At 66.0% G+C, this 113,743-nt stretch carries 102 protein-coding genes and 2 tRNA genes (2 of these 104 running past the window's edge); 44 read left to right on the forward strand and 60 right to left on the reverse strand.

Features of this window, described 5'->3' with window-relative positions; genetic code table 11:
* The 3 genes in view from ACNFBT_RS12815 to ACNFBT_RS12825 are tightly spaced (at most 23 nt apart) and all read right to left on the reverse strand, a layout consistent with a single transcriptional unit that may run on beyond the window.
* Positions 1–4 carry the beginning of an arylamine N-acetyltransferase family protein gene (locus ACNFBT_RS12815; protein WP_416749823.1) on the reverse strand. The gene continues 842 nt to the left of window position 1, outside the view, so 4 of the gene's 846 nt are visible here — the first part of the coding sequence; its start codon is at positions 2–4; the stop codon falls past the left edge of the window.
* Positions 5–27: 23 nt separating this feature from the next.
* Entirely contained in the window at positions 28–510 is a 483-nt protein-coding gene (locus tag ACNFBT_RS12820; RefSeq protein WP_416749825.1) for a cupin domain-containing protein, read from the reverse strand.
* Positions 507–1,247 (reverse strand): NAD-dependent epimerase/dehydratase family protein, encoded by a 741-nt coding sequence (locus ACNFBT_RS12825; protein ID WP_416749827.1) that lies wholly within the window; start codon positions 1,245–1,247, stop codon positions 507–509. The genes ACNFBT_RS12820 and ACNFBT_RS12825 overlap by 4 nt, the downstream gene beginning before the upstream one ends.
* Before the next feature lie 184 nt (positions 1,248–1,431).
* Between ACNFBT_RS12825 and ACNFBT_RS12830 the strand changes: the two genes are divergently transcribed.
* Both ACNFBT_RS12830 and ACNFBT_RS12835 read left to right on the forward strand, forming a co-directional pair.
* Positions 1,432–1,992 (forward strand): NADPH-dependent FMN reductase, encoded by a 561-nt coding sequence (locus tag ACNFBT_RS12830; RefSeq protein WP_416749829.1) that lies wholly within the window; start codon positions 1,432–1,434, stop codon positions 1,990–1,992.
* A 165-nt stretch (positions 1,993–2,157) separates the two neighbouring features.
* Positions 2,158–2,913, forward strand: coding sequence for a hypothetical protein (locus ACNFBT_RS12835; protein WP_416749831.1), 756 nt, complete (start codon positions 2,158–2,160; stop codon positions 2,911–2,913).
* A gap of 8 nt (positions 2,914–2,921) precedes the next feature.
* On the opposite strand, the gene ACNFBT_RS12840 is transcribed toward ACNFBT_RS12835, so the two are convergent.
* Positions 2,922–3,224, reverse strand: coding sequence for a chaperone modulator CbpM (locus ACNFBT_RS12840; RefSeq protein WP_416749833.1), 303 nt, complete (start codon positions 3,222–3,224; stop codon positions 2,922–2,924).
* Positions 3,221–4,177, reverse strand: coding sequence for a curved DNA-binding protein (gene cbpA, locus ACNFBT_RS12845; protein WP_416749835.1), 957 nt, complete (start codon positions 4,175–4,177; stop codon positions 3,221–3,223). Before cbpA ends, ACNFBT_RS12840 begins: the two co-directional genes overlap by 4 nt.
* A gap of 261 nt (positions 4,178–4,438) precedes the next feature.
* Between cbpA and ACNFBT_RS12850 the strand changes: the two genes are divergently transcribed.
* Entirely contained in the window at positions 4,439–5,869 is a 1,431-nt protein-coding gene (locus ACNFBT_RS12850; RefSeq protein ID WP_416749837.1) for a PLP-dependent aminotransferase family protein, read from the forward strand.
* 233 nt (positions 5,870–6,102) lie between these two features.
* Here ACNFBT_RS12850 and speA read toward each other — a convergent pair whose 3' ends face one another.
* The 4 genes from speA to ACNFBT_RS12870 all read right to left on the reverse strand — a co-directional run bounded on the left by speA (position 6,103) and on the right by ACNFBT_RS12870 (position 10,840).
* On the reverse strand, positions 6,103–8,016 hold the full coding sequence (speA, locus tag ACNFBT_RS12855; protein ID WP_416749839.1) for an arginine decarboxylase: 1,914 nt from the start codon (positions 8,014–8,016) through the stop codon (positions 6,103–6,105).
* Positions 8,017–8,275: 259 nt separating this feature from the next.
* Positions 8,276–8,647 carry a translation initiation factor Sui1 gene (locus ACNFBT_RS12860; protein WP_416749841.1) on the reverse strand — a complete coding sequence of 124 codons (372 nt, stop codon included), beginning with the start codon at positions 8,645–8,647 and terminating at the stop codon, positions 8,276–8,278.
* A 586-nt stretch (positions 8,648–9,233) separates the two neighbouring features.
* A complete protein-coding gene (locus ACNFBT_RS12865; RefSeq protein WP_416749843.1) occupies positions 9,234–9,776 on the reverse strand; it encodes an NUDIX hydrolase in 543 nt (180 codons plus the stop codon).
* Positions 9,776–10,840, reverse strand: coding sequence for a DUF2333 family protein (locus ACNFBT_RS12870; protein WP_416749845.1), 1,065 nt, complete (start codon positions 10,838–10,840; stop codon positions 9,776–9,778). The genes ACNFBT_RS12865 and ACNFBT_RS12870 overlap by 1 nt, the downstream gene beginning before the upstream one ends.
* A gap of 286 nt (positions 10,841–11,126) precedes the next feature.
* On the opposite strand from ACNFBT_RS12870, the gene ACNFBT_RS12875 reads away from it, so the two are divergent.
* Together ACNFBT_RS12875 and ACNFBT_RS12880 are read left to right on the forward strand one after the other, a co-directional pair.
* A complete protein-coding gene (locus tag ACNFBT_RS12875; protein WP_416749847.1) occupies positions 11,127–12,740 on the forward strand; it encodes a diguanylate cyclase in 1,614 nt (537 codons plus the stop codon).
* Between the two features lie 1,499 nt (positions 12,741–14,239).
* Positions 14,240–14,827, forward strand: a complete 588-nt coding sequence (locus ACNFBT_RS12880) for a methyl-accepting chemotaxis protein (protein WP_416750110.1) — start codon at positions 14,240–14,242, stop codon at positions 14,825–14,827.
* 173 nt (positions 14,828–15,000) lie between these two features.
* Here the strand turns inward: ACNFBT_RS12880 and speB are convergent, their stop codons facing one another.
* The gene (gene speB, locus ACNFBT_RS12885) at positions 15,001–15,963 is read right to left on the reverse strand and encodes an agmatinase (protein WP_416749849.1); all 963 of its coding nucleotides are present in this window, start codon (positions 15,961–15,963) and stop codon (positions 15,001–15,003) included.
* 155 nt (positions 15,964–16,118) lie between these two features.
* Positions 16,119–17,204 (reverse strand): polyamine ABC transporter substrate-binding protein, encoded by a 1,086-nt coding sequence (locus tag ACNFBT_RS12890; protein WP_416749851.1) that lies wholly within the window; start codon positions 17,202–17,204, stop codon positions 16,119–16,121.
* A gap of 110 nt (positions 17,205–17,314) precedes the next feature.
* Here ACNFBT_RS12890 and ACNFBT_RS12895 point away from each other — a divergent pair, with 110 nt between their 5' ends.
* The 16 genes from ACNFBT_RS12895 (at position 17,315) to ACNFBT_RS12970 (ending at position 35,816) form a co-directional block, all read left to right on the forward strand.
* Positions 17,315–18,235 (forward strand): LysR family transcriptional regulator, encoded by a 921-nt coding sequence (locus tag ACNFBT_RS12895; protein ID WP_416749853.1) that lies wholly within the window; start codon positions 17,315–17,317, stop codon positions 18,233–18,235.
* Between the two features lie 133 nt (positions 18,236–18,368).
* A complete protein-coding gene (locus tag ACNFBT_RS12900) occupies positions 18,369–20,231 on the forward strand; it encodes a protein-disulfide reductase DsbD (protein ID WP_416749855.1) in 1,863 nt (620 codons plus the stop codon).
* Positions 20,232–20,387: 156 nt separating this feature from the next.
* Entirely contained in the window at positions 20,388–20,831 is a 444-nt protein-coding gene (aroQ, locus tag ACNFBT_RS12905) for a type II 3-dehydroquinate dehydratase (RefSeq protein WP_015479055.1), read from the forward strand.
* Positions 20,832–20,855: 24 nt separating this feature from the next.
* Entirely contained in the window at positions 20,856–21,326 is a 471-nt protein-coding gene (accB, locus tag ACNFBT_RS12910; RefSeq protein ID WP_416749858.1) for an acetyl-CoA carboxylase biotin carboxyl carrier protein, read from the forward strand.
* Between the two features lie 17 nt (positions 21,327–21,343).
* Positions 21,344–22,693: an acetyl-CoA carboxylase biotin carboxylase subunit gene (gene accC, locus ACNFBT_RS12915; protein WP_416749860.1), complete on the forward strand. Its 1,350-nt coding sequence runs from the start codon at positions 21,344–21,346 to the stop codon at positions 22,691–22,693.
* A gap of 190 nt (positions 22,694–22,883) precedes the next feature.
* Positions 22,884–23,762, forward strand: a complete 879-nt coding sequence (gene prmA, locus ACNFBT_RS12920) for a 50S ribosomal protein L11 methyltransferase (protein ID WP_416749862.1) — start codon at positions 22,884–22,886, stop codon at positions 23,760–23,762.
* Positions 23,763–23,821: 59 nt separating this feature from the next.
* Positions 23,822–25,405 (forward strand): DUF3426 domain-containing protein, encoded by a 1,584-nt coding sequence (locus ACNFBT_RS12925; protein WP_416749863.1) that lies wholly within the window; start codon positions 23,822–23,824, stop codon positions 25,403–25,405.
* A gap of 223 nt (positions 25,406–25,628) precedes the next feature.
* On the forward strand, positions 25,629–26,636 hold the full coding sequence (gene dusB, locus ACNFBT_RS12930; protein WP_416749865.1) for a tRNA dihydrouridine synthase DusB: 1,008 nt from the start codon (positions 25,629–25,631) through the stop codon (positions 26,634–26,636).
* Positions 26,633–26,953 carry a DNA-binding transcriptional regulator Fis gene (fis, locus tag ACNFBT_RS12935; RefSeq protein WP_275608834.1) on the forward strand — a complete coding sequence of 107 codons (321 nt, stop codon included), beginning with the start codon at positions 26,633–26,635 and terminating at the stop codon, positions 26,951–26,953. Before dusB ends, fis begins: the two co-directional genes overlap by 4 nt.
* Positions 26,954–27,040: 87 nt before the next feature.
* A complete protein-coding gene (purH, locus tag ACNFBT_RS12940) occupies positions 27,041–28,642 on the forward strand; it encodes a bifunctional phosphoribosylaminoimidazolecarboxamide formyltransferase/IMP cyclohydrolase (RefSeq protein ID WP_416749868.1) in 1,602 nt (533 codons plus the stop codon).
* Positions 28,643–28,891: 249 nt separating this feature from the next.
* Complete coding sequence (gene purD, locus ACNFBT_RS12945; protein WP_416749870.1) at positions 28,892–30,181, forward strand: phosphoribosylamine--glycine ligase; 1,290 nt, start codon at positions 28,892–28,894, stop codon at positions 30,179–30,181.
* 164 nt (positions 30,182–30,345) lie between these two features.
* Positions 30,346–33,114 carry a response regulator gene (locus tag ACNFBT_RS12950; protein ID WP_416749872.1) on the forward strand — a complete coding sequence of 923 codons (2,769 nt, stop codon included), beginning with the start codon at positions 30,346–30,348 and terminating at the stop codon, positions 33,112–33,114.
* A gap of 208 nt (positions 33,115–33,322) precedes the next feature.
* Entirely contained in the window at positions 33,323–33,916 is a 594-nt protein-coding gene (locus ACNFBT_RS12955; protein ID WP_416749874.1) for a MarC family protein, read from the forward strand.
* 98 nt (positions 33,917–34,014) lie between these two features.
* Positions 34,015–34,467, forward strand: coding sequence for a GNAT family N-acetyltransferase (locus tag ACNFBT_RS12960; RefSeq protein WP_416749876.1), 453 nt, complete (start codon positions 34,015–34,017; stop codon positions 34,465–34,467).
* Positions 34,468–34,655: 188 nt separating this feature from the next.
* On the forward strand, positions 34,656–35,162 hold the full coding sequence (locus tag ACNFBT_RS12965; RefSeq protein ID WP_416749878.1) for a GNAT family N-acetyltransferase: 507 nt from the start codon (positions 34,656–34,658) through the stop codon (positions 35,160–35,162).
* 174 nt (positions 35,163–35,336) lie between these two features.
* On the forward strand, positions 35,337–35,816 hold the full coding sequence (locus ACNFBT_RS12970) for a DUF2846 domain-containing protein (RefSeq protein ID WP_416749880.1): 480 nt from the start codon (positions 35,337–35,339) through the stop codon (positions 35,814–35,816).
* Between the two features lie 111 nt (positions 35,817–35,927).
* Here the strand turns inward: ACNFBT_RS12970 and ACNFBT_RS12975 are convergent, their stop codons facing one another.
* Entirely contained in the window at positions 35,928–36,194 is a 267-nt protein-coding gene (locus ACNFBT_RS12975) for a DksA/TraR family C4-type zinc finger protein (protein WP_416749882.1), read from the reverse strand.
* Between the two features lie 91 nt (positions 36,195–36,285).
* Positions 36,286–37,149 (reverse strand): isocitrate lyase/PEP mutase family protein, encoded by an 864-nt coding sequence (locus ACNFBT_RS12980; protein WP_152226506.1) that lies wholly within the window; start codon positions 37,147–37,149, stop codon positions 36,286–36,288.
* 206 nt (positions 37,150–37,355) lie between these two features.
* Here ACNFBT_RS12980 and ACNFBT_RS12985 point away from each other — a divergent pair, with 206 nt between their 5' ends.
* From ACNFBT_RS12985 to ACNFBT_RS13000, 4 genes are all read left to right on the forward strand, one after another.
* The gene (locus ACNFBT_RS12985; protein WP_416749885.1) at positions 37,356–38,621 is read left to right on the forward strand and encodes an Hsp70 family protein; all 1,266 of its coding nucleotides are present in this window, start codon (positions 37,356–37,358) and stop codon (positions 38,619–38,621) included.
* Positions 38,622–38,751: 130 nt separating this feature from the next.
* On the forward strand, positions 38,752–38,970 hold the full coding sequence (locus ACNFBT_RS12990; RefSeq protein WP_416749887.1) for a hypothetical protein: 219 nt from the start codon (positions 38,752–38,754) through the stop codon (positions 38,968–38,970).
* A gap of 91 nt (positions 38,971–39,061) precedes the next feature.
* Positions 39,062–39,400 (forward strand): osmotically-inducible lipoprotein OsmE, encoded by a 339-nt coding sequence (gene osmE / locus ACNFBT_RS12995; protein ID WP_416749889.1) that lies wholly within the window; start codon positions 39,062–39,064, stop codon positions 39,398–39,400.
* 207 nt (positions 39,401–39,607) lie between these two features.
* A complete protein-coding gene (locus ACNFBT_RS13000; RefSeq protein WP_416749891.1) occupies positions 39,608–40,063 on the forward strand; it encodes a GyrI-like domain-containing protein in 456 nt (151 codons plus the stop codon).
* Here the strand turns inward: ACNFBT_RS13000 and ACNFBT_RS13005 are convergent.
* A complete protein-coding gene (locus ACNFBT_RS13005) occupies positions 40,057–42,132 on the reverse strand; it encodes an AsmA family protein (protein ID WP_416749893.1) in 2,076 nt (691 codons plus the stop codon). The genes ACNFBT_RS13000 and ACNFBT_RS13005 overlap by 7 nt on opposite strands.
* Positions 42,133–42,662: 530 nt before the next feature.
* Here ACNFBT_RS13005 and ACNFBT_RS13010 point away from each other — a divergent pair.
* On the forward strand, positions 42,663–43,484 hold the full coding sequence (locus tag ACNFBT_RS13010; protein WP_416749895.1) for a hypothetical protein: 822 nt from the start codon (positions 42,663–42,665) through the stop codon (positions 43,482–43,484).
* A gap of 322 nt (positions 43,485–43,806) precedes the next feature.
* Positions 43,807–44,253, forward strand: coding sequence for a phage infection protein (locus ACNFBT_RS13015; RefSeq protein WP_416749897.1), 447 nt, complete (start codon positions 43,807–43,809; stop codon positions 44,251–44,253).
* A 110-nt stretch (positions 44,254–44,363) separates the two neighbouring features.
* Here ACNFBT_RS13015 and ACNFBT_RS13020 read toward each other — a convergent pair whose 3' ends face one another.
* On the reverse strand, positions 44,364–45,674 hold the full coding sequence (locus tag ACNFBT_RS13020; protein ID WP_416749899.1) for an MFS transporter: 1,311 nt from the start codon (positions 45,672–45,674) through the stop codon (positions 44,364–44,366).
* A 213-nt stretch (positions 45,675–45,887) separates the two neighbouring features.
* Between ACNFBT_RS13020 and ACNFBT_RS13025 the strand changes: the two genes are divergently transcribed.
* Both ACNFBT_RS13025 and ACNFBT_RS13030 read left to right on the forward strand, forming a co-directional pair.
* The gene (locus tag ACNFBT_RS13025) at positions 45,888–46,130 is read left to right on the forward strand and encodes a DUF6868 family protein (protein WP_416749900.1); all 243 of its coding nucleotides are present in this window, start codon (positions 45,888–45,890) and stop codon (positions 46,128–46,130) included.
* A gap of 104 nt (positions 46,131–46,234) precedes the next feature.
* Positions 46,235–46,450, forward strand: a complete 216-nt coding sequence (locus ACNFBT_RS13030; protein WP_416749902.1) for a hypothetical protein — start codon at positions 46,235–46,237, stop codon at positions 46,448–46,450.
* Positions 46,451–46,456: 6 nt separating this feature from the next.
* Here the strand turns inward: ACNFBT_RS13030 and ACNFBT_RS13035 are convergent, their stop codons facing one another.
* Both ACNFBT_RS13035 and ACNFBT_RS13040 read right to left on the reverse strand, forming a co-directional pair.
* Entirely contained in the window at positions 46,457–47,533 is a 1,077-nt protein-coding gene (locus ACNFBT_RS13035; RefSeq protein ID WP_416749904.1) for a fatty acid desaturase family protein, read from the reverse strand.
* Between the two features lie 22 nt (positions 47,534–47,555).
* On the reverse strand, positions 47,556–48,656 hold the full coding sequence (locus ACNFBT_RS13040) for a ferredoxin reductase (RefSeq protein ID WP_416749906.1): 1,101 nt from the start codon (positions 48,654–48,656) through the stop codon (positions 47,556–47,558).
* 164 nt (positions 48,657–48,820) lie between these two features.
* Here ACNFBT_RS13040 and ACNFBT_RS13045 point away from each other — a divergent pair, with 164 nt between their 5' ends.
* Complete coding sequence (locus tag ACNFBT_RS13045; protein ID WP_416749908.1) at positions 48,821–49,456, forward strand: TetR family transcriptional regulator; 636 nt, start codon at positions 48,821–48,823, stop codon at positions 49,454–49,456.
* A 297-nt stretch (positions 49,457–49,753) separates the two neighbouring features.
* Here ACNFBT_RS13045 and ACNFBT_RS13050 read toward each other — a convergent pair whose 3' ends face one another.
* The 9 genes from ACNFBT_RS13050 to ACNFBT_RS13090 all read right to left on the reverse strand — a co-directional run bounded on the left by ACNFBT_RS13050 (position 49,754) and on the right by ACNFBT_RS13090 (position 60,492).
* The gene (locus ACNFBT_RS13050) at positions 49,754–50,515 is read right to left on the reverse strand and encodes an SDR family oxidoreductase (RefSeq protein WP_416749910.1); all 762 of its coding nucleotides are present in this window, start codon (positions 50,513–50,515) and stop codon (positions 49,754–49,756) included.
* 514 nt (positions 50,516–51,029) lie between these two features.
* The gene (locus ACNFBT_RS13055; RefSeq protein WP_416749911.1) at positions 51,030–51,953 is read right to left on the reverse strand and encodes an ornithine cyclodeaminase family protein; all 924 of its coding nucleotides are present in this window, start codon (positions 51,951–51,953) and stop codon (positions 51,030–51,032) included.
* Between the two features lie 115 nt (positions 51,954–52,068).
* Entirely contained in the window at positions 52,069–52,785 is a 717-nt protein-coding gene (locus tag ACNFBT_RS13060) for an ABC transporter ATP-binding protein (RefSeq protein WP_416749912.1), read from the reverse strand.
* Positions 52,782–53,657 (reverse strand): ABC transporter ATP-binding protein, encoded by an 876-nt coding sequence (locus ACNFBT_RS13065; protein ID WP_416749914.1) that lies wholly within the window; start codon positions 53,655–53,657, stop codon positions 52,782–52,784. Before ACNFBT_RS13065 ends, ACNFBT_RS13060 begins: the two co-directional genes overlap by 4 nt.
* A complete protein-coding gene (gene livM, locus ACNFBT_RS13070) occupies positions 53,654–54,955 on the reverse strand; it encodes a high-affinity branched-chain amino acid ABC transporter permease LivM (RefSeq protein WP_416750112.1) in 1,302 nt (433 codons plus the stop codon). Before livM ends, ACNFBT_RS13065 begins: the two co-directional genes overlap by 4 nt.
* Positions 54,956–54,960: 5 nt before the next feature.
* On the reverse strand, positions 54,961–55,875 hold the full coding sequence (locus ACNFBT_RS13075) for an ABC transporter permease subunit (RefSeq protein ID WP_416749915.1): 915 nt from the start codon (positions 55,873–55,875) through the stop codon (positions 54,961–54,963).
* A 223-nt stretch (positions 55,876–56,098) separates the two neighbouring features.
* The gene (locus ACNFBT_RS13080) at positions 56,099–57,232 is read right to left on the reverse strand and encodes a branched-chain amino acid ABC transporter substrate-binding protein (protein WP_416749916.1); all 1,134 of its coding nucleotides are present in this window, start codon (positions 57,230–57,232) and stop codon (positions 56,099–56,101) included.
* Positions 57,233–57,633: 401 nt separating this feature from the next.
* The gene (locus ACNFBT_RS13085) at positions 57,634–58,917 is read right to left on the reverse strand and encodes an NAD(P)/FAD-dependent oxidoreductase (RefSeq protein ID WP_416749918.1); all 1,284 of its coding nucleotides are present in this window, start codon (positions 58,915–58,917) and stop codon (positions 57,634–57,636) included.
* An 84-nt stretch (positions 58,918–59,001) separates the two neighbouring features.
* Positions 59,002–60,492: an aldehyde dehydrogenase family protein gene (locus tag ACNFBT_RS13090; RefSeq protein WP_416749920.1), complete on the reverse strand. Its 1,491-nt coding sequence runs from the start codon at positions 60,490–60,492 to the stop codon at positions 59,002–59,004.
* Between the two features lie 120 nt (positions 60,493–60,612).
* On the opposite strand from ACNFBT_RS13090, the gene ACNFBT_RS13095 reads away from it, so the two are divergent.
* Together ACNFBT_RS13095 and nadE are read left to right on the forward strand one after the other, a co-directional pair.
* Entirely contained in the window at positions 60,613–61,509 is an 897-nt protein-coding gene (locus ACNFBT_RS13095; protein ID WP_416749922.1) for a LysR family transcriptional regulator, read from the forward strand.
* Positions 61,510–61,607: 98 nt separating this feature from the next.
* Positions 61,608–62,435, forward strand: coding sequence for an ammonia-dependent NAD(+) synthetase (gene nadE, locus ACNFBT_RS13100; RefSeq protein ID WP_416749924.1), 828 nt, complete (start codon positions 61,608–61,610; stop codon positions 62,433–62,435).
* A 40-nt stretch (positions 62,436–62,475) separates the two neighbouring features.
* Here the strand turns inward: nadE and trhA are convergent, their stop codons facing one another.
* Positions 62,476–63,102: a PAQR family membrane homeostasis protein TrhA gene (trhA, locus tag ACNFBT_RS13105; RefSeq protein WP_416749926.1), complete on the reverse strand. Its 627-nt coding sequence runs from the start codon at positions 63,100–63,102 to the stop codon at positions 62,476–62,478.
* A gap of 120 nt (positions 63,103–63,222) precedes the next feature.
* The gene (gene azu, locus ACNFBT_RS13110; RefSeq protein WP_243804453.1) at positions 63,223–63,669 is read right to left on the reverse strand and encodes an azurin; all 447 of its coding nucleotides are present in this window, start codon (positions 63,667–63,669) and stop codon (positions 63,223–63,225) included.
* Between the two features lie 370 nt (positions 63,670–64,039).
* Between azu and ACNFBT_RS13115 the strand changes: the two genes are divergently transcribed.
* On the forward strand, positions 64,040–64,627 hold the full coding sequence (locus ACNFBT_RS13115) for a TIGR00730 family Rossman fold protein (protein ID WP_416749928.1): 588 nt from the start codon (positions 64,040–64,042) through the stop codon (positions 64,625–64,627).
* Between the two features lie 8 nt (positions 64,628–64,635).
* Here the strand turns inward: ACNFBT_RS13115 and ACNFBT_RS13120 are convergent, their stop codons facing one another.
* From ACNFBT_RS13120 to ACNFBT_RS13160, 9 genes are all read right to left on the reverse strand, one after another.
* Positions 64,636–65,073, reverse strand: a complete 438-nt coding sequence (locus ACNFBT_RS13120; RefSeq protein ID WP_416749930.1) for a type IV pilin protein — start codon at positions 65,071–65,073, stop codon at positions 64,636–64,638.
* Positions 65,070–69,245, reverse strand: a complete 4,176-nt coding sequence (locus ACNFBT_RS13125; RefSeq protein ID WP_416749932.1) for a pilus assembly protein — start codon at positions 69,243–69,245, stop codon at positions 65,070–65,072. The genes ACNFBT_RS13120 and ACNFBT_RS13125 overlap by 4 nt, the downstream gene beginning before the upstream one ends.
* A 15-nt stretch (positions 69,246–69,260) precedes the next feature.
* Positions 69,261–69,815, reverse strand: a complete 555-nt coding sequence (locus tag ACNFBT_RS13130; protein WP_416749934.1) for a pilus assembly PilX family protein — start codon at positions 69,813–69,815, stop codon at positions 69,261–69,263.
* Entirely contained in the window at positions 69,812–70,612 is an 801-nt protein-coding gene (locus ACNFBT_RS13135; protein WP_416749936.1) for a PilW family protein, read from the reverse strand. The genes ACNFBT_RS13130 and ACNFBT_RS13135 overlap by 4 nt, the downstream gene beginning before the upstream one ends.
* Before the next feature lie 10 nt (positions 70,613–70,622).
* Positions 70,623–71,135 carry a type IV pilus modification protein PilV gene (gene pilV / locus ACNFBT_RS13140; RefSeq protein ID WP_416749938.1) on the reverse strand — a complete coding sequence of 171 codons (513 nt, stop codon included), beginning with the start codon at positions 71,133–71,135 and terminating at the stop codon, positions 70,623–70,625.
* 284 nt (positions 71,136–71,419) lie between these two features.
* A complete protein-coding gene (locus ACNFBT_RS13145) occupies positions 71,420–72,265 on the reverse strand; it encodes a mechanosensitive ion channel family protein (protein ID WP_416749940.1) in 846 nt (281 codons plus the stop codon).
* A gap of 110 nt (positions 72,266–72,375) precedes the next feature.
* The gene (locus tag ACNFBT_RS13150) at positions 72,376–73,500 is read right to left on the reverse strand and encodes an SO2930 family diheme c-type cytochrome (protein ID WP_416749942.1); all 1,125 of its coding nucleotides are present in this window, start codon (positions 73,498–73,500) and stop codon (positions 72,376–72,378) included.
* Entirely contained in the window at positions 73,497–74,741 is a 1,245-nt protein-coding gene (locus ACNFBT_RS13155) for a parallel beta-helix domain-containing protein (protein WP_416749944.1), read from the reverse strand. The genes ACNFBT_RS13150 and ACNFBT_RS13155 overlap by 4 nt, the downstream gene beginning before the upstream one ends.
* 188 nt (positions 74,742–74,929) lie before the next feature.
* A complete protein-coding gene (locus ACNFBT_RS13160) occupies positions 74,930–77,185 on the reverse strand; it encodes a YgiQ family radical SAM protein (RefSeq protein ID WP_416749946.1) in 2,256 nt (751 codons plus the stop codon).
* Between the two features lie 220 nt (positions 77,186–77,405).
* Here ACNFBT_RS13160 and ACNFBT_RS13165 point away from each other — a divergent pair, with 220 nt between their 5' ends.
* Positions 77,406–79,256, forward strand: coding sequence for a diguanylate cyclase domain-containing protein (locus ACNFBT_RS13165; protein ID WP_416750114.1), 1,851 nt, complete (start codon positions 77,406–77,408; stop codon positions 79,254–79,256).
* Here the strand turns inward: ACNFBT_RS13165 and alr are convergent, their stop codons facing one another.
* The 8 genes from alr to rnr all read right to left on the reverse strand — a co-directional run bounded on the left by alr (position 79,257) and on the right by rnr (position 87,746).
* Positions 79,257–80,333, reverse strand: a complete 1,077-nt coding sequence (gene alr, locus ACNFBT_RS13170) for an alanine racemase (protein ID WP_416749948.1) — start codon at positions 80,331–80,333, stop codon at positions 79,257–79,259.
* Positions 80,334–80,403: 70 nt separating this feature from the next.
* Complete coding sequence (gene dnaB / locus ACNFBT_RS13175; RefSeq protein WP_416749950.1) at positions 80,404–81,798, reverse strand: replicative DNA helicase; 1,395 nt, start codon at positions 81,796–81,798, stop codon at positions 80,404–80,406.
* Positions 81,799–81,925: 127 nt separating this feature from the next.
* Positions 81,926–82,372: a 50S ribosomal protein L9 gene (rplI, locus tag ACNFBT_RS13180; protein WP_017518273.1), complete on the reverse strand. Its 447-nt coding sequence runs from the start codon at positions 82,370–82,372 to the stop codon at positions 81,926–81,928.
* Positions 82,373–82,393: 21 nt separating this feature from the next.
* The gene (locus ACNFBT_RS13185; protein WP_416749953.1) at positions 82,394–83,263 is read right to left on the reverse strand and encodes a hypothetical protein; all 870 of its coding nucleotides are present in this window, start codon (positions 83,261–83,263) and stop codon (positions 82,394–82,396) included.
* Positions 83,264–83,297: 34 nt separating this feature from the next.
* Positions 83,298–83,528 (reverse strand): 30S ribosomal protein S18, encoded by a 231-nt coding sequence (rpsR, locus tag ACNFBT_RS13190; protein WP_003095634.1) that lies wholly within the window; start codon positions 83,526–83,528, stop codon positions 83,298–83,300.
* Between the two features lie 29 nt (positions 83,529–83,557).
* Positions 83,558–83,974, reverse strand: a complete 417-nt coding sequence (rpsF, locus tag ACNFBT_RS13195; protein WP_054906367.1) for a 30S ribosomal protein S6 — start codon at positions 83,972–83,974, stop codon at positions 83,558–83,560.
* Between the two features lie 281 nt (positions 83,975–84,255).
* Positions 84,256–85,008 carry a 23S rRNA (guanosine(2251)-2'-O)-methyltransferase RlmB gene (gene rlmB / locus ACNFBT_RS13200; protein ID WP_207882321.1) on the reverse strand — a complete coding sequence of 251 codons (753 nt, stop codon included), beginning with the start codon at positions 85,006–85,008 and terminating at the stop codon, positions 84,256–84,258.
* Complete coding sequence (gene rnr / locus ACNFBT_RS13205; protein WP_416749957.1) at positions 85,005–87,746, reverse strand: ribonuclease R; 2,742 nt, start codon at positions 87,744–87,746, stop codon at positions 85,005–85,007. Before rnr ends, rlmB begins: the two co-directional genes overlap by 4 nt.
* Before the next feature lie 205 nt (positions 87,747–87,951).
* On the opposite strand from rnr, the gene ACNFBT_RS13210 reads away from it, so the two are divergent.
* Together ACNFBT_RS13210 and ACNFBT_RS13215 are read left to right on the forward strand one after the other, a co-directional pair.
* A tRNA-Leu gene (locus ACNFBT_RS13210) sits at positions 87,952–88,038 on the forward strand.
* Between the two features lie 145 nt (positions 88,039–88,183).
* Positions 88,184–88,270 (forward strand) — tRNA-Leu (locus ACNFBT_RS13215).
* 200 nt (positions 88,271–88,470) lie between these two features.
* On the opposite strand, the gene ACNFBT_RS13220 is transcribed toward ACNFBT_RS13215, so the two are convergent.
* The 12 genes from ACNFBT_RS13220 to ACNFBT_RS13275 all read right to left on the reverse strand — a co-directional run bounded on the left by ACNFBT_RS13220 (position 88,471) and on the right by ACNFBT_RS13275 (position 101,496).
* The gene (locus ACNFBT_RS13220; protein WP_416749959.1) at positions 88,471–89,766 is read right to left on the reverse strand and encodes an adenylosuccinate synthase; all 1,296 of its coding nucleotides are present in this window, start codon (positions 89,764–89,766) and stop codon (positions 88,471–88,473) included.
* Positions 89,767–89,832: 66 nt separating this feature from the next.
* A complete protein-coding gene (locus tag ACNFBT_RS13225; RefSeq protein WP_416749961.1) occupies positions 89,833–91,011 on the reverse strand; it encodes an ATP phosphoribosyltransferase regulatory subunit in 1,179 nt (392 codons plus the stop codon).
* A gap of 31 nt (positions 91,012–91,042) precedes the next feature.
* Positions 91,043–91,228: a DUF2065 domain-containing protein gene (locus tag ACNFBT_RS13230; protein WP_037012084.1), complete on the reverse strand. Its 186-nt coding sequence runs from the start codon at positions 91,226–91,228 to the stop codon at positions 91,043–91,045.
* Positions 91,229–91,335: 107 nt separating this feature from the next.
* Complete coding sequence (hflC, locus tag ACNFBT_RS13235) at positions 91,336–92,205, reverse strand: protease modulator HflC (RefSeq protein WP_416749963.1); 870 nt, start codon at positions 92,203–92,205, stop codon at positions 91,336–91,338.
* Positions 92,205–93,374, reverse strand: a complete 1,170-nt coding sequence (gene hflK / locus ACNFBT_RS13240) for an FtsH protease activity modulator HflK (protein ID WP_416749965.1) — start codon at positions 93,372–93,374, stop codon at positions 92,205–92,207. The genes hflC and hflK overlap by 1 nt, the downstream gene beginning before the upstream one ends.
* 95 nt (positions 93,375–93,469) lie before the next feature.
* Complete coding sequence (hflX, locus tag ACNFBT_RS13245) at positions 93,470–94,771, reverse strand: ribosome rescue GTPase HflX (RefSeq protein WP_416749967.1); 1,302 nt, start codon at positions 94,769–94,771, stop codon at positions 93,470–93,472.
* Positions 94,772–94,783: 12 nt separating this feature from the next.
* Positions 94,784–95,032, reverse strand: a complete 249-nt coding sequence (gene hfq / locus ACNFBT_RS13250) for an RNA chaperone Hfq (protein WP_015479145.1) — start codon at positions 95,030–95,032, stop codon at positions 94,784–94,786.
* Between the two features lie 105 nt (positions 95,033–95,137).
* A complete protein-coding gene (gene miaA, locus ACNFBT_RS13255) occupies positions 95,138–96,100 on the reverse strand; it encodes a tRNA (adenosine(37)-N6)-dimethylallyltransferase MiaA (RefSeq protein ID WP_416749969.1) in 963 nt (320 codons plus the stop codon).
* A gap of 95 nt (positions 96,101–96,195) precedes the next feature.
* Complete coding sequence (mutL, locus tag ACNFBT_RS13260) at positions 96,196–98,103, reverse strand: DNA mismatch repair endonuclease MutL (protein WP_416749971.1); 1,908 nt, start codon at positions 98,101–98,103, stop codon at positions 96,196–96,198.
* Positions 98,100–99,530, reverse strand: coding sequence for an N-acetylmuramoyl-L-alanine amidase AmiB (gene amiB / locus ACNFBT_RS13265; protein WP_416749973.1), 1,431 nt, complete (start codon positions 99,528–99,530; stop codon positions 98,100–98,102). Before amiB ends, mutL begins: the two co-directional genes overlap by 4 nt.
* 8 nt (positions 99,531–99,538) lie before the next feature.
* The gene (gene tsaE, locus ACNFBT_RS13270; RefSeq protein ID WP_416749975.1) at positions 99,539–100,006 is read right to left on the reverse strand and encodes a tRNA (adenosine(37)-N6)-threonylcarbamoyltransferase complex ATPase subunit type 1 TsaE; all 468 of its coding nucleotides are present in this window, start codon (positions 100,004–100,006) and stop codon (positions 99,539–99,541) included.
* Positions 99,994–101,496 (reverse strand): NAD(P)H-hydrate dehydratase, encoded by a 1,503-nt coding sequence (locus ACNFBT_RS13275; protein ID WP_416749977.1) that lies wholly within the window; start codon positions 101,494–101,496, stop codon positions 99,994–99,996. Before ACNFBT_RS13275 ends, tsaE begins: the two co-directional genes overlap by 13 nt.
* A gap of 160 nt (positions 101,497–101,656) precedes the next feature.
* On the opposite strand from ACNFBT_RS13275, the gene queG reads away from it, so the two are divergent.
* Positions 101,657–102,718 carry a tRNA epoxyqueuosine(34) reductase QueG gene (queG, locus tag ACNFBT_RS13280; RefSeq protein WP_416749979.1) on the forward strand — a complete coding sequence of 354 codons (1,062 nt, stop codon included), beginning with the start codon at positions 101,657–101,659 and terminating at the stop codon, positions 102,716–102,718.
* A 145-nt stretch (positions 102,719–102,863) separates the two neighbouring features.
* Here queG and orn read toward each other — a convergent pair whose 3' ends face one another.
* Positions 102,864–103,406, reverse strand: a complete 543-nt coding sequence (orn, locus tag ACNFBT_RS13285) for an oligoribonuclease (protein WP_416749981.1) — start codon at positions 103,404–103,406, stop codon at positions 102,864–102,866.
* Positions 103,407–103,495: 89 nt separating this feature from the next.
* On the opposite strand from orn, the gene rsgA reads away from it, so the two are divergent.
* Positions 103,496–104,527 (forward strand): small ribosomal subunit biogenesis GTPase RsgA, encoded by a 1,032-nt coding sequence (gene rsgA, locus ACNFBT_RS13290; RefSeq protein WP_416749983.1) that lies wholly within the window; start codon positions 103,496–103,498, stop codon positions 104,525–104,527.
* A 163-nt stretch (positions 104,528–104,690) separates the two neighbouring features.
* Here rsgA and motB read toward each other — a convergent pair whose 3' ends face one another.
* Positions 104,691–105,743 (reverse strand): flagellar motor protein MotB, encoded by a 1,053-nt coding sequence (motB, locus tag ACNFBT_RS13295; RefSeq protein WP_416749985.1) that lies wholly within the window; start codon positions 105,741–105,743, stop codon positions 104,691–104,693.
* A gap of 3 nt (positions 105,744–105,746) precedes the next feature.
* The gene (gene motA / locus ACNFBT_RS13300; protein WP_416749987.1) at positions 105,747–106,598 is read right to left on the reverse strand and encodes a flagellar motor stator protein MotA; all 852 of its coding nucleotides are present in this window, start codon (positions 106,596–106,598) and stop codon (positions 105,747–105,749) included.
* Positions 106,599–106,719: 121 nt separating this feature from the next.
* Here motA and ACNFBT_RS13305 point away from each other — a divergent pair, with 121 nt between their 5' ends.
* The 6 genes from ACNFBT_RS13305 to ACNFBT_RS13330 all read left to right on the forward strand — a co-directional run.
* Entirely contained in the window at positions 106,720–108,246 is a 1,527-nt protein-coding gene (locus ACNFBT_RS13305; protein WP_416749989.1) for an HDOD domain-containing protein, read from the forward strand.
* Positions 108,247–108,387: 141 nt separating this feature from the next.
* Positions 108,388–109,203, forward strand: coding sequence for a thiosulfate sulfurtransferase (gene rhdA, locus ACNFBT_RS13310; RefSeq protein WP_416749991.1), 816 nt, complete (start codon positions 108,388–108,390; stop codon positions 109,201–109,203).
* Positions 109,204–109,206: 3 nt separating this feature from the next.
* Entirely contained in the window at positions 109,207–110,076 is an 870-nt protein-coding gene (gene asd / locus ACNFBT_RS13315) for an archaetidylserine decarboxylase (RefSeq protein ID WP_416749993.1), read from the forward strand.
* Positions 110,077–110,153: 77 nt separating this feature from the next.
* The gene (locus ACNFBT_RS13320) at positions 110,154–111,131 is read left to right on the forward strand and encodes an HPP family protein (RefSeq protein WP_416749995.1); all 978 of its coding nucleotides are present in this window, start codon (positions 110,154–110,156) and stop codon (positions 111,129–111,131) included.
* 129 nt (positions 111,132–111,260) lie between these two features.
* A complete protein-coding gene (locus ACNFBT_RS13325) occupies positions 111,261–113,057 on the forward strand; it encodes a molecular chaperone (protein ID WP_416749997.1) in 1,797 nt (598 codons plus the stop codon).
* 64 nt (positions 113,058–113,121) lie between these two features.
* Positions 113,122–113,743, forward strand: the beginning of a protein-coding gene (locus tag ACNFBT_RS13330) for an EAL domain-containing protein (RefSeq protein WP_416749999.1). 1,451 nt of this gene lie beyond the right edge of the window; the window shows 622 of its 2,073 coding nt (coding positions 1–622); its start codon is at positions 113,122–113,124; its stop codon lies off the right edge, out of view.

Below are 113,743 nucleotides of genomic sequence, written 5' to 3' on the forward strand. Positions count from 1 at the left end.
TCATGCGAATCTCCTTTCGCGAAACATTCAATGGGTGGGTTCGGGGATCACCAGCGGACCGCAGTGCTCGTCGCTGATGATCACCGCGAGCAGCCGGGCCGGCTCGCTGGCGCTGGGGTTCTCGGCGAACAGGTGCAGCTCGCCATTGGGTTCGAACCAGGTTTCCCCGGCGCCGTAGGTCCGTGCCGGCAAGCCCTGCATCTGTGAGCGCACCTGGCCGCTGACAACGATAGCGGTGACCGCGCCGGGGTGCCGGTGCGCGGGCGTAAAGCCATTGGGCGGGAAGTCCACCCGCAGCGTGGTGACGACCTTGCCGGGCAGCTCCGCCAGCGGTTCACAGGACAGGCGGCTGACCTGGGTAGCCGGCCGCGCGCCGGCCTGGGGTTGCGCCTGGCCGGCGGAGAGCTGGACCAGGGGACGCGACCAGGGCTGCCAGAGCAGCGCACCGGCCGCCACGGCGGCGACCAGCAACAGTCCGGCGCGAACCTCACGGCCCAACGCGGGGCTCACGGGCGAGCTCCCTGCAAGCGGAAGCCCGGCTGCCAACCCAGGCGGTGGCGGGCCTTGGCAGAGCTGACCTCGATGTCCTGCTCGGCCACGTTGTAGCAACCCCGCGCGCCCCACTCCAGCGCCAGCAACGCGGCATGGGCGGCGTCATCCACATGCACGGCCAGGCGCGGGTCCGGTGCTTCGCTGCCGGTTCCCGGCCCATACAGCCGGCCGTAGCGCAGCACGATGCCTGCCATGGGCGCAGCGTCAAGCACGGCGGTCTCCAGTGCCGCCACAGCGCCGACGCTGATGGCGCGACCACCGTCAGCCTCCAGGTCCAGCGGCTGCTCCTCGTGCAGCGGCAATTCGCCCGGGGCATAGGCCCAGGCGATGCTCTGCGCCACCATGCGCTCGGCGCCAGCGGCCAGGGCGGCGGCCACCAGGTTGGCGGTGCCTTCGCGGCGCAGGCGGGCATTGCGAAGCTGGGCGGCGGGCATCTGCACCGGGTCCAGGCCGGCCGGCAGGTCGGTGAGCTGATGGATGACCCAGCGCGGCTGGAACGCCACCACGGCCTCGCGCAGTGCCGTGGCGTCGTAGACGTCCAGGACACTCGCCCGGGCGCCCGCCGCCTCCAGCGCGGCGGCGCGCTGCGGCGAACGGCTCACGGCAAGCACCTGGTAACCGCGCTCCAGCAGCAGCGGCAGCAGGCGTTTGCCGATGGCGCCGCTGGCACCGGCGAAGAACACTTTCATGCACATGGTCGACCTCGAAACGGACGGCTGGGACAGGCGCCCAATCTAGCCGCGCCATGCCCCAGCCCACAGAGCCAAGATCATTCAAACTCACTGGGACATGAAGCCATGGCAGTTGATCCAGATCCGCGCAGAACCGCCGTCATCGTCTATAACAAACGGCTCAATACCCGTTCTTGAAGGAGTCGTCATGAGCCAAGTCTTCGATGTCGCCGTCGTGGTCGGCAGCCTGCGCAAGGAATCCCTGAACCGTAAGGTCGCCAAGGCCTTTGTCCGACTGGCACCGGCCAACCTGAAGCTGGAGATCGTGGAGATCGGTGATCTGCCGCTGTACAACGAGGAACACGACAGCGCCACGCCGCCGGCCAGCTATACGGCTTTCCGCGAACGCATCCGCCGCGCTGACGCAGTGCTGTTCGTCACCCCGGAGTACAACCGCTCGGTGCCCGGTGTGCTGAAGAACGCCATCGACGTGGGCTCGCGCCCCTACGGCAAGAGCGCCTGGAACGGCAAGCCCTGCGCGGTGGTCAGCGCCTCGCCCGGCGCCATTGGCGGCTTCGGCGCCAACCATCACCTGCGCCAGTCGCTGGTGTTCCTCAACATGCCGGTACTGCAGCAGCCGGAGGCCTATCTGGGCGGCGCCGGCAGCTTCTTCGACGAGGCCGGGCAACTGTCCGAGAAAACCCAGCCCTTCCTGCAAAGCATCGTCGACGCCTTCGCCCGCTGGATCGAGCAGAACCAGCCGCGCTGATCAGCGCAGCGCCGGCCCCGCCGGCGCTTTCCCCCCGCAATTCCCCGTCCGATCTGTGCAGCCTGTCGCAGGCCGCCCAACGACGTCCGATTCCCCGCCGCTGCGTCTGGTCGCCCGGCGCTTCCCGCGCCAAGGTTCAGGGCCGCTTTCCCGCCCGGCCCCGCAATGCTCCTGCGCTACCTCACCCTTTGCTTCCCTGCCTTTGCGCTGCTCGCGGCGTGCAGTTCGCCGCCAGTGAAGAAAGACGTCGACGGCCAGGACTTCCACTCCGGCCAGCTGCTGCAGAACGATGCCAACCGAGCCGCCAACCTGGCCATGCGCGACAACCTGGAAAGCCTGTCGCTGTTGCTCGACAAGCTCTACAAGCGCAATCCCCGGGAATGGAAAAAGACCGGCGCCGCGACGCTGGACGCGGCGCAGCAGAAGGTCATGACGGCCATCACCGAGCAACAACCACTGCCGGGCCTGGACAACCGGAAATCCATCGCCGCCATGGCGCTGGCCTTCGCCCCGGACTTCGAGGGGGACCGCGCCGGCACGCTGATCTACGGGATCGGCAGCATGCTCTTCGAGCTCTACGGCGGCACCGACACCCAGCACCTGCTCAGCGGGCTGAACGCGCAGAAGACCGCCAACGCCGCGTGGAACATCGAGGTCGCCGCCTGGTTGCTGGCCAGCCGCACCGATGCCCAGGGCCAGCCGTTGCTGCTGTCCAACGAGATCAGCGCCGCCGGGCGCAACCTGTCCTTCGAGCGGGAATTCGGCCGCATGATCGGCCGCCTGGAACTGCTGGCGCAGATGACCCATGAAAGCCTGCGCCGCAGCGGCATCAACTATGTGCAGGGCATACTCGCCGCGCCGATCCTCGGCCTGGTGCAGTTCATTCCGCTGGACCAGGCCACCGCCGCGGCCGCGCAGTAGCGCCCCGCTCAGTCCTCCAGCAGGCGCGCCAGCCGCTGGCGCAGGTAGCGGTTCTCCGCGCGCAGCTCGTCCACCTCATCCAGCAGGCGCAGGGCCAGGGCGATGCCCGGCCAGTCCAACTCGAATTCGCGGCGCAGGCGCACGGCGCGGCGCACCACGCCGACCGCCCGGTAATCGAAGACCCAATGGCCGCCGCGCTGCTCGCAGGGCTCCACAATGCCCACCTCGACGATCTCGACGAGCACATCCCGGGGCAGGTTCACCGACTGGCAGAGCTCGTCGAGGTCCACCACCATCACTGTCGTCGTCATGCGCGTTTACCCCAATCGGCACGGGGATCGAAGGTCGCCTTGGCGGCCAGTTCTTCCCAGAGTTTGCGAGTCGCCTCGTCGGCGTTCTTCGGCATCACCACCTTGAGCACGGCGTAGAGATCGCCGGGCGCGGCGTCGCCCTTGTTCGGCAGGCCCTTGCCCTTGATCCGCAGGCGCTGGCCGGCCTGGCTCGAGGCGGGAATGCCGAGGTTGATCCGGCCGCCCAGGGTCGGCACTTCCACCTTGGCGCCCAGCGCGGCTTCCCAGGGCGCCACCGGCACGGTGACGACCAGGTCGCGGCCATCGACGTCGAAGATCGGGTGCGGCACCAGGCGGATCACCAGGTACAGGTCGCCCGCCGGCCCGCCGTTGATCCCCGCCGCGCCCTGCCCTTTGAGGCGGATGCGCTCGCCGTCGGTGGTGCCTACCGGGATCTTCACGTTCAGCGTCTTGCTCTGCGGCGGCAGCTTGCGGCCGTACTCGTCATAGCTGGGCAGGCTGAAGCTGATCGGCCGGCTGTCGCCGGAGAGGGATTCCTCGAGGAACAGTGGCACTTCCATTTCCACGTCCTGGCCACGGTGGGCGCGTGGCTGGCGCGCCCCCCCGCCGGCTCCGGCGCGGGCGCCGAAGATTTGCTCGAAGAAGTCGGAAAAATCCTGCTCGTGCCCCGGTGGCGGGCCGTCGAAGCCGCCGCGCGGCTGCCATCCGGGCGGCGCCTCGAACTGCGGCCCCTGCTGGCCGTATTTGCGCAGCTCGTCGTACTCGGCGCGCTTCTCCGGGCTCTTGAGCACTTCATAGGCTTCGGAGACTTCCTTGAAGTGCGCCTCGGCATCCGGCTCCTTGCTGACGTCCGGGTGGTACTTGCGCGCAAGTTTGCGGTAGGCGGTCTTGATCGCCTTCTCGTCGGCGTCGGGGGCTACGCCCAGGGCCGCGTAGTAATCCTTGAATTCCATCGGTATCGGTCACTCCTCACATGCGTTGGACCTGTCGGCGCCTGAATACAAGGGGATCGCGCAGGCAGCCGGAGCCGCTGCGCGCACAGCGAGGCGAACAGGTGGAAAAAGCGGGTTGTGCCTTACAGATGGAGACGGTGCGCCCGCTTTTCAACACTGCCCAGAAGCCTAGACGCTGATCCTGCACCGCATTTGCCGGGCCGACCTGATGCGGGTCATGGCATAGTCACTCTTCCCACTCCATCGCGAACTGCACAGGCCATGACTGCGCCCATCGACTCGTTCCGCCAGCCGCTGGACCCCGGCCAGGCTCTGCCGATCTACCGCCAGCTCTACGAGCGCATCAAGGACGCCATCGCCCGTGGCGCGCTGCGCCCCGGCGAGCGCGTGCCGCCGGTGCGCGGGCTGGCCGGCGACCTGGGGGTGGCGCGGGGCACGGTGGAGCTGGCCTACCAGTTGCTGACCAGCGAGGGCTACCTGCAGGCGCGCGGCCCGGCGGGCACCGTGGTCTCGCCGCAGCTCGCCGGGCGGACCTCACCGGCCCCGCCCGTGGTGCTCGACCCGGCCACGGTGGAACGCAGCCTGCCCGGGGTGATCGCCCACGGCCCGGCCATCCGGCCGCTGCAGCTCGGCCTGCCGGCGCTGGACGCCTTCCCCCGCGCACTCTGGTCGCGCCTGTGCGCGCGCCGCCTGCGCCAGCAGGGCGCGGCGACCCTGGCCTATCCCGAGCCCTGCGGCTACGGCCCGCTGCGCGAGGCGGTAGCCGGGTACCTGGGCATTTCCCGGGGGATAGTCTGCGATCCGGCGCAGGTGTTCATCTGCGCCGGCTACCAGGGCGCGCTGGACCTGATCAGCCGCACCCTGCTCGAACCCGGCCAGGGCTTCTGGCACGAGGACCCGGGCTACCCCCGTGGCCGCGAACTGTTGCGCCGCGCCGGCGGCGTGCCGGTTGCGGTGGCGGTGGATGGCGACGGCCTGCGGGTGGAGGACGGTATCACCCGCGCGCCGGACGCCCGCTTCGCCCTGGTCACGCCGTCGCAGCAGAGCCCTACCGGCGTCGCCCTCAGCCTGCCCCGCCGCCTGGCCCTGCTGGACTGGGCGGCCGGCGCCAACGCCTGGGTCATCGAAGACGACTACGACAGCGAATACCGCTACGCCGGCTTCCCGCTGCCGGCGCTGAAAAGCCTCGACCGCAGCGGCCGCGTGCTCTACACCGGCACCTTCAGCAAGGTCCTCTACCCGGCGCTGCGCCTGGGCTACCTGGTGGTGCCGCCGGCGCTGGTGGAAAGCTTCGTGCGCAGCCAGCAGGTGTTCGCCTCCGGCTGCGCCGAACTGCTGCAGGCGACACTCTGCGACTTCATGCAGGAAGGCCACTTCGCCCGCCACCTCAAGCGCACCCGCGCGCTCTACGCGCAACGTCGGCAGTGGTTGCGCACGGCGCTGGAGGCCCGGCTGGGCGAGCAGCTGCGTTTCGCCGATACGCCCGGCGGATTGAATCTGGTCGGTGCGGTGGACGGCGATGACCTGGCCATCGCCGCCCGCGCCCATGCCGACGGGCTGGGTTTGCAGGCGCTCAATGCCTGGTGCACGGAGGCGCGGCGGGAGCCGGCATTGGTGATGAGCTTCACCAATGTGGTGGACGAGCCGATGGCGGCGCGATTGGCGGAACGGGTGGCGAAGGTGATGGCGTAGGGCGGATAACGTTCGACGTTATCCGCCGATTGGCCTTAGTTGCCGAACGCGCGGGATTCGACCTGGGCACGTTTAAATCGTACGCCTGGCCCAGCTACGCGAGTGGGCGTGGAATGGGTGTAACGGCGTATAACCGCGAACGGTTATACGCCCTACAGTCGATCATCGGCGCGGGGCGGTAGAAAGAAAAAAGCCCCGCCGAGGCGGGGCTTTCGTTTACGGGTGCTGCCCCGTCAGGACGACAGGTACGCCGAGCGGGTCAGACCCAGGCGCAGCGCATCGAGGAACTGCGTGCGCTCGCGCGCGGTGAGCTTGGCCCCGGCGACCTTGTCGCGGTAGTGGGTCATCAGCTCCTCGGGCGACAGGTGCACGTAGCGCAGCATGTCCTCGATGGTGTCGTGGGTCTCGATGCCGGCGTGGTAGTAGCTGCCGTCGGCGTTCTGGTAGATGTTCACCGAGTCGGTGTCGCCGAACAGGTTGTGCATGTCGCCGAGGATTTCCTGGTAGGCGCCGACCAGGAAGGTGCCGATCAGGTAGTCCTCGCCTTCCTTCACGTCATGCACCGGCATGCTGGTCTCGATGCTCTGCTCGTCGACGTACTGGGTGATCTTGCCGTCGGAGTCGCAGGTCAGGTCCTGCAGCACCGCGCGGCGGGTCGGTTCTTCGCCCAGACGGTGGATCGGCAGGATCGGCAGCACCTGGCCGATGGCCCAGGTGTCGGGCAGGCTCTGGAACACCGAGAAGTTGCAGATGTACTTGTCGGCGAGCTTGTCGTTGAGCTCGTCGAGCACCTGGCGGTGCGAGCGCTGGTGGGCCTTGAGCTGGTTGTGCAGGCGGCGGCAGATGGCGAAGTAGCACTGCTCGGCCAGGGCCTTCTGCGCCAGGCTGATCTTGCCCTCGGCGTACTGCGCGGCGGCGTCGCTCATGTAGTGGGTGGCGCGCCAGTAGGTCTCGGTGACCATCTCGGCGTCGGTCGGGCCGAGCAGGTCGGCCAGCCACTGGACGATCTCCGGCTGTTCGGCCAGATCGGTGATCTTCGGCTGCTCGTCATTGTGCCGCTCGACGTCGGTCACCTGGGTGATCAGCACTGCGTGGTGCGCGGTCAGCGCACGGCCGCTCTCGGAGAAGATGTGCGGATGCGGCAGGCCCTGGGCGTCGCAGAATTCCTTGAGCATGCCCACCACCACACCGGCGTAGTCGTCGATGTCGTAGTTGATGGAGCTGGCATTGCGCGAGTGGGTGCCATCGTAGTCCACCCCCAGGCCGCCGCCGACGTCCACGTGGTCCACCGGCAGGCCGAGGGCACGCAGTTCGCCGTAGTAGCGGATGGCTTCCTTGAAGCCGTGCTGGTAGTCGGCCAGGTTGGCGATCTGCGACCCCATGTGGAAGTGCAGCAGGCGCACGCCCTGGTCCAGGCCGGCATCGCGGAAGCGTTCGACCACCGACAGCAGCTGCGCGGCGGACAGGCCGAACTTGGCCTTCTCGCCACCGGTGTCGGCCCACTTGGAGGACGCCAGGGAGGACAGGCGCACGCGCAAGCCGACCTGGGGCAGCACGCCCACGTTGGCGGCCTCCTCGATCACCAGCTGCACCTCGGATTCCTTCTCGATCACGATGAACACGTTGTGACCGAGCTTCTGCCCCATCAGCGCCAGCTTGATGAACTCGCGGTCCTTGTAGCCGTTGCAGACGATGGTGCCGCCCTTGGGCGCCAGCGCCAGCACGGCCATCAGTTCCGGCTTGGAGCCGGCTTCCAGGCCGATGGAGACATTCTGGGTGGCGATGATGCTTTCCACCACCGCTTCCTGCTGGTTGACCTTGATCGGGTACAGCGCGGTGTAGCGGCTGGTGTACTCCAGGCGCGCGATGTTGGCGTCGAAGGCGCCGGTCAGCTTGCGCACGCGGTCCTGCAGGATGTCCGGGAAACGCACCAGCAGCGGCAGCGACAGGCCGGCTTCGCGCAGCTGGTCGACCAGCCCGTGCAGATCGATCGGCTGGGCATTGGCGCCCTGCGGGCGTACTTCGACATTGCCGGCGTCGTTGATGGCGAAATAGCCGGCGCCCCAGTGGCGAATGCCGTAGATGCTGCGGCTGTCTGCCACGGTCCAGTTGCTGCCGTCGTCTTTGCGGGTCCGTCTAGCGGCCATGCGGGGTGGTCTCCTCAAGTGTCTCGAATGTATGCAGGCGCCCCGCCCGGCGAGCGGGTGAGTCGTCAAAGCCTAGTCGGCTGGTGTGACGTTGCCGTGTTGACCGCCGACGTTGGCGGTAAGTTTAGGAAAATCCGACGATGCGCCCAGTGCGCACCGATAAATCTCCCCTCTAGGGAAAGGGCTTGCCGGCCATGGGCGAATTGCGCATGGCCTGGAACCCCTTCTCTACAGAAGAGCATCTGTCGCTGGTGTCGGCTCAGCCGCCGGATTTCTTCGCCTTGAGGCCGCGCTTGCCCAGCTCTTCGAGCAGCAGGTCGACGTGGTCGCCCTGGATCTCGATGATGCCGTCCTTCAGCGCGCCACCCGTGCCGCAGCGCTTCTTCAGCGCGGTGGCCAGGTCTTTCAGCGCATCGGCCGCCAGCGGCACGCCGGTCACCGTGGTCACGGTCTTGCCGCCGCGGCCCTTGGTTTCGCGACGCACGCGAGCGATGCCGTCGCCGGCCGGAATCCCGGCCTGCTTGCAGATGCATGCGGCAATGGGCTGATTGCAGTCCGGGCAGTGCCGGCCGGCATCAGTGGAGTAGACGAGCCCGCCAAGGGCGGACAGGGAGGATGCTTTCTTGACCACCGGGCGTTTCCCCAGGATTGGCCTCTAAGGGCCAGGTCAACGAATGGCCGGCTGGCGCCGACCGCGACGCCCCACTCAGGCAGGGGCTGCGCAATTCCCGGCGGAGGACCCTGCCGGAAAGGTCGCGCAATTTAGCAGCATTGAAGGCAAATGCTAAGAGCAGAATTGCGTCATTGATCGGTAGTTTGGCGACATAGGGTGGCGACAGGAGTTTTGTGGGGGTTATTCACAACGCCACAGATCCGACCTTCACCGAGAAATCGAAGTCCCAGGCGCGCGATCGCCCCTTACAGGAGGCCCCTCGGCGGCACCATTTTCGGGGTTTGGCGGCATGGATGCCGCCAGAGCCGCGATGGGCCAGGGATGGCCCTTCGCGGCGTGCCCCAGAAATGGTGTTGTCGAGGGGGAACCCGGCGAAGCCGGGCCGGATGTCGGGGCAAGCCTTTTTGGTTCCTTTTGGGGCGTTTGCCAAAAGGGACTCGCCCGAGGGGGCGAAACAAGAAACATCCGAACAGGCCGATGCGGCGCAGAAACACTTATCCCGAAACGGCGGATAACGCCTGCGGCGTTATTCGCCCTACGCTTTTCAGAAGCTGACCAGATACTTGCGCAACGCCACCAACGAATCCGGGCAATACGGCGTCCCCGCCTTCGCCTCGGCCAGCACCTGGTGCGGGTCGATGAAGCGTGCCTCCATCACCTCCTCCGGCTGCAACTTGAGCGGCGCGTCGGAGACGGCGGAGAACACCGCGCACCAGAGACGGTTGTCCGGCTGGTCGAAGAAGAACGAGCCGTGCTCGCGCAACTCGACGCCGGAAATGCCCAACTCTTCTTCCAGCTCACGGGCGGCGGATTCGGCGTAGCTCTCGTCGGCCAGCACCATGCCGCCGGCGGCCGGGTCCCAGTAGCCGGGATAGATCGCCTTGCTCAGGGTACGGCGGTGCACGCACAGCTCACCGGCCGTATTGAACAACAGGATGAAGGTGCCCCGGCCGATCAGCCCGCGCTCGCGAAGCTCCGCCCGCGGCAGGCTGCCCTTGAGTTCATCGTCCCGATTAACCCAGGCGACCGACTCGGCGTCCGAAGCCGCCCGGTGGGCGGCTTCCTTGTCGCTGATCCCGTCCATCATCAGCCCTGGGCCAGCAGTTGGCGCAGGTCGATGATCGCGGCGTTGGCGCGGGAGATGTAGTTGGCCATCACCAGCGAATGGTTGGCCAGCACGCCGAAGCCGCTGCCATTGAGCACCATCGGGCTCCACAGCGGGGCCTGAGCGGCCTCCAGCTCGCGGATGATCTGGCGCACGCTGACGGTGGCGTTCTTCTTCGCCAGCACGTCGGCGAAGTCCACTTCGATGGCGCGCAGGATGTGCGACAGCGCCCAGGCCTGGCCACGGGCCTCGTAGAACACGTTGTCGATCTGCAGCCAGGGGGTCTCCTGCAGCTCTTCCTCGACCTGCGGCGCCTCGCCCGGCGCCACCGGCGCGGTGGGCTTGATGTTGGTGTTGAGCTTCACCCGGCCGACGCTGGCCGAGAGGCGCTGGGACAGCGAGCCCAGGCGGGTGGAAACGTCACCCAGCCAGTTGTTCAGGCTGTCGGCGCGGCCATAGAACTGCGCACCGGCCGGGTTCGCGGACAGGCGCACCAGGTAGCGGTCCAGCGACTTGATGCCTTCGGCGTACTCCGATTCGGAGGACGGCAGCGCCCAGCTCTTGTTGTCGAAGTTGAAGCGCGGCTCGGCCCGGGCCAGGTCCGCGTCCTCGGTAGACTGCGACTGGGAACGGGCGAAGTCCTTGCGCAGCGCACGGGACAGGTCGCGCACCTGGACCAGGGCGCCGTATTCCCAGCTGGGCATGTTGTCCAGCCAGACGCCCGGCGGGAAGATGTCGTTGGAGAGATAGCCGCCCGGCTTGTTCAGCAGCGTGGCGACCACTTCCTTGAGGGTTTCCACCGTGGTGTAGCCGACCACCATCTGCCGGCCGGCACGCTCGGCCGCGGCCTGGGCGTTCTGCTGCACGGGGAAGAGGTCGGGTTCCTGGCTCCAGTACCAGCCGATCACACCGCAGATCACCAGGTAGACGCCCAGCAGACCGCCGAGCACGCGGCTCAGCCAGGGCCCGCCGAAGTAGGCGCGCACGTCGTCCACCGAGTCATCGACGCGATCGCGCACGGAGCCGCGTTTCTTCCAATTCCACATGGCAAAGTCCTTAGCATCACGAAAACGAAGAGAGGTTGGACCCGATTCCGCCCCGGAGGTGCCCTGGCGGAACGGTCCTGCCGCGCAAGCATGCCGCACCCGGCGGCTCAGTGCAGCCCACCCTGCGCATGGTGCGCGGTAACGTCGCGAATTACAAAGCGCATGTCGTTTGACCGAAGGCACTGTTATTGCCATCCAGGGCTGGTAGCATACGGCCATCATTGTGTATCACGGTAGAAACACTCCGCTCGCACGCCCTCATTACGGACTGATAAAGAAGCGCGCCATGACCGAGCTCGACGATCCGCATCTCGACCGCCTCAAGCATCATTTCGCCCAGCGGGTGATTCACCAGGCCCGCCATCTGCTGGAGGTCTGGCAGCGTCTGTCGCGCTCGGAGTGGAGCAGTGCCGGGATGGCCGAGCTGGCCGAAGCCTGCCTGCGCCTGCAACGCTACGCCGAGCGCTTCGGGCAGGCCGAGCACGCCGACCTGGCCAAGGCCGTCGACCAGTGCCTGCGGGCCGTGCAGGACAACCGCGGGCGCCTGTCCAGCGGGCTGATCAGCGAACTCAACGGCCTGATGCAACGCCTGTCGCGCACGGGATTGCGCCACGGCGACCAGTACGAGCAGACCAGCCTGCCGCCGCTGCGCAAGCCGGTCTACCTGGCCCTGCAGGACCAGGACCGCGCCGAACGCCTGGCCCAGCAGCTGGAGTTCTTCGGCATGGCCGCGCAGCTCTGCGAAAGCGCCAACGCCTTCCGCGCCGCCATGGCCGAGCGGCATCCGGCGGCCATCGTGATGGAGATCAACTTCGCCGGCACGGGCCAGGGCCTGACGCTGGCCGACGAGGCCCAGGCCGGACTGCGGCAGAAGCTGCCGGTACTGTTCTTCAGCCACGAGGAAACCGACACCCCGACCCGCATGGCCGCCGCCCGCGCCGGCGGCCAGGATTTCTTCACCGGCGCGCTGGACGCCTCCGCCGTGCTGGAGAAGATCGAGACCCTGAGCCGCGTGGCGCACTACGAGCCATTCCGCGTGCTGATCGTCGACGACTCGCGGGCCCAGGGCGCGCACACCGAGAGGGTCCTCAACAACGCCGGCATCGTCACCCGCGCGCTCACCGTGCCGCTGTCGGTGATGGCCGAGCTGGCCGAGTTCCAGCCAGACCTGATCATCCTCGACATGTACATGCCCGAATGCCTGGGCACGGAGCTGGCCAAGGTGATTCGCCAGCACGAGCGCTATGTCAGTGTGCCGATCATCTATCTGTCCGCCGAAGACGACCTGGACAAGCAGCTCGACGCCATGAGCGAAGGCGGCGACGACTTTCTCACCAAACCGATCAAGCCGCGCCACCTGATCGCCACCGTGCGTAACCGCGCCGCCCGTGCGCGCAGCCTGCAGGCACGGATGGTGCGCGACAGCCTCACCGGGCTGTACAACCACACCCATACCCTGCAATTGCTCGACGACGCCCGTTTCCGCGCGCGCCGCGAGGGGCGGCCGCTGACCTTCGCGATGCTCGACATCGACCATTTCAAGCGGGTCAACGACACCTTCGGCCATCCCATGGGCGACCGGGTGATCAAGAGCCTGGCACTGTTCCTCAAGCAGCGCCTGCGCAAGACCGACCACATCGGCCGCTACGGCGGCGAGGAATTCGCCGTGGTGCTGCCCGATACCAGCGCCGACACGGCGCGTCGGGTGCTGGAGGAAATCCGCCAGCGTTTCGCCGAGATCCACTACCCCGCGCAGCCCGGCGACCTCACCTGCACCTTCAGTTGCGGCATCGCCCAGCTGGGCGAGGACATGGACATCAAGACCCTGGCCAAGCAGGCCGACGAGGCGCTGTACCGCGCCAAGCACGGCGGACGCAATCGGGTGGAGGTGTTCGGCTGATCGATCTGCGGCGCTCTGCCGCGCCGTTTTCGAGCAGATAATGGCACCTTGTCATCAGCCAGTAACGAAACTGCAATAGGGTCAGGGCTCGCCGTTTCCGCTGTCGGTCGAGACCTGCCATGCGCCTCAAGCTGCTGACCAACCTCAACACCTTCCTGCTCCTGCTCGTGTGCCTCGCGCTGGGCGCCACCCTGTGGTGGTCGCAGCGCGCGTTGGAGCGCCCGTTCACCCTGATGGACCGCTACCTGGAACTCTCCCAGGGCTTCGAGCGCAAGGTGGCGCAGAACATCCAGGCCTACCTGGGCAGCGGTGACGCACTCAAGCAGAAAGCCGCCCAGCAGGCATTGGACGAGCTGGCCGCGGAGCTGCCGCAACTGCCGGAGAGCCTGGGGCAACTGCTGGGCGCGAGCCTCGACGAGCTGCGCCAGTTCAGCGGCAACCAGTTGCTCGCCGCCGGCAAGCTGGCCGGTGATCCGCAGGGCCTGCTGCTGCAGGCCGAGCGCGACCTGCTGGCCGCCCTGGACCAGCTCGGCGCCTACGCCGACGCCAGCCAGAACCCCGCCGCCGCCGAGTACCGCACGCCCCTGCTGCAAGCCGGCCTGCACCTGACCCGCCTGGCCCACGCCCGCGCCAAACTGGTGGAAAGCGGCAACCCGGCGCTGGCCGAGGACATCCAGCGCGAACTGGACAGCCTGCGCCAGCTGGCCGAGCGCATCGATGCGCTGCCCCTGCTCGGCGTGCTTCAGCAGCAGGCCTCCGCCTCCGACGATTTCGCCGCCATGATGGGCCTGGACACCCAGCCCGCCGCCGAGCAGCAGAGCGAAGACCGTGGCGTCGGCCTCAAGCGCGACCTGGCCGGCGTGCTGCGCCGTTACCCCGATGAACTGGACCGCACCCGCCAGTTGATCGCCCAGCGCCAGGAGCTGGCCAACGCCACCGCCCAGCGCCTGGGCGCCGTGCAGCAGGCCCTGGCGACCCTGGAGCCGCTGGTGCGCGAGGAACGCTCGAAGATCCAGGCGCAGGTGCGGCTGATCCAGGGCGCGCTGATCGCCTTGATCCTCGCCACCGCGCTGCTCATCGACACCCTGCAGCGTCGCCTGGCCCGGGTGCTCGGCCAACTGGTGCCGGCCCTGTCGACCTGGGCGCGCGGCGACTTCGCCCAGCCCATCGCCCTGGCCACCCGCACCCGCGACCTGATCGAACTGCAGGAATCGCTGAACCGCCTGCGCGATTTCCTCGGCACCCTGGTCGGCACCATCCACCAGCGCGCCGAGGAAGTGGCCGGCAGCAGCCGCGCCCTGGCCGAACTCAGCGGCGGCCTGCACGCCGGCGCCGAGCGCCAGGCCAGCGACACCGGGGAAATCCGCGACGCCCTGGGCCACATGGAAGCCGCCATCCAGCAGGTGGCCGGTGACGCCATCCAGGCGGCTTCGGCCAGCCAGGCCGCTGGCGTGGCGGTGGAACAGGGTCAGCGGGTGATCGGCAATAGCCTGAGCGGCATGCGCGCGCTGGTCGATGAAGTGCAGAGCAATGCTCAGGCCATCGAGAACCTGGCCGAGGAATCGGCCACCATCGGCAATGTGCTGGGAGTGATCCGCTCCATTGCCGAACAGACCAACCTGCTCGCCCTCAACGCCGCCATCGAAGCAGCGCGTGCCGGCGAACAAGGCCGAGGCTTTGCCGTGGTGGCCGAGGAAGTACGCTCGCTGGCCCTGCGCACCGCCGGCGCCACGGAAGAAATCCAGCAGCTCACCGCGCGCCTGCAACAGGCCGCGCGGCAGTCGGTGGACGCAATGCGCAGCCAGGTCGAGCACGCGGAAGTCACCGCCAACCAGGCCGGCGCCGCCGAGGGCGCGCTGGACGAGGTGGTGGAGGCCATCCGCACCATCGCCAGCATGGCCGAACGCATCGCCGAGGGCTCCGCGCAGCAAAGCGGCGCGGTCAGCGAGATTCGCTCCCACAGCGAACGCATCCACGAACTGGGTAGCGAGAACCTGCGCCTGATCGGCCAGGGGCGCAGCCAGGGCGAGCAACTGCAGGAACTGGGCGGTGCGTTGCACACCGCCGTGCGGGCGTTCCGAGTGTGACGTAGGGCGTATAACGTTCGACGTTATACGCCGTTTAACCATGGCCGCCGTCCGCACTGGATTCGGCCAGGACGCGGCTCGGACGGGCGCCCGGCCCAACCTCGCGGCTAGGCGTCGGGACCGTGAATCGGCGTATAACCGCGAACGGTTATACGCCCTACGCTCGGGCTCGATCAGCGCTCGCCGAGCTTGTGCCGCGCCGCGTACAGGCAAACCATCTCCATCGCCAGGGTCGCGCCGGCCAGGGCGGTGATCTCGGCGTTGTCGTAGGGCGGCGCCACTTCCACCACGTCCATCCCCACCAGGTTGATGCCCCGCAGCGCACGGAGGATTTCCAGCGCCTGGTGCGAGCTCAGCCCGCCGCAGACCGGCGTGCCGGTGCCGGGAGCGAAGGCCGGGTCAAGGCAGTCGATGTCGAAGGTCAGGTACACCGGGTTGTCACCCACCCGCGCGCGGATGCGCTCGGCGATGGCCTGCGGCGTATTGCGATGCACCTCGCGGGCGTCCAGCACCTGGAAGCCCATCACGTCGTCGTTGGTGGTGCGCAGACCGACCTGCACCGAGCGCGACGGGGCGACCAGCCCCTCGCGGGCCGCGTGGTAGAACATAGTGCCGTGGTCGATGCGCTGGCAGTCCTCGTCCGGCCAGGTGTCGCTGTGGGCGTCGAAGTGGATCAGCGACAGCGGGCCGTGTTTCTTCGCGTGGGCCTTGAGCAGCGGGTAACTGATGAAGTGATCGCCGCCCAGGGTCAGCAGCGCGCAGCCGGCGTCGAGGATGCGCGCGGCATGGGCCTCGATGAGTTCCGGCGTTTCCTGCGGCACGCCGTGGTCGAAGGAGCAGTCGCCATAGTCGATCACCGCCAGGTGGTCGAAGGGATCGAACTCCCAGGGGAAGTGCCGGGCCCAGGCCATCTGCACCGAGGCGGCGCGAATGGCGCGCGGTCCGAAGCGGCTGCCGGGACGGTTGGTGGTGGCGGTGTCGAAGGGTACCCCGCTCACCACCAGGTCGACGCCGCGCAGGTCGCGGCTGTAGCGGCGGCGCATGAAGCTGGTGATGCCGGCGTAGGTGGATTCGGCAGCGGTGCCATAAAGGCTGTCGCGGGTGATGGCCTGGTCGTTGTCGTGGGCTTGATCCATGGCTTCCTCATCGGTGTTATCGGTTGATCACGAATGTTCCGGACGGTCACTTCCGTAGGGCGCATAACCTGGAACAGGTTATCCGCCGGCCTCTGGGCGGCGGATAACGCTGGCGCGTTATGCGCCCTACGAAAGCGCACGTATCGCAATGCTCGTCAGGTACGCGTGCGGAACGCCGACCACAGCCGCGTCCGCTCGCGCTGCTGCTTCAAGGTCAGCAACTGCTCGCCGAACAATTTCTGGCGCATGGCCACCGGCGGGTAGATGTCCGGATCGCCCGCCACCTCGGCGGTGAGCAGCGGCGTGGCCTTGAGGTTGGCGTTGGCGAAGTACAGGGTGTTGGTCAGCTCGGCGATGGATTCGGGGCGCAGCATGAAGTCGATGAAGGCACGGGCTTCCTGCGGGTGCGGCGCATCCGCCGGGATGGCCATGGTGTCGAACCAGATCAGCGTGCCTTCCTTGGGAATCCGGTAGATCACCTCGAACGGCTTGTTCGCCTGCTTCGCTTGCGCGGCACCCATCAGGGCGTCGCCGGTATAGGTCAGGGCCACGCAGAGGGTGCCGTTGGCCAGGTCGTTGATGTGCTTACCGCTGGCGACGTAGCGCACGTTGGGCTGCAGCTTGGCCAGCAGCTCGCGGACCTGGGCGAGGTCGGCCGGGTCGGTGCTGTAGGGCGGCTTGCCCAGGTAGTTCAGCGCGACGCTGATGACTTCCTGCGGCGAGTCGATCAGCGAGATGCCGCAATCGGCCAGGCGGCTGGCGTACTCGGGCTTGAACAGCAGGTCGAGGCTGTCCAGCGGAGCGCCGGGAATGCGCTTGAGCACCGCGTCCTTGTTGATGGCCAGCCCGACGGTGCCCCAGGTGTAAGGCACGCCGAAACGGTTGCCCGGATCGATGGCCGCGAGCTTGGCCAGCAGCTCCGGGTCGAGGTTGGCGAAGTTCTTCAGCTGCGCGTCGTCCACCGGCTGCACGGCTTTCGCCTGGATCGCCCGGGCCAGGCCGCTGCTGGCGGGGAACACCACGTCGTAGCCGCTGGCGCCGGTCATCAGCTTGCTGTCGAGGACCTCGGCGCTGTCGAAGGTGTCGTACTTCACGCGGATGCCGGTCTCGGCCTGGAAGCGCTTGAGCGCATCGGCGCCGACATAGTCCGCCCAGTTGTACAGGTTGAGCACCCGCTCCTGCGCCTGCAGGGGCAAGGCCAGGGTCGCCAGAAGGGCCCAGAAGAACGCACGCATGATCATCGCCTCGGGATTGTTGTGGTTATGGGGCGAGCATGCCGTGGGCTTTACTTTGTAAAAATACAAAGTTAATTACTTTGGCATTATCCATCGACAATGATTTGGAATGTCCGATGCTCAGCCAACTGCGCGACCTCGACCTGCAACTGCTGCGCCTGTTCGTCACCGTGGTCGAATGCGGCGGCTTCAGCGCGGCGCAAGGCGAACTGGGGCTGAGCCAGCCGAGCATCAGCATCCAGATGGCCAAGCTGGAGACGCGCCTGGGCTACCGCCTGTGCGAACGCGGCAAGGGCGGTTTCCGCCTGACGCCCAAGGGCGAACACCTGCTGCAGGCGACCCGCCGGCTGTTCATCGCCATCGAAGGTTTTCGAAACGAGGCCCATGGGGTCGCCGACAAGCTGCTGGGCGAGGTGCGCATCGGCCTGTCCGAAGCCCTCGACGAGCGGGTGCTGGCGCAGCTGTCCGAGGCAGTGCGGCGCTTCCGCCGGCGCAACGAGGCGGTCACGCTGGAACTGGTGACCACCACGCCCGCCGAGCTGGAACGCCTGCTGCTGCAGGACCGCCTGCACCTGGCCATCGGCTACTTCGCCGGCACCCAGGCGGCGCTGGAGCACGTACCGCTGTTCAGCGAGCCCCAGGGCCTGTATTGCGGAGTCGGCCACCCGGCCTTCGATGATCCGGCGGTCAGCCGCGAGTCCCTGGCCGATGCCGACGAGGTGCACCACCCCTATCGTTTCATCGCCGCCGACGAACCGCTGCAGACCCGCCGCAGCAGCGCGCGCTGCGAGCAGGTGGACGGCAGCCTGGCCTTCATCCTCTCCGGCGCGCACCTCGGCTACCTGCCCCGACACATCGCCACGCCCTGGCTGGAGCGCGGCCGGCTGCGCGAGCTGTTGCCCGACGAGCTGGGCTTCGACGTGGCCTTCAGCCTGACCCGCCACCGTGGCCGCCACCCCGGCGATGCCGAGCAGGCCTTCGCCAGCGACCTGCTGGCGGCTTTCGGCCGGCCCGCGTCTGATGGACGCAGCCGATAAACGGGAACCCGGACCCTGCGGCAGGTTCCGAACCGTCCGCTCATCTCTTGTCACAGCTCCTCCGGCAGTGCCATGGGCCGCGCCGGGAGCTTTCCGCTATCATGCCCGCCATTCCGTAGTCCGCGAGATGTCCATGCGCCGCCTGCTCACCCTGCTCCTGTTCCTCGTCGCCCTGCCCGCTTCCGCCGGCCTGTTCGACAAACCCGCCGACAAGGGCGGCTTCGCCGTCGGGCAACCCGCCAAGGGCGATTTCTTGCCGGTGGCCGAGGCCTTCCGCCTGAGCGTCGAGGACAGCGACAGCCAGCAGGTGAAGCTGCGTTTCATCAATGCCGACGGCTATTACCTCTACCAGCACCGCTTCAGTTTCAAGGTCGAACCGGCCGACAGCGGCGTAACCGTGGGCGAGGTGAAGCTGCCGCCGGGCAAGCAGCACCATGACGACTACTTCGGCGACACCGTCGTCTACTACGCCATCACCGACCTCGACGTGCCGCTGAACAACCCGCAGCACAAACCCTTCACCCTGGTCGTGAGCTACCAGGGCTGCGCCGACAAGGGCCTGTGCTACGCGCCGGAAACCACCCGCCTGCGGATCGCCGACGGCCACGCCGCCAGCGTGATCACCGCCGCTGCCGCAACGTCCGCCAGCGGCAGCGCTGCCAAAGCCGCGAGCGGCGACAACCCGCTGGCCAGCCTGCTGGGCGACCACGAGCCGGGCAAGATCAAGAAACTGGGCCGCGCCCTGGTGATCTTCTTCCTACTGGGCCTGGCGCTGACCTTCACCCCCTGCGTGCTGCCGATGCTGCCGATCCTTTCCGGCGTGGTCCTGCGCGGCCGCCCCGGTGGTGCTCGCGGCCTGGCGCTGTCGCTGGCCTACGTGCTGCCGATGGCCGCCTGCTACGCGGTGCTCGGCACCCTGATGGGCCTGTTCGGCGCCAAGCTCAACCTGCAGGCGATGCTGCAATCGCCCTGGGTGCTGGTGCCTTTCGCGGCCTTCTTTGTGGTCTTCGCCATTGCCATGTTCGGCGTCTTCGAACTGCGCCTGCCGGGTTTCCTGCGCGAACGCCTGGACAACATGGCCAACAACACCCGCGGCGGCTCCATCGCCGGCGCGGCGACCCTGGGCGTGCTTTCCAGCCTGCTGGTGTCGCCCTGTGTCACCGCCCCGCTGGCCGGCCTGCTGCTCTATATCAGCAGCACCGGCGATGCGGTGGGAGGCGGCCTGCTGCTGTTCTCCCTGGGCTTGGGCATGGGCACGCCGCTGGTGATCTTCGCCGTCGGCGGCGGCGCATTGCTGCCCAAGAGCGGCGCCTGGATGAACGGCGTGCGCAACGTCTTCGGCGTGATGCTGCTGGCGGTGGCCGTCTGGATGCTTGAACGCCTGGTTTCCGGCCCGGTGGCGCTGACCCTCTGGGGCACCCTGGCCGGCGGCGTCGCCATCGCCATGGGCACCCTCGAACTGGGACCGAAGAAGCCGCTGCAACGCGCCGGCCAACTGCTCGGTCTGATGTTGCTGGTCTATGCGGTGGTCGCCTGGACTGGCGCCCTGCGCGGCGAGTCCGACCCGATGCACCCACTGGGCCGCAGCACACCGGGCCTGCACGCCGGCCCGCCGACCTCGACGCCCGGCGACTGGCAGAACATCACCACGCCGGCCCAGCTCAACGCCGCCCTGGCCGGCGCCCAGGCTGCCGGACGGCCGGTGCTGCTGGACTGGTACGCCGACTGGTGCATCAGCTGCAAGATCATCGAGCGCCAGGTACTGCCGACCCCGGAGGTCCAGTCGCAACTGGCCGGATTCGTCCTGCTGCGCTTCGACATGACCGCCAGCACCGAGGAACAGCGCGCCCTGCTCGACCGCTTCAACCTGTTCGGCCCGCCGGCCATGCTGTTCTTCTCGGCAAAAGGCGACGAATGGAGCGATCTGCGCATCATCGGCGAGACGGACGCGGCCACCCTCGCCGAACGCTTGCGCCAGGCCACTTCGCGCAGCTGAGTGATCCAGCCCCTCGCACTGCAATAGTTTTGCCGTAATCGGCTGGCAACATGCCGACATCTACGGCAAAACCTGCATGACTGGACAGTCACGCAGGCTTTCCGGCATAGTCCCGCCCTATCTTTTTCCGCCTAAGAGAAGGACAAGAGCATCCAGATGGCGACCTTACTGGTACTGCACGGGCCCAACCTCAACCTGCTGGGCACCCGCGAGCCCGACAAGTACGGCTCCGTCACCCTCGAGCAGATCAACCAGGACCTGGAGCGCCGCGCCCGCGAGGCCGGCCACCACCTGATGCACCTGCAGAGCAACGCCGAGTACGAATTGATCGACCGGATCCACGCCGCGCGCAACGAAGGCGTGGACTTCATCCTCATCAATCCGGCCGCGTTCACGCATACAAGTGTCGCCCTACGTGACGCATTGCTCGCAGTGAGCATCCCATTCATCGAAGTGCACCTTTCCAACGTGCACAAACGCGAACCTTTCCGGCATCACTCCTACTTCTCCGACGTGGCGGTAGGGGTGATCTGCGGCCTGGGAGCCACAGGCTATCGCCTGGCCCTGGAGTCCGCCCTTGAACAACTTGAACGCCCGTGACCTCACCTGGGAGTGCGAACACTGATGGACATCCGTAAAGTCAAGAAACTGATCGAACTGCTCGAAGAATCCGGTATCGACGAGCTGGAAATCAAAGAGGGCGAAGAGTCCGTACGCATCAGCCGCCACAGCAAGAGCGCTGCGCAGCCGATCTACGCCGCCGCCCCGGCCTACGCTCCGGCCCCTGCCGCAGCCGCTCCGGCCGCTGCCGTAGCTCCCGCTCCGGCTGCCGAAGCCGCTCCGGCTGCTCAGGCGCTCAACGGCAACGCCGTGCGCTCGCCGATGGTCGGCACCTTCTACCGCGCAGCCTCGCCGACTTCCGCCAACTTCGTCGAAGTCGGCCAGAGTGTGAAGAAAGGCGACATCCTGTGCATCGTCGAAGCCATGAAGATGATGAACCACATCGAGGCTGAGACCAGCGGCGTGATCAGTCAGATCCTCGTGGAGAACGGCCAGCCGGTCGAGTTCGACCAGCCCCTGTTCACCATCGTCTAAGCCGCGGGGAACCTGCGATGTTGGAAAAAGTACTGATCGCCAACCGCGGCGAAATCGCGCTGCGCATCCTGCGTGCGTGCAAGGAGCTGGGCATCAAGACAGTGGCCGTGCACTCGACCGCCGACCGCGAGCTGATGCACCTGTCGCTGGCCGACGAAGCGGTCTGCATCGGTCCGGCCCCGGCTGCGCAGTCCTACCTGCACATCCCGGCGATCATCGCCGCGGCCGAGGTCACCGGCGCCGTGGGTATCCACCCCGGCTACGGTTTCCTCGCCGAAAACGCTGACTTCGCCGAGCAGGTCGAGCGCTCGGGCTTCACCTTCATCGGCCCGAGCGCCGATGTCATCCGCCTGATGGGCGACAAGGTGTCCGCCAAGGACGCCATGAAGAAAGCCGGCGTTCCGACCGTACCGGGCTCCGACGGCCCGCTGCCGGAAGACGAAGAGACCGCGCTGGCGATCGCCCGCGAGGTTGGCTACCCGGTGATCATCAAGGCCGCCGGCGGCGGTGGTGGTCGCGGCATGCGCGTCGTGCACAACGAGGAAGACCTGATCAAGTCCGCCAAGCTGACCCGCACCGAAGCGGGCGCGGCCTTCGGCAACTCGATGGTCTACCTGGAGAAGTTCCTGACCAACCCGCGTCACGTGGAAGTCCAGGTTCTCTCCGACGGCCAGGGCAACGCCATCCACCTGGGCGACCGCGACTGCTCCCTGCAGCGCCGTCACCAGAAGGTGCTGGAAGAAGCCCCAGCCCCGGGCATCGACGAGAAGGCCCGCGCCGAAGTGCTGGCCCGCTGCGTCCAGGCCTGCGTGGAAATCGGCTACCGTGGCGCCGGCACCTTCGAGTTCCTCTACGAGAACGGCCGCTTCTACTTCATCGAGATGAACACCCGCGTGCAGGTGGAGCATCCGGTGTCGGAGATGGTCACCGGTATCGACATCGTCAAGGAGATGCTCAGCATCGCCTCGGGCAACAAGCTGTCGATCCGCCAGGAAGACGTGGTCATCCGTGGCCATGCGCTGGAATGCCGGATCAACGCCGAAGACCCGAAGACCTTCATGCCGAGCCCCGGCAAGGTGAAGCACTTCCATGCGCCGGGCGGCAACGGCGTGCGTGTGGATTCGCACCTGTACAGCGGCTACGCCGTACCGCCGAACTACGACTCGCTGGTGGGCAAGGTCATCGCCTACGGCAAGGACCGCGATGAAGCTCTGGCGCGCATGCGCAATGCCCTGGACGAGCTGATCGTCGATGGCATCAAGACCAATACCGAGCTGCACAAGGATCTGGTCCGCGACAAAGAGTTCTGCAAGGGTGGCGTGAACATCCACTACCTGGAGAAGAAGCTGGGCATGGACAAGCACTAAACGCTTGTCGAAAGTCTGCCTTTCTCGCTCCACCACAAGGGCTGCCTCCGGGCGGCCCTTGTGCTTTGCGGCCCCCGCACGCTGGCATGGCAAGGTGCCGTGCAGTAAGCTTGCCGCCTTTATCTGCGGGCCGTCCAAGCGGCCCGTTTTCTTTCGAGCAGCAACGTCCAGCACCATCGAGGTACCGCCCATGCCCTGGCTTCAAGTTCGACTCGCCATCACCCCGGAACAGGCGGAAACCTATGAGGACGCGCTGCTGGAAGTCGGCGCCGTCTCGGTGACCTTCATGGACGCCGAAGACCAGCCGATCTTCGAGCCGGACCTGGGCACCACCCCGCTCTGGAGCCACACCCACCTGCTCGCCCTGTTCGAGGCCGACACCGACGAGACCGCGCTCATCGCACACCTGTCCCTGCTGACCGGCGGCGAGCTGCCGCAGTACCAGATCGAGCGCATCGAGGACCAGGACTGGGAACGCAGCTGGATGGACAACTTCAAGCCGATGCGCTTCGGCCGCCGCCTGTGGATCGTCCCCAGCTGGCACGACGCACCGGAGCCGGACGCGGTGAACCTGCTGCTTGACCCGGGCCTGGCCTTCGGCACCGGCACCCACCCGACCACCTCGCTCTGCCTGCAGTGGCTGGATGGCCAGGAGCTGGCCGGCCAGTACGTGCTGGACTTCGGCTGCGGCTCGGGCATCCTCGCCATCGCCGCACTGCTGCTGGGCGCCGAACGCGCCGCCGGCACCGACATCGACCCGCAGGCGCTGGAAGCCTCGCGCGACAACGCCTCGCGCAACGGCATCGACCCGGCCAGGTTCCCCGTCTACCTGCCCGCTGATCTGCCAAAGGAGCCGGCGGACGTGCTGGTGGCGAACATTCTGGCCGGTCCGCTGGTCACATTGGCAGAGCAGCTCACCGGACTGGTCAGATCCGGTGGCCGGCTGGCCCTCTCGGGCATCCTCGCCGAACAGGCCGAGGAAGTGCGCGCGGCCTATGCCGGAGCCTTCGAACTCGACCCCACCGCCGAGCAGGAAGGCTGGATCCGCATCACGGGTCGCCGCCGCTGACTGCCCGCCGCAAGGGGCTTGGGTTAGACTAACCGTTTGTTTTTCCGCCGGACCGCCGCATGAGCGACAGCTTCATCACACAGTGCCCCCATTGCCAGACCCGCTTCCGCGTCAACTCGGCGCAACTGGGCGCGGCCAGCGGTGCTGTGCGCTGCGGAACCTGCCTGAAGGTGTTCAACGCCCCGCAGAACATGCTGGACGAGCCGGCATCGGCTCCGACCCTGACGACCGTGGTTCCGCCCCCCGTCGCTGCGCCGAAGCCCGAGCCAGAGCCCGTGCCGGCACCCAAGCCCATGGTAGAGCCGGCGCCCCCGGCCCCCGCGCCTGCCGCTGTCGTTCCGGGAAAGCCGCAACCATCGCCCGCCCCCGGCACGGCAACCCTCGGTTGGCCGCTGGCACCTCATGCCGCACGGCACTCCAGTGATGTCGCGGAAAAGCCCGCCATCCCCGAGCCCAAGGTGGAAGCCAAACCGGCCATCCTGCCGGAGCCCGAGCCGGCACCTGCAGCAGTCGCCACCCCGGTAGCGGCAACGCCGGCGCCAGCCCCCGATGAGCCAGCCAAGGCCGCCGCGAAGAAAGAAGAAACACTGTGGATTCATGACGACCTGGACCTGGACAGCCTCAACCTCGATGAAGAGCTGGCCAAGCTGGACGAGTTCGAGCTGTCCCAGGAATTCCTCAGCATCGATCGCGCTCCCGCCCCCAGCGAGGCCCTGCAGGTCCAGCAGGAAGAGCAGCGCGACCCGCACGACGAACGCTGGGCCGAGGTCCTGCTGCAGGCGGAACAACCCAACGGCAATCGCGCCGCCCGCCAGGAGCCCAGCCTCGGCCAGTTGCCGACCGAGGAACCGGAAGAACCCGCGCCCAGCGCTCGCCTCGTGGCCGACCAGGAGCCCGAGGAAGCGCCCGAAGAAGAACTCGACGAAGAACCCCGGATCACCCCGGCGCCACTCAGCGCCGTGGACGACGAGGAAAGTCTGCCCGCCTTCAGCGCCCGCCGCGACGACGACGAGCCCGAGGACGCCGAGGAAGACTGCGACGACGAACCCGCCACCGACCCGCGTGCCGACGGCGGCCGCGCCGAACCCGAACTGCGCGGCGACGGCCTGCAGGACCTGAGCGACGAGCCGCTGCAACTGGACTGGCAGAAACCCAAGCGCCGCTGGGGTCGCCGCCTGTTCTGGCTGCTGCTGATCCTGCTCGCCCTGATCGGCCTGGCCGGGCAGTACATCGCCTACCATTTCGAGGAACTGGCCCGCCAGGACCAGTACCGTCCCTGGTTCGCCCAGGCCTGCCCGGAACTGGGCTGCACCCTGCCCTCCAAGGTGGACGTGGAGCAAATCCGCAGCAGCAACCTGGTGGTGCGCAGCCATCCGGACTTCAGCGGCGCCCTGGTGGTCGACGCGATCATCTACAACCGCGCCAGCTTCTCGCAGCCTTTCCCGCTGCTGGAAATGCGCTTCGCCGACCTGAACGGCCAACTGATCGCCAGCCGCCGCTTCAAGCCCAGCGAATACCTCTCGGGCGAGCTGGCCGGGCAGAGCGAAATGCCGCCGCAGACGCCGATCCACATTTCCCTGGACATCCTCGACCCGGGTCCGAAGGCAGTGAACTACAGTCTGAGCTTCCACTCGCCGGAATAATCCGGCGAGTAGCCCAGAAGGCCGTCCGGCGCCAGTTCCGCTCGTCTTCCTACCCTGGGTGATAAGCCTCGAGCTGTTCAGAATTTATCCAAATTCGCCTTTATCCGGTCACCGAGAGCGGGTATCATGCCCTCCCTTTTTTGCTAGCACCGGTGGCAGGCCCCGAAACGCACCCGCGAGTTTTACAGCGCGCGGCGCCTGAGGTGTTCCCGCCCCATTAACCATGGAACTCAGGTCGGTGGTACGCATCGGCTCCTACACACTGCCCAACAGACTGATCCTGGCCCCGATGGCCGGCGTCACCGATCGTCCGTTCCGCCAACTGTGCCGCCGCCTCGGCGCCGGCATGGTGGTCTCGGAAATGGTCACCAGCGACGTCCGCCTGTGGAATAGCCGCAAGTCGCGCCTGCGCCTGCAGCACGACAATGAAGATCAGCCGCGTTCGGTGCAGATCGCCGGCGGCGACCCGCAGATGCTCGCGGAAGCCGCCCGGTGCAACGTGGAGCTCGGCGCCCAGATCATCGACATCAACATGGGCTGCCCGGCAAAGAAGGTGTGCAACAAGGCCGCGGGCTCCGCGCTGATGAAGGATGAACGGCTGGTGGCCGACATCCTCGAGGCGGTGGTCGCGGCAGTAGAGGTTCCCGTCACCCTGAAGATTCGCACCGGTTGGGACCGGTCGAACAAGAACGGCGTGACGGTGGCACGGATCGCCGAACAGTCGGGGATCCAGGCGCTGGCGGTGCACGGCAGGACCCGCGCCGACCTCTACACCGGCGAAGCGGAGTACGAAACCATCGCTGCAATCAAGCAGGCGGTTTCCATTCCGGTCTTCGCCAACGGTGATATCGATTCGCCGCAGAAGGCACGGCAGGTGCTCGAGCTGACCGGGGTGGACGCCCTGCTGATCGGCCGCGCCGCCCAGGGCAGGCCCTGGATCTTCCGCGAGATCGATCATTACCTGGGCACCGGCGAGACATTGCCGGCGCCGAGTCTGCACGAGGTGGAGAGCATCCTGCTCGAACACCTCGCTGCATTGCATGCGTTTTATGGGGAAGACATGGGTGTGCGAATTGCCCGCAAGCACGTGGGTTGGTACCTCGCCACCCTGCCGGGCGCGGCGGAGTTCCGCACCCAGTTCAATCGTTTGCAGGACACGGATGCACAAAGCGCCAGCGTCAGGCAGTTCTTCGCCGAGCGCCACAATAACGGAGAAGGGGTGGCCGCATGACAACGATGACCGAGACATTAGTGAGTGGAATGACACCCGTGAGCGACAACACCAACCTTAAGCAGCACCTGACCACTCCGACGCAGGAGGGCCAGACCCTCCGCGACAGCGTGGAGAAGGCACTGCACAACTATTTCGCCCATCTCGAAGGGCAGCCGGTCACGGACGTGTACAACATGGTGCTTTGCGAAGTCGAAGCGCCGCTGCTGGAAACCGTCATGAACTACGTGAAGGGTAACCAGACCAAAGCCTCCGAACTGCTGGGGCTGAACCGCGGGACCCTGCGCAAGAAACTCAAGCAGTACGATCTTCTCTGACAGGTGGCAGGCGCGAGCCCGCGACCGCAAGGTCTGCCGGGCCCTCGCCTGACACGCGAAAAGCCCGAAGCCTTTGTGGAAGCCGTTATGACCGACCAAACCACCCGCCTGCCCGTCCGCCGTGCGCTGATCAGCGTTTCCGACAAGACCGGCGTCGTCGATTTCGCCCGTGAGCTGGTAGCCCTTGGCGTGGAGATCCTTTCCACCGGCGGCACCTACAAGCTGCTCAAGGACAACGGCATCGCCGCCGTGGAAGTGGCCGACTACACCGGCTTCCCGGAAATGATGGACGGCCGCGTGAAGACCCTGCACCCGAAAGTCCACGGCGGCATCCTCGGCCGTCGCGACATCGACGGCGCAGTGATGGAAGAGCACGGCATCAAGCCGATCGACCTGGTTGCGGTCAACCTCTACCCCTTCGCCGCCACCGTGGCCAAGCCCGGCTGCACCCTGCCGGACGCCATCGAGAACATCGACATCGGCGGCCCGACCATGGTCCGCAGCGCGGCGAAGAACCACAAGGACGTCGCCATCGTGGTCAACTCCACCGACTACGAAGGCGTCATCGCGGCCCTGAAGGACGGCGGCCTGACCTACGCCCAGCGCTTCAACCTGGCCCTCAAGGCGTTCGAGCACACCTCCGCCTACGACGGCATGATCGCCAACTACCTGGGCACCATCGACCAGGACGCCGAGACGCTGTCCACCGAGAACCGCCTGCAGTTCCCGCGCACCTTCAACAGCCAGTTCATCAAGGCCCAGGACATGCGCTACGGCGAGAACCCGCACCAGAGCGCGGCGTTCTATGTCGAGGGCGGCGAGGCCAGCGTCTCCACCGCCATCCAGCTGCAGGGCAAGGAACTGTCGTTCAACAACGTGGCCGACACCGACGCCGCGCTGGAGTGCGTGAAGAGCTTCGTCAAGCCGGCCTGCGTCATCGTCAAGCACGCCAACCCGTGCGGCGTGGCCGTGGTTCCGGAAAACGAAGGCGGCATCCGCAAGGCCTATGACCTGGCCTACGCCACCGACACCGAATCGGCCTTCGGCGGCATCATCGCCTTCAACCGCGAGCTGGACGGCGAGACCGCCCAGGCCATCGTCGAGCGCCAGTTCGTCGAAGTCATCATCGCCCCGAAAGTCTCCGACGCCGCCCGTGCCGTGGTCGCCGCCAAGGCCAACGTACGCCTGCTGGAATGCGGCGAGTGGCCGGCCGAGCGTCCCGCTGGCTGGGACTTCAAGCGCGTCAACGGCGGCCTGCTGGTACAGAGCCGCGACATCGGCATGATCACCGCCGATGACCTGAAGATCGTCACCCAGCGCGCCCCGAGCGAGCAGGAAATCCACGACCTGATCTTCGCCTGGAAAGTCGCCAAGTTCGTCAAGTCCAACGCCATCGTCTACGCCAAGAACCGCCAGACCGTCGGTGTCGGCGCCGGCCAGATGAGCCGCGTGAACTCCGCCCGCATCGCCGCCATCAAGGCCGAGCACGCAGGCCTGGAAGTGAAGGGTGCAGTCATGGCTTCCGACGCCTTCTTCCCGTTCCGCGACGGCATCGACAACGCCGCCAAGGCCGGTATCACCGCGGTGATCCAGCCGGGTGGTTCGATGCGCGACAACGAAGTCATCGCGGCCGCCGACGAAGCTGGAATCGCGATGGTGTTCACCGGCATGCGTCACTTCCGCCACTAAGCGGTTAGGGCGCACTCGGCCCCGCATCTGCGGCGTTGCCCGGCCCTTCCCCCATGCTCATTGCCAGAAGGCAACTCCGCTGGGTGAAGGACCGGGCGCCTTGCATCTGCAGGCCCGATTGCGCCCCTTGAGATTGGTTCGTGAAGAGCGGACTGATCGTGAGAATTCGTAGCCTGGGTCGGGCGGCGCTCCGCGAGCGAAGCGATACCCGGGAATCCGGCAGGTCCGGAACTGTTCAGGAGATCTCCAATGAACGTACTCATCATCGGCAGCGGCGGTCGCGAGCACGCGCTGGCCTGGAAGGTCGCGCAGGATTCGCGCGTGCAGAAGGTCTTCGTCGCGCCGGGCAACGCCGGCACTGCCACCGAAGCCAAGTGCGAAAACGTCGCCATCGACGTGCTGGCCCTGGAAGAACTGGCCGATTTCGCCGCGAAGAACGTGCAGCTGACCATCGTCGGCCCCGAAGCCCCGCTGGTCAAAGGCGTAGTCGACCTGTTCCGCTCCCGCGGCCTGGACATCTTCGGCCCCACCGCCGGGGCCGCCCAGCTGGAAGGTTCCAAGGCCTTCACCAAGGACTTCCTCGCGCGCCACAAGATCCCCACCGCCGACTACCAGAACTTCACCGAAGTCGAGCCGGCGCTGGCCTACCTGAAAGAGAAAGGCGCGCCCATCGTGATCAAGGCCGACGGCCTGGCCGCGGGCAAGGGCGTGATCGTCGCCATGACCCTGGCCGAAGCCGAAGACGCCGTGCGCGACATGCTCGCCGGCAACGCCTTCGGTGACGCTGGTTCGCGCGTGGTGATCGAGGAGTTCCTCGACGGCGAGGAAGCCAGCTTCATCGTCATGGTCGACGGCCAGAACGTGCTGCCCATGGCCACCAGCCAGGACCACAAGCGCGTCGGCGACGCCGATACCGGCCCGAACACCGGCGGCATGGGCGCTTACTCCCCGGCTCCGGTCGTAACTGCCGACGTGCACAAGCGGGTGATGGACGAAGTGATCTACCCGACCGTGCGCGGCATGGCCGAGGAAGGCAACGTCTACACCGGCTTCCTCTATGCCGGCCTGATGATCGACAAGAGCGGCGCGCCGAAGGTCATCGAGTTCAACTGCCGCTTCGGCGACCCGGAAACCCAGCCGATCATGGTCCGCCTGGAATCGTCCCTGGTCCTGCTGGTCGAGGCCGCCCTGGCCAAGGCGCTGGACAAGGTCGAAGCCACCTGGGACCCGCGCCCCACCGTAGGCGTCGTACTGGCCGCAGGCGGCTACCCGGGCGACTACGCCAAGGGTGACGTCATCGAGGGTCTGGACGAAGCCGCCAAGCTCGACGGCAAGGTGTTCCACGCCGGTACCACGCTGAAGGACGGCCAGGTCGTCACCAGCGGCGGCCGCGTGCTGTGCGCCACCGCCATCGGCCCGAGCGTGTCTTCGGCCCAGGAGCAGGCCTACCGCCTGGCGGAAAAGATCCGCTGGAACGGCTGCTTCTACCGCAAGGACATCGGCTACCGCGCCATCGCCCGCGAGCGTGGCGAGGGCTGATGCCCCGTTGCCGGAGGCGTTCCATCGCGACGCCTCCGGCCACCCATCCCCGCGTGCCCGTGTGGATTACGGCCTTTTGCGCACTTGGCTATAATCGGGCCACTCACTACCGAAGGGACTTCGCCGTGCGCCGGCTCTGGACTGCCACAGGACTCCTCGTCAGCTTGCTGCTGGCCGCTCTGGTCTGTGTTCCAGCCATTGCGGCAAGCCAGGACCCCGGCTGGTCACAACTCCACGACAGCGACGCCCGCCTGCAGTTGCAGGACATCCTCTCCCCGCGCTACAGCACCCTCTTCAGCCCGCTCGACATCAACGACCTGCACGCCCCCGCCGGCCCCGGCGCCACCTGGCTGCACTACCGCCTGCCCGTCAGCGAATCGCCCCAGCAGCTGCGCCTTTTCGCCCCCAGCCTGGACAGCCTCGAACTCTTCATCGTCCACGGCCAGCAGGTGCTGGAGCAGAAGAGCGCCGGCAACCTTTCGCCACTGCAGCGCCCCCTGCTGAACAGCGACATCGTCCTGCCGCTACGCAATGCCGCCGAACCTATCGACCTATACCTGCGCCTGGCCTCCAGCCAGCCGCTGCGGCCAAACATCAGCATCGAAGACGCCAGCCAACCGAGTAACGAACAACGCCCGCTGCATTTCGGCATCCTCATCGGCTGTCTCGCCATGCTGCTGGTCTACAACCTCGTGCGCTTCGCCTACACCCGCGTCGCCAGCGGCCTGTGGCTCGCCGGCGTGCACGCCAGCCTGCTGCTGGCCTGCCTCACCCTGTTCGGCCTGCTCAGTCCCTGGTACGGCGCGCACCAATCCTGGCAGCCGTTGACCGCCCAGCTCAGCCTGGTGCTGACGCTGTTCTGCGCCCTGGGCTATACCGCCAGCTTCTTCCGCGACCTCACCCCGCGCCTGCCGCTCAAGCGGTTGCTGCTGGGCGGCACCGCCGGGCTGCTGGTGCTGGGCGCCGCGCTCCACCTCCTGCTCGCCTTCCCCATCAGCGACCTGGTCTACGGCCTGATCACCCTGGTCACCCTGGGCATGCTTTCGGTGGCGCTCTACTACTGGACCCATTCCTACCAGCCCGCCCGCCTGTTCGCCGTGGGCATGGGCCTCTTCGTCCTGATCTGGTGCCTGAGCCTGCCCTCGCTGCTGGGCTACCTGCCGACCCGCGCCGAATGGCTGGGCAGCGGCCTGCTCGGGCTCAGTGCACTGGTTGGCTTCCTGCTCAGCATCGCCCTTGCCGAGCGCCAGCGGAAACTGCAGAACGAGCAGTTCGCCGCCAGCCGCCAGCGCGCCGCCAGCGTTGCCGAACTCAAGGCCAAGGGCGACTTCCTGGCGAAGATCAGCCACGAGATCCGCACCCCCATGAACGGCGTGCTGGGCATGACCGAGCTGCTGCTCGGCACCCCGCTGTCGGCCAAGCAGCGTGACTACGTACAGACCATCCACAGCGCCGGCAACGAGCTGCTGGCGCTGATCAACGAGATCCTCGATATCTCCAAGCTGGAGTCCGGGCAGATCGAGCTGGACGAAGTGCAGTTCGACCTCGGCGCGCTGATCGAGGACTGCCTGGCGATCTTCCGCGCCAAGGCCGAACAGCAGCGGGTCGAGCTGATCAGCTTCACCCAGCCGAAGGTGCCGCGCATCGTCAGCGGCGACCCCACGCGCCTGCGCCAGGCCGTGCTCAGCCTGCTGGACAATGCCTTCAAGCAGACCGACGAAGGCGAGATCCTGCTGGTGGTCGCGCTCGACGGCCCGCCGGATCGCCCGCGCCTGCGCATCGCCGTGCAGGACAGCGGCCGCCCGCTGGACAGCGAGGATCGCCAGGCCCTGCTCACCGCAGAGCTGCACAGCCGCGACTTCCTCTCCGCCACCCGCCTGAGCAGCCGCCTCGGGCTGATCATCGCGCGCCAGCTGATCCGCCTGATGTCCGGCGACTTTGGAATTGAAAGCGGAATAGAGAGCGGCGACGGCAGCGAAGGCGCCGGAAACCTGCTCTGGCTTAGCCTGCCGCTGGACCCGCAGCAGCTGCAGCAGCCCAACGCCGACCTCGACAGCCCGCTGCAGGGCGCGCGCCTGCTGGTGGTGGACGACAACCAGACCTGCCGCAAGGTGGTGGTGCAACAGTGCAGCGCCTGGGGCATGAACGTCAGCGCCGTATCCTCCGGCAAGGAAGCGCTGGCGCAGCTGCGCACCAAGGCTCACCTGCGCGAGTACTTCGACGTGGTCCTGCTGGACCACGACATGCCCGGCATGACCGGCATGCAGCTGGCGACCAAGATCCAGGAAGACCCCAACCTCAACCACGACATCCTGCTGATCATGCTCACCGGCATCAGCAATGCGCCGAGCAAGATCATCGCCCGCAACGCCGGGATCAAGCGCATCCTCGCCAAGCCGGTGGCGGGCTACACCCTCAAGGCGACCCTCGCCGAGGAACTCGGGCAACGTGGTCCCAGCGGCGTGAGCAACTACCTGCAGGCCAGCACCGAGCCTGCGCCCGCGACGCCGCCGAGCGACTTCCGCATCCTGGTGGCCGAGGACAACAGCATCTCCACCAAGGTCATCCGCGGCATGCTGAGCAAGCTCAACCTGCAGCCGGACACCGCCAGCAACGGCGAGGAAGCCCTGGCCGCGATGAAAGCCAAGCAGTACGACCTGGTGCTGATGGACTGCGAGATGCCGGTGCTCGACGGCTTCTCCGCCACCGAACGCCTGCGCGCCTGGGAAGCCACCGAGCAGCGCCCGCACACCCCGGTGGTGGCGCTCACCGCGCACATCCTCAGCGAGCACAAGGAACGCGCGCGGCTGGTCGGCATGGACGGCCACATGGCCAAGCCGGTGGAGCTGTCGCAGCTGCGCGAGCTGGTGGCCTACTGGGTCGGCGAGCGTGATCGCCGGCTGCGCCAGCAGAGCGACGCGCTGCCGTCCTGAACCCCGCCTTTCGGCTTTTCGTAGGACCGCGGGGACGCCCAGTCCTTGCTCGCGAACAGACTCCGCTGCGGGGGCTGGTTCGCGAGCAAGCTCGCTCCTACGGGTACTCTCCGTAACCCGAGCATTTCTCCCGCACCGCCCCACCCGCTATGCTGTGCCCAGCCACGCCCTGGCGCGTGAGACCTCTCAACCCGGACGAGTTTCCCCCATGCATGTGTTGTCCAGCGTGTACCTGAAGATGCTGGTGCTCTACAGCCCCTTCTTCGTGCTGTCCTGCTTCATCAGCCTGAGCCGTGGTTTCGGTCCGCGCGACCGCAAGCAGATGGCCTGGCGCGTAGCCCTGGCGGCATTGATCGCCAGCGTGCTGCTGTACCTGTTCGGACGCTACATCTTCACCCTGTTCGGCATCACCGCCGACGCCTTCCGCATCGGCGCCGGCAGCGTGCTGTTCATCTCCGCGCTGGGCATGGCCCAGGGCCGCTCGACAGTGCAAAGCGACAACGTGCAGCAGGACGTCACCATCGTCCCGCTGACCATTCCGATCACCGTCGGCCCTGGCACCATCGGCGCCCTGCTGGTCATGGGGGTGAACCAGGAATGGGAGAACAAGCTGCTGGCGATCGCGGCGATCTTCCTCGCCTGCCTGACGCTGGGCATTACGCTCTACCTCTCCGACAAGATCGAAAAGATCCTCGGCGAGCAGGGCCTGCAGATCGTCAGCCGGCTGATGGGGCTGTTCGTCTGCGCCCTGGCGGCACAAATCATCATGACCGGCGTGCGCGGCTACTTCATTCCGCAATGACCTTCCCCCAGAGGGGCGCGGGCGAGACGACCTGTCACTGGTGAGCTGCGGCCGGGAGTGGCAAGCTGCCGGACTCGTTCGCCCCGCTGGAGTTCGCCATGCCCCTCACTCTGCGCCCCGCCGTCGCCGACGATGCCGGCTTCGCCGCAGTCTGCGTAGCCGCTGCCTATGCCCAGTGGATTCCGCTGATCGGCCGCAAGCCAGGGCCGATGCTGGACGACTACCACCAGATCATCGCCGAGGCCCGGGTGCTGATCGCCGAGCAGGACGGCAATCCCGTCGGGCTGCTGGTGACCCGCGAAACCACCGAAGGCTTTCTCCTCGATAATATCGCCGTGCTGCCCGAGTGCGCCGGCCAGGGTATCGGCCGCCGCCTGATGCTCCGCGCCGAGGAGGAGGCCGCGCAACTGGGCTACCGCTCGCTGTACCTCTACACCAATGAGCGAATGCTGCAGAACATCGAGCTCTACGCAAAGAACGGCTACCGCGAGTACGCGCGGCGTCTGGAGAACGGTTTCCACCGGGTGTACATGCGCAAGGATCTGGACTGACCACGCACCAGACAGGTGCAGCGCCCGCATGGACGCCCCCCGACCGGACACGCCCGGCATCGCGTAGCCGCCGCCAGCGCAGCCTCTACGGCCAACGCGCACTATCCCGGAGCGTCCGGCACGGCTATTGCTCCGTGACAGGCATCCATCCTGTGCCAGCCGACCCCCTACCCTGAAGGACCCGCCCCATGCTCATCCGCGACGCCAGCCAAGCCGACCTCGGCAGTCTGCGCGACATCTACAACGACGCCGTGCTCAACACCACCGCCATCTGGAACGAGGTCGCCATCGACCTGGAAAACCGCCGCGCCTGGCTGGAGCATCGCAACCAGCAAGGCTTCCCGGTGCTGGTCGCCGAAGACGGCGGCGAAGTAGTGGGCTACGCCAGCTACGGCCCCTGGCGGGCCTTCGATGGCTTCCGCGAAACGGTGGAGCACTCGGTCTACGTGCGCGCCGACCAGCGCGGCAAGGGACTGGGCGTGCAACTGCTGGAGGCACTGGTGGAGCGCGCCCGGGGCCAGGGGCTGCACGTGATGGTCGCGGCGATCGAGAGCGGCAACGCGGCATCGATCCGCCTGCACGAACGCATCGGCTTCGTCACCACCGGGCAGATGCCGCAGGTAGGCCAGAAGTTCGGGCGCTGGCTGGACCTGACGTTCATGCAGTTGGCCCTCGATGCGCGAAGCGCGCCGTGATTGCTGGCGCGCAGCGACCGGCCAAGGACTCAGGGACGAGCCAGCGGGCCTATGGGCAATGATCCAGCGAAATATCTCAACCCGAGATAAACGCGTTTGCAGCAGAAAATTCGCCTTTAACTAGTCGGGGGATACCATTAGGCTCCGCCCTCCCACTTGCAACGGATTGCTGAGATGCCCATCGCCCGAATAATCCTGCTACTTGCCATGTTCCTGCAGGCGGCCTGTACCACGCTACACAGCGGCGAATCGTTCAAGGAACAGGTAAGCCCCAGAAGCGACGCCGCATTGGTCTATGTCTATCGAAAGGGAATACCGCCGTTCTGGCGAAGCCCGACGCTCTATATCGATGATCAGGAAGTCAGCGAGATCAAGAACACCAGCTTCACCTATTTCTATCTCCCAGAAGGCAGTCACAAGATTGCCACGAAATGGGCGATCGATCTTTTCCCACTCAATGCGAACGGCACGCTTAACGTGAAGAATGGCGAGGTGTACTACCTGCGCCTTGGTGGCGGCATGATGTTCTTCCCTACCAAGTCCGCACTTGCCACCTCAGTCAGTTCGAATCTCTCGCAGGTAGGGGAGCAAGCGGGAATCGCAGAGATCAAGGAATGCATGTACATCGATAACCGTGTCCCGCGTCTTCCCTGAAGTAGGCTCGCCAGAACTATTCGAGCCTCCGCATTGGTCTGAGCGGACGAGACGCGTCACTGGCTGATAATTGAAATACGTGGCGCACCGGCGAAGAGTGGCCACGAAAGATCAGCGCAACTGACTGTCCTTGCTTCCCCGCCGGTTGTAACCAGCGAAGGCCGCCTGCTCCTTGTCGTGCTCGGTCTGACAGTTCACGCACAGGTGCACGCCGGGAATCGCCTTGCGCCGCGCCTCGGGAATGGGCGCGGCGCACTCTTCGCAATGGGTCAGGCTCTCGCCCTTGGGCATCTGGCTGCGCGCCCGTGCGATGGCGTCCTCGATGGTGCTGTCGATCTGTTCCTGAACCGCTCCGTCGTTTGCCCAGCCGCTGGCCATGGCGACCTCCGTTGTTCATGCGTCATACCGCTAGGTATGCCGGCCACGGCCACGGATTGCAAGGGCGCAGCGATGCCGCGCGCCCGGCGGCTTACTCTTTCACTTCCATGTATTCCCGCGCCCAGATCTGGTACTCCTCGGGCAGGGTGTACTTCTTCGCCAGTTCCGACGCGGTCAGGTCGGAGGCGTCGACGCCGCGCTGCTCGCGCAGGCAGTCGTAGGTGGCCTTGATCGCCGCGAAGTAGGCGGCGTGGCCGTCCACCACGATACGCACGCCCAGGCGCGCCAGGCGCTGGTCGTCGCGCAGCGCCGGGTTGCCGTAGGACACCAGCATCAGCGGCACGGAGAGGTGGCGGGCGATCGCCTCCAGGTGGTCGAAGTCGCGGATACCGACCATGCAGATGCCGTCGGCGCCGGCGGCCTGGTAGGCCAGGGTGCGGCGGATCACGTCGTCCACTTCCAGCACTTCGGCGTTAGTGCGGGCGATGATCGCCATGTCTTCGTCGATGCGCGCCTCGATGGCCGCGCGGATCTTGCCCACGCCCTCTTCCACCGTGATCAGGTCGGTGGACTTGCGGCCGAATTGAGCCGGCAGCAGGGTGTCCTCGATGGTCAGCGCGGCCACGCCGGCGCGCTCCAGCTCAACCACGGTGCGCATGGTGTTCAGCGCGTTGCCGTAGCCGTGGTCGGCATCGGCGATCACCGGCAGGCGGGCAACACGGCCAATGCGAGTGGCCTGCTCGACGAACTCGCTGAGGGTGATCAAGGCGAAGTCCGGCGCCGCCAGAACTTGTAGTGAAGCTACAGAACCGCCCAGGATGCCTACCTCGAACCCCAGATCCGCGGCGATGCGCGCCGACATCGGATCGAACACCGAAGCGGTGTGGTAGCAGGAGGAGGATGTCAGTAAGGCGCGGAATTCCTTGCGCAATTCGTGGAAGGAGGCTCTGTGCATGGTGGGGTCCAACGGCTTATACGGGGTGGGAAAGAAAAATCAGTGGGCAACAACTCTTGTAGGAAAACTACAGGAACACAATGTAGCAAAACTACAAGCTACTCCCCAAGCCCCTTGGTCACCATTGTTTCCCGACAGATACCCTGGCTTTCCCAGCCTGCTCGCGTAAACTGCGCGGCCGTTTTTTCTCCGGACACCCGCGCACCATGTTCCAGACCACTGCGGCCCGCGCCCTGGGCATCGACTTCGGCACTTCCAACTCCACCGTCGGCTGGTGGCGCGCGGACACCGAACCGCTGATCGCCCTGGAAGACGACAAGATCACCCTGCCCTCGGTGATCTTCTTCAACGTCGAGGAGCGCCGCCCGGTGTACGGCCGCCTGGCCCTGCACGAGTACCTGGAAGGCTACGAAGGCCGCCTGATGCGCTCGCTGAAAAGCCTGCTGGGCTCCTCGCTGCTCAAAAGCGAGACCACCGTGCTGGGCAGCGCAATGCCGTTCAAGGACCTGCTCGGGCTGTTTATCGGCGAGTTGAAGAAGCGCGCCGAAAGTGTGGCCGAGCGCGAGTTCGACTCCGTGGTACTGGGCCGCCCGGTGTTCTTCGTCGATGACGACCCCAAGGCCGACCAGGAAGCCCAGGACACCCTGGTGGCCGTGGCGCAGAAGCTCGGCTTCAAGGACGTCTCCTTCCAGTACGAACCGCTGGCCGCGGCCTTCGACTACGAGCGCAGCATCCAGCGCGAGGAGCTGGTGCTGATCGTCGACATCGGCGGCGGTACCTCCGACTTCTCCCTGGTACGCCTGGCGCCGGAGCGCCGCGAAGTGGCCGACCGCCACGGCGACATCCTCGCCACCGGCGGCGTGCACATCGGCGGCACCGATTTCGACAAGCAACTCAGCATCCAGGGCGTGATGCCGCTGTTCGGCTACGGCAGCCGGATGAAGAGCGACGCCTTCATGCCCACCAGCTACCACCTGAACCTCGCCACCTGGCACACCATCAACGCGGTGTACGCGCAGAAGTCCCAACTGGCCCTGCAGAACATGCGCTACGACATCGTCGACGCCACCGGCATCGACCGCCTGTTCAAACTGATCGAGCAACGCGCCGGCCACTGGCTGGCCATGCAGGTGGAAGCCAGCAAGATCGAGCTCTCCGACAGCCAGCAGCGCGACATTGACCTTGCGCGCATCGAGCCGGGCCTGGTCGCGGAGCTCAGCCGCGAGCTGTTCGAAGGCGCCATCGGTCCGCTGCTGGAGCGCGTGCGCGGCAGCATCACCGAGCTGCTGGGCTCCGCCGACGTCGATCCGGCGCGGGTCGACACCGTGTTCTTCACCGGCGGTTCGTCCGGCGTGCCGGCGCTGCGCCAGAGCGTGGCGGCCATGCTGCCCAACGCCCGCCACGTCGACGGCGACCGCTTCGGCGGCATCGGCAGCGGCCTGGCCATCGAGGCGATGAAGCGCTACGGCTGAGTGCGCCCCCACGGCCCCTCGCCCACCACGGGCAGGGGCCATCGACAAGCGCGGATTGCGCCAGAGCGCACTGACGCCAGCCCCACCTTGCGCTAGCGTTGAGGATTATCACCTCACGCTGGAAGCCGCCATGTCACGCCTTCGCCTCGCCACCCTCATCAGCCTGTCCTGCACGCTCACCGCCTGCGGCCTGGGCGAAACGGCCGCCACCGCCACCACCGTCGCCACCCTGCAGGCCCAGCAGGCGCAACAGGCCCAGCAGCAGATGCAGCAGATCAAGCAACAGGTCGACCAGGCCAACGTGCAGGAGCAGCAACGCCTGGACGAGGCCCTGAAAGACGCGCAGTAGGACAGTTTTCTCAAACTCCCGCCGACGCAGCCACTCCAGGCTGGGCAAGTGCGATGCTCTATCCACGCTGCTTAAAACCAAGGAGAGCTCCATGAACAAGCGATCACTGCTGGCCTTGCTCGTACTGGCGACGTTGGCGGGCTGCAGCGCCAACACCAAGGTGCAGAACCCGGTCAACTACGTCACCTTCCGCGACGCGCCTCTGGTACACGACGTCGAAAAAGGCATGAGCAAGGAACAGGTGCTGCGCATCGGTGGCGCGCCCTCGTCCACGCAGAAACGCGCGAAGGGCCTGGGCAGCTGCAACAGCTACATCCTCAACAAGGATGGGCAGCAGCAGGTCTACTACGTCAGCTTCGACAGCAGCGGCAAGGTCGACGGTTCAGGCTTCCTGACCTGTTCCGAACTGGAGCGCCGCGAAAGCAACTAGCTCCCCGCCAGGTGACTCCGCTCTGCGCAGGGCCTCGATCCACGCGGCCTTGCGTTCCCGGCTGGCGCCTTACAGACGCGCACCTCCAGGCGGCATGACATTCTCCTTGCTCGAAGGTCTACCGAAAGAGACCCGGCCCTGCGCGGAAATATTCACTCCGATGCGCCGCCGTCTATCATGCGAACACTCAGCAAGGAGCCGCACACCATGAAACACAGGATCATCGAGTTGCCCGCCTTCACCGTGGTGGGCATGGACTATCGGGGCAGCGCCCCCGGCGACAGCATCGGCGAGCTCTGGCAGCGCTTCCTGCCGCGCGAGCACGAGATCAGTGCCAACCCACAGGACAACAACGCCTATGGCGTCTGCGCCCAACTGCCAGGCGGCGAGTTCCACTACATCGCGGCGCTGCCGGTGAAAGCCGACGCCGATGTGCCCGAAGGCATGCTGAAGTTCGAGGTGCCGGCGCAGAAGTACGCCGTATTCACCCACATCGGTCCGGTGCAGGGGATCGCCGACAGCTTCCAGGCCATCTACTCCAGCCTGCTCGCCCGCCTGGGCCTCGAACCGCGCAAAGGCATCGACCTGGAACGCTACACCGAGCGCTTCCTCGGCCCGGAGAACCCGGCCTCGGAAACCGACCTGTACATTCCGATCTACTGACGCTTGCCGGGCGCCGGCGCCTTCGCCGGCTGCTGCATCTGCTGCAGCAGCGGCCCGCACTGGTTGTCGTCCTTCTGGCTGGGCGCCACCAGTGCCAGCAGCGCGGCCGCCGGCGCGAAGGCCACGCCCAGCGCGACCATGCCCGCGCCGCGCAGCACCAGCGGGCCGCTATGCACCCCGGCGCGGGGATTCTTGAAGGTGCCCTGGACATAGAGCGGCGAGCGCAACGAGAAGATGCGCAGGCCCTTGCTCTCGGGGATCACGTCCAGGTCCAGTTGCTCGGTGGCGAAGTTGGCGGTGCCCTGCACGTTGATGATGGCGTTCTCGGTGTCGAACACGAACACCCGCGGCTCCGCCAGGCCCTTGGTGATGCCGACGTCGGCAGCGGCGCAGTTGATCTTCACCTCGTCGTCGCCGAACAGCTTGGCCACCACGTAGTTGCCAACGTTGAGGCCGGCGATTTCCATCAGACCCTTGCTGATCCGCCCGTCATTCATCAGCAGCTTCATCTGCCCACTGGCGCCGCCGAGGATGCTCGCCACGGAATTGCCGGTACCGCTGAGCGCGGCGTCGCCATTGAGCTCGCCGAAACTGGTCTGCATCGGCGCGAAGCCGGGGAACAGCTGCTTGAGCTTGAAGCTCCGCGCCTTGAGCTCGACGCGGCTCTGCATGGGCGTCTTGCCGCCGTCCAGGCGGATCTGCGAATCCAGGGTGCCACCGGCCATGCCGAAGCGCAGCGGCTCCAGGGTGAGCAGGCCGTTGTCGAGCACCAGGTGGGTGTAGAGATCGCTGAGCGGCAGCTTGTCACTGTGCACGATGCGCTTGCCGGTGAACTCCACGTCGGCGTCCATCGCGCGCCAGCGATCGGTGCGGAACTCTTCCACCGGCAGCACCTTGTCCGCCGGCTGGCGTGTGGCCTGGCCGCGCGCCTGCTTGTCCTTGTTCGAGTCGGCACCGATCAGCGGGCCGAGGTCGACCATCCGCAGCTGCTCGGAGCGCAGCTTGCCGGAGAGCTTCGGGCGCGGCTGGCGATTGACGAACACCAGGCTGCCATGAAGATCGCTGCCGCCGACCTTGCCGTTGAAGTCGTCGTAGTGGAAGGTCGCGCCGCCGGGGGCCTTCAGCTGCGCCGTGAGGCGGCCGTCGGTCTCGTAGGCCGGGGTGTCGGGCAGCGTCACGCCGGTGAGCGGGAACAGGTTGGCCATGCTGCTGCCGGCCAGCTTCAGGCGCAGGTCGAGCGCCCCCAGGTTCAGCGGGTCGGTCAACCTGCCGACCACGCTGGCACGGGTGCTGCCGGCGGTGATGTCCGCCTGCACCGGGAAAGGCTTGGCGGCGTCCTGCAGGGCCAACATGCCGCCCACCTTGCCGGAACCGCTCAGCGGCAGCCCCTTGTACTCGCCCTTGAGCTTCCAGCCGAACACATAGTCCTGGGTCTGCGCCGCGTCCGCTCCGGCCAGCGCCTTACCGGCCAGCTGGCCGAAGGGCACCGGCTTGCCGAGCGGGTCCACCAGCAGTTCCAGGCGGGTCTTGAGGCTCTGGTCATCGAGGGTGATGCGCCCCCTGTCGAAGCCGATCTCGCCGATGTCCAGCGTCCAGGGCGACGGCTCGGGACTGGCCTGCTCATCCTTCTTCGGCAGCTCGAAGGTCCAGGTGGCGCGACCATCGGCCAGACGCAGCAGGTCCGCGCTGGGGCGGGTGAGGATGATCTGCGGGATGCTCACCGTCCGCCAGAGCAACGGCAAGGGCGCCAGGCGGAACTCCACCTTTTCCAGGCGGGCGAACTGGTTCTTGCCGGTGGCCCAGTCGGGATTGCCCAGGGTGATGTCGGCGGCGCTGAAATGCGGCCAGGGCACCAGGGCGCGCCAGCCGCCCTCCTCCGGTTCGGTACGCCAGAGCACCTGCAGGTCGCCGTTGATGGCGAAGGGACGCCCCAGTTCGGCGGTCACCTTCTCGTTGATCATCGGCCTCGCCCGGTTCCAGTCGAAGGTGGCGATGAACACCAGCGCTGCCGCGACGAGGGCAACGATGCCGGTGAAGGTCCAGAGGCAGATTCGCTGGCCGCGCGTCATACATGAACTCCCTGGTTGCCGCGTCGGTGAAAGGCCTGGCATCCCGGTGCCAGGCCCGCTGCGTGGATTGCGATGAAAGCACGGCCGCCGGAGCCCGCCGCGCCGGCATTCTCCCTTGGTCCGTGAATTTGGACCACCGTTGGCGGAGTAAATCTCCCGCAATCGATCACGCAAAGCCCGGAGCTGGGCGGACTGAACCTCCCCTCGAGGATAAGACCCGGCGGGCGCCGCGCTCGGGCTCGCCCTGCCACCCCTCGCTGAAGCCACGAAAGTGGCGCTCCAGAGCGCTTATCGGAAACCATTTTCACCAATATATCTATTAAACAGATATTAACAATTACACAGATAACCTCCATCAAGGTCATCGATACAAGCCATATATATTTATTAACTATCTGTTTTTTAACAACTAAATAAACAATCACCGGCATCGATACAGACTATCTCCCAACATCGTTTTCCAATCGATAATCCAGAACAGATACTGAGCCCGTGTCCAAACAACTCCCCACTCTTTCTGGAGCCGAATCATGAAACGCAATCTCGTACTTGGCCTTGCCCTTTCCGTACTTGCCGCCAATGCCGCTTTCGCCGGCACCCAGCAGGAATCCCCTGTCCTGAATGCCAGTCAGGTTCAAATGCTGGTCCAGGACGGCGCCGAGCGCTCGCTGGATCAACAGCAGAAGCAACTGGACGCGGCCAAGGCCCGCATCGCCGAAAACGGTTCCAGCCAATCGATCGAGCGCCTGCACAAGCAACTGGGCGTTGCCGAGAACGGTTCGAGCCAGTCGGTTGATCGTCTGCACGAGGAAATGAGCGTTGCCGAAAACGGCTCCAAGCAGACCGTCGACCGTCTGCACAAGGAGTTGGGCGTCGCCGAGAATGGTTCGAGCCAGTCGGTTGATCGCCTGCACCAGGAAATGAGCGTTGCCGAGAACGGCTCCAAGCAGACCGTCGACCGTCTGCACAAGGAACTGGGCGTCGCGGAGAACGGTTCGAGCCAGTCGGTTGATCGCCTGCACCAGGAAATGAGCGTTGCCGAGAACGGCTCCAAGCAGACCGTCGACCGTCTGCACAAGGAACTGGGCGTCGCCGAGAACGGTTCGAGCCAGTCGGTTGATCGCCTGCACGAGGAAATGAGCGTTGCCGAGAACGGCTCCAACCAGACCGTCGACCGTCTGCACAAGGAACTGGGCGTCGCCGAGAATGGTTCGAGCCAGTCGGTTGATCGCCTGCACGAGGAAATGAGCTTTGCCGAGAACGGCTCCAACCAGACCGTCGACCGTCTGCACGGCAACATGGTCGCCGAGGCCGGTGGCGATACCGTCTTCGACGCCCACCTGAAAGCCTGATCCACGCCGCAAGGCGCGAGAAAAGCCCGGCCCCGCCGGGCTTTCTTATGCCCTTCCGATATCAGCAGCAGCAGCGATATCAATGCAGGGCAATTCAGCGTTGTAACGACCTCCTGCCCAACCCACCACGTCAATCACCTGAAAGCGCCGTTCCAGAGCGCTTTTCGTCGTTATATCAGCGGCAGCGATAGTAGAAATTAGCCGGCTAAATAATCGATGGCGTTGATCCACTCTATTGAGAGGCATCGTTTTTAAATCGATTAATCCGAAGGGAAAATGAACCCGTAGCCAAGAACTTCCTCCCCCTTCGGAGCCACTTAAAATGAAACGTCAGATCACCCTTAGCCTTGCACTCGCTTCCCTGATGACCGCCAGCGCCACCTTCGCCGCCCCGGCCATCCTGAACAACGGCCCGCGCGCCACCCACCAGCACGAACACCAGCTGCAGCAGAAAAGCGGTGAAGCCCACGTTGCCGCCAACGGCTCCGAGCACAGCATCGATCGTCTGCACAAGCAGATGGGTGACGAAGCCCGCGTTGCCGAGAACGGCTCCGACCGCACCATCGACCGTCTGCACAAGCAGATGGGTGACGAAGCCCGTGTAGCCGCCAACGGCTCCGAGCGCACCATCGACCGTCTGCACAAGCAGATGGGTGACGAAGCGCGCGTTGCCGAGAATGGCTCGGAGCACAGCATCGATCGCCTGCACGGCAACATGGTTGCCGAGTCCGGTGGCGATACCGTCTTCGACGCTCACCTGAAAGTCTGATCTACGCCGCAAGGCGACAGAAAAGCCCGGCTTATGCCGGGCTTTCTTATTTGTGCCGCCCGCATCGGAGCGGCGCCACAGGAGGGAGGAGTAACGGAGCAGGCAGCTCGTCAGCGCCTGCTTTCAGGGCCGTCCGGTGCGCCGTCGGAGCGGCCGATGGTCGGCGGCGCTTCCACCACCAGTTCCTCCGGTACTTCCTCGACGCGCGGGTCGAGGGCCGCGGCCATCGGGCTGACGGTATCGGGCATCGCCACGTGGTGCAGAGGCGCCTCGTCGACGCGGTGCATGTCGGTGACACGACGCGGCTGGACCCAGAAGATCAGCAGTACCGCATAGGCCGACACCAGCATGTAGAACATGCCCGGCCCGAAGTGCCGCATCATCGCGCCGGCGAACAGCGGGCCGATGCAGGCGCCGACGCCGTAGGTGGTCAGCAGCATCGCCGAGAGCGCCACGCGGCGCGGCTGTTCGACGTGGTCATTGGCCAGCGCCACCGCCAGCGGATAGAGGGTGAACAGCAGCATGCCGGTGACGAAGCCGTTGGCCAGCAGCAGCTGATACGGCAACTGCACCAGCCCCCACATCGGCACGGCAGCGACGCACAGCAGCAGCGCATTGCCGCGGATCAGCCAGCTGCGGTTCATCCGGTCCGACAGCCAGCCCAGCGGCCACTGCGCGCAGAAGCCGGCGATGATGCAGACACCGACGAACAGGCTCGACTGCGAGGTATCCAGGCCGTTGCGCGCCGCATACACCGGCGCCAGGCCGTAGAAGGCGCCGATCATCAGGCCGGCGACGAAGATGGTGCCCAGGGACTGCGGCACGCGCTTCCAGAAGAAGCCGATCTCCAGCGGCGCCGCCACCAGCTTGGCCGGGTGCACCCGGCGGGTCAGCGCCAGCGGGATCAGGCAGGAGGAGAAGCAGATGGCGACCAGCAGCAGCGGCTTGTAGTCCAGCGCCGGGCTCAGCGCCAGCAGGCCCTGGCCGACCACCAGGCCGGCGTCCACCGCCACCATGTAGCCGGCGAACACCTTGCCGCGCTGACGCGACTCGGCCTGCTCGTTGAGCCAGCTTTCGATCACCATGTACTGGTTCATCATCACCGCGCCCATCACGAAGCGCAGCAGCACCCACACCTCCAACTGCGAGACCAGCGCGTGGATCAGCACGATCACCGTCGCCAGGCCTGCACAAGCGACGTAGGAACGGATGTGGCCGAAGCCGGCGATCAGCTTGTGGCCGAACTTGCCGCCGCAGACCAGGCCGAAGTAGTAGGCGGCCATCAGGCCACCGACCCACAGGTCGCTCACCCCTTCCTGGGTCAGGCGCAGGCCCATGTAGGTGGTGAACAGGCCGGAGCCGGCTAGCATCAGCAGCGTGGCGGTATAGAGCGCGGGAAAGGTGACGAGCGGGCTGAACATGGCGAGTCCGGCAGGCGATTCGAGGATGGGTGTAGGTTAGCAAGGCGCCGCTGGCGGAGCCGGCAAGCGCCCGATATCGGACAGCTCCGGCGCGGCAAAGATCACATCGCGGAGGCCCCGGGCATTATCACCATCGGCCGGCGCCGCCGCCATCGCGGTGAAACCATCGGTCGCCCGATCCTCTCCAAATGGGAAAGCGCCTGGAGATTCGCCATGACACCCGCCGACCTCAAGCCCTTGCTGCTCTACTGCACCCTGATCAACTACGGGGTCCTGCTGATCTGGTTCGCCGCCTTCAGCCTCGCCCACGACCGGCTGCATCGCCTGCACTCACGCTGGTTCGGGATTTCCGTCGAGCGTTTCGACGCCCTGCATTACGGCGGCATGACGGTCTACAAGATCGGCGTGCTGCTGTTGAACCTGGTGCCGCTGATCGCCCTGTGCCTGCTGTACTGACACCGCGCCATGCGACGAAGTGACCACCCATCCAATAGCTAAGTGCTGAAATTTATTGGAAATATTCCTGTCGTAGGGTGCACGCAGTTTGAAGGAGATCTCCCGTGCACCACGCTACTCGCAGCCTGCGAAAAACCCTCGACGCCGTTGCCAGCAACAACGAAGCCACGGCGCTGGAAATCATGCGGGCCGTCGATCAGGTCCAGGACGACCTGCTGCGGCAGAAGTTGCTCAAAGCCATCCACCACCTCAACCAGGACGCCACCGATCTGCGCGCCCTGCGTGAGGAGATCAACGCGCCGCTGAGCCGGCGCGCCTGATCCGCTTCAGGCATTCGCGACAGCGTTGGGCAGGCGATAGATCCAGATCCTCCTGACGACCGTGGCGAATTGCGCGGACAGCCTGCCGCTGTTGTAGGTCTGCCCGTAGCGCGCGGCGATCTCGCGCACCTGGCGCGACAGCCCGGCGTAACGGCGTGCCGGCAGGTCGGGGAACAGGTGGTGTTCGATCTGGTGGCTGAGGTTGCCGGTGAGGATATGGAACAGCCGCCCGCCCTCCAGGTTGCTCGACCCGCGCAACTGGCGCAGGTACCAGTGGCCGCGCGTCTCGTTCTCCAGCACCTGCGGCGGGAACACCGCGGCCTTCTCGGTGAAATGGCCGCAGAAGATCACGGTGAAGGTCCACAGGTTGCGCATCAGGTTGGCGATCACGTTGCCCAGCAGCACCGCACCGAAGGCACCGGTGAACAGGCCCAGCAGCGGGAACACCGCGTAATCCTTGATCCACTGGCGCAGCACCTTGGCGTTGAACTGGCGCAGCAGCGGCCGCAGCTCGTCCTTGCCCATGCGCCCCTTCAGGTACTTGTCCAGGCGCAGGTGCTGGATCGCCACGGCGTACTGGAACAGCAGCGCCTGGATCGTCACCCACAGCGGCTGCCAGCGGTAGAAGGGCTTCCACTTCTGCTCGGGGAACAGGCGCACCACGCCGTAGCCGACATCGTCGTCCTTGCCCAGCACGTTGGTGTAGGTGTGGTGGATGTGGTTGTGCGTATGCCGCCAGAAATCCGCAGGGCCGACGATGTCCCATTCGTAGCTGCGCCCGGCGAATTCCGGATCGTTCATCCAGTCGTACTGGCCATGCATGACGTTATGGCCCAGCTCCATGTTCTCCAGGATCTTGCCCAGCCCGAGCAACAGGGTGCCGAGCAGCCAGGTGGGCGGGAACCAGCCGGCCATCAGCAGCACGCGGCCGCTCCAGCAGGAGAAACGCACCGCCGCGCGAATACGACGGATGTAGCGGGCGTCGCTCTCGCCCAGGTCGTGCAGGGTGCGCTGGCGCAGGGCGTCCAGCTCGGCACCGAAGGCCGCCAGCTCGGCGGCGGAGAGGTCGCGGTCGTCGCGCATGGGTATTTTTCCCGGGCCTGGATCAAAGGTCGACGGTCAGGTCGCCCTGGGGCGCGCTGACGCAAATGCGGATGGGCTGGCCCGGCTCGCTGAACAGCTCGCCGCTGCGCAGGTCGCGTACGCAGCCGCTGACCAGGGTGCAGGTGCAGCTGGCGCAGACACCCTGCCGGCAGCCGTGGGCCGGGCGCAGACCGCTGGCCTCGGCCTGCTCCAGCAGGCTGCGGCGGCTGTCGCCGGCGACTTCCAGCGCGCTGCGAGCGAAGCGCAGGTTCACCGGCCTGGCCAACTCGCCCTCGTCCCAGCTCGGCGGACTGAAGCTTTCCACCTGAAGGCTGCGGCTGTTCGCACCGAGCGTCTGACGCACACTCTCGACGAAGCCGCCGGGACCGCAGGCCAGCACATGGCGATCACCCAGCCCTTGCACATGCTCAGGCTGGAAACGCCCGCGCAACTCGCCGGCCGCTGGCGCATCGCCGCTCAGGGCCCAGCGCAGTTCGAGGTTCGGATACTGCCGCGCCAATGCCCCCAGCCCGTCGACGAAAGCCTTCTGGCCGCGCTCGCGGACGTAATGCAGCAGCGTCACCGGCCCGTTGTAGCCTCGCGCCAGCGCTTCGCGCAGCAGGCCGAGCAGGGGCGTCAGGCCGCTGCCCGCCGCCAGAAGCAGCACGCCCTGCCCGTCTTGCGGCCAACTCAGCTCGCCGGCCGGCAGGCCCAGCTCCAGCACCTCGCCCACACCCAACCGGTGCAGCAGATAGGAGGACACGCGGCCGCCCGGCTGCAGCTTCACAGCGAACTCCAGGCAGCCGTCCTCGGCGATACGGGTCAGGCTGTAGCTGCGGCTGCAACGCACGCCATCGCGCTCGACGTACAACTGCAGGTGCTGGCCAGGACGGGCGCCACGCCAGTGGGCGTTGGGGCGCAGTCGCAGTTCGAGCATGTCGTCCGCCACCCATTGCCGCGCCTCGACCCGCGCATGGACCCGGTCGAGCGCCCAGCCGCGATTGAACGCGCGCAACACGGCATCGACATCCGACTCGCGCAGCCACTGGCCACGCACCAGGGCACGCAACGGCACGAGCAGCGGCCGGATCAGGCGCAGGCCGGAGAAGGGGAGGAACGACATGAACGGCACCAGACAGTAAACATGTGTTCACTAAAATCTCATGCACGCCGACTTTCAGTCAACATGTGTTCACTGTGTTGCGCAGGAACTTTCCCGGCGCCTACCGGCATTTGCTAGAGTGCCTGCGCCCTCGCACTTGCCTTCGCCCTGGATCGCATCGCCGTATGTCCATTCCCCGCGCCGAACAGAAACAACAGACCCGCCAGGCCCTGATGGATGCCGCCCGGAGCCTGATGGACAGCGGTCGCGGCTTTGGCAGCCTGAGCCTGCGGGAAGTGGCGAAGACGGCGGGAATCGTGCCGGCGGGCTTCTACCGGCACTTCGCGGACATGGACCAGCTTGGCCTTGCGCTGGTCGCCGATGTCGACGAAACCTTCCGCCAGACCCTGCGGGTGGTGCGGCGCAACGAGTTCGAGTTGGGCGGAGTGATCGAGGCCTCGGTGCGCATCTTCCTCGACGCGGTCAGCGCCAACCGCACCCAGTTCCTCTTCCTCGCCCGCGAGCAGTACGGCGGCTCGCTGCCGATCCGCCAGGCCGTGGGCGCCCTGCGCCAGCGCATCACCGACGACCTCGCCGCCGACCTCGCGCTGCTGAACAAGCTGCCGCACCTGCAGGTGCAGGACCTGGACGTGATCGCCGACCTGGTGGTGAAGACGGTGTTCGCCACCCTCCCCGAGCTGATCGACCCGCCGGCCGACTCGCTGCCGACGCACCTGTCGCCCGAGGCCAAGGTCACCCAGCAGTTGCGCTTCATCATGATCGGCGCCAAGCACTGGACCGGGATCGGTTCGCGGCCTTGATCTTCCTGCTCTTCGTAGGAGCGAGCCTGCTTGCGAACGGATTCCTGCATGGCAGCAGTGCCATGCGGTTCGCGAGCAAGCTCGCTCCTACAAAAACAAGCCCGCGCGTTATCGGTAGCGGTATCAGCGGCAGGTGAACCCCTCACCCTAACCCTCTCCCCAGGGGAGAGGGGACCGTCCGGCACAGGATGAAACCATGGCGTCAGCCCGCACAATCTGCCCCCTCTCCCTCAGGGAGAGGGCTGGGGTGAGGGCCACCCCAAAAGCGGAAACCTCCCGGACCGATGAGCTGGAGCCTCAGCCCTTGCGATGCACCGCGAACCCCGCCCACGCCTGGCTCACCGGCATGAGTTCCAGGGTGTTGATGTTGATGTGCGGCGGCTGGTTCATGATCCAGTGGATGGTCTCGGCGATGTCCTCGGACTGGATCGGTTCGGCGCCGGCGTAGGTCTTGTCGTACTTCGCCTGGTCGCCACCGAAGCGCACCAGGGAGAACTCGCTCTCGCACATGCCCGGCTCCAGGTTGGTGACGCGCACGCCGGTGCCCTGCAGGTCGCAGCGCAGGTTCAAGGAGAACTGTTCGACGAAGGCCTTGGTGGCGCCATATACATGGCCGCCCGGATAGGGCCAGCGGCCGGCCACCGAGCCGAGGTTGAGGATGCTCGCGCCCCGGCCATAGGCGATAAGACGCGGCAGCAGCAGGCGGGTGGCGTACATCAGGCCCTTGATGTTGGTATCCACCATGGTGTCCCAGTCATCCAGGGCGCAGTCCTGCGCGGGGTCAGTGCCCAGGGCGAGGCCGGCGTTGTTGATCAGGCCGCGCAGCCTGGCGAACTTCTCCGGCAGGCTGTCCACCGCCGCAGTCATCGCCGCTCGGTCACGCACGTCGAGTACCAGCGGCAGCACCTCGGTCTGCGCCGAGAGCTCCTGCGCCAGCGCGTTCAGGCGCTCCTCGCGACGGCCGGTGATCACCAGCGACCAGCCATCGCGGGCGAAGCGGCGCGCGCAGGCCTCGCCAAAGCCGGAGGTGGCGCCGGTAATGAACAGGGTGGAAGTCATCGCGTGTTCCTCATGGTTGGCCCTCGTCCCGCCGATCGATGCCGGCGTATCACGGTGGGCGCGTTCTTGTCGGTCTTTCGCAGGATAACAGTCCGGCCACACGCCGTTGCGCTACAGCGGCGCTGGATAAAACCCGCACAGCTGGCCGAAAGCCCCGCCACTACAGGGCCGCTCGCACTTGCACCCACCTTGTCCACAGGCTGCTCCACGGATTCTGTGGGCAAGCGCGGCGGCGCATTTTCGCTGGACGAATTTCGAACGCCTCGCCGGAAGCCGCGCCAGCCCTGCGCCGGAGAAGTTCTTCCCAAGGTTATCCACAGTTCTTTCAACGGCTGGCGTGGACAACCAGGCGCTTCCGGGAACTTTTCCGGAAAGCCGGAACTGTCCATCCATACAGGGTTTCAGGGCGATCGAGCAGAAATCAGCCGGCCTCCACGAAGCCCCTGTGCATGGGGCCTGCAAGGATTCGCCCAAACCTTATCCACAGGCCGGCCCACAGATTTTCTGGACAACCTCACTGCACGAGAAGACGCGCCGCAATCAGGTCTTCCAGTGCATAACCCACGGATTTGAACAGAGTGATCTCGCTGTCGTCGCAGCGTGCTCCACGCCCTTGCAGCAGATCGGCAAGCTGGCTGTCGATGGCGCTTGCGTCGATTACGCCTTCGCCCATGGGAATCAGCAGGTCACCCGCCTCCTCCAGGGCGCCTTCGCGGGTATCGACCACGATGCGCGCGCGACGTACGGCTTCGCTGTCGGTCTCGCGCATGGACGGCAGGAAGGCGCCGACCAGATCGAGGTGGCAGCCCGAGCGCAGCCATTCGCCCTGCACGATAGGCTCGCGGGACGTGGTGACACAGCTGATGCAGTCCGCCGCCGCGACGGCGCCGCGCAGGTCGGCGCAGGCGTGCGCCGGGTAGCCTTCGTCCTGCAGGCGCTTCACCAGCGCCTCGACCTTGTCGGCCTGGCGGCCCCAGATCGCGATGTCCTCGTACTCGCGCACCGAGCAGTGGGCGCGGACCATGTGCGGCGCAAGGGTGCCGTTGCCAACGATCAGCAGCCGGCGTGCATCGCGGCGAACCAGGTAGTCGGCGGCCAGCGCCGAGGTGCAGGCGGTGCGCCGGGCGGTCAGCTCGGAGGCTTCGAGCATCGCCAGCGGGCGGCCGGTCTGGCCGTCGAACAGGCAGAACAGCGCGGCCACCGCCGGCAGGTTCTTCGCGCCGTTGCCGGGAAACACGGTGACCAGTTTCACGCCGATGTCCCGCCCCGGCCGCCAGACGGGCATGGTCAGCAGCGAGGCGTTGTCCGGCAGGGCATGGCAGCCGCGCACCGGGGCTTCGCACTCACCGGCGAGGCCGATGCGCAGGGCTTCGATCAGCTGGGGATAACTCAGGCGTTCGGCAACGTCGGCGTTGGTGAGGAAGCGGAGGTCTTGCATGAAAACGCCTCTTCAGCAGAGCGGTGAATGACCTGTAGGAGCGAGCTTGCTCGCGAACAGCTCCGCAGCGGGGTTTGTTCGCGAGCAAGCTCGCTCCTACAAAGAGCAACGGGCGTCAGTGCCCGCCCAGATACGCGTTGCGAACTTCCTGGTTGCCCAGCAGCTCCGCCCCGGTCCCGCTCAGGCGGATCTCCCCGTTGACCATCACGTAGCCACGGTCGGAAAGCTTCAGCGCGTGGTTGGCGTTCTGCTCGACGAGGAACAGGGTCATCCCGCTCTGCGCCAGCTCGCGCAGGGTCTGGAAGATCTGCTTGACCACGATGGGTGCAAGGCCCAGCGAGGGTTCGTCGAGCAGCAGCAGCTTGGGCCGGCTCATCAGCGCGCGGGCGATGGCGAGCATCTGCTGCTCGCCGCCGGACATGGTCATGGCGCGCTGGTTGCGCCGCTCCTTCAGGCGCGGGAACAGGTCGAACATGCGCTCCATGTCCTCCTGGGCGTGGTCCATGCCGATGGGGATGGTACCCATCAGCAGGTTCTCCTCCACTGTCATGTCGGGGAACACCCGGCGCCCTTCCGGCGACTGCGCGATGCCATTGGAGGCCACGTAGTGCGCGGATTTGTGGTGAATATCCTGGCCCTTGTAGACGATCGAGCCGGACGCCGCACGCGGCTGGCCGAAGATCGACATCAGCAACGTTGACTTGCCCGCGCCGTTGGCGCCGATCAGCGCCACGGTTTCCCCTTCGTTGACGGTCAGCGAGACTTTCTTCAGCGCCTGGATCGGCCCGTAGAACACATCCACATCACGGAATTCCAACATCGGCGCCGTCATGCCAGCTCCTCTTCGTCCGCGCCGAGATAGGCGGCGATTACCTTGTCGTTGTGGCGGATATCCGCAGGACCACCGCGGGCGATCACGTCACCGTGGTCGAGCACGATGATATGGTCGGAGATGTTCATCACCATGCCCATGTCGTGTTCGATCAGCAGCACGGTGATGCCGTGGTGATCGCGCAGGAAGCGGATGATCCGCGACAGCGCCTGGGTCTCGGCGGGGTTCAGGCCGGCGGCCGGTTCGTCCAGGCAGATCAGCTCCGGGCGCGTGCACATGGCGCGGGCGATCTCCAGGCGGCGCTGCTGGCCGTAGGACATCTCGCCGGCCAGGCGGTTGGCGCAGTCCACCAGGTCCACCACCTCCAGCCAGTAGAAGGCGTGGTCCAGCGCCTCGCTTTCCGCGCGGCGGTAGCCGGGGGTGTTGAGGATGCCGGCGATGAGGTTGCGGTTGACGAACATGTGCTGGGCCACCAGCAGGTTCTCCACCACCGACATCTCGCGGAACAGCCGGATGTTCTGGAAGGTGCGCGCGAGCCCTGCGCGGTTCACCAGGTGGGTGCCGCCGAACATCTTGTAGTACAGGCGGCTGCCGAACTGCGCCGGGTTGGCAAAATCGGCGACCTGGAACGGCTGCCCGAGCACCTTGATCACATCGGTGGGCGAACCCTGGGTGTTGAGCAGGATGTTGCCGCCGGTGGCCTTGTAGAAGCCGGTCAGGCAGTTGAACACCGTGGTCTTGCCGGCGCCGTTGGGGCCGATCAGCGCGGTGATCGAACCGCGCTCCACATCGAGGTTGACGTCGTTGAGCGCCTTGATGCCGCCGAAGTGCATCATCAGGTGCTCGACGCTGAGGATCTTGTCACCGCTCATGGCGCCACCCCCTTGCGTACGGCGAAGCCCGAGCGGCTGATGCGGATCAGCCCGCGCGGACGCCAGATCATCATCAACACCATGAGAATGCCGAACAGCAGCACGCGGTAGTCGGCGAAGCTGCGCAGCAGTTCCGGGGCCACGGTGAGGACGAAGGCGGCGATCACCACGCCCACGGTGGAACCCATGCCGCCGAGCACCACGATGGCAAGAATCAGCGCCGACTCGAAGAAGGTGAAGGACGACGGGTTGACGAAGCCCTGGTAGCTGGCAAAGAACACCCCGGCCAGACCCGCGGTGGAGGCGCCGAGCATGAACGCCGAGAGCTTCACCAGCACGTGGTTCAGGCCCATGGCGCGGCAGGCGATCTCGTCTTCGCGCAGCGCTTCCCAGGCGCGGCCCACCGGCATGCGGGTCAGCCGGTGCTTGATGTAGAGCACCAGCAGCACCACCAGGAACAGCACCGCGTAGATGAACACGAACTTGAGGTTCTGGTTGTAGTCGATGCCGAGGAACTCGTGGATCGGCGTACCGCCCTCCTTCGCCCGGCGGCCGAACTCCAGGCCGAAGATGGTCGGCGAGGGCACCGGCATGCCGTTCGGGCCGCCGGTGAAGGACAGCCAGTTGTTGAGGATCAGGCGAATGATCTCGCCGAACCCGAGGGTCACGATGGCCAGGTAGTCGCCGTGCATCCTCAGCACCGGGAAGCCCAGCAACGCACCGGCCAGTGCGGCAGTAAGCGCCGCCAGCGGCAGCACCGTCCAAAAGCCCAGGCCGAGGTAGTGGTAACCCAGCGCCAGGCCGTAGGCGCCGATGGCATAGAAGGCCACATAGCCGAGGTCGAGCAGCCCGGCGAGGCCGACCACGATGTTCAGCCCCAGGCCCAGCAGCACGTAGATCAGGCCGAGGATGATCACGGTGAGCAGGTACTTGCTGGCGAAGAACGGGAAGATCACCGCGGCGACGATCAGCAGCGGGACGATCCAGCGCAGGCGGGTCTTGTAGCCCGGCTGCAGCACGGTGATGCCCGAGTCGGAGGTTTCGAAGCGCTCCATCACGCGCGCGCCGGCCGGGCTCTGCAGATACAGGCTCAACAGCAGGCGGCCGATCATCACCGCGCCGACCATCCAGGCCAGGCGAACCGGTTCGAGGTTGAAGCTGTAGCCATCGAGCACCACGCCGACGATAGGGCCGAACACGATCAGTGCGATCAGCCCGGCGAGCACGGTGTCGACGAGGCTCTTCTTGATATCGATGCGCGCGGTCTTCGGCGCGGCGGTGGTCTGGGTAGCGGCCATCATGCTCACACCTTCGATACCTGGGGACGCCCCAGGAGCCCTTGCGGTCGGAAGATCAGGATGGTCACCAGCAGGCCGAAGGCGAACACATCCTTGAAGTCGGTATTGATCATCCCGGAGAACTGCGCCTCGGCCACGCCGAGGATCAGGCCGCCGAGCATGGCGCCGGGCAGCGAGCCGATACCGCCGAGCACCGCGGCGGTGAATGCCTTGATGCCGATGATGAAGCCGGCATAGAAGTCGAAGGTGCCGTAGTTCATGGTGATCAGCACGCCGGCCAGCGCGGCCATGGCGGCGCCGATGACGAACACGTAGGAGATCACCCGGTCGGTGTTGATCCCCAGGATCGAGGCCATCTTGCGGTCCTGCTGGGTGGCGCGGCACATGCGCCCGAGCTTGGTGTACTGGATCACGTAGGTCAGCACGGCCATGCCGACGAAGGCGGCGATCAGGATGAACACCTTGGTGTAGGTCAGCTGCACGAAGCCTTCGCCGATGTGGAACTTCAGCGCGCCGTCGAGCAGGGTCGGCACACCTTGCTGGCGCGGGCCCTGGGACAGCTGCACGTAGTTCTGCAAGATCAGCGACATGCCGATGGCGGAGATCAGCGGCGCCAGGCGCGTGGAGTTGCGCAGCGGTTTGTAGGCGATGCGTTCGATCACCCAGCCATACAGGCCGGTGATGCAGATGGTGAAGACCAGGGTGCCGAGGATCAGCAGCGGGAAGGACTCGAGACCGAAGAAGGTCAGCAGCGCCAGGGCGATCGCCGAGAGGTAGGCGGAGATCATGTACACCTCGCCGTGGGCGAAGTTGATCATGCCGATGATGCCGTAAACCATCGTGTAGCCGATGGCGATCAGGCCGTAGACCGACCCCAGGGTCAGCCCGTTGATCATTTGCTGGAGAAAGATACCGTCCACGATTGGGTACTCACACAGACAGGGCAGGGAAGGCGGGCGGCAAGCGGGCTGAACGGCTCGTGACCGTCGCCGGGCGAGCGCCGACCTGCGGGGATGCCGGCACCGCTCGTGGCGGCGCCGGCAGATCGGAGCGGGTGCTCGGCAGCTGCCGGAGTGCGCGCCTCCGGCCGGCCCGCGAGGGGCCAGGCCGGGGCATTGCGAACCCCAGGCAGCCTCCGGACTCTTACTTCTGCTTCTCCAGCTGGTGGTATTTGCCCTTGTCGTCCCACTTATAGACGACATAGTCGGAGACCTTCAGGTCGCCCTTCTGGTCCCACTCTTTCTTGCCCATCACGGTTTGCACCGGATTGGTGTGCAGCCACTTGCTGGCCGCCTGGGGATCGTTCTTGCCGGCGCCGTTGAAGGCTGCGGCGAGCGCCTGGACCGAGGCGTAGGCATAGAGGGTGTAGCCTTCGGGCTCGAAGCCGCCGGCGCGGAACTTGTCCACTACGGCTTTGCCGTCCGGGATCAGGCGCGGGTCGGCGCCGAAGGTCATCAGCACGTCCTTGGTGTACTGCGGACCGCCAGCGGTGGTGACCAGTTCGTCGGTGACGATGCCGTCGTCGGAGAAGAACACGGTGCTCAGGCCCTGCTCGCGCATCTGGCGTACCAGCGGGCCGGCTTCCGGGTGCAGGCCGCCGAAGAACACCACTTCCGCGCCCGAGGCACGGATCTTGGTGACCAGGGCGTTGAAGTCCTTCTCGCCGCGGGTCAGGCCCTCGTAGAGGACTTCCTTGACGCCCAGCTTGTTCAGCTGCGCCTTGGTCGCATCGGCCAGGCCCTGGCCGTAGGTGTCCTTGTCGTGGATCACCGCGACCTTCTTGGCCTTCAGCACGTTGACGATGTAGTTGCCGGCGACGATGCCTTGCTGGTCGTCACGACCGCACATGCGGAACATGCCGGTCAGGCCGCGCTCGGTCACCTTCGGGTTGGTCGAGCCGGGGGTGATGGTGATGATGCCGGCCTCGTCATACACCTCGGAGGCGGGAATGGTGTTGGACGAGCAGAAGTGGCCGACCACGGCGATGGCCTTGTCCTGGTCGACCAGTCGGTTGGCGACCGCTACGGCCTGCTTGGGCTCGCAGGCATCGTCCGCCTTCACCAGCTTGATCTTCTCCCCGTTCACACCGCCGGCGGCGTTGATCGCGTCGGCTGCGGCATTGGCTCCCCGCCAATACTGTTCGCCGAACGAGGCGTTCGCCCCGGTATGCGGCCCTGCGACCCCGATAACGACATCAGCCTCTACAAAGGAAGACATGCCCAGCGCGGTGGTTACCGCAAGGGCCAGAAAGCCTTTTCTGAAAATCTTCTGCGACATGGAGTTTTGCTCCTGAGGGTTTTTGTAATGGCGCACGAACTAATGTTGGCGATTCTTTTGATTACAAGAGTTATCGCCAGCAAGCCGCGTGCCATTCGTTTTTGTTATTAACCAAGTCCTACAGCAAAAACAGCCAGAGCTGGCAGGCATCAGTGCTAGACACGTGCAACCCACCATAAACCGAAGGTGCAACCACGCAATCGAAAAGGCGCAACCCTCCTTCCCGTGGGCTGACACATCCAGCCACCACAGGCGCAACCCCATCCGTAACCATCGCTGTCACCGAACTGCACATCCGCGGTGCAGACCCGTCGGGGTAACGCACCATAAGAGGCTAGACCAAAGTGCAGCGAACGTTGGGGCAGACGCGGCAGGAGGCCCCCGCCCGCGAATCGCCAGGCTCAGATCACCACCCGCAGGCACTGCCCGGCGTGGTAGAGCGAGAAGCCCGCTTCGTACAGACGGCTACGCAGGCCAGCGGCGGAAATCTCCTCCATCGGCCGTAGCGGCATCGGCAGGACACTGGCGTCACCGCCCAACAGGAAGTCGGCGAAGGCCTTGCCCACCACCGTGCCGGTAGTGACGCCACGGCCGTTGTAGCCACTCATGGCGACCAACCCCGGCGCCGGCTCGAACAGGCGCATGAGGTGGTCGGGGGTGAAGTCGATGCAGCCGGTCCAGGTGAACTCCCATTCCACCTTGCCCAGCTTCGGGAAGTAGTGCTGCTGAATGCGGTCGGCCCAGCTTTTCAGGAACCACTCCGGTTTGCCGGTGCCCTTGCCAAGGCTGCCGAGCAGCAGGCGTCCGTCGGCGTCGCGGCGAATGCTGCTGAGCACCTGGCGGGTGTCCCAGGAGCCCTGCCCGCCCGGCAGGATGCGCGCAGCTTCCGCGCCCTCCAGCGGACGCGAGGCGACCTGGTAGTAGTAACCGGGGAAGAAGGTGCGGCGCAGCTGCGTCCACTCGCCTTCGGTGTAGGCGCTGGAGGCGATCACCACCTGTTCGGCGGTCACCACGCCGCCCTGGGTGATCACGTTCCAGGCATTGCCCACGCGCACCAGCCCGACCACCGGGGAATGGTGGTACAACTCGCCGCCCAGACCAACCACCGCGCGGGCCAGGCCGCTGACGTAGGCCATCGGGTTGAGGGTGCCAGCGCGGCGGTCGAGCAGCGCTCCGGCGATCCTGTCGGTGCCGCAGGCCTGCTCGCACTCGGCGCCGGTCAGCAGTTCGACGGGCGCTCCGCGACGTCCCCACTGCTCGCAGCGACTGCGCAGGTCCGCCAGGCCCCGGGCGTTGTGCGCCATGTGCAGAGTGCCTTCGCGGCGCGCCTGGCAGGCGATGGCGTATTTGTCGATCAGCGAGAACACCAGGGAGGGGGCGTTGCCGAGCATGCGGTTGACTCGCTCGCCGACCTCCGCACCAAGACCTGCTTCGATCTCGTCCGGCGGAATCCACAGGCCGGCGTTGACCAGCCCGACGTTGCGCCCGGAGCCACCATGCCCGGTGGCGTGGGCCTCCAGCACGCAGACGGTCTGGTCCTTCTCCAGCAGATGCAGCGCGGCGGACAGGCCGGTGATCCCGGCGCCGATGACACACACATCGACCTTGCGATCCCCGCGCAACGTCGGGGCTTCCGGACGTTCGGGGGTCAGGTATTCCCACAGGCACTCTTGGCGAAGCGACATCCAGCGATCCTTATCGGTGAATCTTGTGAATGGCAAAGCGTGGTGCGGCGCCGGCACCCCTCACGGGCGCCGGCGCATCGGACATCAGTCGAAGACTATGCCCTGAGCCAGCGGCAGTTCCCGCGAATAGTTCACGGTGTTGGTCTGCCGGCGCATGTAAGCCTTCCAGGCGTCGGAGCCGGACTCACGGCCGCCGCCGGTTTCCTTCTCGCCACCGAAGGCACCGCCGATCTCCGCGCCGCTCGGGCCGATGTTGACGTTGGCGATGCCGCAGTCGCTGCCCACCGCGGAGAGGAAGGCCTCGGCCTCGCGCAGGTCGGTGGTGAAGATGCAGGACGACAGGCCCTGGGGCACGGCATTGTTCAGCGCCACGGCCTCGTCGAAGTTTTCGTACGGCACCACGTAGAGGATCGGCGCGAAGGTCTCGTGGCGCACCACGTCGCTCTGCTCCGGCATCTCGGCAATGGCCGGTGACACGTAGTAGGCGTTCGGGTAGCGATCGGCCAGTTGGCGCTCGCCGCCGAACACCACGCCGCCCTCGCCGCGCGCCTGCTCCAGCGCGCCCTGCATGGCCAGGAAGCTGCGCTCGTCGATCAGCGGACCAACCAGGTTGCCCTCCAGCGGATGGCCGATGCGCACCTTGGAATAGGCAGCCTTCAGGCGGCTGACGATCTCATCCTTCACCGACTTGTGGGCGATCAGCCGGCGCAGGGTGGTGCAGCGCTGCCCGGCGGTGCCGACGGCGCTGAACAGGATGGCGCGCACGGCCATGTCCAGATCGGCGCTGGGAGCCAGGATCATGGCGTTGTTGCCGCCCAGTTCGAGAATGCTGCGGCCGAAGCGTGCCGCCACGCGCGGGCCCACTTCGCGGCCCATGCGGGTGCTGCCGGTGGCGCTGACCAGGGCGACGCGCGCGTCGTCCACCAGCGCTTCGCCAGCACTGCGATCACCGATCACCACTTGGCTCAAATAATCCGGGGCGTCACCGAATTTCTTCAGCGCTCGCTCGAACAGCGCCTGGCAGGCCAGCGCGGTGAGCGGGGTCTTCTCCGAGGGTTTCCACACCACCGAGTTGCCGCAGACCAGCGCCAGCGCGGTGTTCCACGACCATACGGCGACCGGGAAGTTGAAGGCGCTGATCACGCCGACCACACCCAGTGGGTGCCAGGCTTCGCGCATGTGGTGACCGGGACGCTCGGAGGCGATGGTGAGGCCGTAGAGCTGGCGCGACAGGCCGACGGCGAAGTCGCAGATGTCGATCATCTCCTGCACTTCGCCCAGGCCTTCCTGGGTGATCTTGCCGGCCTCCCAGGACACCAGTTCACCGAGGGCCGCCTTGTTCGCCCGCAGCTCCTCGCCGAACAGGCGCACCAGCTCGCCGCGACGCGGCGCCGGCACCTTGCGCCAGGCCTCGAAGGCATGGGCGGCGCGGCCGATCTTCTGCTCCACCTCGGCGGCGCTTTCCAGGCGCACAGCGCCCAGGCGGCTGCCGTCGATGGGGGTGTGGATGACCTGGTCGCCACCGGTAACCAGGCGGGCGTCGACGCCGAGGGATTCGAGCAGTGCGGAAATCATGCGGGCTCCTGTTTGTTTCGGATGACCTTATGGAATGCCGGAAGTAATAACTGGCTTGCCTAGGCACAACAAACGACGTTTCCTATGCACATCATTCCGTAAATTCATGAACTGCCCGCCATGCTGAGCAAACGCCACCTGCCGTCCATGACCGCCCTGCAATGCTTCGAAGCGGTAGCGCGGCACCTGAGTTTCACCCGAGCCTCCGAAGAGCTGAACCTGACCCAGAGCGCGGTCAGCAAGCAGGTCGCGCAACTGGAGGAAATGCTCCAGCACCTGCTGTTCCGCCGCGTGCGCCGCCGCCTGCAACTGACGCCGGCGGGCGACCTGTACCTGGTGGAAGTGCGCAAGATCCTCACCCAGGTGGAGATATCCACCCACTACCTGCTGTCCTACGGCGGCGAGACCGAAGTGCTGCGCGTGGCGACGCCGCCCACCTTCGGCGCGCGCTGGCTGATCCCGCGCCTCAACGGCTGGCGCCATCGTCACCCGAACATTCACCTCGACCTGCGCCAGGAGCTGGAGCCCAGCGACCTGCTGCAATCGCGCTGTGACATCGCCTTCTTCTTCGGCGCCGGCCCCCTGCCCGGCGCGGAATGCGTGCCACTGTTCGGCGAGGAAATGGTCCCGGTGTGCTCGCCGGCGATCCTGCCGGAAAAGCCCCTGAGCGACCCGACCCAGCTGGCCGAACTGGTCCTGCTGCAGAACGCCACCCGCCAGGAAGCCTGGCACGAGTGGTTCCTGAGCCTGGGCAAGCACAGCGAGCACAGCTACCACGGCCCGCGCTTCGACACCTTCTACATGTGCATCCGCGCCGCGCAGGCCGGCTGCGGCGTGGCATTGCTGCCGCGCTTCCTGGTGGCGGAAGAGCTGGACGAGGGCAAGCTGGTGATCGCCTGGGAGCACGGCCTGGCCAGCCGCAGCGGGTATTACCTGGCCTATCCCGAGCACGCGGCGGCGGTGCCCAAGGTGCGGGCCTTCGTGGAATGGATACAGGCCCGCCTGGAGGCGCCCTGATTGGCGCAATTGACCATCGACCCAGCGCCGCAGTCGCTGGTATTTTTCCTGCATTCCAACAGGCATCGGCCTGTCACCGTCCGGATCGAGGTACATCCATGAAAGCCACCCAGCAAGCCATCGCGACCGAACTGAATGTCCAGCCGCCGTTCAAGGGCCCGGACGACGTCCAGGCGGAAATCCAGCGCCGCGTGCGCTTCATTCAGGATTGCCTGAAAGGCTCGGGGATGAAGACCCTGGTGCTGGGCATCAGCGGCGGCGTCGACTCGCTCACCGCCGGCATGCTCTGCCAGCGTGCCGTGGAAGGCCTGCGCACCGAGACGGGCGACCAGGGCTACCGCTTCCTCGCGGTGCGCCTGCCGTACAACGTGCAGGGTGACGAGCACGACGCCCAGGCGTCGGTGGACGTCATCGCCCCGGACGAGCGCCATACCGTGAACATCGGCCCCTCGGTCCAGGCGCTGGCCGCCCAGACTCTGGCGCTGGAGGGTCTGCCCGCAGGCACCCGCGACTTCGCCCTGGGCAACACCAAGGCGCGCGTCCGCATGGTCGCCCAGTACACCATCGCCAATGCCCGCCAGGGGCTCGTCGTCGGCACCGATCATGCCGCCGAGGCGGTGATGGGCTTCTTCACCAAGTTCGGCGACGGCGCCTGCGACCTCGCCCCGCTCACCGGGCTGGTGAAGAACCAGGTACGCACCATCGCCCGCACCCTTGGCGCGCCGGAAAACCTGGTGGAGAAAGTGCCCACCGCCGACCTCGAAGACCTCGCCCCCGGCAAGCCGGACGAGCACTCCCACGGCGTGACCTACAAGGAAATCGACGCCTTCCTGCATGGCCAGGAAGTCAGCCAGGAAGCCTTCGACATCATCGTCCGCACCTTCGAGAAAACCCGCCACAAGCGCGCACTGCCGGCCACACCGTAATCGGACAACTGCGCGGGAGTCGACTCTCCCGCGCCGGCCTCTAACGCGCCGGGATGACGTAGCGCCAGATGGCGATGAAGTGCAGCAGGCTGCCGGCGATCACGAACAGGTGCCAGATGCCGTGCCAGTGGCGGAAGCGGCTGTCGTAGGCGAAGAAGATGATGCCGATGGTGTAGAAGGCGCCGCCACCCACCAGCCAGGCGAACCCGGCGCCACCCAGCGCCCGGTACAGCGGGCCGACGGCAATCAGCACGATCCAGCCCATCACCGCGTAGATGATGATCGACAGCACCCGCGCCTCGGAGCGTGGCTTGATCTCCTGGAGCATGCCAATCACCGCCATGCTCCAGACGATGCCGAACAGGGTCCAGCCCCAGGCGCCCTTGAGGGTGACCAGGCAGAACGGCGTGTAGCTGCCGGCGATCAGCAGGTAGATGGACAGGTGGTCGAGCTTGCGCAGGAGGACCTTCGCCCGTCCGCGCACGCTGTGGTAGAGCGTTGAGATGCTGTAGAGCATCGTCAACGTAGTGCCATACACCGCCACGCTGACGATGCGCAGCGGCTCGCCGAGCAGGCTGGTGGCGACCAGCAGGCTGATACCGCCGACCAGCGCCGCCACGGCGCCGATCAGATGGGTCCAGGCATTGAAGCGTTCACCGTGGTACATGGCTTCCCCCCGCTGCGGATTCGACCATAGACAAACTATCTTCGTTGCACGAAATAAAAAGCCCGACCTTGTGTCGGGCTTTTCGTATCGTCGGTTTTTCGTATGACTACGAGGCCGGGATCACTTGAGGGTCAGGGTGCCCTTCATCATGGCCGAGTGGCCCGGGAAGGAGCAGAAGAAGGCGTACGCGTCGCCCGCCTTGAGCTTGGACACATCGAAGGTCACCGAGTCCTTCTCGCCGGAACCGATGATCTTGGTGTGGGCGATCACGCGGGTATCGCCATCCTTGATGTAGTTCTTGTCCAGGCCGGCGGCCATGCCGTCGGTCACCACGCCCTGCATGTCGGCGGCGGTGGTGAGTACCCAGTTATGGCCCATGACGTTTTTCGGCAGGCTGCCGGGGTGGGACAGGTTGACGGTGAAGGTCTTGCAGCTCTTGTCGACGCTGATGGCATTGGTGCTGAACTGCATCTGGTCGTTGCCCTGGATGTCCACGGAGCATTCGGCGGCCAGCAGCGGAGCACTGAACAGGCCGAGCAGGGATACAGCAGCGAGTTTACGGAACATACAAGCCTCCTAGGCAGGTTGGGCGGAGAAACCTTCAGGGGAGACTGCCCGATGAGCGGTCGAGCTCCCCTGATCCAGGTCAACAACGTGTGGTCGCTTGACCACGGCGCAAGCCTTGAAATGTCTATCAACCTCATCCAGATCTTCAACGAGGCAGATCAGCGCACCCCGTCTAGCATAGACCCCGCACCCCGGCACCACAGGAGTCTGCGCCGTGAAACTTCACCCCTTGTTACAAACCCTGCTTGCCAGCTATGCACTCGCCGCTTCCGGCGGTGGCGGTCAACACGACTGAAGTCTGCCACGCAAGGCTTGGTCGCCCCCGCGCCAACCGCTACCCTGACGCCCTTGATCAGTCCGGGAGCTCTCCATGTCCTTGCGTTCCATCTGCGTATTCTGCGGCGCCAGCCCCGGCGCCACTCCGATCTACCAGGAAGCCGCCGAAGCCCTCGGCCGCCACCTGGCCGAACGTGGCATCCGCCTGGTCTACGGCGGCGGCGCGGTCGGCCTGATGGGGATGGTGGCCGACGCCGCGCTGGCGGCGGGCGGAGAAGTCATCGGCATCATTCCGCAAAGCCTGAAAGAGGCGGAAATCGGCCACAAGGGCCTGACACGCCTGGAAGTGGTGGACGGCATGCACGCGCGCAAGGCGCGCATGGCCGAACTGAGCGACGCCTTCATCGCGCTGCCGGGCGGCCTGGGCACGCTGGAGGAGCTGTTCGAGGTCTGGACCTGGGGCCAGCTCGGCTACCACGGCAAGCCGCTGGGCCTGCTGGAAGTGAACGGTTTCTATGAGCCGCTGCTGACCTTCCTCGACCATCTGGTGCAGGAGCGCTTCGTCCGCCCGCAGCACCGCGAGATGCTCCAGCGCGCCAGCTCGCCGGCCGAGTTGGTCGACGCCCTGCAGGCCTGGACGCCTTCGGCGGCGCCCAAGTGGGTGGATCGCAACCCCACCTGAGCCGGCACTCAGCGCCAGCAGTCGGCGGCATCGCCCGCCGCCGATCGCTGCGCCCCCAGGGTATTCAGGCTCAACGCACCGCAACTCAGATCCTGCGTCTGGGCGCCTTGCGGCGTGGCGGTGAGCCGGTAGCCGCCCTCCTCCTCCGCTCCCGGTTCGACGCTGAGCAGATACCGGCCATTGGTGGAGTCCGCCCCCTTTGCCGTCACGCGCGGCAACCCCAGCAACGCGAGGTCGCGGGTAGCCACGACGTAGCGGCTGTTCTGGGCGAAGTAGCGCTCCTCCCGTGCCGCTGCATCGAGCAACAGCGCCTGCCCTTCGGTGCGATTGGCGCGCAGGACATACTGCCGATAATTGGGATAAGTGATCGTCGCCAGAATGGCCACGATGGCCACCACCATCATGAGTTCGATGAGGGTGACACCCGCTTCCGTGATGTTTTTCATTTCACCGCCTCCGGCATCTGCGTCCAGGTCTGCCGACCGTTGAGTTCGCCAAGGGCGAGCTTGTGCTGCTTGCCACTGGCGTCGAACAGCGAATCGCCGCTGAAGGTCACGCCTCCCGCGGCCATCGGAACGCTGCTGGGAACCGCGCCAGCCACCCGGTCCTGCTCATCCACCTTGCCGTCGCCATTCAGGTCGAACACCGGGAAGAGCGTCGCCCCTCCAGTACCCGCGCCAAGCACAAGGGCATTGCCCTCCAGGCCGGGCGAGCAGGGATCGACGTTGGGCGTCACGGTCACGACCTGGAGCAGATTCCCACGCACCTTGGGGGCCGCGATGATCCGCTCGCCGCGCAAGCGGCCACCGACCTGAAGGTCCAGCGCCCAGCCCGAGTCGCGCGCCCAGTCGATGGGCGTCCGGCTCACCCTGCGGCTTCCTGTCGGGCTCTCGCTATCAAGGGTCTGCGCGAGCAGATCCTCGCGGCTCAGGCGCGGCGTTGCCCTGGCCGCACTGCCATCCGCCTGCCGGTCCCAGATGCCGTAGACCGATTGCAGCGTGCTGGACGACTTGTCGCGGGTAGTGAAATAGCGGCCCGTGCCGAAGTAGACCATCAGGCCCTTGCCGGACGGGTGCTTCATGAACGCGGGTGCCGAGGTGATCGGTTGGGCGGTCGGGTCCGAGGCACTGATGGTCGCGTGATACAGCGGCCGGTTGCCGAAGGAAACGGCGAAGCGGGCGGCACTCACCGACGACATCGGGCTCAAGGGATCGTCGGCGCCCGCATCAATCAGGTCGAACCGCCACAGGTTGCCCCGCAGATCGCCCGCGTAGGCATAGTCGGCAATCCCGTCACCATTCACGTCCGCTGCGTTGACTGCGGAAAGGCCATTGGCTCCGCTTTCCGACGTTGTCAGCCTGGTCAGCACGCGTCCGTCGGCGACATCGAGCAGAAGCAGGCTGGCATTCCCGTCGCTACCGCCGTAGCCATTGCCCAGCAGAACCGCCCACTGGCCGCTGTGCAGGCGGGCGATCACCGGCGCGAAGAGCATGTAGCCCAGCTCGGGATCATCCTGCGCCGTGAACTCCCACAGCAGCGAAACGGCGTCGGGATCGGTAATGTCCAGCGCAAAGACTCCGCGCCCACCCGCGCCCAGCGTACCGACCAGCACCCGGTGCCAGGCACCGTTGAAATACACATCGGACACAGCTGGCGAGCCATCCACGTAATAGCGGTGTTGCCCCGCCTCGCTGGCGTATTGGCGATCGCCGAGCCGATGTAGGTTGGGGATGACCGGGGTCGGGATGTAGGCGAAAGTCTCCACTCCGGACTTCGCATTGAAGGCGTGCAGCATGCCGTCGTTGGCGCCAACGTAGACCTGATCATCCCGGTGCGACTGTGCCGCAGCGAAGGCCCGGTAACTTCCGCTGCCGCCGTCCAGCCGCTCGGCAACGCCGACCAGCAGGCCTGCCTTGCTGCCCAGGACGGGGGACGAATTGACGATGTCGCCAATCAGGCTCGTACGCGGGCGATAATGGGCTTCATGGCGGGTATCGCCCTTGAGGAAGTTCACGAGGGAGGCATCCAGGTACTCCTGCAGTGCAACTCCGGCAAAGCTGCGACCGGCGAGATGCTCGAAGGTGAAATCCTGCAGTCCCGTCCCGGCGGCATTCGCCATCAGGATTTTTCGTTCGCTCCACCGTGGCAGTCGCTCGCTGGCCTTCCACTCCAGTCTCGGGGCCTCGGAGCTGCCCGCTCCGGGTACGGCACGCTTGAGCAGATCACCGCCCCAGGTGCCGACTTCCAGTTGCGTGCTGTACAGCTCGAAACCGTCCCCGCTGGTTTCCTGCTGGACGACAATGGGCGCGGTGAGGGCGGCGTGGCTTTGCAGGGTCGGGCTGAACGCGCGGGACAGCCGCGCCTTCAGGTGAGCCGCGTCGGCCACCTGGAAGTAGCTGTCCGGAGTACCGGGCCTGCGCGAGTCCCACTCGCCCTCGATCGGCACGGGCGAACGCCTTGCATCGAATCCACCCCACTTGGCCGCGTACCACAGTGGGTTCTGCAGAGGGATGACCTGGTTCTGCCTCTCCGGACTGAACAGCCGGGTCGGACCGGTGGCCGCCAGTGCCGGGCAGGCGTTACCGAGCGACCGGCACTCGCCCGCCCAGCGCCCGGAGGGCGTGTCGAGCGGATCGTGGAGCGTGTCGCCGCCTGACACCTCGAGATAGATGCCGTCCCGCGAAGTCCCGGCCATCGTGTACCCCAGGTGCAAGGCCCGGTCAGCGCCACCATGAACCGTGCTCAAAGCGACACTCAGCGTGTTGTCCGCATTGACCCGGGCGCTGTAGAGCACGACGGCGTCATCCTCGAACGCCACACGGAACACGACCTCGGGGCGCCCGCCATTCACCTGTGCGGACAGTTTCTGCCCCGGCAGGTTGTGCATCGACGGCACGAAGAAGGCGCTCACCTGCGCCGGCCCGGAGGGCCTGCCTGGCGATACGCGCGTGCCGAAAGGCGTCAGGGTGACCGCGCCATCGCCCACCGGTATCCGGACACTGGGCATGGGTGAAGACAGGGCGATGGCGAATGTCGCGACCGGCAGGCCGGTCGTGGTGATGGGATGCAGGTTGCCGTAGTACGCGACACTGGCGGCGTTGTAAGTTCCTTCCCTGGTCGGCGCCTCGGGTAATCCGCGGAGGTTGCCGAAGCTGCTCGCCGACTTGGCGGTCGGGGCGGCATCGGTGGCGCTGCTGCTGACGTCTCCGATGACGACCCGCCGCGTGCCGCCTCCCGTCTCGTGATCCCAGATGGTCTTGCCCAAAGCGGCAACATCCAGTTGCGCCAGAGAGCCACTGGCCTGGCCGAGCGAGCCAAAGGGGCTGCCCGGCAGCTGCGAGTCGTGACTGGGGCTCGCATCGCTGACGACCGTGAGCAAGGCCGGCGAACAGCGGTGGGCAAGATCCGAGCGGTAGGGGTCGCTCCAGCCGGTGTCCTCCTGCGCGGAGAGGTAGGCGCGCGCGGGGCTTGCGGCACCACTCAAGTAGCGCATCGCATCGAGCATGATCCCGCCCAACGGGTTCGCCCCGTCCGGGCAAGCGCTGCCGCCCGCCGTGCCGCACTGTGGGGGGATCGGAACTGACAAAGCATCGAGGCTGGCGATGATCGCCTGCTTGGCGTGTGCCCCGCCCTTCCCCTTCACACCGAAGATCCCCGTCCCTGCGTCGACCTCGCCCGCGAAGGAACCGATGGCCTTGCGCAATACGCCACCCGGCAGATCACGCACGCCCGAGCCCATCATCAAACCGAAGTACATCTGGTCGTCTTCGCCATACTCCTGCAGCAATCCCGTCGGCTTGTAGTGCTTGCTCGGGTACTGCCTGCAATTGCCTTCCAACAGCCCCGGCACACACACCCTGACTCTCACGGCGAAATCGATCGGAGTGATGTTCTGCACCTGCGCCCACAAGGCCGCTCCGCCCCCTTGCCAGTCCCACGCATGCAGATTGGCCACGTCGGGCAGGACGCTCAGGTAGCCAGCGCCATTGACCTGGGCGCGGCCATTGGCGAACAGCGTGCGATTCTTCCCACGGGGCGCAGAGAAGGGTGTGTAGTCCGCCAGATCGAATCCGGCGTCCGTCGTACCGGCATACTCCTTGGTCCAGGCAAGGGCACCCCGGGGAATGAACGAACGCTCCAGTACCGTCTCGTCTTCGCTATCCGTCGAGCGATAACCGCCATAGAGAATCTTGCGCAGCGCATCAGCCCGCGAGGTGGTGAGGTAGTTGAGAAAGTCCCCGCTCCAGCGCCCGGCGCTGTCTCTGCAAACCTTGTTCTCGGTGAACGCGACCGGTACGAATACCTGCCCATCGCTCGCATACCGATAGCACTTCCCGGAGTCGAAATAGCCGTAATGGGCGGTTGCCGGATCGTAGTGCGGGGCCGCAAGGCCATCCGCGCTGGTATCGCTGGCGTCATCGTAGGCGGGCAGAAACAACTTCTGATCCACCCCCACCACCAGGAGGTTCAACGGCGGCATGGAGGGACTGACGAACAGCGGCGTCTGGGCAGGCGCCGTTCCCGTCGCTGGAATCGTCTCCACTGCTGCGCGAGCTCCCGCCACGCCATGGCCCAGCAACGCGGCCAGCAGCAGGAGTCCGTATCGATAAGGGTTCATCGGCAGCCTCCCTGCTCAATCCTCATGGTGCTTGGCATACACCGAGCGCAGCTTCTGGCTGGCATTGCCCGCACAGTCGCCCGCGCAACTGTTGACCTCGTAGAAGTAGATCCCGCCCTTGCCTCCCGCCGTGCACTCCGTGCTGACGCAGTCGGCCCCGCCACCGATCAGCGCCACATACCATTTGACGGACCGGCCCTCCGATTCTGACGAGCCGTTGGAGAGCGCCCTCTCAGTGGCAACCTCGTCGCCTTGCGCAAAGCGCGGAGCGTTATGGCCGCCGCTGTGGGCGGCATCGAGGTAGGGCATGCACATCTGCTGGGTACAGCTCGTGGCCAGCGCATTGAGCGATGCAGCGGAGTAGGAACCCACGCGCGCCTCGGCAATCCGCAATCCCGCCTCGGCGTCATTGAACAAGCGCTGCTGCATGGCCGAGTGACCGGCGATACGCGACTCGATCACGGCGCTTCTGACACCCGACAACGCCAGCATCGTCATGATCAGCAGGAAAATCAGCGCGACGAACAACGAAGCCCCGCGCTGGGAATACCGATCGCACAGCCGCCTCATGGCATGAGATTCCTCAGCATGACGGTCCCCTGGCTGACCTGGTACAACTGGCCGGCGTCGCCGGACACCGCACTGGCCTCCGCTCCGCTCAACAGCTTCCAGTCGGCGACGGCCGTCGCCTTGCCGACGGCATCCCGAAGGTTCCTGCCGCTACTGCGCAGCAACACCTTGTAGCCCACCCCGACCACGGGCTGCCCCTCCTCTGGAGCGCCGCTGACGTACCGCGCCAGCTCCCTCGGTTGCGCCACGCTGGCGACTGCCACCTGGAAGACCAGATCGACCAGCCCATCCACCAGCGCCTCATCCCCCTGGGCACTGGCGCAACGCAGATCACCGGCGCTGCCCAGGTAGATCTTTTCGACAACTGCAACCTGGGTGCTGACATAGGGTTCGGCAAGCTCCGCAAGGTTGGGCGCCCGGTTGCCCAGGCAGTCGCGATCCGACCTGTCGCGTGGCTGATAGCGAATGCACAGCGCCGACCGGCCCAGGTACTGCACGGCCTGCCCCGGCGCAAAACTGCACCCTTTGACGATGCCGCCGGAGGCCCCGCTGAAGGCCGCCTCCATATCCTGCGCCAGCGGGTTTCTCCGATACCCCACCTTGCCCAGCTCCTGTTGCAGGAACAACGACACGAAGCGCCGGTTCTCCTGGTTCTGCAACTGCCCTTGCTGGAAGAGATAGGTGCGCTGGTTATCCAGGTAGACCTGGGTGATCCCCAGAATCAGGAAGCTGCTCAACGCGAGGGCGATCATCAATTCAACCAGGGACAATCCCCGCTGATGGTGCCGGCCTTCCATGGCTCGCCTCCTAGATTCGGGTACGCAACCGATAGCGACAGATCGGCTCCGCCGAGTCGGCGGCACGCGCATCCAGACACTCCCCCGGCCTGACCTTCCAGGCCAGTTGAATCTCCAGAAGCTCTCCCGCTGCGGCGCAGCGATTTTCCCCAGCGGAGCGACAGATATGGAACTCATCGACCAGCAATTCCCGGGCGCCCGGCAGCAATGCGCTCGCCCGCAGGGCCCAGCACGCCAGTTGCTGGTCAGCAGCGCTGGGTGTGTTCGCGCACGAGGAGGGAGTGCTGGGGAAGCTCGCGCCAGCCGTCTTCAGATAGCCCGCCGGAACCGCCTGGCCGCCACTGCGCAGGCGAATCATCTCCACCAGGTCATTGGCCAGCGTGGCCGCCGTATTACGCTGCGCCGAATCCTGGATGTACTGCAACGCCCGCCCCTGCAGGGCGACCATTCCCAGCAGCCCGATGCAGGTCAGCACGACCGCCACCAACACCTCGATCAGGCTGAAGCCGAGCGCGTACTTCATGGCAGTCCCTCGCACATGGGGTGAAATGGCGATCACCGGATGCGCATAGCCTGCGACCGCGAAGCAACTCGGGTCAGTCAGACAGGGATGGCGTTCGGGGGCGATTCGTCCGTGTGGAGTGAAAAGCAAATCTCCGCCAACGGAAGGATCGATGCGAAAGGTCTGTGTCCGTAACGCTCACATCGCTGAACGAAACGGTCGGACCGAGGCAGACGGGCACATAAAAAAGCCGCCCCAGGGGGGCGGCAGTACAAGGGATCGGGTTGGAACGGGATTCGCGGTGCTTACGGCGTCTGCTGCACGATCACGGTCTGCGCCGGCATCGGTGCCGGGAAGTCGGTGCCCAGGGCTTCCTTGATGGTGCGATTGGTGTCGAAGTAGACCTGCCAGTAGTTGTCGTTGTGGCAGTACGGACGCACCGCCAGCACCGGGCCCACCAGGTTGAACTCGAGGATTTCCACGTCCACCGCCGGCTCGCTCAGCACGTTGGGAACCGCCGCGATGCGCTGCTTGAGTACGGCGACGGCGGCCTGGTAGTCCGCCGCACCGGACAGCTGGGCCTTGAGGTCCACGCGGCGGAAGGCGTTCTGGCTGTAGTTCTGAATGGTGTCGCTGAAGATCTTGTTGTTGCCCACCAGGGTCAGCACGTTGTCCGGGGTGTTGATGGCGGTGGCGAACAGGCCGATCTCCTTCACGGTGCCGGTCACGCCGCCGGCGGAGACGAAGTCGCCCACCTTGAACGGACGCAGCACGATGATGAAACCACCGGCGGCGAGGTTGGCCAGCAAGCCGGACCAGGCCATGCCGATGGCCAGGCCGATGGCCGCGATCAGCGCCGCAAGACTGGTGGTCTGCACGCCGAAGTAACCGAGGATGCCGACTACCAGGAGGATGTTCAGCGTGACGGTGATGAAGGAGCCGACGTAACGGAGAACGGTGGGATCGACGCTTTGCCGAGCCAGGGCCTTTTCCACCAGGCCGACGGCGAAGCCGATCAGCCAGCGGCCGAGCACCCAGAAGAGGATGGCGACGATGATCTTCACACCGAATGCGAGCGCGTACTGCGAAACCGTCGCCCACAGCGCGTTGATCTTCTCCGTACCGACACTGATGATGTTCGTTTCTTCCATGGAAGCGCACCTGCGAGAGAAAGGGACCTGATGAAAGCTAGCACGGCCCCAGCGCTTTGCTCGCCGCAGCGCGCAGCCCAGAGCCCTGGCGGGCTCCGGAGCATTCCTCGTCAGCAGTCGCCGGGCATGGCGCTGATCCAGCGGTTGAGCATTTCCAGCCCCTCGCGATGCACGAGGCCACGGCCCAGCTCGGGCATCATGTCGCCGGGTTTGTCGCTGCCGACGCGGTAGCTGAGTACCGATTTCTCCGGGCTGCCGGGGTGGATGTCTTCCAGCCGGCCGCCGGTTCCGCCCCCCGCCGCCACCGGCGGTTTGCAGACACCGTAGGCGATGGAGACCGGCGTGTGCGGATCGAGGTACAGCCCGGAGGTACGCGCCGCGCCTTTCGGGTTGTGGCAGTGCGAGCAGTTGGCGTCGAGGTAGCTGCGTGCCTGCTTTTCCAGATCCTCGCCAGCGCGCGGCTGGCCCCACAGCGCATTCTGCGGCACCTGTGCCAGCGCCGGCAGGCCCTTGAGGAAGCCCCGCGCCTGCCAGTGCTGCAGCTGGTTGTCGCTGCCTTCGGCGTAGGCGAAGTCCTTGTTCAGGTGGCGCGCCTTCGGCCCCAGCGGTGCGATGCCGGCGCCCTTCTGCTCGGCGTGGCATTCGGAGCACTGGTTGGCGTCGGGGACCATGTAGCTGAAGGCGACCTTCTGCTTGCCTTCGCCGGTCAGCTCCAGCGATTGCGTGTCGCCGGCCAGTTCCAGGCGCGCCTCGCGCTGGTCCGCGTCCCACACGTAGGGCAGCGCCGCCCATCCGTCCTTCTGCCGCACCAGCACGCGGGTTTCCACCAGGCGGACCTTGTCCAGTTCGAGCCCGGCCTTGGGATCGCGGTCGTCCTGGCTGTTCTGCAGCAAGTTGCCCTGGGCATCCTTGGGGTAATAGAAGGTCTTGGTCAGCACAGTGCCGACGGGGTAGTCGAAGCGATCCTCGGCGTACTGCGCGGCCTGCCCTTCCGGCATCCACACGGTGCGCAGCTTGTGCGCGTAGTCGGTGAACAGCGGCGTGTTCAGGTCATAGGGCAAGACGTCGGCGGCCGGCGCCAGGTGGCCGTCCGCCAGGTGCAGCATGCCCCAGCCGCTGAGCTTGTCCGGGTAATCGTCGCCCTCGGGCTGATAGCGCGGCTTGCTCTCCTGCCCGCACCCGGCCAACCCCACGGCCAGGGCGAGCGACAACAGGAACGAAGCGTGTTTGATCATGCCTTGCCGCCCTTCTCGCCCAGGCCGGCCTGCTCGATTTTCGGCAACGGCTTGAGCTTGCACTGGTGCACGCTCATGTCGGTGCTGATGTTCTTGTAGCCGTTGGGGCCGTCGACATTGACGATGCCGGCGTCACCATTGTCGATGCAGATCGACAGCGCCTCGGGCAGCTTGCCGTCGACCAGTTTCTTCTGGTTGAAGTAGCCGTCCCAGAGGATGTCCGGCAGGCGCCCGTTGAGGCCGAACTTGGCGACCTTCAGCGCCTTGAGCTCCATGTGGTCGGGGCTGTCGCCGCCGGGGCCGAAGGTATTGCCATGGATGTAGATGCCTTCGGGGTAGGGGTCGAAGTTCGGCTGGGTGGCCTTGTCCGAATAGTTGGTGCTGAAGTAGCTGCTGATGATGATGTTGGCGGTTTTGTGGTTGCCGATCTTGTTGTCGAAGATCTCCACGTCATCGTTGGAGTTCACCACCACGCCAGAGCCGGCCGGCACGCTGGCCACCGGAGTGCCCTTGTGGCCGAAGTTATCGTGGTTGTTGCCCTGCACGTCATTGGCGAAGACCCGGGTGCCACGTCCCGGCTGCTGCAGGTTGGGCATGTTGAAGACGAGGATGCCACCGGTGTTGTCGGTGGCGACGTTGTTATAGACGTCGGCGCCGATGGTGTTCTCGATCTCGATGCCGGCGACGTTGCGCTCGGCGCGGTTGTTGCGCACCACCACGTTGCGCGACTGGCCGACGTAGATGCCCGAGTCCGAGGCGCCGATGGCGACGTTGCCTTCGAGCAGGGTGTTCTCGGTCTGCACCGGGTAGATGCCATAGCCGCCGTTGTCGGTGGACGCGCCGTTGGTCCACTCGGTGCGGATGTTGCGGATAACAATGTTCTTGCCGCCGATGACCTTCAGCCCGTCGCCCTTGGTGTCCTCGATGGCGAGATTCTCCAGGGTGAAGTCCGAGGCGTCGACGAACAGCCCTTCGGCGCCGGCCTTCTGGTTCTTGAAGTTCAGGATGGTCTTGTCCATGCCGGCGCCACGGATGGTCACGCCGTCCACCTTCAGGCTCAGGCTGCGGTCGAGGTGGTAGGTCCCCGCCGGGATGTCGATGACGTCGCCGGCCTTGGCCTTGATCAGGCGTGCCTGCAGGTCCTTCTGAAAGTCAGTGCTGACGGCGGCGGTTTTCTCCCCTTCGCCGCAGGCGGCCAGGGCGACGGAGACGGCGATCAGGGACAAGCAAGCGAGACGCATGGCAGGGCACTCCAGTCTTGTTCTTATGATTCTGGAACTATAGTGCCAAGTAAATTTCATGGATAGCCCCCTGAGAACAGAAACCGGCGTCATTCGTGGGCTACAGCGGCATGACCGGTTGGCCGTCCCTGAAATAGACAGGCCCCGCAATTGCGGGGCCTGTCCGGATCACGGGGCGAAACTCAGGATCAGCGCGGGATGTTCGGCTGGCGCTTGGTACTGCGCTTCTTGCCCTTGGCGTAGCCGGTCGCCTTGCCTTCCTCGGCCTTGTTCCAGGGCTTGGAGCCGTCGCTGGCGCGCGGCGGCAGGCCGGTGTGCTGGGTCAGCAGCGGCTTGCCGGTCTTCTTGCTGCCCACCGGGGTGGAGTTCTTGCGGCGCGCGCTCTGGTAGCCGCCATCGCCGGCCGGCTGGTGCGTCGGGATGAGCTGGTGCTTGCCGTTGCCAATCAGGTCGGCGCGGCCCATTTCCTTCAGGGCCTCGCGCAGCATCGGCCAGTTGTTCGGGTCGTGGTAGCGCAGGAAGGCCTTGTGCAGGCGGCGACGACGCTCGCCCTTGACGATTTCCACGCCATCGCTCTTGTAGGTGACCTTGCGCAGCGGGTTCTTGCCCGAGTGGTACATGGCCGTGGCGGTGGCCATGGGCGACGGGTAGAACGCCTGCACCTGGTCGGCGCGGAAACCGTTGCGCTTGAGCCACAGGGCGAGGTTCATCATGTCCTCGTCGCTGGTGCCCGGGTGCGCGGCGATGAAGTACGGGATCAGGTACTGCTCCTTGCCCGCCTCCTTGGAGAACTTCTCGAACATCCGCTTGAAGGCGTCGTAGGTGCCGATGCCCGGCTTCATCATCTTCGACAGCGGGCCTTCCTCGGTGTGCTCCGGAGCGATCTTCAGGTAGCCGCCGACGTGGTGCGTCACCAGCTCCTTGACGTACTCCGGGGACTCCACGGCCAGGTCGTAGCGCAGGCCCGAGGCGATGAGGATCTTCTTCACCCCCGGCAGGTCGCGGGCGCGGCGGTACAACTGGATCAGCGAGGAATGGTCGGTGTTGAGGTTCTCGCAGATGCCCGGCCACACGCAGGACGGCTTGCGGCAGTGACGCTCGATCTCCGGGTCCTTGCAGGCGATGCGGTACATGTTCGCGGTCGGCCCGCCGAGGTCGGAGATGACGCCGGTGAAGCCCGGTACGCGGTCACGGATTTCCTCGATCTCGCGGATGATCGAGTCTTCCGAGCGGCTCTGGATGATGCGGCCTTCGTGCTCGGTGATGGAGCAGAAGGTGCAGCCGCCGAAGCAGCCACGCATGATGTTCACCGAGAAGCGGATCATCTCGTAGGCCGGGATCTTCGCGCCGCCGTATTCGGGGTGCGGCACGCGGGCGTACTGCAGGCCGAAGACGTAGTCCATCTCCTCGGTGGTCAGCGGGATGGGCGGCGGGTTGAACCACACGTCGGTCTCGCCGTGGCGCTGGACCATGGCACGGGCGTTGCCCGGGTTGGTCTCCAGGTGCAGCACGCGGTTGGCGTGGGCGTAGAGCACCGGGTCGCTCTTGACCTTCTCGTAGGACGGCAGGCGGATCACCGTGCGCTCGCGCTCCAGGCGCGGGTGCGGCAGCAGCTCGACGACCTTGGCTTGGTTCGGGTCGTCCTGCTCGCCCTTCTCCTGCTCGATGGCGCAGGCGGCGGTGTCCTGGGTGTTCACGTAGGGGTTGATGATCTTGTCGATCTTGCCCGGACGGTCGATGCGGGTGGAGTCCAGCTCGAACCAGCCCTCGGGGGTGTCGCGGCGCACGAAGGCGGTGCCGCGCACGTCGGTGATCGACTCGATGGACTCGCCGGCGGCCAGGCGCTGGGCCACTTCCACCACGGCGCGCTCGGCGTTGCCGAACAGCAGGATGTCGGCCTTGGCGTCCATCAGGATCGAGTGGCGGACCTTGTCCTGCCAGTAGTCGTAGTGCGCGATGCGGCGCAGCGAGGCCTCGATGCCGCCGAGGATGATCGGCACGCCCTTGTACGCCTCGCGGCAGCGCTGGCTGTAGACCATGCTGGCGCGATCCGGGCGCTTGCCGGCGTTGCCGCCGGGGGTGTAGGCGTCGTCGGAGCGGATCTTCCGGTCGGCGGTGTAGCGGTTGATCATCGAGTCCATGTTGCCGGCGGCGACGCCGAAGAACAGGTTCGGCTTGCCCAGCTTCATGAAGTCGTCTTTCGACTGCCAGTCCGGCTGGGCAATGATCCCGACGCGGAAGCCCTGGGCTTCCAGCAGGCGGCCGATGATGGCCATGCCGAACGACGGATGGTCAACGTAGGCATCCCCGGTGACGATGATGATGTCGCAGGAATCCCAGCCCAGCTGATCCATCTCTTCCTTGCTCATGGGCAGGAATGGCGCCGGGCCGAAACATTCGGCCCAGAACTTGGGATAGTCGAACAGCGGTTTGGCGGCTTGCATCACGGGCACCGGGGTATCTCGAAATAGGTATCGCGGAAAAACGCGGGCGCGGAATATAGCACAAAAAGTGTACAAATCCGACCAGTGAACTCAGATTTAACCGGTGCCTGGTCGTCCGCCAGTGCCATCATCTGGCTATACTCCAGCCACTATTCGCAGTAGGTGCCGGAGTACCCGCCAGGCACAGGGAGTGCGTGTCGTGCGTTATGTTTTCGTGCTGATGCTCGCACTGCTGGTCGGCCAGGCCGCCGCAGTCGAGCTGGACTCAAGCGCCAGTGGCGCCTGGCTCAATGGCAGCCTGGAACTGCTCGAGGATCGCAGCGGGGGGATGCCGTTCGACGAGGTGCAGCGCAGCCGCGACTTCGTTCCGGCCAATGGCCGCACCAGCGTCGGCCAGAGCTCCAGCGCCTGGTGGCTGCGCCTGGACCTCGACCGCCGGCAGACGCCGCCCGGCGGCTGGTGGCTGGAAGTGGACGCGGTCAACCTCATGGACCTGCGCCTGTACTTGCCCGATGGGCAGGGGCGCTACGTCGAACGCCTCTCCGGCGAGGCGATGCCCTTCTCCGCCGGCCGCGACCGTGGCTATCGCCGCCCGGTGTTCCACCTGCCCGAGGGCGTCGGGCCGCTGCGGCTCTACCTGCGCACCTATGATCCCGCCGGTAACTCCTTCCCGCTGCGCGTCTGGTCACTGGACGACCTGCAGGACCACCGCGCGGACACCAACCTGTTCCTTGGCGTGGTCTATGGCCTGATCGCCGCCCTGCTGCTGTACAACCTGTTCATCCTGCTGACCCTGCACGACCGGGCCTATCTCTGGTACGTGCTGACCACCGCGGCGGCGCTGCTGTTCAGCCTCGGCATGACCGGCCACGGCTTCAAGTACCTCTGGCCCGAGCACGCGGTGCCCTGGTGGCTGGACCGCATCACCCTGCCCTCGCTCTGGGGGCTCTGCGTGCACCGCTTCACCCTCACCCTGCTGCAGACCCGCCGGCACGTGCGCTGGGCGCACCACCTGCTGAACCTGAACTGCGGGCTGTACCTGCTCACCATCCTCCTCGGCGCGCTGCAGCTGCGCGGCGTCGCCAGCTGGATGCTGGTGGCGGTTACCCTCATCGGCGTACCGGCAGCCTTGGGCGCGGCGGTGACGCGCTGGCGCCAGGGCTCGCTCCCTGCCTTCCTGTACCTGCTCGGTTTCGGCCTGGTGCTCGGCAGCGTGAGCATCTCGGTGATGCGCGCCCTGGCCGTGGTGCAGCCACAGCCGTTGACCACCTACATCTTTCCGATCGCCGTCGCCATCGAGTCGGTGCTCTTCTCCTTCGCCCTCACCTCGCGCATCCGCAGCCTCAAGCGCGAGCGTGCGCAGGCCGTGGAACAGGCCAACCGCGAAAAGAACGCGCGCCTCTCCATGATGCACAACGCGCAACAGGACCTGGCCAAGGCCGTCGCCGAACGCACTGCCGAGCTGACCCAGAGCAACCAGTTGCTGCGCGAGCGCGAGGCCCAGCTGCAGCACGCGGCGCACTACGATCCGCTGACCAGCCTGCCGAACCGCCGCTTCCTGGTCGAACACGCCGAACAGGCGCTGGAGCGCGCCCAGCAGAACGGCGAAACCCTGGCGCTGATGCTGATCGACCTCGACCACTTCAAACCGATCAACGACACCCACGGCCACGATGCCGGCGACTTCATGCTGCAGAACGTCGGTCATCGCCTGCGCCAGTGCGTGCGCGCCAGCGATTGCGTGGCACGGCTGGGCGGCGACGAGTTCGCCGCGCTGATCGCCGGCCCGGACGCCGAAGGCCATGCCCGCGAGATCGCCACGCGCCTGCTCAACGAGCTGTCGCGCCCGGTGCAGTTCGACGCGCTCGAACTGCGCATCACCCCCAGCATCGGCGTGGCCATCTACCCCAGCCACGCGATGCAGTTCAGTAAGCTGTACAAGGCCGCCGACCAGGCGCTGTACGACGTGAAGGGCAACGGCCGGGCGAGCTACGCCATCGCCAACGAGAGCGGCAGCGAAGGCAGCGAACTCTGGCAGGACAGCAGCAAAGCCCCGGAAGGCAGTACCTGATCAGTTTCTGTAGCGACGCGGTACGCGGGCGGTGACCTTGGTCAGCAGCTCGTAGCCGATGGTCCCGGCGTGGTGCGCCACCTCGTCCACCGCAAGGTTCGCGCCCCACAGCTCGACCGGATCGCCCACCGCGGCATGGGGCAGATCGGTGAGGTCGACGGCAAGCATGTCCATAGACACCCGGCCCGCCAGCGGCACCCGCCGTCCGCCCACCAGCACCGGCGTTCCGCTCGGCGCATGGCGTGGATAGCCGTCGGCATAGCCGCAGCTCACCGTACCGATGCGCGACGGACGCTGCGCCACCCAGGTCGCGCCATAACCGACGCTTTCCCCGACCGGCACCTCGCGTACTGCGATCAACTGCGCCTCCAGGCTCATGGCCGGGCGCAGGCCCAGCTCGACGGCGCCGATGTCGGCGAAGGGCGTGGCGCCGTAGAGCATGATGCCGGGGCGAATCCAGTCCATGTGGGCCGCGGGAATGGTCAGCACGGCGGCGGAATTGGCCAGGGAGCGCAGGTCGAAGTCCAGGTCGAGCACACTGAGGAAGCAGGCCACCTGATCTTCGGTCAGCTCGTCGCCGCGCAGATCGGCGTTGGCGAAGTGGCTCATCAGGTTCAGCTCGGCCACCTGCGCGGCCTGACGCAGGCGCGGATGCCAGTCGCGCAGGGCCTCTGGCGAGAAGCCCAGGCGGTGCATGCCGGAATCCAGCTTCATCCAGACGTTCAACGCGCTCGGCAACTGCGCGGCGAGCAGCGCCTGGGCCTGCTCCGGCCCCTGCACGGCCACGTCCAGGCGCAACTGTGCGGCGATCAGGTACTCGCTGGGTTCGAAGCAACCTTCCAGCAGCAGGATGCGGGCATCGGCGTGCAGCGCGCGCACCTCCGCGGCCTCCTCCAGGCAGGCCACCGCGAAACCGTCGGCCTCGTCGTGCAGGCTGCTGACCACTTCCCGCGCGCCATGCCCATAGGCATTCGCCTTGACCACCGCGAACGCCTGGCGGCCCGGCGCGCAGCGCTTGGCCACGGCATAGTTGTGGCGGATGGCGGAGAGATCGACGACGGCGACGAGCGGACGCATGGCTGCGGGTCCTGAAACGAAACGGGCGCCCATTTTAAGGCGCCCGTCGGTCACGCGAAATGCGGCTGCGTCACTCGTCTTCGAAGTTGTACATGCCGGGCGCGAGGTTCTCGAAGCGGCTGTAGCGACCGAGGAAGGCCACGCGCACGGTGCCGATGGGGCCGTTACGCTGCTTGCCGATGATGATCTCGGCCACGCCCTTGAACTCGGTCTCCGGGTGATACACCTCGTCGCGGTAGACGAACATGATCACGTCGGCATCCTGCTCGATCGCTCCGGATTCACGCAGGTCGGAGTTCACCGGGCGCTTGTTGGGACGCTGTTCCAGCGAGCGGTTGAGCTGGGAGAGCGCCACCACCGGGCAGTTGAATTCCTTCGCCAGCGCCTTGAGCGAACGGGAAATCTCGGAAATCTCGTTGGTCCGGTTGTCGCCGGCGGAACCGGGAATCTGCATCAGCTGCAGGTAGTCCACCATGATCAGGCCGATTTCGCCGTGCTCGCGGGACAGGCGGCGGGTACGCGCACGCATTTCCGAGGGCGAGATACCGGCGGTGTCGTCGATGAACAGCTTGCGGTCGTTGAGCAGGTTCACCGCCGAAGTCAGGCGCGGCCAATCCTCGTCGTCCAGCTTGCCCGCACGCACCTTGGTCTGGTCGATACGGCCGAGCGAGGCGAGCATACGCATCACGATGGAGTCGGAGGGCATTTCCAGGGAGTACACCAGGATCGCCTTGTCGGTGCGCATCAGGGCATTCTCCACCAGGTTCATGGCGAAGGTGGTCTTACCCATGGACGGACGGCCGGCGACGATCACCAGGTCGGCCGGCTGCAGGCCGCTGGTCTTCTCGTCCAGGTCGGTGAAGCCAGTGGAAATCCCGGTCAGCGCCTCGCTTGTGTTGAACAGGTAGTCGATGCGATCGATGGTCTTGACCAGGATGTCGCTGATCCCCACCGGGCCGCCGGTCTTCGGGCGCGCTTCGGCGATCTCGAAGATCTTGCGCTCGGCTTCGTCGAGCACTTCGTTGGCGCTGCGCCCTTCCGGGTTGAAGGCGCTGTCGGCGATGTCGCTGCTGATGCCGATCAACTGCCGCAGCGTGGCGCGTTCGCGAATGATGTTCGCGTACGCCTTGATGTTGGCCACCGAAGGAGTGTTCTTCGCCAGTTCGGCGAGGTAGGCGAGGCCGCCCACCTGGGACAGCTGGCCCTCGCGTTCGAGCATCTCGGAGAGGGTCACCACGTCGATCGGCTGGTTGCCTTCGGCGAGCTTGTAGACGGCACGAAAGATCAGGCGATGGTCATGGCGGTAGAAGTCGCCATCGGACACGGCGTCCGACACCCGCTCCCACGCATTGTTATCGAGCATCAGGCCACCCAGCACTGCCTGTTCGGCTTCGATCGAGTGCGGCGGCACCTTGAGGGAAGCGGTCTGCAGGTCGTATTGCTCGGGGACGGTGATGTCGTTCATGGGCTCTTCGTGTTGAGTGAAACGGCGGAAAAAACAAAGGGCACGGACCGAGAATCGGAACCGTGCCCATTGTTAGCGGACAGCTTCGCACAGGCAAGCCGTGCGAATCGTCCTAGCGACGGATCGCTTACTCGGCGACTACAACCACGTGCAGGGTTGCATCAACATCCATGTGCAGTTGCACTTCGATGTTGTATTCGCCTACAGCGCGCAGGGCACCGTCGGGCAGGCGAACTTCGCTCTTTTCCAGCGGGTAGCCGGCAGCCGAAACGGCGTCGGCGATGTCGCGGGTGCCGATCGAACCGAACAGCTTGCCTTCGTCGCCAGCGTGGGCGCCGATGGTCACGATCAGTTCGGACAGCTGGGCAGCACGAGCTTCAGCAGCGGCTTTTTTCTCAGCAGCGGCTTTTTCCAGCTCTGCGCGGCGCTCTTCGAAAGCAGCGACGTTGGCAGCGGTGGCAGCGGTGGCTTTGCCCTGCGGCAGCAGGTAGTTACGGGCGTAACCGCCCTTTACGTTCAGCTTGTCGCCCAGGTTGCCCAGTTTGGCGATCTTTTCCAGCAGGATGACTTCCATTTGAGTCTTACCTCTTAACTTTTAACCTTCACCGTTCGCGGCTTTCTGGCGACGGGCCAGACGACCGCGAAAATCAAACAGACTGTCGACCACGGCGACAAGACAGATCACATTGCCCAGTACGAATACCAGCAGGTACAACGGCGCCAGCCAGAAGCCCGGAAGCCTCTTCAGCGCGACCAGCCCGTGGCCCAGTGCGATCCCGGCGAACAGCAGCGGAATCATGCACAGCGGCGCCAGCATGGTGGCCGCGGGACCTGCGAAGGGCAGTGCCACAACGCCGACCAGCAGCGCAATAGCCGTGCCCGGCGACAGGCGCAGTGCGCGGAACTCGCGGCCAAACCCTTCCGGGTTGTACAGCACTGCCTGCCAATAACGCGCCAGCATCAGGCACATCAGGCTGATCGTCTGCAGCGAGGCTGCCATCAGGCCGGTGATGGTCGGAACCATCTCCGCCTGCAGGGCGGCCATCTGTTCCGGCGAAAGCTTGGCTTCGGCCAGAACCTGCGGCAGTGCCTTGCCGAATGCATCGGCAAGAGCAGCGACCAACCCGGCCGACACCGTGCTGAGCAGCAGCACGAACACCGCACCGAGCACAACGCTCGCCAGCATCACCTGGTTCCAGGACACCTTGCTGCGCAGAACCTGCGCCAGCACGGCACTACCCACCAGAACCAGACTCACGCTGGGGTCACCCAGGTACCACCAGGCCAGTGCCGGAAGCAGCGCCCAGCCCAGGATGCCAAAGGCATCACCGGCGCCACGGCGCAACAGCACCAGACTGCCTGCTGCGGCACCGAGCCAGAACAACGGCTGCAGTACCGCGGCTGCGACGACCACCAGGGTCGCCTGCATGCGGCCTCGCATGACAAATTCAGCCAATGCGCGCATGCGATCTATCCATCAATCCCAGTCGACTGCCCGATCAACGGCCGTGGCTGTCGGTGTAGGGAAGCAGGGCCAGGTAGCGGGCGCGCTTGATAGCGGTGGCCAGCTGACGCTGGTACTTGGCCTTGGTGCCGGTGATACGGCTCGGAACGATCTTGCCAGTTTCGGAAACGTAGGCCTTCAGGGTGTTGAGATCCTTGTAATCGATCTCTTTCACGCCTTCAGCGGTGAAACGGCAGAACTTACGACGACGGAAGAAACGTGCCATGTGTGTGGCTCCTCAATACTGGTCCGGGATTACTCGTCAGCGCTGTCGCGGCTATCTTCGCCGTCAGCGGACTCGCCCTCGTTCGATTCGGGACGCTCACGGCGCTCACGGCGCTCGTTGCGGCTCTCTTCGGCCTTCAGCATTTCGGACTGGCCGGTAACGGCTTCGTCGCGACGGATGACCATGTTACGGATCACGGCGTCGTTGTAGCGGAAGTTGTCTTCCAGCTCTGCCAGGGCCTTGGCGGTGCACTCGACGTTCATCAGAACGTAGTGAGCCTTGTGCACGTTGTTGATGGCGTAAGCCAGCTGACGACGGCCCCAGTCTTCCAGACGGTGGACTTTGCCGCCGTCTTCTTCGATGGCCTTGGTGTAACGCTCGACCATGCCACCGACTTGTTCGCTCTGGTCCGGGTGAACCAGGAACACGATTTCGTAATGACGCATAAATGCTCCTTACGGATTGCAGCCTGCCGACAAAGCGGTCAGACAAGGAGTGAATGATTTTTACCTTGCCGCTTGGAAGGACGCGCGAGCGCCTGCCCGGACGACAAGGGCCGACATTCTAGAGAAGGGGGGAAGGTGGCGCAAGGCAATTGACGATTATTTGTACAATTGCTGCGGCCGGATGTTTGTGGGAGCGAGGGGACACCCTGTCCTTGCTCGCGAACGAGAGCAGCACCGTGCCGACCCGGTTCGCGAGCAAGCTCGCTCCTACAAAAACGATCTTAGGCACCGGCCTTGAGCTGGCGCTGACGGACAATCTCGAACAGGCAGACGCCAGTAGCCACCGAGACGTTCAGGCTGCTGACGCTGCCCTGCATCGGCAGCTTGGCCAGGTAGTCGCAGTGCTCGCGGGTCAGGCGACGCATGCCCTTGCCCTCGGCGCCCATCACCAGCACGGTCGGCCCGGTGAGGTCGAGCTCATAGAGCATCTGGGTCGCCTCGCCGGCGGTGCCGACGATCCACAGGCCGCGCTGCTGGAGTTTCTCCAGGGTGCGCGCCAGGTTGGTCACCGCCACCAGCGGGATCACCTCGGCAGCGCCGCAGGCGACCTTGCGCACGGTGGCGTTGAGGGTCGCGGACTTGTCCTTGGGCACGATGACCGCCAGCGCGCCCGCCGCATCGGCGGTGCGCAGGCAGGCGCCGAGGTTGTGCGGGTCGGTCACGCCGTCCAGCGCCAGCAGCAGCGCAGGGCCGCTGGAGCGTTCCAGCAACTCCTCCAGCATGTTCTCGCCCCACACCTGGCTCGGGCTGACCTCGGCGACCACGCCCTGGTGCACGCCTTCGGCCCACTCGTCCAGTTCCTTGCGGTCGCGCGTGCCCACCGGCACACGCACCTGACCGGCCAGCTCGACCAGCGCCTGGACGCGCGGATCATGCCGGCCTTCGGCCAACCACAGCTGCTTGACCCGTTTCGGGTGATGGCGCAGCAACGCTTCTACGGCATGGACCCCGTAGACCTTTTCCCACTGACTCATTTCTTCGCCTTACGCTTGCCGGCCGGCGCGCCGCCAGTGGCACCGGCCTTGGGCGCGGACGAGCCCTTGCGGTGCTTGGTCGGCTTGGCGGACCGAGCTTTCTGTTTCGAAGGATTGCGCGGCTTGCCCGCAGCGGGCGCGCCCTTGCCCTTGCCGCCCGCCGGCTTGTTGCCGCCGACCTTGGCTTCTTCAAGCAGGGCTTTCTTCACTTCGCGACTCTTGCGCACATCGGTATTGCCGAGCATTTCCTCGGCCTTGGCCTGCATCTCCGGGGCCACCGACGGCAGTGCCTGGACCACACCGACCTTGCGTTTGCGCGGCTGGAGCGACGGCACCACGGCCACGTCAGGCGCGAAGAACGGATCGTCCACCGCCTGGCGACGCGCCTTGGCCGGCTTCTCTTTCTCTGCAACGACCTTGGGTGCCTTGCCCCTGGCCACTTTGCCCTTGGCGACCGGCTCGGCCTTCTCACCACGTTTCTTGCGGCCGATGGGCGCGCTCAGCACGTTGTCGGAGAGTTCGAAGTCGATCTTGCGCTCATCCAGGTCGACACGCGCCACCACGACTTCCACGGTATCGCCCAGGCGGAAGCTACGGCCGGTACGCTCGCCCGCGAGGCGGTGATGCACGGCGTCGAAGTGGTAGTAATCGCCCGGCAGCGCGGTGACGTGCACCAGGCCTTCGACATAGATGTCGGTCAGCTCGACGAAGATGCCGAAGCCGGTCACCGCAGTGATCACGCCAGGGAAGGTCTCGCCCACGCGTTCGCGCATGAACTCGCACTTCAGCCAGTTGGTGACGTCACGGGTCGCCTCGTCGGCACGGCGCTCGGTCATCGAGCACTGCTCGCCCAGTTGCGCCAGGCGCGGCTCGTCGTACGGATAGATGCGCGCTTTGGGCATGCTGGCGGCGCCGACGCGCTGCACGTGCTCCGAAGCCGCCCTGGAGCGGATCAGGCCACGGATGGCGCGGTGGGTCAGCAGGTCCGGGTAGCGGCGGATCGGCGAGGTGAAGTGGGTGTAGGCCTCGTAGTTCAGGCCGAAGTGGCCGTTGTTCTCCGGGCTGTACACCGCCTGGCTCAGGGAGCGCAGCATCACGGTCTGGATCAGTTGCAGGTCCGGGCGGCCCTGGATGGACTCCAGCAGCTTCTGGTAGTCCGCCGGGGTCGGGTCGCCCTTGCCGCGGTAGAGGGTCAGGCCCAGTTCACCGAGGAACTGGCGCAGGTTGTTCAGCTTCTCCTGCGGCGGACCGTCGTGGACGCGGTACAGCGCCGGGATCGCGTGCTTCTCGAGGAACTTCGCGGTGGCGACGTTGGCCGCCAGCATGCACTCCTCGATCAGCTTGTGCGCATCATTGCGCTGGGTCGGGCGGATCTCCGAGATCTTGCGGTCCGCGCCGAAGACGATGCGGGTTTCCTGGGTCTCGAAATCGATCGCCCCGCGCACGTGGCGCGCGCCGACCAGCACTTTGTACAGGTCATAAAGGGTATTCAGGTGCGGCACCACCGCCGGCAGCTGTTCCTTCAGGCGCTGGCCTTCGGGGCTGTCGGGGGTTTCCAGGTACTGGCTGACCTTGGTGTAGGTCAGGCGCGCATGGGAATGGATGACCGCCTCGTAGAACTGGTAGTCGGTCATCTTGCCGGCCTTGGAGAGATTCATCTCGCAGACCATGGCCAGACGATCGACCAGCGGATTCAGGGAGCACAGGCCGTTGGAGAGGATCTCCGGCAGCATCGGGATGACGCGCTCGGGGAAGTACACCGAGTTGCCCCGCTTGGCGGCCTCGTCGTCCAGGGCCGAGCCGACCTTCACATAATGAGATACGTCGGCGATGGCGACGAACAGCTTCCAGCCGCCGCCCTTGCGCTTCTCCGCGTAGACCGCGTCGTCGAAGTCGCGGGCATCCTCGCCGTCGATGGTGACGAAAGGCAGGGTGCGCAGGTCGACGCGCTTCTCCTTGTCCTTCTCCAGCACTTCGGGCTTGAGCTTGGCCGCTTCCTTCTCCACCGCCTCGGGCCAGGTGTGAGGAATGTCGTAGCTGCGCAGAGCGACTTCGATTTCCATGCCCGGCGCCATGTAGTCGCCGAGCACTTCCACCACTTCGCCCTGGGCCTGACGATGCACGCTCGGCCACACGTCGATGCGCACCTGGACGAACTGGTTGTGCTTGGCCTTGCCAGCCTTGCCCGGCGGGATCAGCACTTCCTGCTGGATCTTCGGGTTGTCCGCGACCACCGTGCCGATGCCGCTCTCGTCGAAGTAGCGGCCGACGATGGTCTCGTGGGCGCGTTCGACCACCTCCACGATGGCACCTTCGCGGCGGCCACGGCGATCGAAGCCGGACACGCGTGCCAGGGCACGGTCGCCGTCGAATACCAGGCGCATCTGCGTCGGGCTGAGGAACAGGTCGTCGCTGCCGTCATCGGGGATCAGGAAGCCGAAGCCGTCGCGGTGGCCGGCGATGCGGCCGAGGATCAGGTCGAGCTTGTCCACCGGCGCGTAGGCGCCACGGCGGGTATAGATGAGCTGGCCGTCGCGCTCCATGGCGCGCAGTCGGCGACGCAGTGCTTCTTCCGACTCCTCGCCGGAGAGACCGAATTCATCGAGCAACTGGGCCCGCGTGGCGGGCGCGCCGCGTTCGGCGAGATGCGCCAGAATCAGTTCGCGGCTGGGAATGGGGTTGTCGTATTTTTCCGCCTCGCGGGCGGCCTCGGGATCGAGGTTTTGCCAATCGGCCATTAAAGTGAGGTCACCTTATCTATATAGGGATGGTTCGCCATCTGCTTATTGAAGCGCGAAATCCGCTCGTCGGTCAGCTTTGGGCACGAATAAATTTTTTATCGCATCAGGGGTTTACAAGCGAAACCTGGCTCCGTATAGTTCGCGCCCACAGCGTCAGACAGACGTTGTAACACGGAAGCGATGAGCAATCATCACATCCAGTGCCCAGGTGGCGGAATTGGTAGACGCACTAGGTTCAGGTCCTAGCGGTGGCAACACCGTGGAAGTTCGAGTCTTCTCCTGGGCACCACTTATTCAAGGATAAAGTCAGTCGATGACAGGCTTTATCAGGCGGGTTCGGAACCCTGATAACCGAACGATAGACCGCCCGATGCAACCAAGAGTTGCATCACCGCAAGACGATGAGCGATCATCGCACCCATGCTGAAAAGCATGCCCAGGTGGCGGAATTGGTAGACGCACTAGGTTCAGGTCCTAGCGGTGGCAACACCGTGGAAGTTCGAGTCTTCTCCTGGGCACCATCTTCAAACGAAAAAGCCGAGCACTGCTCGGCTTTTTCGTTTTCGGCTTTCTGCAATTCAGAAGCCCCTCGAAGCGAAAGCCGCGCACTCGTCATTACCTCGCCGCACCACCAACGAGCCAAACCCCGACCTCCGCAAACATATACCCCCGAAAACGACAACGGGCCGCATGAGCGGCCCGTTGCGATACACCACGCGAATCAGGCGAACGGATGACGCAGGACGATGGTCTCGTCGCGGTCCGGGCCAGTGGAGATGATGTCGATGGGCGCACCGACCAGCTCCTCGACGCGCTTGATGTAAGCGCGAGCGTTAGCCGGCAGACCTTCCAGCGTCTGGACGCCAACGGTGGACTCGCTCCAGCCAGGCATGTCTTCGTAGATGGGCTGCAAGCCGATGTAGCTGTCGGCGTCGGTCGGCGCATCGGTCAGCAGCTCGCCGGCGGCGTTCTTGTAGCCGGTGCAGATACGCACGGTTTCCAGGCCGTCGAGAACGTCCAGCTTGGTCAGGCACAGGCCGGACAGGCTGTTGATCTCGATGGCGCGACGCAGGATGACGGCATCGAACCAGCCGCAACGACGGGCACGGCCGGTGGTAGCGCCGAACTCGTGACCAACCTTGGCCAGGTGCGCGCCGACATCATCGAACAGCTCGGTCGGGAACGGACCGGAACCCACGCGAGTGGTGTAGGCCTTGGTGATACCCAGGATGTAATCCAGGTATAGCGGACCGAAGCCCGAACCGGTGGCGGTACCGCCGGCGGTGGTGTTGGAGCTGGTGACGAACGGGTAGGTGCCGTGGTCGATGTCCAGCAGCGAACCCTGGGCGCCTTCGAACATGATGTTCTCGCCGCCGCGACGCAGGTCGTGCAGGGTCGAGGTCACGTCGGCCATCAGCGGACGCAGCTCTTCGGCGTAGGCCATGCACTCATCCAGGGTCTTCTGGAAGTCGACGGCCGGCTCCTTGTAATAGTTCTGTAGGACGAAGTTGTGGTAGTCCAGCAGCTCGCCCAGCTTGGCGGCGAAGCGCTCGCGGTGGAACAGGTCGCCCACGCGCAGACCACGACGGGCCACCTTGTCTTCGTAGGCCGGGCCGATGCCGCGACCAGTGGTGCCGATCTTCGCGTCGCCACGGGCCTTCTCGCGAGCCTGGTCCAGGGCCACATGGAAGGACAGGATCAGCGGGCAGGACGGGCTGATGCGCAAGCGCTCGCGCACCGGCACACCTTTCTCTTCCAGCTTGGCGATTTCGCGCATCAGCGCATCGGGCGCCAGCACCACGCCGTTGCCGATCAGGCATTGCACGCCTTCGCGCAGGATGCCCGAAGGAATCAGGTGCAGAACAGTCTTCTCGCCAGCGACTACCAGGGTGTGACCGGCGTTGTGGCCGCCCTGGTAACGCACCACGGCAGCAGCCTGGTCGGTCAGCAGGTCGACGATCTTGCCTTTGCCCTCATCACCCCACTGGGTGCCCAGGACTACGACATTCTTACCCATAACACTTGTCCCCATCGTGGATGTTCGGTGCCGGCCGCGGCCGGCGGAAACTCGAAGTGGCGCACCTTAGAGCGGCGCCACCTGCCAATTGCCATCGCGAACCAGCAGTTGCTGGTCGCAGCCCGCTTCGGTAGCCGAAGCCGCATCCTGCCCGGGCAGCGCCTGTACCACGCGCACGCCCTGACGGCGCAGCTGCTGCACCGCCTGCCACAAGCCAGCCCCATCGGCCGGCGCCCAGACTCCAGTGCGCGGCTCATCGAGCTGGGCGCGACCAAGAGTGACCAGGGTCTTGAGGTCGGTGGAGAAACCGGTCGCCGGACGTGCGCGGCCGAAGTCGGCGCCGATGTGGTCGTAACGGCCGCCCTGGGCGATGGACTCGCCAACCCCGGGAACGAACGCGGCGAACACCACGCCGGTGTGATAGTGATAGCCGCGCAGCTCGCCGAGGTCGAAGTACAGCGGCAGCTGCGGGAAACGCCCCGCCAGCGAATCGGCGATGGCGGTCAGGTCAGCCAGCGCGGCCTGCACCGGAGCCGGAGCACCGGCAAGCACTTCACGCGCCTGATCCAGCACTTCGCGGCTGCCGCACAGCTCGGCCAGCGCACGTAGCATGCCGGACAGCTCGCTCGGCAGACCTTCGGTCAGCGCGGCGACTTCATCCACGGCCTTGCGCTGCAGCGCGTCGAACAGCAGTTGCTCGACTTCGCCGGACAGGCCGGCAGCCTGGGCCAACCCACGGTAGATGCCGACGTGACCAAGATCCATGTGCACGTCCGGCACCTGGGCCATCTCCAGCATGTCGAGCATCAGGCTGATGACTTCGACGTCACCGGCGAAGCCTGTGTCGCCATAGAGCTCGGCGCCCAACTGGATCGGACTGCGCGAAGTGGCCAGCGCACGCGGGCGGGCATGCAGCACGCTGCCTGCGTAGCACAGGCGGTTCGGGCCTTCGCGACGCAGACTGTGGGCGTCCATGCGGGCGACCTGCGGCGTGATGTCCGCGCGGAAGCCCATCAGGCGACCGGACGCCGGATCGGTGACCTTGAAGGTACGCAGGTCCAGATCCTGGCCGGCACCGGTCAGCAGGGATTCCAGGTATTCGATATGCGGGGTGACGACGAACTCGTAACCCCAGCGCTGGAACAGATCCAGCACCTGACGGCGGGCTGCTTCAACGCGCGCCGCCTCCGGTGGCAGCACTTCTTCGATCCCATCTGGCAGCAGCCAGCGGTCTACCGTTGCCATGTCGCCTCTCCCCTTTCAGCCGGGCGGCACTTCAATGAATGCAGTAAAGAAGGACGGTGCCGAGCAGCATGCTGCCCAGCCCGATGAGTCTCAGACTGCGGTCGCCCAAACGACCGAGCCCGCTCACGGCGTCGCGCCAACCACGCGGATACAGGAACGGAAGGATGCCTTCCAGCACCAGCAACAGACAGAACGCTTTGCCGAATTCCTGCCACATGGCTCTCGTACATGAATCTCGCGGACGCAAAAAAGCCGGGATTTCCCGGCTGACCCATGATAACACGATTTCTCCGACGGGCGCTGCCGCCCGCCGGAGAGTTTGACTCAAGGTTTAGCTTTTTCGAGGTAACGGAAGAAATCGTTGCTGGGGTCGAGCACCAGCACGTCCTTCTTGTCCGCGAAGCTTTCGCGATAAGCCTTGAGGCTGCGGGTGAAGGCGTAGAACTCCGGATCGGCGGCGTAGGCCTTGGCGTAGATCGCCGCCGCCTTGGCATCGCCATCACCGCGGGTTTCTTCCGACTCACGGTAAGCCTCGGCCAGCAGCACACGGCGCTGACGATCGGCATCCGCGCGGATACCTTCGGCCAGCTCGCGACCCTTGGCGCGGTGCTCGCGGGCTTCCCGCTCACGCTCGGTACTCATGCGCTCGAACACGCTGCGGTTCACTTCCTTCGGCAGGTCGATGGCCTTGACGCGAACGTCGATGACCTCGATGCCCAGCTCCTTCTGCGCCATGCGGTTCAGCGAGGCAGTGATGTCGCCCATCAGCGCGTCACGCTCACCGGAAACCACTTCGTGCAGGGTGCGCTTGCCGAACTGGTCGCGCAGGCCGGCCTCCAGGCGGCGGGACAGACGCTCGTCGGCGATCTGCTTCATGCCGGAAGTCGCGGTGTAGAAGCGCTCGGCATCGGAGACGCGCCACTTGGCGTAGGCGTCGACCATCACCGCCTTCTTCTCCAGCGTCAGGAAACGCTGGGTCGGCGAGTCCAGGGTCAGCAGGCGGCCATCGAACTTGCGCACCTGGTTGACGTACGGAATCTTGAAGTGCAGGCCCGGCTTCACGTCGGCGTCAACCACACGACCGAAGCGCAGCAGCACGGCGCGCTCGGTCTGCTGGACGACGTAGACGGTGCTCCACAGCGCAACCGCGGCAACGACGGCAGCGATCAGGGCAATCAGAGACTTGTTACTCATCAGCGGCTCTCCCTGGTACGCATGTCACGCTGCTGCAGGTCGTTGGCCACCCGCGAACCGATGTCTTGCGCGCTGCTGGTCGTGCTCGGCGTGCTGCTCGGGGTTGCCGAACCACGGCCGTCCATCATCTTGTCCAGCGGCAGGTAGATCAGGTTGTTCTGACCCTGCTGGCCAGTAACCAGCACCTTGCTGCTCTGGCTGAGGACATCCTGCATGGTGTCCAGGTACAGACGCTGGCGAGTGACCTCCGGCGCCTTGTGGTATTCGCCGGCCAGCTTGGTGAAGCGATCCGCCTCACCCTGGGCGCGGGACACCACTTCATCGCGGTAGCCGTTGGCTTCCTCGATGATGCGCTGGGCCTGACCACGGGCTTCGGGCACCACGCCGTTGGCGTAGGCTTCGGCCTGGTTCTTCTCGCGCTGCTCGTCTTCGCGAGCACGGATCACGTCGTCAAACGCTTCCTGCACCTCGCGCGGCGCGGCGGCGCTCTGGATGTTCACCTGGGTCACGGAGATACCGGTCTTGTAGGTATCCATGAAGCGCTGCAGACGCTCACGCACCTCGGTGGCCATCTGCTCACGACCCTCGGTGAGGATCTGGTCCATGGTGGTCGAACCGGCCACGTGACGCAGCGCGCTTTCGGTGGCGTGCTGCAGGCTGACTTCCGGCTGGTCGACGTTGAGCACGAAGTCCTGCAGGTTGCTGACCTTGTACTGCACGGTCAGCGGCACCTCGACTATGTTCTCGTCCTCGGTGAGCATCTGCCCCTGCTTGCTGTAGGCACGCTCGCGGGTGACGTTCTCCTGGAACTTCTTGTCGATCGGCGGGAAGTAGATGTTCAGGCCGGGGCCTACGGTCTCGTAGTACTTGCCAAAGCGCAGGATCACCGCCTGCTCCTGCTCGTCCACTACGTAGATGGCGTTGTACAGCCACAGCACGGCGAGGATGCCCAGGCCGATGCCGAACAGCCCGAGGCTGCCGCCCTTGCCGCCACCACCGCCGGTACCACTGCCACGCTTGGGCTTGCCGAAGATGCCGTTAAGGCTGTCCTGCAGCTTGCGGAAGGCTTCATCCAGATCAGGCGGGCCCTGGCGACCGCCACCACGGCGTCCACCCCAAGGGTCCTGATCGTTCTTGTTCGAGTTGTCACCCGGCTCGTTCCAAGCCATAGCGCTCTCCATCTGATAACGCGAAAACGCGCCTACGGCGCGCCCACCCATGCTACCGAATGCCCCCGCCGCTGCCAAAAGCAGCGTTCCAGGCTTTATTGCAAAGTGTGTTGCGCAATGAACTCCGCCGGCTGCCAGCCTTCACGGCTGACCAGGCGGTTCAACTCGACACGCGGCAGGCGAACCTGCAACACGGCGCGTCCTTGCTCGTCATGCCCCTCGGACTGTACCGCACCCAGCTCGAAGAACTGAGCACGAAGTCGTCCAAGTCGCTGCGGAAGGCAGAGCGTTCCCACGAACATGTCCTCCCCCAGCAATTCGGCGATCGCCTGCTCCACCAACTCCAGCCCACGGGATTCACGCGCCGACACCCAGACCCGGACAGGTTTGCCGAGTTCGTCGCGCTGAATCTGCGGCTGCATGTCCGGCAGCAGATCGATCTTGTTGTAAACCTCGAGCATCGGCAGCTCATTGGCGCCGATTTCCTGCAGCACCGCCAGCACCTGCTCGATCTGCGCATCACGCTCCGGCTCGTGGGAGTCGATCACGTGCAGCAGCAGGTCGGCATTGCTCGACTCTTCCAAGGTAGCCCGAAACGCCTCCACCAGCTTGTGTGGCAGGTGGCGAATGAAGCCCACGGTGTCCGCCAGCACGATCGGCCCGACGTCATTCAGCTCCAGGCGGCGCAGGGTCGGGTCGAGGGTGGCGAACAGCTGGTTGGCGGCATAGACCTCGGAGGTGGTCAGTGCGTTGAACAGCGTGGACTTGCCGGCGTTGGTGTAGCCGACCAGGGACACCGCGGGGATCTCCGCGCGGCGGCGGCCGCGACGGGCCTGCTCGCGCTGGCTGCGAACCTTCTCCAGGCGCGACTTGATCTGGCGAATGCGCCCACGCAGCAGACGGCGGTCGGTTTCCAGCTGGGTTTCACCCGGGCCGCGCAGGCCGATACCGCCCTTCTGGCGCTCAAGGTGAGTCCAGCCGCGCACCAGGCGCGTGCTCATGTGCTCGAGCTGGGCGAGCTCAACCTGCAACTTACCCTCATGGGTACGCGCACGCTGGGCGAAGATGTCGAGGATCAACCCCGTCCGGTCGAGCACGCGGCATTCGAGCGCTCGCTCGAGGTTGCGCTCCTGACTCGGAGTGAGGGTGTGATTGAAGATGATCAGCTCGACCTTCTCGGCATGGACGAGGTCGTGCAACTCTTCGACCTTGCCGCTGCCGATCAGGTACTTGGCTGAAGGCTGGTGGCGCGAAATGTTGACGAAGGCAACCGATTCCGCACCCGCCGAACGTGCCAGCTCCTGGAACTCCTGCGGGTCTTCGCGCGCCTCGGGGTCCTGACCTTCCAGATGGACCAGAATGGCCCGTTCCCCACCACCCGGGCGCTCAAAGAACAAGGCGGACTCCCGTCAAACGTTGCCCGGCTCGGCCGGCTGATCACCGCTGGGCAGACGCACCGGACGGCTGGGAACGACGGTGGAGATGGCGTGTTTGTAGACCATCTGGCTGACAGTGTTCTTCAGCAGAATCACGAACTGGTCGAAGGATTCGATCTGGCCCTGCAGCTTGATGCCGTTGACGAGATAGATGGAAACCGGGACGCGTTCTTTGCGCAGGGTATTGAGGTAAGGGTCTTGTAGCGAATGCCCTTTTGACATATGCCGCACTCCTTGTAAGGGTAAAAAACTGATTTAGTAGTAGTGAATTTGGCTTAACGCCGTCCTGAACCCCAAGGATAGACGGCCGAAATTAAGGTCTCGAGCCTATATGGAGACCGCCTCAAGGTATTTCAAGGCACGCGGCAAATTGTCGCTTGCCTGGCTGTCCAACCAGTGTAGATGGCTCCAGCTACGCAGCCAGGTGAACTGGCGCTTGGCCAGCTGCCGCGTGGCGATGACGCCTCGCTCCACCATCTCAGCGTAGGACAGTTTGCCCTCGAGGTAATCCCATACCTGTCGGTAACCCACCGCCCGTATGGACGGCAGCCCCGCATGCAAGTCATTCCTTGCGCGGAGGCGTTCGACCTCGGCGATGAAGCCCTGTTCCAGCATCTGGTCAAAACGTTGCGCGATACGCGCGTGCAGTACCTGTCGTTGCAGAGGCGCAATCGCCAGATGAGCGACAGTATACGGCAATTGCCCGCCGCCTTGCGCGCCGAAACCCGCATTTTCACTCGCCTGGCGCTGGCGATGTGCAGTCATGGACATACCGCTTACGCGGTACACCTCCAGCGCCCGGGTGAGTCGTTGCGGGTCGTTCGGATGGATGCGCGCGGCGGACTCCGGGTCTACTCGCGCCAGCTCCGCGTGCAGGGCACCCCAGCCTTCGGCCTCGGCCCAGGCTTCCAGTTCGGCGCGCACTGCAGGGTCGGCGCTGGGCATGTCGGCCAGGCCTTCCAGCAATGCCTTGAAATACAACATGGTGCCGCCGACCAGCAGCGGGATCTTCCCGGCCGCGGTGATCTCGGCCATCGCCGCCAGGGCATCGCCGCGGAATTCCGCCGCCGAATAGGCTTCGCTGGGGTCGCGGATGTCGATCAGGCGGTGCGGGAACTCGGCCAGCACCTCGCGCGACGGCTTGGCGGTGCCGATGTCCATGTCGCGGTAGATCAGCGCCGAATCCACGCTGATCAGCTCCACCGGCAACAGGCGCGCCAGCTCCAGCGCCAGGTCGGTCTTGCCGGCGGCGGTGGGGCCCATGAGGAATATCGCAGGAGGCAGGGACATCGGGGACTCGTTATTACGCACTGCTGGTTATTGCGAACTGCTGAATCGATTGGCGTGCAGTTTACTGCACTTTCCTGAACGCAAGCTTACGTAAATCAACGTCCACGCAGGAACAGCTTGTCCAGTTCATCGAGTCCCAGCTGCGTCCAGGTCGGCCGGCCGTGGTTGCACTGGCCGCTGCGCTCGGTGATTTCCATGTCACGCAGCAGCCCGTTCATCTCCGGCAGGGTCAGCCGGCGATTGGCGCGCACCGCGCCGTGGCAGGCCATGGTGCCGAGCAGCTCGTTGAGGTGCGCCTGGATGCGGTCGCTGGTGCCGTACTCCAGCAGATCGGCGAGCACGTCGCGCACCAGTTGGGTGGCCTCGGCTTGCTTGAGCAGTGCCGGAATCTGGCGGATCGCCAGGGTCTCCGGGCCGAGCCGCTGCAGCTCGAAGCCGAGCTTGGAGAACCAGCCCGAATGCTCCTCGGCGCAATCCGCCTCGCGTTCGCTGACCGCGATGGACTCCGGCACCAGCAGCGGCTGGCCACGCAGACCTTCGCTGGCCATGGCGGTCTTCAGACGCTCGTACATGATGCGTTCATGGGCAGCATGCATGTCCACCAGCACCAGGCCATGGGCATTCTCGGAGAGGATGTAGATGCCCTTGAGCTGCGCCAGGGCGTAACCCAGCGGCGGCACATCCTGGCTGCTTTCCGGCAGCGCCTGCGGCGCCTGGTCGGGCAGCGGGGCGAAATAGGCCTTGTAGGCGCCCTGGGCCTCCTGGATCGGCGGCATTTCCGGGCGTGCCGGCTGATAGCTGTAGCCACCGCCGCCGCTTCCGGAACCACCGGAAGTCGGGCTTGGCTGCCAGGCACGCGCGGCGGCCGGAGCCTCCAGCACGGTTTCGGACAGGCGCATTTCGCCCTGCGGGCCGAATTCGCCGGCTTCCGCACCGGTGGGTCGTGGCACGGTCAGGGTGGTCGCTCCCGGCGGCGCCAGCTGGTCGTCCGGGCGCACCTCGGCCAGCGCCCGGTGCAGGGTGCCGTAGAGGAAGTCGTGAACCATGCGGCTGTCGCGGAATCGCACTTCGTGCTTGGTCGGGTGCACATTGACGTCCACCACCGACGGATCGACCTCGAAGAACAGCACGAAGGTCGGATGACGGCCGTTGTACAGCACGTCGCGGTAGGCCTGGCGTACCGCGTGGGCAACCAGCTTGTCGCGCACCATGCGGCCGTTCACGTAGAAGTACTGCAGGTCCGGCTGGCTGCGGGAGAAGGTCGGCAGACCAACCCAGCCCCACAGGTGCAGGCCGTTGCGCTCGACCTCGATGGGCATTGCCTGTTCGAGGAAGCCGGCGCTGCACACGGCACCAACACGGCGGGCTCGGGACGCTTCGTCCTTCGCCTCATGCAGCGAGAGGATGGTCTTGCCGTTGTGGCGCAGGTGGAAAGCCACGTCGAAGCGGGCCAGGGCCAGGCGCTTGATGACTTCCTGCAGATGATCGAATTCGGTCTTCTCGGCGCGCAGGAACTTGCGCCGCGCCGGGGTATTGAAGAACAGGTCGCGCACTTCAATGCTGGTACCCACGGGGTGAGCCGCCGGCTTCACGGTGGATTCCATGTCGCGGCCCTCGACCTCCACCTGCCAGGCCTGTTCGGCATCGGCGGTGCGGGACGTCAAGGTCAGTCGCGAGACGGAGCTGATCGAGGCCAGCGCTTCGCCACGGAAACCCAGGCTCATCACCCGCTCCAGGTCTTCCAGCTCGCGGATCTTGCTGGTGGCGTGGCGCGCCAGGGCCAGTGGCAGATCGTCGGCGGGGATGCCGCTGCCGTCGTCACGCACGCGCAGCAGCTTCACGCCACCCTGCTCGACCTCGACGTCGATGCGCCTGGCGCCGGCGTCGAGGCAGTTTTCCAGCAGCTCCTTGATGACCGAGGCGGGTCGTTCGACCACTTCGCCGGCGGCAATCTGGTTGGCCAGCCGCGGTGTCAGCAGCTGGATGCGGCGCATTTCGCTCATTGCTGGGAGGCCAGGGAAGTGCCGGGAATCTTCAGCACCTGGCCGACCTTCAACTCATCGCTCTTGAGCGAGTTGGCGCTGCGGATGGAGGCTGTGCTGACGTCGTAGCGACTGGCGATCATGGCCAGACTGTCACCACTGCGCACCACGTGTTCACGCGGGCCGGTGGGGAGCTGGCCGCCGTCACGCAGCGAGGCGATGTAGGTGCCCGGCGGCGGCGTCTGCACGAAGTACTGGCGAACACCGCTGGCAATGGAGCGCGCCAGAGCCTGCTGGTGCGAGGAACTGGAGAGCTTCTGCGATTCGTTCGGGTTGGAGATGAAGCCGGTTTCCACCAGGATCGACGGGATGTCCGGGGACTTCAGCACCATGAAGCCGGCCTGTTCCACGCGCCGCTTGTGCAGCGAGGTCACCCGGCCGACGTTGGTCAGCACCTTGTGGCCGACGTCGAGGCTGGAGGACATGGTGGCGGTCATCGACAGGTCGAGCAGTACGCCGGCGAGCATCTTGTCCTTGTCGTCCAGGTTCACGCCGCCGTCACCACCGATCAGGTCAGAACGGTTTTCGCTGTCGGCCAGCCAGCGCGCGGTCTCGGAGGTCGCGCCGCGATCGGACAGGGCGAACACCGAAGCACCGAAGGCGCTGCGGCTGGGCGCGGCGTCGGCGTGGATGGAAACGAACAGGTCCGCGCCCTTCTTGCGTGCGATGGCGGTACGCCCGCGCAGCGGGATGAAGTAGTCGCCGGTGCGGGTCAGTTCCGCGCGGAAGCCTTTCATCTGGTTGATCTGGCGCTGCAGCTCTCGGGCGATCGCCAGGGTGATGTTCTTCTCGTGCAGACCGTTCGGGCCGAGCGCGCCCGGGTCTTCACCGCCGTGACCGGCGTCGATGGCGACGACGATGTCGCGCTTGCCGCCGCTACTGGGCGCGGGAATCTTGGCCACCGACTGGACCGGGCTGACCGGCGTGGCAGGCACGTTCGGCGTCGGAGTGGCCGGAACGTCCGGCGCGATGTCGGCGCCCTGGTCGTACAGGTCGACGACCAGGCGGTTGCCGTATTGCTGGTTCGGCGCCAGCACGAAGCTCTTGGGCGTGACCGGGTTTTTCAGGTCCAGCACCAGGCGCAGGTCGGTGGGCGAACGCTGGGCGGCGCGCACCGAGGTGATCGGCGTGTTATTGAGCTTGAGCTTGTCCAGCGCCGCTGACATCTGGGCGCCGTTGATATCGACGACGATGCGGTTGGGCGCGCTGAGCGTGAACAGGCTGTGCTGCACCGGACCGGAAAGATCGAACACCAGCCGGGTGTTGTCTGGAGCCCGCCAGATGCGGACGCTCTTGATTTGCGTGGCGGCAAAAGCCTCGCCGGCCATCATGGCCAGCAAAACAGTCATCCCCGTGAACAGCGCCCGCAGGCGCAACCCCCAACCCATCTTTTTTCTCATGCTCCCGTGGCCAGGGCGGCACACCAGGCTTCGCCCCGCATACCTTGCGGCTTCAGGCGCAGCATGCGACCGCCCGCATGGGGACTAATGGTAATGTCCATGTCGGCCTTTGGCAAAATGCCTGTGCCGCGCTCCGCCCATTCGATCAGGCACAAGGCGTCGCCCTCGAAGTAGTCGCGGATGCCGAGGAACTCCAGTTCCTCCGGGTCGGCAAGGCGGTAGAGATCGAAATGGAAGGCGCGGACATCGCCAATTTCGTAGGGCTCCACCAGGGTGAAGGTCGGACTTTTTACCGCCCCGCCATGCCCCAATCCCCGCAGGATGCCGCGCGACAGCGTGGTCTTGCCCGCCCCCAGATCGCCATGCAGATAGATGACACCGCGTCCACCGGTCGCCGTGGCGATCCTCCGTCCGAGGTCGTACATGGCCTCTTCGCCCTCGGCGAACAGATTCAGTTCAGGCATGGGCTGTGCTCCTCGAGCAGCTGACGAACGGCAGGAATCAGATCGGCGGCGGCCAGCCCCCGGCCCAGAAGACCGAGCGACTCGCCCGCGCGGGCGTGGAGCCAGACGGCCAGGCAGGCCGCATCGAAAGCGGACAGTCCCTGCGCCAGCAGCGCGCCGAGAATGCCGGAGAGCACATCGCCCAGCCCGGCGCCGGCCATGGCCGGATGGCCGTGACTACACAGCGCCAGTCGGCCGTCCAGCGCGGCGACCAGACTGCCGACACCCTTGAGCACCACGACGGCCTGGTAACGCTGCGCCAGCGCATGGGCCGCTTTCGGCCGATCAGCCTGGACTTCGGCGGTGGAGAGGCCCAGCAACCGCGCCGCCTCGGCGGGGTGCGGGGTCATCACCCAGTCGCCGGATGGGCGCGATACCAGGCCCTTCGCGAGCAGATTGAGTGCATCGGCATCCCAGACCTGAGTCCGCTCCAGGCTGGCGGCGGCGCTGACCAGCACCCGCCCCCAGGCCTCGCGGCCAACGCCCGGCCCCACCACCAGCACGGTGGCGCGCTCGGCCAGGCGCAGCAGTTCGGCGGACGAGGAAACGCCCCGCGCCATCAGCTCAGGTCGACGAGCCAGGGCAGCTGGCACATGGGCCGCGCGGGTGGCCAGGGACACCAGCCCGGCACCGCAGCGCAGTGCGCTTTCGCCAGCCAGCAGGGCCGCGCCGCCCATGCCGGTATCGCCGCCGATCACCAGCGCATGGCCAAACAGGCCCTTGTGCGCGGCTTTCGCGCGCGCCGCCAGGCGGGCCAGGGAGGCCGGAGCGAGACGGCGGGCAACGCAGTCATCGAGGATCAGCGCCGGGTCGGCGTCCAGGGCATCGAATACCAGTTCGCCGCACTGGTCCGGCCCGTTTGCAGTGAACAGTCCCACCTTGAGGCCAATGAAGGTCGCGGTCAGGTCGGCGCGAACGGCGCAGCCCAGCACTTGGCCGGTATCCGCGCTGAGGCCGGAGGGGATATCCACCGCCAGCACCGGCAGGCCGCTGGCGTTGATCGCTTCAATGGCTGATGCATAGGGCTTGCGCACCTCACCACCCAGGCCGGTGCCGAGCAAGGCGTCGACCAGCACACCGCGCAGTTCGGCGCGATCGCTCCAGCCTTCGATATCCACACCCGCCGCACGCGCCTCGCCATGGGCGGACGCGGCATCGCCGGACAGGCGCGAGGTATCCCCCACCGCCAGCACCCGCACGCGCCAGCCGGCGCGCAGGGCCAGGGCGGCGATCAGGTAGCCGTCGCCGGCATTGTTGCCGTGGCCGGCCAGCACGCTGATCTCGCCCGCATCCGGCCAGCGCCGGCGCAGGGCACGCCAGGCGGCGTGGGCGGCGCGGCGCATCAGTTCGAAACCGGGCGTGCCGGCGGCGATCAGGCGCGCATCGAGGTCGCGCACCTGTTGCGCGCTGTACAGATTCAGGGGCAGATCGTCGTGGGGATGGGCAGTCATCGCTTTTCCGGGCGGCAGAATGTGTCGCCTTAGAGCCTGTTCTTTACAGCGTCATGCCGACGTGCAGCTGGTTTCGAACAGTCTCTTGGCGCGCGGACGGGCCGGCGCCGGCAAGGTCTGGCAGAATTATACCTACCCCGACTCCGCTTTCCCGCTCCCCATGCACGATTCGACGCTCAACTATGAAGACCTCGCCCGCTCCATCAAGGACTGGGGGCGCGAACTCGGCTTCCAGCAGGTCGGCATTGCCGGCCTCGATCTGGAGGAGCATGGCGCACACCTGCAGCGCTGGCTGGAGGCGGGCTACCACGGCGAAATGGACTACATGGGCGCCCACGGCAGCAAGCGCTGGCGGCCGGAGGAACTGGTGCCCGGCACGTTGCGGGTGATCTCGCTGCGCATGGACTACCTGCCCGGCGACACGCGCATGGCGCAGGTACTGGGCAACCCGGAGAAGGCCTACGTATCGCGCTATGCCCTGGGCCGCGACTACCACAAGCTGATCCGCAAACGCCTGCAGCAACTGGCCGAACGCATCCAGCAGCGCATCGGCCCGTTCGGCTTCCGCGCCTTCGTCGACAGCGCGCCGGTACTGGAGAAGGCCATCGCCGAACAGTCGGGCCTGGGCTGGATCGGCAAGAACACCCTGGTGCTCAACCGCAAGGCGGGCAGCTACTTCTTCCTCGGCGAGCTGTTCACCGACCTGCCGCTGCCGGTCGACCCGCCGCACGGCACCGAGCATTGCGGGCGTTGCTCGGCCTGCCTGGACATCTGCCCGACGGCGGCCTTCGTCGCGCCCTACGTGCTGGATGCGCGACGCTGCATTTCCTACCTGACCATCGAGCTGAAGGGCCCGATTCCAGAGGACCTGCGCCCGCTGATCGGCAACCGTGTGTTCGGCTGCGATGACTGCCAGATGGTCTGCCCGTGGAACCGCTTCGCCCGCGCCACCGACCAGGGCGACTTCCAGCCCCGCCACAGCCTGGACAACGCCGCATTGGCGGAGCTGTTCCTGTGGACGGAAGAGGAGTTCCTCAGCCGCACCGAAGGCTCGCCCTTGCGGCGCGCCGGCTATGAACGCTGGCTGCGGAACCTGGCCGTGGGGCTGGGCAATGCGCCCTCCACCATTCCGGTCATAGAGGCGCTGAAGGCGCGCCGGGAGTTCCCGTCGGAACTGGTGCGCGAGCATGTGGAGTGGGCGCTGAGCCGGCACGGGGCCTGATCCCGTAGGGCGTACAACCGATTGCGGTTGCACGCCGTTACACCGTCGTGCGTCACCAGCGCCGAGGCCGGACTCGGAGCGCCCTGAAACCAGGGTCAAGCGGCGTATAACGTCGAACGTTATACGCCCTACGCCCGAGCCTTGATTACACCTTGATGAAATGCTCGCGGTAGTAGCGCAGCTCGGCGATGGACTCGCGGATATCGTCCAGGGCCAGGTGGGTGTTGCCCTTCTTGAAGCCGTCGCGCACCTGCGGAGCCCAGCGTGCGGCCAGTTCCTTGAGGGTGGAGACGTCCAGGTTGCGGTAGTGGAAGAAGCCTTCCAGCTTGGGCATGTGCCGGTAGAGGAAGCGACGGTCCTGGCAGATGCTGTTGCCGCAGATCGGCGAGCTGCGCTTGGGCACCCACTTCTCCAGGAAGGCCAGGGTCATGGCTTCGGCCTCGGCGGCGGAGATGGTGCTTTCGCGCACGCGCTGGGTCAGGCCGGACTGGCCATGTTGGCGGGTGTTCCACTCGTCCATGCCGGCGAGCAGCTCATCGCTCTGGTGCACCGCGATCACCGGGCCTTCCTCGAGGATATTGAGGTTGCTGTCGGTAACGATGGTCGCCATCTCGATGATGACGTCCTTGTCCGGGTCCAGACCGGTCATTTCCAGGTCGATCCAGATCAGGTTCTGTGGGTTCTGCATGATGGGGCTCCTCAGCTCAGCCCTCTAGTTTAGCGGGAAGCGCACTCCTGCATGCTAAACTGCGGCGCGATTTTCCCTGTGGATACCCTATGGCCAAGCGTCACCTCACCCGCCGGCAGAGCTGGCGGATCGAAAAAGTCCAGGAAGAGCGCGCTGCCCGCGCGGCCAAGCGCGAATCGCGAGTCCTGGAAGAACTGGAAGGCGGCGACCTCGGCCCGGAGCAGACCGGCCAGGTGATCGCCCACTTCGGGGTACAGGTGGAAGTCGAGGCGCAGGAAGGCGACCACGCTGGCCAGGTGTTCCGCTGCCACCTGCGCGCCAACCTGCCGACGCTGGTGACCGGCGACTTGGTGGTCTGGCGCCCCGGCAACCAGGGCATCGGCGTGATCGTCGCGCAGCTGCCGCGCACCTCCGAGCTGTGCCGTCCGGACATGCGCGGCGTGCTCAAGCCGGTGGCGGCCAACGTCGACCGCATCGTGATCGTCTTCGCGCCGCGCCCGGAACCCCACGCCAACCTGATCGACCGCTACCTGGTGGCCGCCGAGCACGCCGGCATCAAGCCGCTGCTACTGATGAACAAGGCCGACCTGATCGACGAGGAAAACGCACCGCTCCTCGACTCGCTGCTGGGCACCTATCGCGAGCTGGGCTATCCGCTGCTGGAGGTTTCGGCCTTCAACGGCCTGGCGATGGACGCCCTGCGCGCCGCACTGAACGAGCACGTCAGCGTGTTCGTCGGCCAGTCCGGCGTCGGCAAGTCGTCGCTGGTGAACGCGCTGCTGCCGGGCGTCGATACCCGCGTCGGCGATCTTTCGGAGGTCACAGGCAAGGGCACCCACACCACCACCACCGCGCGGCTGTTCCACTTCCCCGCCGGCGGCGACCTGATCGACTCCCCCGGCATCCGCGAATTCGGCCTCGTCCATGTGAGCCGCGACGACGTGGAGGCCGGCTTCATCGAGTTCCACGATCTGCTCGGCCACTGCCGCTTCCGCGACTGCAAGCACGACCGCGAGCCGGGCTGCGCCCTGCTCAAGGCGCTGGAGGACGGACGCGTCTCGCCACAAAGGATGGCCAGCTACCGGCACATCCTCGCCAGCCTGCCGGAAGACGAGTACTGAGCCCGACGGCCCGGCTGACTGTAGGAGCGAGCATGCTCGCGAACGGCTTCACGGCGAGGTTGGTTCGCGAGCAAGCTCGCTCCTACGAAGAGCCCTCCCCGTCGACTTCATGACGTGAAAAACGAAACGAAAAGGCCAGCTGATCAGCTGGCCTTTTCGTTTCTTACTGCTGCTTGTTCAGCTCATCGAGCTTCAGCGTGCCGCCGTCGTCGAACAGATTGAGCTTCTGCTTGAGCTGGTCCGGCGGCAGCGGCTCGCCCTGCCCGGTCGCAGGCTGGGTGGGAGTAGCGCCGGGCGCGGGTGCGGCCGCTGCAGCGGGGCCCCCGGCGGGCTTGTCGACCCCACCGTCCTGGCCCTCGATGGCGCGCTGGGCCTTCTTGGTCAGGACGATGATGTCGATGCGGCGGTTCACCGGATTCAGCGGCTTGTCGCGGTCGAACAGCGCCGAAGAGGCGTAGCCGACCACGCGGGCGATCTGCTCCTCCGGGTAGCCGCCGGCCTCCAACGCACGGCGCGCGGCGTTGGCGCGGTTGGCGGAGAGCTCCCAGTTGCCGAACTCGCCGTTGCCCGCATAGGGCTTGGCATCGGTATGGCCGCTGATGCTGATCTTGTTCGGCACCTGCTTGATGGTCTCGGCCAGCGCCAGCAGGATGTCCTCGAAGTACGGCTGCAGGCGCGCGCTGCCCAGGTCGAACATCGGCCGGTTGTCGGAGTCGACGATCTGGATGCGCAGGCCGTCCTGGGTGATCTCGAACAGAATCTGGTCCTTGAAGCGCTTGAGCGTGGGGTTCTCGTCGACCTTGTTCTGCAGCTCCTGCAGCAGCAGCTCCAGGCGCTCCTTCTCCAGCTTTTCGGCGATGTTCTCCGCCTGTTCGGCGTTGACCTTGGCCTCGTCCTGCGGACTGATGCGGGTTTCGTCCGCTTCGGGCTGCGCCTGGACCTGCGGGTTCAGGGTCTTGTCCGGCGCGGGAGTCGGCGTGCCGCCCAGGTCGATCACATAGGGACTGGCGCTCTCGGTGAAGCCGATCGGGTCCTGGAAGTAGCCGGAAATGGCCTTCTTCTGCTCCGGCGTGGCCGAGGACAGCAGCCAGAGCACGAGGAAGAACGCCATCATGGCGGTGGCGAAGTCGGCGAAGGCGATCTTCCACGAGCCGCCGTGGTGACCCGCGGCGTAGCGCTTGACGCGCTTGACGATGATCGGCTGGTTGTTATCCATCGTTTAGCGCCCGCGTACCGCCTGCTCCAGCTCGGCGAAGCTGGGACGATGCGCCGGCAGCAGCACCTTGCGGCCGAATTCCACCGCCAGCGACGGCGGCATGCCCGAGGCGGAAGCGACCAGGCAGGCCTTGATGGCTTCGTAGAGGTTCAGTTCCTCCTTGGCGTCATGCTCCAGGGCGTTGGACAGCGGGCCGACGAAACCGTAGGCGGCGAGAATACCGAGGAAGGTCCCCACCAGCGCCGCGGCGACGTGGTGGCCGATCTCGGCCTGGCTGCCCTGGCCGAGCAGGGCCATGGTGATCACGATGCCGAGCACCGCGGCGACGATACCGAAGCCCGGCAGGCCATCGGCGACGCGGGTCACCGCGTGGGCGGGATGCTCCAGGTCTTCCTTGAGGCTGCCCAGCTCCATGTCGAACAGGCCCTCCAGCTCGTGGGGCGCCATGTTGCCGGAGGACATGATGCGCAGGTAATCGCAGATGTACGCGGTCATGCGGTCGTCTTTGAGCACCGCCGGGTACTTGCTGAAGATCGGACTGGCGCCCGGGTCCTCGACGTCCGCCTCGATCGCCATCATGCCCTCGCGGCGGCTCTTGTTGAGCACCTCGTAGAGCATGCCCAGCACTTCCAGGTAGAAGGCGTGGGTGAAGCGGTTGCTGAACATCTTCGGGGCTTTCTTGAGCACCGTCATGAAGGTGCTGCCCGGGTTGGCCTGGAGGAAGGCACCCAGGGCCGCGCCCCCGATGATCAGCAGTTCGAACGGCTGGATGATGGCCGCGATCTTGCCGCCGGAGAGCAGATACCCGCCGAGCACACTACCCAGGATGACGATGATGCCGATGATTTTTGACATGGGGACCGAACTGAAACTGTGAACAGAATGAGAGGCATGATTCCCGCCTCCCTGTTGTTATCGGAGATTTCGGGCAAGACTATAGGCCGAAAACACTAAAAACCAGTTCGGCGCCTTACGCATGCCCAAACCCGTGCCTACCCCAGAGCGTCTCGCGGACTGGCTCTCCCTGCTGGAAGAGCTGCCGCTGCCTGTCCCCCAGGAGCACCGCGACGATATTCGCCGGGCGCTGAATGACAGTCGCCGCTCGATCCGCGACATCTCCGAGCTGTTGCAGGACTGCCCGACCCTGGCCTTTGCCATTCTGCGCGAGGCCAATCGTGCCGAGAGCGCCCGCGACAATCCGGCGGAAAGCCTGGAGGTCGCCCTCAACCGCCTGGGCCTGGCACGCGTCACCCAATTGCTCGATCGCCTGCCATCGGTGCCCGAGGCGCAGATGCCCCGCGCACTGAGCCAACTGCTGCTGATCAGCCGCCACGCCATGCAACAGGCAAGCGGCCTGTTCGCCAACCGCCTGGCGCGGCTCTGGCAGGAAATCCACTGGGGCAGCCTGTTCACCCTCGCGCCGCTCTGGGCGCTGGCCACGGCCCGCCCGGAACTGCTGGAAACCTGGCAGCGCCAGGTCTATGGCCTGGGCCGTTGCAGCAGCGAGGTCGAACAGGAGCTGCTCGGCACCCGCCTGCTGCCGCTGTGCCGGGCGCTGGCCGAGCGCTGGCGGCTGCCGGACTGGGTCGCCCAGGGCTATGCGCTGCTCAGCGATGACAAGCGCCTACTGGTGCGCGCCCTGCACGTGGCCCACACCGAAACCCAGCCACTGGGCCAGCAGCAGCGCCTGGACGCCGACCCGGAGCTGCAACGCTGGCTGACCCGCCCCGCCAACACCATCCTGCTGGCCAACAGCCTGGCCACAGCCGCCCACCAATCCTGGGGCGGTGTGCACATGCTGCGCTGGCAACGCCTGACCAGCCTCTACCTGCAAATGCCCCTGGAAGAGCTGCAGCAGACCGTCCACGGCCTCGCCGCACAGAGCGCCCGCCGGCACGCCCGGCCGCTGCTCTGGCATCCGGCCGAGGCCCTGCTGTGGCCCTGGAACGCCCGTCGCTGGCTCAACGGCCCGAGGCCCGAGGAGCCGGCCAAGGCGCCCGACACCCTGGCCGAATGGCGCCAGCACTGCGCGCGCCTATTGCAGGCGCCCAGCCCGTTCAGCAACGCCTTGCAACTGCTCGAGTGCGCCGAATCGGCACTGCAGGCCTGCGGACTGCAACGCGGCCTGATCCTGCTGGCCGACAAGGGCGGCAGCTGGCTGCAGGCGCGCCGGCACTTCGGGCTCGCGGCCGAGGCCGGCGAGCTCAAGCTGGAAGTCGCCGCCAGCCCGCTGCTGCGCAAACTCCTGCAACAGCCCGGACAACTGCGCCTGACCCCGGCGAACATGGCCGACTTTTCCGCCGTGCTGCCCGGGGCGCTGAAAGCCCTGCTGCCCAGCGAACACCTGCTGCTGCGCTCGCTGGGCAACGGCAGCCGCGTGGTCATGCTGCTCGCCGCCGACCGTAATGGCCAGCCGCTGGGCGACCTGCACGCCCAGGCCTTCGGCCGTACCGCGCAGTGCATCGAGCAGGCCGTCCGGCAGATGTCCCGCGGCGCTTCCTGAGCCGCGCGGCGATCGCCGGGATTTCCGGTACACTGGCGCCCCTTTAAACTATCGCCCCCCAACGGGCAGCCCAGGGCCGCCAGCTCACGCCGCCTCTTCCATCATCACGGTGGGCCGTCCGCCGTACCGGGAGACTCCGACATGTCCGCCTTCTCCGCTCTGCCCCTGGTGATCGAACCGGCTGACCTCGCCAGCCGCCTCGACGCCGCCGAACTGATCCTGGTCGACCTCACCAGCGCCGCGCGCTATGCCGAAGGCCACATCCCCGGCGCCCGCTTCGTCGCCCCGGCGCGCACCCAGCTGGGCGGCACCCCGGCGCCCGGCCTACTGCCGGCCAAGGCCGACCTTGAAGCGCTGTTCGGCGAGCTGGGCCACAACCCCGATGCCGTCTACGTGGTCTACGACGACGAAGGCGGCGGCTGGGCCGGCCGCTTCATCTGGCTGCTGGATGTGATCGGCCACCACCGCTACCACTATGTTGACGGCGGCCTGCACGCCTGGCTCGCCGACGGCCTGCCGCTGAGCCAGAACGTCCCGGCGCCGGTCGGCGGCCCGCTGCCGCTGACCCTGCACGACGAACCCACCGCCACCCGCGAATACCTGCAGAGCCGCCTGGGCGCTGCCGACCTGGCCGTCTGGGACGCCCGCAACCCCAGCGAATACAGTGGCCAGAAGGTGCTCGCCGCCAAGGGCGGGCACGTTCCGGGCGCCGTCAATTTCGAATGGACCGCCGGCATGGACCCGGCACGCGCCCTGCGCATCCGTACCGATATGCCGCAGATTCTCAAGAGTCTGGGCATCACCCCGGACAAAGAAGTGATCACCCACTGCCAGACCCACCACCGCTCCGGCTTCACCTACCTGGTGGCCAAGGCCCTCGGCTATCCGCGGGTCAAGGGCTACGCCGGCTCGTGGTCGGAATGGGGCAACCACCCCGACACCCCTGTAGAGGTTTAAGGAATGTCGTTCAAAGATCGTCTGTTCATCCTCGCCCAGTACCTGCTGCCGCATCACCTGCTGTCGCGCCTGATCGGCTGCGCCGCCGAATGCCGTGCGCCCTGGTTCAAGGACCGCCTGATCCCCTGGTTCGCCCGCCGCTACCAGGTGGACATGCGCGAAGCCCAGGTCGAGGACCTGCGCGCCTACGAGCACTTCAACGCCTTCTTCACCCGCGCCCTGAAAGACGGTGCCCGTCCCCTAGACGAGAGCGAAGGCAGCGTACTCAGCCCGGCCGACGGCGCCATCAGCCAACTCGGCCCGATCGAGCACGGCCGTGTGTTCCAGGCCAAGGGCCACAGCTACAGCCTGATGGAACTGCTGGGCGGCGACGCCGAGCGCGCCGCGCCCTTCATGGGCGGCGAGTTCGCCACCGTCTATCTGTCGCCCAAGGACTACCACCGCGTGCACATGCCGCTGGCCGGCACCCTGCGCGAGATGGTCTATGTGCCGGGCCGGCTGTTCTCGGTGAACCAGCTGACCGCCGAACAGGTGCCGGAACTCTTCGCCCGCAACGAGCGCGTGGTGTGCATCTTCGACACCGAGCGCGGGCCGATGGCCGTGGTGCTGGTGGGTGCGATGATCGTCGCTTCCATCGAGACCGTCTGGGCCGGCCTGGTGACTCCGCCCAAGCGCGAGCTGAAGTCCTTCTCCTATGACGAAGCTTCCCGCGCGCCGATCCATCTGGAGAAAGGCGCCGAGCTGGGCCGCTTCAAGCTGGGCTCCACCGCCATCGTGCTGTTCGGGCCGCAACAGGTCAGCTGGGCCGAGAACCTGGCGGCCACCAGCCCGGTCCGCATGGGCCAGCGCCTGGCTGGCGCTCGCCAGGGCTGACGCCCGCTTTCCATAAGGCGGGTGGCCAATGAGCCGCCCGCCATGCTGTTTGCCTCACTGCCGTGCTGTCCCTCGCCATGAAACGCTTCCTGCACCTCATGGGCTGGCGCGCCAACGCCACCAGCCATCTGGAAAAATGGCTCTCCGCCCTCGGAGCGCTGTGCGGCATCGCCGCCATCTACGCCGTCACCCACTGGGTATTGCCCAGCGAAGCGGCCATCTGGGTCGTCGCCTCCATGGGCGCCAGCGCCGTGCTGCTGTTCGCCGTGCCCCATGGCGTGCTGTCCCAGCCCTGGGCGGTGCTCGGCGGCCAGGTGCTGTCGGCCATCGTCGGGGTGATCTGCCAGAAGCTCTTTCCCGACCAGGCCTTCACCCCGGCCCTGGCGGTCGGCGCGGCGATCCTGGTCATGCACTACGCCCGCTGTATCCACCCCCCGGGCGGCGCCACCGCCCTGGCGGCCGTCTCCGGCGGGCCGGCGATCAGCGCACTGGGCTTCCACTACGTGCTCAGCCCGGTGCTGCTCAACGTGGTACTGATCCTCGCCGTGGCCGTGGCCTTCAACGGCCTGTTCGCCTGGCGCCGCTACCCTGCGCCGCTGGCGCGCCTGCCGGAGACGCCGAAGCTGCCCACGGGCCCCGCACCGGAGGATCTCTACCACGCGTTACGCAAGATGGATTCGTTCATCGACGTGCAGTTCGACGACCTGCTGAAGATCCTCCAGCTGGCCCAGGAACATGCCCAGGCGCAACGCCTGGGCCCGGACGACATCCTCCTCGGCGCCTGCTACAGCAACGCACTGAGCGGCAACGCCTGGGCGGTGCGCCAGGTAATCGACGACCACCCCGGCAAGCGCTCGCGCCAGGACCAGCTGGTCTACAAGGTGGTCGCCGGCGCCGGCAAGGGCAACACCGGCGCCTGCCGCCGCCAGGACCTGCTGGAATGGGCCGCCCACGCGGTGATTCCGCAGGGCGATGGCTGGCTGCGCGTCACTCCGCAGGTCTCCGCCAGCGACGCCTTGCAGCGCCAGATCAAGGGCGAAACACCGTTCACGTGACTCGTCGGCGCACCCATCCGGCGATGGGCTGCGGTGCGCAACGGATACTGCTAGAGTTCGGAAAAAGCCGAGCGTGACGACCCGTCGGTCCACCCAACGGCCCAGATTTGTGGAGAATCCGATCCAACCATGGACAACAGTCCCCAGCAGTTCCTGCGCGTCCCCACCCCGACGCATGAGAGCCTGAGCTTCTGTAACGCCACCGCGCGTGACCTGAAATACTGGCTGGATCACCTGCCCAAGGCCAATCTGGGTGAAACCGCCCGCCAGCTCTACCAGGGCCTGATCGAGCTGAACCAGTTGAAGCTGCCGGTGGAGACGCGCCTGCAACTGCTGGAACTGTTCCGCCCGGAAGTCCAGTTCGTCTGCCAGCATCTGGAGCGCCACTTCCTCAACCAGTCCATCGTCCTCGACGAGCGCCCGCGCAAGGTCGCCAACCTCTGCCAGGCCCTGCAGAACCACCTGGCCATCGGCTACAAGCTGATCGTCGTGCGCGAGGCGCCCCGTGTTTCCCACGAGCGCGCGCAACTCCTGGCGGCCGCCATCCAGCGCGCCATCCGTGCCCTGTGCGGGCCGCTGACCCGCTCCTCGCAGCTGTATTGTCCGGTGCCGGAAGGGCTATGGCTGGAGCTCCACCAGCTGTACCAGCTGGCGCGCCAGCACGGCCTGCAGAAACTCAGCATCCGCGACAGCCTGGCCCGCAACGCCGAGGGCCTGACCATCGAGCAGGCCTACCTGGTGGCGCTGATGCTCGGCTCGGCACGCTGCAACCAGATGCGCCAGCACAACATCGCCCGTCTGGCGGAAGTGCTGGAAGGCTGGAGCTCGCAGATTCGCGTGCAACCGGCCGATGCGCCGTCCACCCTGTTCGTCGTCGCCCCCCAGGTGGATGGCCCGCCGCGCTACCGCACCCTGTTCCAGGAAGGTGAACTGTCGGGTGGGCTGGGCATCGATCCGCAGCCCCTGGTCGACCTGATCAAGGAATACCTCCTGCTGCTCCCGGAGAACCGCAGCCAGGCGCGCCTTAAGGTGCCCGAAGGCGTCTCCGTCGATCTGCTGCAGCACCTCGCCGCCGCCTGGGGCGATATCGCCGAGCGAACCTTCCAGCGTACCGTCGGCCAAGGCCAGCTCATCGTGTGCATCGGCATGAGCGCCCTGCACTACTTCCTCGCCGGCCGCCAGCACTTCACCGATGTGCTCAAGCACCACCAGACCCCGGACTTCAGCGCCAAGGCCAAGACCGAGGTCAAGGACGCCTGGGCCAACGCCTTCGACGCTAGGCAGATCAAGGAATGGCAGCCGGGCATGGCGCTGGAGGAAATCGAGTACACCCCCATCACGCCGGCCGACACTGGCGTCACTGTCATCGAGGCGCCCAGTGAAGAGTACCCGGTCTTCACCCTGCCGATCGTCAACCACAGCCCGGGCGGTTACTGCCTGACCTGGCCGAAGGAGATTCCCAGCCAACTGCAGGCCGGCGAGCTGCTGGGCATCCAGGACGACCCGGACCAGAGCTGGACCATTGCCGTGGTGCGCTGGATTCGCCAGGTCCGCGGCGGCGGCACCCAGATGGGCATCGAGCTGATCGCGCCGCTCGCCCAGCCGTGCGGCCTGCAACTACTGCGCAAGACCGAGCAGGGCAGCCAGTACTTGCGCGCCCTGTTGCTGCCGGAAATCTCCGCGATCTCGCGGCCGGCCACCGTGATCACCCCGCGCCTGCCCTTCCAGGAGGGCAACAAGGTGCAGATCAACCTGCAGGGCGAGGAGCGTCGTGCCACCCTCACCCGCAAGGTCACCGCGACCGGCAGCTTCACCCAGTTCGAATACCGGGCGCACGACGCCATCAGCGCACCGAACGATAAGCCGGTCACAGCGCCAGGCCCCCGCGGGGAGGAAGACTTTGACTCACTCTGGAAGTCGCTGTAGATTCCGGCGAACCCCATTCATCGCCCATTTGCTGCCGTCCAGTGCGGTATAAGCAGCCTCCCCCATGGCCAATGAAAAGAAGACTGTCCGCCTGCTGATCCTGGAAGACTCCCAGAACGAAGCCGAGCGCCTGGTCAGCCTGTTCCGCAATGCCGGCCGCGCTACCCGCGTCCACCGCATCACGTCCAGCGAAGACCTCCTGGAAATCCTCCCCCAGGGCTGGGATCTGCTGATCGCCGCGCCGGACAGCAGCGCCATGGCGCCCAGCGAGGCCCTGAACAGCATTCGCCGCCAGGCCAAGGACATCCCCTTCATCCAGCTGATCGCCGGCAACGACTCCGATGCGGTGACCGAGGCCCTCGCCCTGGGAGCCCAGGACGCCTTGCCGCAAGGCGAGGACGAGCGCCTGATCCTGGTCGCCAAGCGCGAACTGGCCAACCTCGAGGAACGCCGCGCCCGGCGTGCCGCCGAAGTCGCCCTGCGGGAAACGGAAAAGCGCTGCCAGCTGCTGCTGGACAGCTCGGTGGACGCCATCACCTACGTCCACGACGGCATGCACATCTATGCCAACCGCGCCTACGTCGACCTGTTCGGCTACGACGATGCGGAAGAACTGGAAGGCATGCCGATGATCGACCTGATCGCCAGTAGCGACCAGGCGACCTTCAAGGATTTCCTCAAGGGAT

The sequence above is a fragment of the Pseudomonas sp. NY15181 genome (genome assembly GCF_048068055.1).
GTDB lineage: Bacteria > Pseudomonadota > Gammaproteobacteria > Pseudomonadales > Pseudomonadaceae > Pseudomonas.

Bases quoted from the DNA above. Each gene is read 5' to 3' on its own strand.
- ACNFBT_RS12825 (WP_416749827.1), bottom strand. From the start codon at position 1,247: ATGTGCATGAAAGTGTTCTTCGCCGGTGCCAGCGGCGCCATCGGCAAA.
- ACNFBT_RS12830 (WP_416749829.1), top strand. From the start codon at position 1,432: ATGAGCCAAGTCTTCGATGTCGCCGTCGTGGTCGGCAGCCTGCGCAAG.
- ACNFBT_RS12835 (WP_416749831.1), top strand. From the start codon at position 2,158: ATGCTCCTGCGCTACCTCACCCTTTGCTTCCCTGCCTTTGCGCTGCTC.
- ACNFBT_RS12840 (WP_416749833.1), bottom strand. From the start codon at position 3,224: ATGACGACGACAGTGATGGTGGTGGACCTCGACGAGCTCTGCCAGTCG.
- cbpA (WP_416749835.1), bottom strand. From the start codon at position 4,177: ATGGAATTCAAGGATTACTACGCGGCCCTGGGCGTAGCCCCCGACGCC.
- ACNFBT_RS12850 (WP_416749837.1), top strand. From the start codon at position 4,439: ATGACTGCGCCCATCGACTCGTTCCGCCAGCCGCTGGACCCCGGCCAG.
- speA (WP_416749839.1), bottom strand. From the start codon at position 8,016: ATGGCCGCTAGACGGACCCGCAAAGACGACGGCAGCAACTGGACCGTG.
- ACNFBT_RS12865 (WP_416749843.1), bottom strand. From the start codon at position 9,776: ATGATGGACGGGATCAGCGACAAGGAAGCCGCCCACCGGGCGGCTTCG.
- ACNFBT_RS12870 (WP_416749845.1), bottom strand. From the start codon at position 10,840: ATGTGGAATTGGAAGAAACGCGGCTCCGTGCGCGATCGCGTCGATGAC.
- ACNFBT_RS12875 (WP_416749847.1), top strand. From the start codon at position 11,127: ATGACCGAGCTCGACGATCCGCATCTCGACCGCCTCAAGCATCATTTC.
- ACNFBT_RS12880 (WP_416750110.1), top strand. From the start codon at position 14,240: ATGCGCGCGCTGGTCGATGAAGTGCAGAGCAATGCTCAGGCCATCGAG.
- speB (WP_416749849.1), bottom strand. From the start codon at position 15,963: ATGGATCAAGCCCACGACAACGACCAGGCCATCACCCGCGACAGCCTT.
- ACNFBT_RS12890 (WP_416749851.1), bottom strand. From the start codon at position 17,204: ATGATCATGCGTGCGTTCTTCTGGGCCCTTCTGGCGACCCTGGCCTTG.
- ACNFBT_RS12895 (WP_416749853.1), top strand. From the start codon at position 17,315: ATGCTCAGCCAACTGCGCGACCTCGACCTGCAACTGCTGCGCCTGTTC.
- ACNFBT_RS12900 (WP_416749855.1), top strand. From the start codon at position 18,369: ATGCGCCGCCTGCTCACCCTGCTCCTGTTCCTCGTCGCCCTGCCCGCT.
- aroQ (WP_015479055.1), top strand. From the start codon at position 20,388: ATGGCGACCTTACTGGTACTGCACGGGCCCAACCTCAACCTGCTGGGC.
- accB (WP_416749858.1), top strand. From the start codon at position 20,856: ATGGACATCCGTAAAGTCAAGAAACTGATCGAACTGCTCGAAGAATCC.
- accC (WP_416749860.1), top strand. From the start codon at position 21,344: ATGTTGGAAAAAGTACTGATCGCCAACCGCGGCGAAATCGCGCTGCGC.
- prmA (WP_416749862.1), top strand. From the start codon at position 22,884: ATGCCCTGGCTTCAAGTTCGACTCGCCATCACCCCGGAACAGGCGGAA.
- ACNFBT_RS12925 (WP_416749863.1), top strand. From the start codon at position 23,822: ATGAGCGACAGCTTCATCACACAGTGCCCCCATTGCCAGACCCGCTTC.
- dusB (WP_416749865.1), top strand. From the start codon at position 25,629: ATGGAACTCAGGTCGGTGGTACGCATCGGCTCCTACACACTGCCCAAC.
- fis (WP_275608834.1), top strand. From the start codon at position 26,633: ATGACAACGATGACCGAGACATTAGTGAGTGGAATGACACCCGTGAGC.
- purH (WP_416749868.1), top strand. From the start codon at position 27,041: ATGACCGACCAAACCACCCGCCTGCCCGTCCGCCGTGCGCTGATCAGC.
- purD (WP_416749870.1), top strand. From the start codon at position 28,892: ATGAACGTACTCATCATCGGCAGCGGCGGTCGCGAGCACGCGCTGGCC.
- ACNFBT_RS12955 (WP_416749874.1), top strand. From the start codon at position 33,323: ATGCATGTGTTGTCCAGCGTGTACCTGAAGATGCTGGTGCTCTACAGC.
- ACNFBT_RS12960 (WP_416749876.1), top strand. From the start codon at position 34,015: ATGCCCCTCACTCTGCGCCCCGCCGTCGCCGACGATGCCGGCTTCGCC.
- ACNFBT_RS12965 (WP_416749878.1), top strand. From the start codon at position 34,656: ATGCTCATCCGCGACGCCAGCCAAGCCGACCTCGGCAGTCTGCGCGAC.
- ACNFBT_RS12970 (WP_416749880.1), top strand. From the start codon at position 35,337: ATGCCCATCGCCCGAATAATCCTGCTACTTGCCATGTTCCTGCAGGCG.
- ACNFBT_RS12975 (WP_416749882.1), bottom strand. From the start codon at position 36,194: ATGGCCAGCGGCTGGGCAAACGACGGAGCGGTTCAGGAACAGATCGAC.
- ACNFBT_RS12980 (WP_152226506.1), bottom strand. From the start codon at position 37,149: ATGCACAGAGCCTCCTTCCACGAATTGCGCAAGGAATTCCGCGCCTTA.
- ACNFBT_RS12985 (WP_416749885.1), top strand. From the start codon at position 37,356: ATGTTCCAGACCACTGCGGCCCGCGCCCTGGGCATCGACTTCGGCACT.
- ACNFBT_RS12990 (WP_416749887.1), top strand. From the start codon at position 38,752: ATGTCACGCCTTCGCCTCGCCACCCTCATCAGCCTGTCCTGCACGCTC.
- osmE (WP_416749889.1), top strand. From the start codon at position 39,062: ATGAACAAGCGATCACTGCTGGCCTTGCTCGTACTGGCGACGTTGGCG.
- ACNFBT_RS13000 (WP_416749891.1), top strand. From the start codon at position 39,608: ATGAAACACAGGATCATCGAGTTGCCCGCCTTCACCGTGGTGGGCATG.
- ACNFBT_RS13005 (WP_416749893.1), bottom strand. From the start codon at position 42,132: ATGACGCGCGGCCAGCGAATCTGCCTCTGGACCTTCACCGGCATCGTT.
- ACNFBT_RS13010 (WP_416749895.1), top strand. From the start codon at position 42,663: ATGAAACGCAATCTCGTACTTGGCCTTGCCCTTTCCGTACTTGCCGCC.
- ACNFBT_RS13015 (WP_416749897.1), top strand. From the start codon at position 43,807: ATGAAACGTCAGATCACCCTTAGCCTTGCACTCGCTTCCCTGATGACC.
- ACNFBT_RS13020 (WP_416749899.1), bottom strand. From the start codon at position 45,674: ATGTTCAGCCCGCTCGTCACCTTTCCCGCGCTCTATACCGCCACGCTG.
- ACNFBT_RS13025 (WP_416749900.1), top strand. From the start codon at position 45,888: ATGACACCCGCCGACCTCAAGCCCTTGCTGCTCTACTGCACCCTGATC.
- ACNFBT_RS13035 (WP_416749904.1), bottom strand. From the start codon at position 47,533: ATGCGCGACGACCGCGACCTCTCCGCCGCCGAGCTGGCGGCCTTCGGT.
- ACNFBT_RS13040 (WP_416749906.1), bottom strand. From the start codon at position 48,656: ATGTCGTTCCTCCCCTTCTCCGGCCTGCGCCTGATCCGGCCGCTGCTC.
- ACNFBT_RS13045 (WP_416749908.1), top strand. From the start codon at position 48,821: ATGTCCATTCCCCGCGCCGAACAGAAACAACAGACCCGCCAGGCCCTG.
- ACNFBT_RS13050 (WP_416749910.1), bottom strand. From the start codon at position 50,515: ATGACTTCCACCCTGTTCATTACCGGCGCCACCTCCGGCTTTGGCGAG.
- ACNFBT_RS13055 (WP_416749911.1), bottom strand. From the start codon at position 51,953: ATGCAAGACCTCCGCTTCCTCACCAACGCCGACGTTGCCGAACGCCTG.
- ACNFBT_RS13060 (WP_416749912.1), bottom strand. From the start codon at position 52,785: ATGACGGCGCCGATGTTGGAATTCCGTGATGTGGATGTGTTCTACGGG.
- ACNFBT_RS13065 (WP_416749914.1), bottom strand. From the start codon at position 53,657: ATGAGCGGTGACAAGATCCTCAGCGTCGAGCACCTGATGATGCACTTC.
- livM (WP_416750112.1), bottom strand. From the start codon at position 54,955: ATGGCCGCTACCCAGACCACCGCCGCGCCGAAGACCGCGCGCATCGAT.
- ACNFBT_RS13080 (WP_416749916.1), bottom strand. From the start codon at position 57,232: ATGTCGCAGAAGATTTTCAGAAAAGGCTTTCTGGCCCTTGCGGTAACC.
- ACNFBT_RS13085 (WP_416749918.1), bottom strand. From the start codon at position 58,917: ATGTCGCTTCGCCAAGAGTGCCTGTGGGAATACCTGACCCCCGAACGT.
- ACNFBT_RS13090 (WP_416749920.1), bottom strand. From the start codon at position 60,492: ATGATTTCCGCACTGCTCGAATCCCTCGGCGTCGACGCCCGCCTGGTT.
- ACNFBT_RS13095 (WP_416749922.1), top strand. From the start codon at position 60,613: ATGCTGAGCAAACGCCACCTGCCGTCCATGACCGCCCTGCAATGCTTC.
- nadE (WP_416749924.1), top strand. From the start codon at position 61,608: ATGAAAGCCACCCAGCAAGCCATCGCGACCGAACTGAATGTCCAGCCG.
- trhA (WP_416749926.1), bottom strand. From the start codon at position 63,102: ATGTACCACGGTGAACGCTTCAATGCCTGGACCCATCTGATCGGCGCC.
- azu (WP_243804453.1), bottom strand. From the start codon at position 63,669: ATGTTCCGTAAACTCGCTGCTGTATCCCTGCTCGGCCTGTTCAGTGCT.
- ACNFBT_RS13115 (WP_416749928.1), top strand. From the start codon at position 64,040: ATGTCCTTGCGTTCCATCTGCGTATTCTGCGGCGCCAGCCCCGGCGCC.
- ACNFBT_RS13120 (WP_416749930.1), bottom strand. From the start codon at position 65,073: ATGAAAAACATCACGGAAGCGGGTGTCACCCTCATCGAACTCATGATG.
- ACNFBT_RS13125 (WP_416749932.1), bottom strand. From the start codon at position 69,245: ATGAACCCTTATCGATACGGACTCCTGCTGCTGGCCGCGTTGCTGGGC.
- ACNFBT_RS13130 (WP_416749934.1), bottom strand. From the start codon at position 69,815: ATGAGGCGGCTGTGCGATCGGTATTCCCAGCGCGGGGCTTCGTTGTTC.
- ACNFBT_RS13135 (WP_416749936.1), bottom strand. From the start codon at position 70,612: ATGGAAGGCCGGCACCATCAGCGGGGATTGTCCCTGGTTGAATTGATG.
- pilV (WP_416749938.1), bottom strand. From the start codon at position 71,135: ATGAAGTACGCGCTCGGCTTCAGCCTGATCGAGGTGTTGGTGGCGGTC.
- ACNFBT_RS13145 (WP_416749940.1), bottom strand. From the start codon at position 72,265: ATGGAAGAAACGAACATCATCAGTGTCGGTACGGAGAAGATCAACGCG.
- ACNFBT_RS13150 (WP_416749942.1), bottom strand. From the start codon at position 73,500: ATGATCAAACACGCTTCGTTCCTGTTGTCGCTCGCCCTGGCCGTGGGG.
- ACNFBT_RS13155 (WP_416749944.1), bottom strand. From the start codon at position 74,741: ATGCGTCTCGCTTGCTTGTCCCTGATCGCCGTCTCCGTCGCCCTGGCC.
- ACNFBT_RS13160 (WP_416749946.1), bottom strand. From the start codon at position 77,185: ATGCAAGCCGCCAAACCGCTGTTCGACTATCCCAAGTTCTGGGCCGAA.
- ACNFBT_RS13165 (WP_416750114.1), top strand. From the start codon at position 77,406: ATGCTCGCACTGCTGGTCGGCCAGGCCGCCGCAGTCGAGCTGGACTCA.
- alr (WP_416749948.1), bottom strand. From the start codon at position 80,333: ATGCGTCCGCTCGTCGCCGTCGTCGATCTCTCCGCCATCCGCCACAAC.
- dnaB (WP_416749950.1), bottom strand. From the start codon at position 81,798: ATGAACGACATCACCGTCCCCGAGCAATACGACCTGCAGACCGCTTCC.
- rplI (WP_017518273.1), bottom strand. From the start codon at position 82,372: ATGGAAGTCATCCTGCTGGAAAAGATCGCCAAACTGGGCAACCTGGGC.
- ACNFBT_RS13185 (WP_416749953.1), bottom strand. From the start codon at position 83,263: ATGCGCGCATTGGCTGAATTTGTCATGCGAGGCCGCATGCAGGCGACC.
- rpsR (WP_003095634.1), bottom strand. From the start codon at position 83,528: ATGGCACGTTTCTTCCGTCGTCGTAAGTTCTGCCGTTTCACCGCTGAA.
- rpsF (WP_054906367.1), bottom strand. From the start codon at position 83,974: ATGCGTCATTACGAAATCGTGTTCCTGGTTCACCCGGACCAGAGCGAA.
- rlmB (WP_207882321.1), bottom strand. From the start codon at position 85,008: ATGAGTCAGTGGGAAAAGGTCTACGGGGTCCATGCCGTAGAAGCGTTG.
- rnr (WP_416749957.1), bottom strand. From the start codon at position 87,746: ATGGCCGATTGGCAAAACCTCGATCCCGAGGCCGCCCGCGAGGCGGAA.
- ACNFBT_RS13220 (WP_416749959.1), bottom strand. From the start codon at position 89,766: ATGGGTAAGAATGTCGTAGTCCTGGGCACCCAGTGGGGTGATGAGGGC.
- ACNFBT_RS13225 (WP_416749961.1), bottom strand. From the start codon at position 91,011: ATGGCAACGGTAGACCGCTGGCTGCTGCCAGATGGGATCGAAGAAGTG.
- ACNFBT_RS13230 (WP_037012084.1), bottom strand. From the start codon at position 91,228: ATGTGGCAGGAATTCGGCAAAGCGTTCTGTCTGTTGCTGGTGCTGGAA.
- hflC (WP_416749963.1), bottom strand. From the start codon at position 92,205: ATGAGTAACAAGTCTCTGATTGCCCTGATCGCTGCCGTCGTTGCCGCG.
- hflK (WP_416749965.1), bottom strand. From the start codon at position 93,374: ATGGCTTGGAACGAGCCGGGTGACAACTCGAACAAGAACGATCAGGAC.
- hfq (WP_015479145.1), bottom strand. From the start codon at position 95,032: ATGTCAAAAGGGCATTCGCTACAAGACCCTTACCTCAATACCCTGCGC.
- miaA (WP_416749969.1), bottom strand. From the start codon at position 96,100: ATGTCCCTGCCTCCTGCGATATTCCTCATGGGCCCCACCGCCGCCGGC.
- mutL (WP_416749971.1), bottom strand. From the start codon at position 98,103: ATGAGCGAAATGCGCCGCATCCAGCTGCTGACACCGCGGCTGGCCAAC.
- amiB (WP_416749973.1), bottom strand. From the start codon at position 99,530: ATGGGTTGGGGGTTGCGCCTGCGGGCGCTGTTCACGGGGATGACTGTT.
- tsaE (WP_416749975.1), bottom strand. From the start codon at position 100,006: ATGCCTGAACTGAATCTGTTCGCCGAGGGCGAAGAGGCCATGTACGAC.
- ACNFBT_RS13275 (WP_416749977.1), bottom strand. From the start codon at position 101,496: ATGACTGCCCATCCCCACGACGATCTGCCCCTGAATCTGTACAGCGCG.
- queG (WP_416749979.1), top strand. From the start codon at position 101,657: ATGCACGATTCGACGCTCAACTATGAAGACCTCGCCCGCTCCATCAAG.
- orn (WP_416749981.1), bottom strand. From the start codon at position 103,406: ATGCAGAACCCACAGAACCTGATCTGGATCGACCTGGAAATGACCGGT.
- rsgA (WP_416749983.1), top strand. From the start codon at position 103,496: ATGGCCAAGCGTCACCTCACCCGCCGGCAGAGCTGGCGGATCGAAAAA.
- motB (WP_416749985.1), bottom strand. From the start codon at position 105,743: ATGGATAACAACCAGCCGATCATCGTCAAGCGCGTCAAGCGCTACGCC.
- motA (WP_416749987.1), bottom strand. From the start codon at position 106,598: ATGTCAAAAATCATCGGCATCATCGTCATCCTGGGTAGTGTGCTCGGC.
- ACNFBT_RS13305 (WP_416749989.1), top strand. From the start codon at position 106,720: ATGCCCAAACCCGTGCCTACCCCAGAGCGTCTCGCGGACTGGCTCTCC.
- rhdA (WP_416749991.1), top strand. From the start codon at position 108,388: ATGTCCGCCTTCTCCGCTCTGCCCCTGGTGATCGAACCGGCTGACCTC.
- asd (WP_416749993.1), top strand. From the start codon at position 109,207: ATGTCGTTCAAAGATCGTCTGTTCATCCTCGCCCAGTACCTGCTGCCG.
- ACNFBT_RS13320 (WP_416749995.1), top strand. From the start codon at position 110,154: ATGAAACGCTTCCTGCACCTCATGGGCTGGCGCGCCAACGCCACCAGC.
- ACNFBT_RS13325 (WP_416749997.1), top strand. From the start codon at position 111,261: ATGGACAACAGTCCCCAGCAGTTCCTGCGCGTCCCCACCCCGACGCAT.